General features: G+C 45.6%; 72 protein-coding genes (1 of these 72 only partly in view). 32 read left to right on the plus strand and 40 right to left on the minus strand.

Annotated elements, in window-relative coordinates; all coding sequences use genetic code 11:
- Positions 1-818, minus strand: partial view of a type I glyceraldehyde-3-phosphate dehydrogenase gene (locus tag NDI35_RS08935; RefSeq protein WP_190656404.1) — the 5' portion only. 202 nt of this gene lie to the left of the window's left edge; the window shows 818 of its 1,020 coding nt (coding positions 1-818); the start codon lies at positions 816-818; its stop codon lies beyond the left edge, outside the window.
- Between the two features lie 191 nt (positions 819-1,009).
- Complete coding sequence (gene nadD / locus NDI35_RS08940) at positions 1,010-1,726, minus strand: nicotinate (nicotinamide) nucleotide adenylyltransferase (protein WP_445312420.1); 717 nt, start codon at positions 1,724-1,726, stop codon at positions 1,010-1,012.
- A 249-nt stretch (positions 1,727-1,975) separates the two neighbouring features.
- On the opposite strand from nadD, the gene NDI35_RS08945 reads away from it, so the two are divergent.
- The 5 genes from NDI35_RS08945 (at position 1,976) to NDI35_RS08965 (ending at position 6,479) form a co-directional block, all read left to right on the plus strand.
- Positions 1,976-2,137 (plus strand): hypothetical protein, encoded by a 162-nt coding sequence (locus NDI35_RS08945; protein WP_445312421.1) that lies wholly within the window; start codon positions 1,976-1,978, stop codon positions 2,135-2,137.
- Between the two features lie 551 nt (positions 2,138-2,688).
- Entirely contained in the window at positions 2,689-4,245 is a 1,557-nt protein-coding gene (gene murC / locus NDI35_RS08950; RefSeq protein ID WP_445312422.1) for a UDP-N-acetylmuramate--L-alanine ligase, read from the plus strand.
- A 156-nt stretch (positions 4,246-4,401) separates the two neighbouring features.
- Positions 4,402-5,358 (plus strand): UDP-N-acetylmuramate dehydrogenase, encoded by a 957-nt coding sequence (murB, locus tag NDI35_RS08955; protein WP_445312423.1) that lies wholly within the window; start codon positions 4,402-4,404, stop codon positions 5,356-5,358.
- Positions 5,359-5,420: 62 nt separating this feature from the next.
- Complete coding sequence (locus tag NDI35_RS08960; protein WP_006634273.1) at positions 5,421-5,771, plus strand: YbaB/EbfC family nucleoid-associated protein; 351 nt, start codon at positions 5,421-5,423, stop codon at positions 5,769-5,771.
- Positions 5,772-5,978: 207 nt separating this feature from the next.
- Entirely contained in the window at positions 5,979-6,479 is a 501-nt protein-coding gene (locus NDI35_RS08965) for a low molecular weight protein-tyrosine-phosphatase (protein WP_445312424.1), read from the plus strand.
- 1 nt (position 6,480) lies between these two features.
- On the opposite strand, the gene NDI35_RS08970 is transcribed toward NDI35_RS08965, so the two are convergent.
- The 3 genes from NDI35_RS08970 to NDI35_RS08980 all read right to left on the minus strand — a co-directional run bounded on the left by NDI35_RS08970 (position 6,481) and on the right by NDI35_RS08980 (position 10,343).
- Complete coding sequence (locus NDI35_RS08970; protein ID WP_445312425.1) at positions 6,481-7,881, minus strand: MptA/MptB family glycosyltransferase; 1,401 nt, start codon at positions 7,879-7,881, stop codon at positions 6,481-6,483.
- Between the two features lie 62 nt (positions 7,882-7,943).
- Positions 7,944-8,678 (minus strand): response regulator transcription factor, encoded by a 735-nt coding sequence (locus NDI35_RS08975; protein WP_445312426.1) that lies wholly within the window; start codon positions 8,676-8,678, stop codon positions 7,944-7,946.
- Positions 8,679-8,750: 72 nt separating this feature from the next.
- Positions 8,751-10,343 carry a glucose-6-phosphate isomerase gene (locus tag NDI35_RS08980; RefSeq protein ID WP_445312427.1) on the minus strand — a complete coding sequence of 531 codons (1,593 nt, stop codon included), beginning with the start codon at positions 10,341-10,343 and terminating at the stop codon, positions 8,751-8,753.
- 463 nt (positions 10,344-10,806) lie between these two features.
- On the opposite strand from NDI35_RS08980, the gene dusB reads away from it, so the two are divergent.
- The 3 genes from dusB (at position 10,807) to NDI35_RS08995 (ending at position 13,648) form a co-directional block, all read left to right on the plus strand.
- Positions 10,807-11,817 (plus strand): tRNA dihydrouridine synthase DusB, encoded by a 1,011-nt coding sequence (gene dusB, locus NDI35_RS08985; protein WP_190739042.1) that lies wholly within the window; start codon positions 10,807-10,809, stop codon positions 11,815-11,817.
- A gap of 99 nt (positions 11,818-11,916) precedes the next feature.
- Positions 11,917-12,837: an ornithine carbamoyltransferase gene (gene argF / locus NDI35_RS08990; protein ID WP_445312428.1), complete on the plus strand. Its 921-nt coding sequence runs from the start codon at positions 11,917-11,919 to the stop codon at positions 12,835-12,837.
- Between the two features lie 160 nt (positions 12,838-12,997).
- Complete coding sequence (locus NDI35_RS08995; protein ID WP_445312429.1) at positions 12,998-13,648, plus strand: NAD(P)H-dependent oxidoreductase; 651 nt, start codon at positions 12,998-13,000, stop codon at positions 13,646-13,648.
- A 228-nt stretch (positions 13,649-13,876) separates the two neighbouring features.
- Here NDI35_RS08995 and NDI35_RS09000 read toward each other — a convergent pair whose 3' ends face one another.
- The 4 genes from NDI35_RS09000 to NDI35_RS09015 all read right to left on the minus strand — a co-directional run bounded on the left by NDI35_RS09000 (position 13,877) and on the right by NDI35_RS09015 (position 17,870).
- Positions 13,877-15,490 carry a family 10 glycosylhydrolase gene (locus NDI35_RS09000; RefSeq protein WP_445312430.1) on the minus strand — a complete coding sequence of 538 codons (1,614 nt, stop codon included), beginning with the start codon at positions 15,488-15,490 and terminating at the stop codon, positions 13,877-13,879.
- Positions 15,491-15,573: 83 nt separating this feature from the next.
- Complete coding sequence (locus NDI35_RS09005; RefSeq protein ID WP_445312483.1) at positions 15,574-15,699, minus strand: alpha-E domain-containing protein; 126 nt, start codon at positions 15,697-15,699, stop codon at positions 15,574-15,576.
- Between the two features lie 28 nt (positions 15,700-15,727).
- The gene (locus NDI35_RS09010) at positions 15,728-16,510 is read right to left on the minus strand and encodes a ParB N-terminal domain-containing protein (RefSeq protein ID WP_445312431.1); all 783 of its coding nucleotides are present in this window, start codon (positions 16,508-16,510) and stop codon (positions 15,728-15,730) included.
- On the minus strand, positions 16,503-17,870 hold the full coding sequence (locus NDI35_RS09015; RefSeq protein WP_445312432.1) for an AAA family ATPase: 1,368 nt from the start codon (positions 17,868-17,870) through the stop codon (positions 16,503-16,505). The genes NDI35_RS09010 and NDI35_RS09015 overlap by 8 nt, the downstream gene beginning before the upstream one ends.
- Before the next feature lie 222 nt (positions 17,871-18,092).
- On the opposite strand from NDI35_RS09015, the gene NDI35_RS09020 reads away from it, so the two are divergent.
- A complete protein-coding gene (locus NDI35_RS09020; protein WP_445312433.1) occupies positions 18,093-20,105 on the plus strand; it encodes an Eco57I restriction-modification methylase domain-containing protein in 2,013 nt (670 codons plus the stop codon).
- 185 nt (positions 20,106-20,290) lie between these two features.
- Positions 20,291-21,655 (plus strand): MFS transporter, encoded by a 1,365-nt coding sequence (locus NDI35_RS09025; RefSeq protein WP_445312434.1) that lies wholly within the window; start codon positions 20,291-20,293, stop codon positions 21,653-21,655.
- A 324-nt stretch (positions 21,656-21,979) separates the two neighbouring features.
- On the opposite strand, the gene NDI35_RS09030 is transcribed toward NDI35_RS09025, so the two are convergent.
- A complete protein-coding gene (locus NDI35_RS09030) occupies positions 21,980-23,338 on the minus strand; it encodes a Tle-like phospholipase domain-containing protein (protein WP_445312435.1) in 1,359 nt (452 codons plus the stop codon).
- A gap of 214 nt (positions 23,339-23,552) precedes the next feature.
- Positions 23,553-24,914 carry an alpha/beta hydrolase family protein gene (locus NDI35_RS09035; protein WP_445312436.1) on the minus strand — a complete coding sequence of 454 codons (1,362 nt, stop codon included), beginning with the start codon at positions 24,912-24,914 and terminating at the stop codon, positions 23,553-23,555.
- A 136-nt stretch (positions 24,915-25,050) separates the two neighbouring features.
- Here NDI35_RS09035 and NDI35_RS09040 point away from each other — a divergent pair, with 136 nt between their 5' ends.
- The 4 genes from NDI35_RS09040 (at position 25,051) to NDI35_RS09055 (ending at position 27,820) form a co-directional block, all read left to right on the plus strand.
- The gene (locus tag NDI35_RS09040; RefSeq protein WP_333169542.1) at positions 25,051-25,254 is read left to right on the plus strand and encodes a DUF8624 family small hydrophobic protein; all 204 of its coding nucleotides are present in this window, start codon (positions 25,051-25,053) and stop codon (positions 25,252-25,254) included.
- Between the two features lie 4 nt (positions 25,255-25,258).
- Positions 25,259-25,795, plus strand: a complete 537-nt coding sequence (locus NDI35_RS09045; RefSeq protein WP_445312437.1) for a GNAT family N-acetyltransferase — start codon at positions 25,259-25,261, stop codon at positions 25,793-25,795.
- Between the two features lie 339 nt (positions 25,796-26,134).
- A complete protein-coding gene (locus NDI35_RS09050) occupies positions 26,135-26,881 on the plus strand; it encodes a HEAT repeat domain-containing protein (protein ID WP_445312438.1) in 747 nt (248 codons plus the stop codon).
- A gap of 36 nt (positions 26,882-26,917) precedes the next feature.
- Positions 26,918-27,820 (plus strand): Rpn family recombination-promoting nuclease/putative transposase, encoded by a 903-nt coding sequence (locus tag NDI35_RS09055; protein WP_445312439.1) that lies wholly within the window; start codon positions 26,918-26,920, stop codon positions 27,818-27,820.
- A gap of 111 nt (positions 27,821-27,931) precedes the next feature.
- Here NDI35_RS09055 and NDI35_RS09060 read toward each other — a convergent pair whose 3' ends face one another.
- From NDI35_RS09060 to NDI35_RS09090, 7 genes are all read right to left on the minus strand, one after another.
- Positions 27,932-28,705: a class II aldolase/adducin family protein gene (locus NDI35_RS09060; protein WP_333262849.1), complete on the minus strand. Its 774-nt coding sequence runs from the start codon at positions 28,703-28,705 to the stop codon at positions 27,932-27,934.
- A gap of 129 nt (positions 28,706-28,834) precedes the next feature.
- Positions 28,835-29,506, minus strand: a complete 672-nt coding sequence (locus NDI35_RS09065) for a hypothetical protein (RefSeq protein ID WP_445312440.1) — start codon at positions 29,504-29,506, stop codon at positions 28,835-28,837.
- 173 nt (positions 29,507-29,679) lie between these two features.
- Positions 29,680-30,951 (minus strand): BaiN/RdsA family NAD(P)/FAD-dependent oxidoreductase, encoded by a 1,272-nt coding sequence (locus NDI35_RS09070; protein ID WP_445312441.1) that lies wholly within the window; start codon positions 30,949-30,951, stop codon positions 29,680-29,682.
- A gap of 24 nt (positions 30,952-30,975) precedes the next feature.
- Positions 30,976-31,134, minus strand: coding sequence for a rubredoxin (gene rd / locus NDI35_RS09075; RefSeq protein WP_333106888.1), 159 nt, complete (start codon positions 31,132-31,134; stop codon positions 30,976-30,978).
- Positions 31,135-31,473: 339 nt separating this feature from the next.
- On the minus strand, positions 31,474-32,241 hold the full coding sequence (locus NDI35_RS09080) for a ChaB family protein (RefSeq protein WP_445312442.1): 768 nt from the start codon (positions 32,239-32,241) through the stop codon (positions 31,474-31,476).
- A gap of 173 nt (positions 32,242-32,414) precedes the next feature.
- Positions 32,415-32,786 carry a DUF5615 family PIN-like protein gene (locus tag NDI35_RS09085; RefSeq protein WP_445312443.1) on the minus strand — a complete coding sequence of 124 codons (372 nt, stop codon included), beginning with the start codon at positions 32,784-32,786 and terminating at the stop codon, positions 32,415-32,417.
- Positions 32,783-33,076: a DUF433 domain-containing protein gene (locus NDI35_RS09090; protein ID WP_445312444.1), complete on the minus strand. Its 294-nt coding sequence runs from the start codon at positions 33,074-33,076 to the stop codon at positions 32,783-32,785. Before NDI35_RS09090 ends, NDI35_RS09085 begins: the two co-directional genes overlap by 4 nt.
- Before the next feature lie 79 nt (positions 33,077-33,155).
- Between NDI35_RS09090 and NDI35_RS09095 the strand changes: the two genes are divergently transcribed.
- The 3 genes from NDI35_RS09095 (at position 33,156) to NDI35_RS09105 (ending at position 36,477) form a co-directional block, all read left to right on the plus strand.
- Complete coding sequence (locus tag NDI35_RS09095) at positions 33,156-33,845, plus strand: polysaccharide deacetylase family protein (RefSeq protein ID WP_445312445.1); 690 nt, start codon at positions 33,156-33,158, stop codon at positions 33,843-33,845.
- Between the two features lie 4 nt (positions 33,846-33,849).
- Positions 33,850-34,833, plus strand: coding sequence for a DUF6263 family protein (locus tag NDI35_RS09100; protein ID WP_445312446.1), 984 nt, complete (start codon positions 33,850-33,852; stop codon positions 34,831-34,833).
- 162 nt (positions 34,834-34,995) lie between these two features.
- Entirely contained in the window at positions 34,996-36,477 is a 1,482-nt protein-coding gene (locus tag NDI35_RS09105; protein ID WP_445312447.1) for an S-layer homology domain-containing protein, read from the plus strand.
- A gap of 298 nt (positions 36,478-36,775) precedes the next feature.
- Here NDI35_RS09105 and NDI35_RS09110 read toward each other — a convergent pair whose 3' ends face one another.
- Positions 36,776-37,066, minus strand: a complete 291-nt coding sequence (locus NDI35_RS09110) for a hypothetical protein (RefSeq protein WP_445312448.1) — start codon at positions 37,064-37,066, stop codon at positions 36,776-36,778.
- 749 nt (positions 37,067-37,815) lie between these two features.
- Here NDI35_RS09110 and NDI35_RS09115 point away from each other — a divergent pair.
- A complete protein-coding gene (locus NDI35_RS09115) occupies positions 37,816-38,490 on the plus strand; it encodes an acetoacetate decarboxylase family protein (RefSeq protein ID WP_445312449.1) in 675 nt (224 codons plus the stop codon).
- A gap of 225 nt (positions 38,491-38,715) precedes the next feature.
- Here NDI35_RS09115 and NDI35_RS09120 read toward each other — a convergent pair whose 3' ends face one another.
- On the minus strand, positions 38,716-39,195 hold the full coding sequence (locus NDI35_RS09120; protein WP_445312450.1) for an orange carotenoid protein N-terminal domain-containing protein: 480 nt from the start codon (positions 39,193-39,195) through the stop codon (positions 38,716-38,718).
- Positions 39,196-39,480: 285 nt separating this feature from the next.
- Between NDI35_RS09120 and NDI35_RS09125 the strand changes: the two genes are divergently transcribed.
- On the plus strand, positions 39,481-40,068 hold the full coding sequence (locus NDI35_RS09125) for a Uma2 family endonuclease (protein ID WP_445312451.1): 588 nt from the start codon (positions 39,481-39,483) through the stop codon (positions 40,066-40,068).
- 86 nt (positions 40,069-40,154) lie between these two features.
- Here the strand turns inward: NDI35_RS09125 and NDI35_RS09130 are convergent, their stop codons facing one another.
- The 4 genes from NDI35_RS09130 to NDI35_RS09145 form a co-directional block, all read right to left on the minus strand.
- Positions 40,155-43,310, minus strand: coding sequence for an MFS transporter (locus NDI35_RS09130; protein ID WP_445312452.1), 3,156 nt, complete (start codon positions 43,308-43,310; stop codon positions 40,155-40,157).
- A 369-nt stretch (positions 43,311-43,679) separates the two neighbouring features.
- The gene (locus NDI35_RS09135) at positions 43,680-44,009 is read right to left on the minus strand and encodes a hypothetical protein (protein WP_445312453.1); all 330 of its coding nucleotides are present in this window, start codon (positions 44,007-44,009) and stop codon (positions 43,680-43,682) included.
- Positions 44,010-44,089: 80 nt separating this feature from the next.
- The gene (locus NDI35_RS09140; protein ID WP_445312454.1) at positions 44,090-45,103 is read right to left on the minus strand and encodes a hypothetical protein; all 1,014 of its coding nucleotides are present in this window, start codon (positions 45,101-45,103) and stop codon (positions 44,090-44,092) included.
- A gap of 151 nt (positions 45,104-45,254) precedes the next feature.
- Positions 45,255-45,647 (minus strand): hypothetical protein, encoded by a 393-nt coding sequence (locus NDI35_RS09145; RefSeq protein WP_445312455.1) that lies wholly within the window; start codon positions 45,645-45,647, stop codon positions 45,255-45,257.
- On the opposite strand from NDI35_RS09145, the gene proS reads away from it, so the two are divergent.
- The 3 genes from proS to NDI35_RS09160 all read left to right on the plus strand — a co-directional run bounded on the left by proS (position 45,646) and on the right by NDI35_RS09160 (position 52,922).
- Entirely contained in the window at positions 45,646-47,451 is a 1,806-nt protein-coding gene (proS, locus tag NDI35_RS09150; protein ID WP_445312456.1) for a proline--tRNA ligase, read from the plus strand. The two genes, NDI35_RS09145 and proS, sit on opposite strands and share 2 nt — an antisense overlap.
- A 324-nt stretch (positions 47,452-47,775) precedes the next feature.
- Positions 47,776-50,748, plus strand: a complete 2,973-nt coding sequence (locus NDI35_RS09155) for an adenylate/guanylate cyclase domain-containing protein (protein WP_445312457.1) — start codon at positions 47,776-47,778, stop codon at positions 50,746-50,748.
- A 113-nt stretch (positions 50,749-50,861) separates the two neighbouring features.
- Positions 50,862-52,922, plus strand: a complete 2,061-nt coding sequence (locus NDI35_RS09160) for an adenylate/guanylate cyclase domain-containing protein (protein WP_445312458.1) — start codon at positions 50,862-50,864, stop codon at positions 52,920-52,922.
- Between the two features lie 84 nt (positions 52,923-53,006).
- On the opposite strand, the gene rpmB is transcribed toward NDI35_RS09160, so the two are convergent.
- The 5 genes from rpmB to rppA form a co-directional block, all read right to left on the minus strand.
- Positions 53,007-53,243 carry a 50S ribosomal protein L28 gene (rpmB, locus tag NDI35_RS09165; protein ID WP_015177569.1) on the minus strand — a complete coding sequence of 79 codons (237 nt, stop codon included), beginning with the start codon at positions 53,241-53,243 and terminating at the stop codon, positions 53,007-53,009.
- Between the two features lie 172 nt (positions 53,244-53,415).
- Positions 53,416-55,404, minus strand: a complete 1,989-nt coding sequence (htpG, locus tag NDI35_RS09170; RefSeq protein WP_445312459.1) for a molecular chaperone HtpG — start codon at positions 55,402-55,404, stop codon at positions 53,416-53,418.
- A gap of 253 nt (positions 55,405-55,657) precedes the next feature.
- Positions 55,658-56,989 carry a two-component system sensor histidine kinase RppB gene (rppB, locus tag NDI35_RS09175; protein ID WP_445312460.1) on the minus strand — a complete coding sequence of 444 codons (1,332 nt, stop codon included), beginning with the start codon at positions 56,987-56,989 and terminating at the stop codon, positions 55,658-55,660.
- 197 nt (positions 56,990-57,186) lie between these two features.
- On the minus strand, positions 57,187-57,426 hold the full coding sequence (locus NDI35_RS09180) for a hypothetical protein (protein ID WP_445312461.1): 240 nt from the start codon (positions 57,424-57,426) through the stop codon (positions 57,187-57,189).
- Between the two features lie 77 nt (positions 57,427-57,503).
- Positions 57,504-58,193, minus strand: a complete 690-nt coding sequence (gene rppA, locus NDI35_RS09185; protein WP_445312462.1) for a two-component system response regulator RppA — start codon at positions 58,191-58,193, stop codon at positions 57,504-57,506.
- Positions 58,194-58,399: 206 nt separating this feature from the next.
- On the opposite strand from rppA, the gene NDI35_RS09190 reads away from it, so the two are divergent.
- The 3 genes from NDI35_RS09190 to NDI35_RS09200 all read left to right on the plus strand — a co-directional run bounded on the left by NDI35_RS09190 (position 58,400) and on the right by NDI35_RS09200 (position 61,629).
- Positions 58,400-59,404 (plus strand): multicopper oxidase domain-containing protein, encoded by a 1,005-nt coding sequence (locus NDI35_RS09190; protein WP_445312463.1) that lies wholly within the window; start codon positions 58,400-58,402, stop codon positions 59,402-59,404.
- Positions 59,405-59,568: 164 nt separating this feature from the next.
- On the plus strand, positions 59,569-60,597 hold the full coding sequence (locus NDI35_RS09195; RefSeq protein ID WP_445312464.1) for a ComEA family DNA-binding protein: 1,029 nt from the start codon (positions 59,569-59,571) through the stop codon (positions 60,595-60,597).
- A gap of 78 nt (positions 60,598-60,675) precedes the next feature.
- A complete protein-coding gene (locus NDI35_RS09200; protein ID WP_445312465.1) occupies positions 60,676-61,629 on the plus strand; it encodes an FTR1 family iron permease in 954 nt (317 codons plus the stop codon).
- Between the two features lie 106 nt (positions 61,630-61,735).
- Here NDI35_RS09200 and NDI35_RS09205 read toward each other — a convergent pair whose 3' ends face one another.
- The 5 genes from NDI35_RS09205 to NDI35_RS09225 form a co-directional block, all read right to left on the minus strand.
- Complete coding sequence (locus NDI35_RS09205; RefSeq protein ID WP_445312466.1) at positions 61,736-62,215, minus strand: hypothetical protein; 480 nt, start codon at positions 62,213-62,215, stop codon at positions 61,736-61,738.
- Between the two features lie 39 nt (positions 62,216-62,254).
- The gene (locus NDI35_RS09210; protein ID WP_445312467.1) at positions 62,255-65,368 is read right to left on the minus strand and encodes an efflux RND transporter permease subunit; all 3,114 of its coding nucleotides are present in this window, start codon (positions 65,366-65,368) and stop codon (positions 62,255-62,257) included.
- An 83-nt stretch (positions 65,369-65,451) separates the two neighbouring features.
- A complete protein-coding gene (locus NDI35_RS09215) occupies positions 65,452-67,398 on the minus strand; it encodes an efflux RND transporter periplasmic adaptor subunit (protein ID WP_445312468.1) in 1,947 nt (648 codons plus the stop codon).
- A 202-nt stretch (positions 67,399-67,600) separates the two neighbouring features.
- On the minus strand, positions 67,601-67,798 hold the full coding sequence (locus tag NDI35_RS09220; protein ID WP_445312469.1) for a hypothetical protein: 198 nt from the start codon (positions 67,796-67,798) through the stop codon (positions 67,601-67,603).
- A 347-nt stretch (positions 67,799-68,145) separates the two neighbouring features.
- Positions 68,146-68,868: a DUF305 domain-containing protein gene (locus NDI35_RS09225; RefSeq protein WP_445312470.1), complete on the minus strand. Its 723-nt coding sequence runs from the start codon at positions 68,866-68,868 to the stop codon at positions 68,146-68,148.
- A gap of 319 nt (positions 68,869-69,187) precedes the next feature.
- On the opposite strand from NDI35_RS09225, the gene NDI35_RS09230 reads away from it, so the two are divergent.
- From NDI35_RS09230 to gloA, 4 genes are all read left to right on the plus strand, one after another.
- Positions 69,188-69,382, plus strand: a complete 195-nt coding sequence (locus tag NDI35_RS09230; protein ID WP_333072949.1) for a heavy-metal-associated domain-containing protein — start codon at positions 69,188-69,190, stop codon at positions 69,380-69,382.
- 35 nt (positions 69,383-69,417) lie between these two features.
- Positions 69,418-71,673, plus strand: coding sequence for a heavy metal translocating P-type ATPase (locus tag NDI35_RS09235; RefSeq protein ID WP_445312471.1), 2,256 nt, complete (start codon positions 69,418-69,420; stop codon positions 71,671-71,673).
- 19 nt (positions 71,674-71,692) lie between these two features.
- Positions 71,693-72,205: a cupredoxin domain-containing protein gene (locus NDI35_RS09240; protein WP_445312472.1), complete on the plus strand. Its 513-nt coding sequence runs from the start codon at positions 71,693-71,695 to the stop codon at positions 72,203-72,205.
- A 110-nt stretch (positions 72,206-72,315) separates the two neighbouring features.
- The gene (gloA, locus tag NDI35_RS09245; RefSeq protein WP_445312473.1) at positions 72,316-72,744 is read left to right on the plus strand and encodes a lactoylglutathione lyase; all 429 of its coding nucleotides are present in this window, start codon (positions 72,316-72,318) and stop codon (positions 72,742-72,744) included.
- Between the two features lie 115 nt (positions 72,745-72,859).
- Here gloA and NDI35_RS09250 read toward each other — a convergent pair whose 3' ends face one another.
- The 4 genes from NDI35_RS09250 to NDI35_RS09265 all read right to left on the minus strand — a co-directional run bounded on the left by NDI35_RS09250 (position 72,860) and on the right by NDI35_RS09265 (position 77,322).
- Positions 72,860-74,635 (minus strand): hypothetical protein, encoded by a 1,776-nt coding sequence (locus tag NDI35_RS09250; RefSeq protein WP_445312474.1) that lies wholly within the window; start codon positions 74,633-74,635, stop codon positions 72,860-72,862.
- Positions 74,601-74,777 carry a hypothetical protein gene (locus NDI35_RS09255; protein ID WP_445312475.1) on the minus strand — a complete coding sequence of 59 codons (177 nt, stop codon included), beginning with the start codon at positions 74,775-74,777 and terminating at the stop codon, positions 74,601-74,603. Before NDI35_RS09255 ends, NDI35_RS09250 begins: the two co-directional genes overlap by 35 nt.
- Positions 74,778-74,911: 134 nt before the next feature.
- Positions 74,912-75,901 carry an SGNH/GDSL hydrolase family protein gene (locus NDI35_RS09260; RefSeq protein ID WP_445312476.1) on the minus strand — a complete coding sequence of 330 codons (990 nt, stop codon included), beginning with the start codon at positions 75,899-75,901 and terminating at the stop codon, positions 74,912-74,914.
- Between the two features lie 5 nt (positions 75,902-75,906).
- Positions 75,907-77,322 (minus strand): MBOAT family O-acyltransferase, encoded by a 1,416-nt coding sequence (locus tag NDI35_RS09265; protein WP_445312477.1) that lies wholly within the window; start codon positions 77,320-77,322, stop codon positions 75,907-75,909.
- Between the two features lie 275 nt (positions 77,323-77,597).
- On the opposite strand from NDI35_RS09265, the gene NDI35_RS09270 reads away from it, so the two are divergent.
- A complete protein-coding gene (locus tag NDI35_RS09270) occupies positions 77,598-80,549 on the plus strand; it encodes an ATP-dependent Clp protease ATP-binding subunit (RefSeq protein WP_445312478.1) in 2,952 nt (983 codons plus the stop codon).
- Positions 80,550-80,648: 99 nt separating this feature from the next.
- Here the strand turns inward: NDI35_RS09270 and NDI35_RS09275 are convergent, their stop codons facing one another.
- Complete coding sequence (locus tag NDI35_RS09275) at positions 80,649-80,879, minus strand: photosystem II protein, Psb35-related (RefSeq protein WP_242724850.1); 231 nt, start codon at positions 80,877-80,879, stop codon at positions 80,649-80,651.
- Between the two features lie 567 nt (positions 80,880-81,446).
- On the opposite strand from NDI35_RS09275, the gene treS reads away from it, so the two are divergent.
- Positions 81,447-84,827 (plus strand): maltose alpha-D-glucosyltransferase, encoded by a 3,381-nt coding sequence (treS, locus tag NDI35_RS09280; protein ID WP_445312479.1) that lies wholly within the window; start codon positions 81,447-81,449, stop codon positions 84,825-84,827.
- 201 nt (positions 84,828-85,028) lie between these two features.
- Here treS and NDI35_RS09285 read toward each other — a convergent pair whose 3' ends face one another.
- Positions 85,029-85,349 (minus strand): 2Fe-2S iron-sulfur cluster-binding protein, encoded by a 321-nt coding sequence (locus tag NDI35_RS09285; protein ID WP_242724852.1) that lies wholly within the window; start codon positions 85,347-85,349, stop codon positions 85,029-85,031.
- A 35-nt stretch (positions 85,350-85,384) separates the two neighbouring features.
- Between NDI35_RS09285 and NDI35_RS09290 the strand changes: the two genes are divergently transcribed.
- Complete coding sequence (locus tag NDI35_RS09290; protein WP_445312480.1) at positions 85,385-85,621, plus strand: hypothetical protein; 237 nt, start codon at positions 85,385-85,387, stop codon at positions 85,619-85,621.
- Positions 85,622-85,633 lie beyond the last annotated feature (12 nt).

The raw sequence follows: 85,633 nt of genomic DNA on the forward strand, positions 1-85,633 counted from the left end.
TTCATGGAGCCAGAGGCAGCTTCTTTGAAAACTTGATTTACTTGCTCGGTAAAAGTCTTTTTCTCTACCTGAGCCACAAAATCAACTACCGACACATTAGGAGTCGGGACGCGCATGGCGATACCATTTAACTTGCCCTTCAATTCCGGAATCACCAAAGCCACAGCTTGGGCTGCTCCGGTAGAAGTCGGCACAATATTCATTGCTGCCGCCCGGGCCCGCCGCAAATCGCGGTGGCTGGCATCCAGCAAGCGCTGGTCGCCAGTATAGCTGTGGGTAGTGGTCATCATGCCTTTGACGATGCCAAAATTTTCGTGCAGCACTTTCAGTACAGGAGCCAGACAGTTGGTAGTACAGCTAGCATTGCTGATGACTGTGTAGTCACTGTGCTTGTAGTTGTGGTGGTTGACTCCCATCACATAAGTGCCAACTTCAGAACCCTTGCCGGGAGCGGTAATTAGCACTTTTTTAGCGCCGGCAGTGATATGCTTCGATGCACCAGCTTGGTCAACGAAGACACCGGTCGATTCAATAATCAGATCAATACCCCAATCTTTCCAAGGCAAGTTTAGCGGGTTGCGATCGCTCACGCATTTAACTGTCTTGCCGTTGAGAGTAATGGAATTTTCATCCGCACTGATGTCCACATTCTTCAACGTTCCCATCATGGAATCGTATCTGAGCAAGTGAGCATTACTTCTGGGATCGGAAGTGTCATTAATAGCTACCAACTCTAGCTGGCTGTTTTCTCTGCCCAGCCAGCAGCGCGCAAAACTGCGCCCGATACGTCCAAAACCATTGATCGCGACTCGAATCACTTTAGTACCTCCTAATGATGGCAGCCCCTAGCTCAGGCTTAAATTTTGGAAAAATTTAAGAATTGACTTATGAGACAAGATCATATCGCAAAGGTTGATCCTTTATAACTTTTTGTGTCGATCAAAAAAGCTTGAACTTTTCTAGAAGGCTGAAATTGCAAGGCAGAAGGCATTAGGCTTTCTGCCGCTGGTTACTGGTAAAGCTGATGGGCTGCAATATAAGTCCCGACAACTTCCGGGACTAAGTAGCGGAGGTCGATCCTTTCGGCGCAGCAGCGGCGGATGTGGCTCGACGAAATCTCGATCGCAGGCATGGAAAGCACCTCCCACCGAATTTCCACGTCCAAAAGAGCCATTTGTTCGGCAACTCGCCGGCCAACAGCATCTGTCTGAACCTGCATCCTGTCCCCCCCGGAATCGAGGGGTTTTCCACCCGGACAATCTCCCCACTCGGACAGTCCCCCAATCTCCCCGCTTTCTGCTGCCACTCGATCTTCCTGACTCGGACGTGGGGCCACCAACCAGTCGCACAACCCGGCAATTTCGCCGCACCGGTGCCATTTGGGGAGAGTAAGGAGTGCGTCACTACCAATAATCCAGTACCAGCGATGATCGCCTGGATACAATTTTTGCAAATACAGCAGGGTGTCGATCGCAAAAGAACTGTCTCTGGGATTTGCCGACCGCGGCGAAATTACGAAGTCTGGGCGATCGGCGATCGCCAGAGCGAGCATTTCCCGTCGCTGCTCAAAACTTGCCAAATCCGGGCGCTCTTTGTGAGGAGGAGAGCGATCCGGTACCCAAATGACTCGATCGAGAGCAAATTGACTCGCAGCCGTCTCGGCTACCAACACGTGACCCCAGTGAACCGGATCAAAAGTCCCCCCCAAAATCGCTATTTTCGCCATATTTCCCCCAAATCAGGATTAATACAGGCATCGCGCCAATTTTATGTTGATACGCTTTTAACCATAAGCTCGTTTATTAGAAAACCCTCGGTTTTCATTGGCGACCAACCCCTGGACGACCCTAGTTTCGACGATCGTCCTGAACGCTGAAACCGGTTTTTTCAACCCCTTAATTCGTTCAAACCTTCAATAAAACTTAAAAAACCCGGTTCTGAGCGTCAGAGTGGGTGCGGGACTGGATGATTAACCTTGCCAATATTAATCCCAACTTGTTTTGAGTGCGCGATCGACCGCCTGAGCATTCGTTTGTGGGCGACAGAAAAAGTTTTGACGGTAGATATACTTATCGCAGTGGTAAAAATTTTAAGGGCTGTCAAGAGAGTCGATCGGCTTCTCGATCAAAACCAATGATTTGGTTTGATCTATGGCTTTGCGACTATTTCGACTAACTGGATAACTTGTATATATACAATAAAGTAAGAATATATACTATAGCTGCGATCGTGTCAATCTCTCACTTTCAAGAAAAAATGACCGTACGGGTAGATAAATGACTATAAAAGGAGCGAAAATTTGTTGTTCGTGGTAGTGTTTGTAAATCCTTATGGGTTTTACCCTCAATCTTGGTAGAAAGGTTGTGGGGCTTTTGCTGCCGTATCCCAGCACAGCAGGCGGATCGAAATAGAAAGAATGCAGGAGTATGCAACCACCCAAAATTAGTCTATTGACCCCGACCCCAGACCCTGTTTTCTGTTACCTGCAATTTTCGAGCTGTGACTGTTCCGGAAAACTACTCGGTACTAAGTCATATAGGATACAAGACAAACATCTCTACAAGTCCCGCAAATCTAGGGACGCGCAGAGAATTTTGTACAAAATCTCTAGCGAACTGTATCCTGAAAAAACAATTCTTGATATGATATCGCGTGTTATTGGCGTGGTGTGGTGTGTGAGGAGCAAAGATGCCGAGTTCTGTTGATTTTAGCGGTAGACCATTTCATTTCATCGGCATTGGTGGGATTGGGATGTCAGCCCTAGCCTACATTCTAGCTAAACGCAAGTTGCCTGTGTACGGCTCCGACATTAAATCGAGTCACATAACCGAGCGCTTGCAAGGAATGGGAGCTCATATTTTTTGGAGTCAAGACGCCAGCAATTTTGAACTATTTCAAACGGCCCTTAACGGTAGCAGTCCCGACTGCGGGCAACAGGAAAGGGCAGTATCCTCGATAGTCGCGGGTACGGTAGGGACTTCTGTCGCGACAGCCAAAGCTCTCCAATTGAACGGCAACGGTTCAAGCGCCCAAGCAAATCCGGGATTGCCTCAAGTAGTATGTTCGACGGCTATTCACCCAGCAAATGCCGAATATCGAGCTGCTTTAGATTTGGGCTGTCCGATTTTTCATCGATCGGATGTGTTGGCAGCATTAATTCAAGATTACCAAAGCATAGCCGTAGCCGGGACTCACGGCAAAACTACTACTAGCAGCTTAATCGGCTTCATGCTGATGGCTGCGGGTCTAGACCCGACCATCGTAGTAGGAGGCGAGGTAAATGCTTGGGAAGGCAATGCCCGTTTGGGGGAAGGCCCCTACTTAGTGGCCGAGGCTGATGAATCCGACGGTTCTCTCGTTAAGCTGGTAGCCAAAATTGGCATAGTGACGAATGTCGAACTGGATCATCCAGACCATTACGATACCCTTGACCAGGTAATAGACACATTTAAGGTGTTTGCCCAAAACTGTCAAACCTTGGTGGGCTGTATTGACGACCAAATCGTCAAAGACTGCCTTCAGCCTCATGTCAGTTATAGCTTGCAGCCAGACAGCGGTGCTGACTACACGGTTTCGGGCGTGGAGTACGGGGCCGAAAGCACCAAGGCTCGGATTTGGGAGCGAGGAACTTTCCTAGGGGAAATGGAGTTGAAGTTGCTGGGCACACACAATCTCAGCAATGCACTAGCTGCGGTAGCAGTGGGCCGATTGTTGGGGTTAGAGTTTTCGGCGATTGCCAAAGCGATTGCTGGCTTTGAAGGAGCTCGCCGCCGTTTTGAGGTGCGGGGTTTTCACAATGACATCCTGTTTGTGGACGACTACGCCCACCATCCTAGCGAAATTCGTGTCACCTTGGCGGCGGCTCGCTTGCGTATCGAAGGTAGCGAAAAAAATCCCAAATCCCGAAGAGTGGTTGCAATTTTTCAACCCCACCGTTACAGCCGAACTCTGACATTTTTGCCAGAATTTGCTCAATCTTTTGGGGATGCTGATTTGGTTGTGGCTTGCGATATTTATAGTGCTGGGGAACCGAATTTAGGAGAGATTAGCGGGCAGCAGGTTGCTGATTTGATTGCTAAAGAAGGCCGAGAGGTTGAGTTTGCGCCTTCCCTGGAGTCAGTCACTAAGTTTTTAACCCAAAATCTGCAACCGGGGGATTTGGCTCTGTTTTTGGGTGCTGGTAATCTGAATCAGATTATTCCAGAGGTTATGGCTTTTTATCAACAAGCCGATCGCCCGGATTAGCTCGATCGCCCGCCCCGAAGAGTCGAACGACAGCCAGGCCGGTGCAGGTTGTACCGACACTGCTGAAAGAGCAGCTCGCTCAAAGGGGCGACATAAGTTAGCTAAATGGATTTTCAACTACGTCTTCGAGCGAAGGTATTTTTAAGGATTTTCAAGATGGTGACTATCTCGAATGACTCCTCTGTTAAGGACAATCGGCGAGTGTATTCTCCTATTTCTTTGCGGGGAACTGATTGCAAGATTAACTCCCAAGTTCCGCTGGCGGGCCTGACTTCCTTCCGAGTCGGTGGCCCCGCCGAGTGGTACGTTGCTCCCCGCAGTATGGAGGCTTTGCAAGCGAGTTTTGCCTGGGCTGACTCTGAAGGGATGCCGGTGACTCTGCTGGGTGCAGGTTCTAATTTGTTGGTGAGCGATCGAGGTTTGTCCGGTTTGGTCGTCGGCACTCGCTACCTGAAACAGGTGAATTTTAATCCAGAAACAGGTCAAGTTACAGCGGGGGCGGGGGAGTCAATTCCCCGCCTCGCTTGGTTGGCCGCTAAACGGGGCTGGAAAGGTCTAGAATGGGCAGTCGGCATACCGGGTACGGTGGGAGGGGCTGTGGTGATGAATGCAGGCGCTCACAGAGGCTGTACTGCTGATATTCTAGTCAATGCCCGCGTCCTATCCCCTGGCGGCAAGGTGGAAATTCTGACTCCCCAAGAGTTGGAGTACCGCTACCGGACTTCGGTGCTGCAAGGGGGCGATCGGCTAGTAACAGAAGCGACTTTCCAGTTACAGCCGGGATTCGACCGATCGCAAGTAATGGCAGAAACTAATGACCATTTCAGCCAGCGGCGGACAACTCAACCTTACCACTTACCGAGCTGTGGCTCAGTCTTCCGCAACCCCGGCCCCAAGACGGCAGGTTGGTTCATCGAACAAGCGGGACTGAAGGGATATCAGATCGGTGGCGCACAAGTAGCTCAGCGCCATGCTAATTTTATTCTTAACTGCGGGTCGGCAACGGCCAATGATATTTTTCAAGTGATCCGCCACGTTCAACAGCAAGTCGAGCAGCGGTGGTCGCTGTTGTTGGAGCCAGAAGTTAGAATACTGGGAGAGTTTCCCTTCTAAGGCATCATTGAAGTAATACGGAAACGGCAGACTGCCAGCCCACACACCATCACAAAGTAGTTATGACAAAATCAGGACAAGGATTTGGCTTCGGCCTGGGAAAAATGAAAGAACTGACTGAAGCTTTCAAAAAAGCTCAGCAGGTTCAAGAAGGAGCTAAAAAGCTCCAAGAAGAGTTGGATGTCATGGAAATTGAGGGAACTGCCGGCGGCGGCTTGGTCAAGGTTTTTCTCAGCGGCAACCAAGAACCCCGTCGCGTGGAAATCTCACCGGATGCCCTCGGTGAAGGTGCTGATGTGGTTTCTGAACTCGTCACGGTGGCGATGCAGGATGCTTACGCTAAGTCTACGATGACGATGCGGGAGAAAATGGAAGAACTCACCGGTGGACTAAATCTGCCCGGTTTCGGTTAGTCATTAGTTATCAGTCAATTGTTGACGGTTGACGGTTGACGGTTGACGGTTGACGGTTGACTGATTAAACTTTCTGGAAAACCACTATAGTAAGGTGCGTCGCTGCTCCATGTTCGATGGAACTTGCAGATTGACTCTGAAAGCGACGCACCCTACAAATTAGCACTATTGGCGGTTGACTGACTAATAACTAATAACTAATAACTAATGATTAAATTATTGTTTGTCTGCCTCGGAAATATCTGCCGATCGCCCTCAGCAGAAAATATTATGAATCACTTAATTGAACAAGCTGGTTTGAGCGATCGCATTACCTGCGATTCTGCTGGAACTGCTAGCTATCACATTGGTAGTCCTCCTGACAGGCGGATGGCATTGGCGGCGAGGAAGCGAGACATTGAATTGTTAGGCGAAGCCCGCCAATTTACCAAGAAAGATTTTGAAAATTTTGATTTGATTCTGGCTATGGATCGGGAAAATTATCGCAATATTCTTGCCCTAGACCCGGCTGGAAAGTATAAAGATAAAGTGCGGCTGATGTGCGATTTTTGCCAGAAATACGACCTTAAAGAAGTGCCAGATCCTTACTACGGCGGCCCGGAGGGATTCGATCGAGTAATTGATTTGCTGCTGGACGCTTCCGAGGGTTTGTTGGAGTACGTTGTCAGTCAAGAAAAATTAACAGTTGGCGGCCAGCAATCAATTTAAATTAAAAAAGTGCCTTTTTCCGCCCGAATATTAGCAGTGCTGTAGGGGGGACAACGCTAACAAAACTCGTAACTAGGGAGATCACAGTTGTTCCCGAACCCGCTCCCAAAATGATACTGGGTGACAAAGAAAAAGTTAAACTTGTCAATACAAAATGTGGAGAATTGATACTCAAAGCAGCAATTGGCAGCAAAATAGATGGATACCAAGGCATGAGCCAAGGTGTAGCAAACAAAAACAAAGTCAGAGTCGTCCATCCAATATCTGATACCAAATTAATTTCCGAATCTTTTTTGCGGAATAATGATTTAATTAACGTCCCTGCATAGTAAACAATCCAGCTTAAATACGCAAAATATTTGAGGAATGATAAAATACTTTCCCTAGTTTCAACACTTACATTTGGCAAAAAATTCAGAAATAAATTGATCGCATGATGAAAAGATCGAGCGGTCGCCGCGCCGGTTCCTGGATTTAAAAGACTTCTCCAAGCTGAAACTGTTGGCATAAATGTATAAGTTATCACCGCGATAATTAATAAAGAAAGCAAGACTGATGCGGCTAAATCTCTCCACCGACGCTGCTTGCAGAGGAAAGCAAAAACTAAGGGGAACCAAATTATAGGTAATGTTTTTACTAGAAAACCCACCCAAATTGCTAAAATTGCCAAAACATAACGTTGGTAATAAATACATCCTATTAAAACAATCAATGTATTGGCAAGAAGAACGTCAAGGTGAGCATTAGCTATTTGCTCGTTCAATAGCATGGGATTGACTAAATATGCCATTGTTATGAGGTTACGGTTTTCAGAATTTGTTAGCAACCGCCAAATTAAGTAGCCATTGAGCGCGTGTACCAACACGCAGATTATTTTAAAAATATAAACGGCTAGTAAAGGACTAATTGGTACAGCAAGTGCTGATAGGACAAAAAAGAATAAAGAAACGGGGCCGTAGGTAGAAGTTTGCCCCCAGTGGAGGAAGGGAGATATGTTAGAAATTAAGGTATCCGGATTATTCAGATAAGGATTAATTTTATGTAAGCTCATCGCTCCGTAATGCAAGTACATATAAATGTCACTGCTTTGGGGATAAGCTATGAGCGCAAGTCCCAGAAAGGGGATTGCATACTTGCAAATGTCTAGAAAGCTGGAACTTGTCTGTTTTTTTTTAATTATCCATATAATATATGTAACTGTTGCTATCAAGTAGGAACCGTTAATTAGAACTCGGATGAGGCTGAAACCGCTGGTAGGGAAATCGTTATAGTTGTCTCCACCCTGTAAAACGCTGTAATACTTGGTGATTCCCATGAAGGTCATGGCCATACAGAAAATTATGGAAGCTGCTAATGCTGCTGCATATAGAATTTTCTGATTTTTTAAATAATTGTTGACCATGATGTTATTTATTCAGTGGGGTAACTAAGTGCAGGTAATTTTCTTGCCCAGAGCGTTGGCGGTTATCTGACTAAATGGTGTTCCATGGCAAAGCGAACGAGTTCTGCACGGTTGTTGCTTTCAGTTTTTCTGAACAAGCTGCTGACGTGCTTTTCGATCGTTCGAGGACTGAGGTGGAGTGTGGAGCCTATTTGAATATTAGAAAGACCTTCTGTCAGCAAATCTAGCACTTGTCGCTCTCGCTGAGTCAAAGTCGGAGCATTTTGGCTGGGAGATGCCCGTGAAGCGGAGCTATCCCGTAGGGAATCGCCTGTGTTTGACTTTTGAGTTAAAAAATCTGCTTCTGGCTTGTCATTGGCTCTGCTGCGTGCTTCTGTTGGCATTGGTTCGGGTTCCGGGGAACGAGAGGGGGCCTGAGCGATGAGAGCGTAGCGATCGAGTAAAGAGCGAATAACCGCCCCCAATTCCTGGAGTTCAAAAGGTTTAGCCAGATAATTGTCGCACCCCATCTGATAGCCGCGAATCCGTTCCTGTGTGCTCGTGCGTTCCGTCAAAAAAATCACCGGCAGCAAGCGGAAAGCGGGACGAGTCCGAACTCGCCGCACAAATTCGTAGCCATCCATTTCGGGCATTGTAATGTCGGTAACAATCAAGTGGGGCTGAAATTCCTCTACCAAGCCTAAAGCTTCTTTGCCATTCTCAGCAGGGATTACAGAGTATCCGGTAATTTCCAGATAATCGATAATCGACAAGCGAGTCGCGAAATCGTCGTCAGCAACCAGAATCGTCAAGGGCATGAGGGGAATTTAAAAATTAAACCTTAAAAATTAAAAGTGACTAATTTCACTTTTAATTTTTAATTCTACTGTTTAATTCTGTTTATAACTTGCTGTTAAAGTAGCTGGCTGGCCTAATTTTCCCTCCAAAGCTACGCCGCGCCCGTTGGCCGCCAAATGCCGCAGAGTTTTGTAAATTGTCTCGATTTGCTCTGGCTTTCCTGCTTGTTTGGCTATTTCTGAGACAGACAGAGGTTTTTCAGCGTCTTTGAGCACTTGCAGTACCCGTTGCTGCAAGTCCAATACAGCAGCGGCTGCTTTTTTGCCTGCTTCAACCCCTGGCTGGTGATAGGCATTGACATTCACCAAGGAACCGTAAAAACCTACGGCTCTCTCGTAGAGGGCGATTAATGCTCCTACTGTCCGAGGGTTGACTTGGGGAATTGTGACAGTAATGGAATCTCGGTGATTTTCGTACAAAGCTTGTCGAGTTCCCTGCAACAAACCAGACAAATAATCTCCCGAAGTGACACCGGTTTCTACTTCTGGGGAAATACCTTGCCTGTCTTGCAACACTTCGATAAATGTTAGGAAGAAATTGGGCACCCCGTCTCGCAGTTGCTGGACGTAGGCGTGTTGGTCGGTGCTGCCTTTGTTGCCGTAAACTGCGATTCCTTGATGAACCGTGTTGCCGTCTAAATCTTCCTGTTTGCCTATAGATTCCATGACTAATTGCTGCAAGTAGCGGCTGAACAATAGCAGTGAATCTTTATACGGCAAAACTACCATGTCTTTTTCGCCGCGTCCGTTGCAGGCAAAATACCAACTCATGGCTAAAAGGGCGGCGGGATTGTTTTTAATGTCGGGAATTCTGGTAGCTTCGTCCATGACTTTAGCGCCGTCGAGCATCGCCCGAATGTCGATGCCTTGCAAAGCTGCTGGCAAAAGTCCTACTGCTGAGAGTTCCGAAGTGCGTCCTCCCACCCAGTCGGCCATCGGGAAGCTGCCAATCCAGCCTTCGGATTTGGCTAATTTGTCTAGTTTGCTGTCTGTTCCAGTGATGGCAACTGCCTGTTTGGCGAAGTCTAGTTTTTGAGCGGCGAAGGCTTTTTGAACTTCGATCATGCCGTTGCGGGGTTCGGGGGTGCCGCCGGATTTGGAGATAGTAATTACTAGGGTGCTGGCGAGTTTGTCTTTGATTTTGTTAAGGATGCGATCGATCCCAGCCGGATCTGTGTTGTCGATAAAATGTATTGCTAGGGGCGGAATGTCTGGGGATAAAGCTTCGGCGACAAATTGGGGGCCTAGGGCGGAACCGCCGATGCCGATCGAAATTATGTCGGTAAATTGCGGAGCAAAGGGCGGTTTAATATCGCGGTTTTGAACTTTTTTGACAAATGCTTCGATTTGTGCTATCCCTTCGACTATTTCTTGTTTTAATTCTGGAGTGGGAGCTAAATCGGGGTTTCGCAGCCAGTAGTGGCCTACCATGCGGTTTTCATCGGGATTGGCGATCGCACCTGCTTCTAAAGCTGCCATGTCTTTGAAAGCTTTGTCAAATTTGGGCTTCAGTGCTGCTGCGAAAGCGTCGTCGAATCCCATGCGGCTGATATCGAGGTAAAGTCCCAATCCCTCGTGATAGTAAAGCCAGTCTTGATAGCGTTGCCAGAGTGCTGCGGCGTCCATAGGAATTCTCTACAATTTTTTTAATGTTCGATCGGCGTCGTCAGGAATCCACCAATTGTAGTTTAAAACGATCTGATGTACGGCATTTGCAGAATCCCAATAAATTTAAGCATTAATCGTCTGAAGGCAGCCGGAGCTGAAGGCAGGCAGAGCATTCGGCAGAATTAAACAATAAAAATATGACTTGGGCAACACTCTTAGTAGGTAGATCCCTCATTAATGGTCACACCCCATAGATAGATCGAAGCGACACAGAGATTTAACTGTGGTCGGGGTTGGCGTTTGGGCCATGATTTGACAATATTCAAATTCGCGCGATCGGGATGTGTAAAATAGGCATTGCGGTCAGGTTAAATATACTTTTAGCTTCCACTCAATAATCGGCTAAAAATATAATTAACAACTGTCAAGTATCGGAAGTGTAGTATAATATACAGATATTAGAATAAAAGTGCGATCGACTATGCTTGCTCTATCTCCCGAATTAAAAGAAAGGTTAGCAACTCCGCTCAAAATCGGCGATTTTGAAGTTAAAAGCCGCGTCCTGCAATCGCCCTTATCCGGCGTTACCGATTTGGTATTTCGCCGCCTGGTGCGCCGCTACGCACCGGATTCGATGATGTACACGGAAATGGTGAACGCTACGGGTTTGCACTACGTGAAGCAACTGCCGAGAATTATGGAAGTTGACCCGAACGAGCGTCCCATTAGCATTCAATTGTTTGACTGCCGGCCGGATTTCTTGGCAGAAGCGGCGCAGAAAGCAGTGGCAGAAGGAGCGGATACAGTTGATATTAATATGGGCTGTCCGGTTAACAAAATTACTAAAAACGGCGGCGGTTCTTCCCTGCTGCGAGATCCGGAAACGGCCGAGGCAATTGTGCGGGCTGTTGTGGAAGCAGTAGATGTTCCTGTCACGGTTAAAACTAGGATCGGTTGGACGGACAAAGAAATTAATATTTTGGAATTTGCGAAACGGATGGAAGATGCGGGAGCAAAAATGATTACCGTGCACGGCCGCACTCGATCGCAAGGTTACACCGGCCCGGCAAAATGGGAGTGGATTCGCCGAGTGAAAGAAGTTTTATCGATTCCAGTTATTGCTAACGGGGATATTTTTTCAGTGGAAGCAGCGATGCGATGTCTGGAAGAAACCGGCGCAGATGGAGTGATGTGTTCGCGGGGAACTTTGGGCTATCCTTTTTTGGTGGGAGAAGTTGATTATTTCTTGAAAACTGGTGAAGAAAAGATAGCTCCGACACCAATTGAACGGCTCGAATGTGCTAAGGAACATTTGCGGGCTTTGTGGGAATATAAAGGTGAAAGCGGTGTCTCCCAAGCGCGCAAGCACTTAACCTGGTATGCTAAGGGTTTCCCCGGTGCTGGGGAATTGCGGGGCGTGTTGGCTGTGGTAGAAACGGTTGAACAAGGTTGCGATTCGATCGATCGCGCGATCGAGCAATTGCCCGCATAAACCTTACCCGCAGAGGCCAACTAGGGATTACAGAAACAAAATTCACCTCTGCGGGCTAAGATTTAAGACACAGTTAAAAATTTGTGTGTGGGGGAAAGCATGGATTCCTTAAAAGGGCGAGATTTATTAAGTCTGGCAGATTTAAGCATTGACGAATTAAATTATTTACTGGATCTAGCAGCCAGTTTAAAATCGGGAATGGTCAAGCTGAAACGCAATAAAGTTCTCGGCTTGTTATTTTCTAAAGCTTCAACGCGAACGCGGGTAAGTTTTACGGTGGCAATGTATAAATTGGGAGGGCAAGTCATTGACCTCAATCCCAACGTTACACAAGTCAGCCGCGGCGAACCTTTGGTAGATACAGCAAGGGTTTTAGACAGATATTTAGACATTTTGGCGATTCGGACGTTCGAGCAAAAGGATTTAGCAACTTTTGCTAATTATGCGAAAATTCCTGTGATTAATGCGCTGACAGATGACGAACACCCATGTCAAGTGCTGGCGGATTTAATGACAGTAAAAGAGTGTTTTGGCAAGTTGGAAGGGGTGACTTTGACTTATTGTGGCGATGGCAATAATATGGCTAATTCGCTGATGTTGGGCTGTGCAATGACGGGAATGAATGTAAGAATTGCTTGCCCTCAAGATTTCCAGCCGAATGCGGAGATAGTGGAAAAAGCTAAGAATATCGCTAATGGAAAAACAGAAGTTACTGTGACGGCGGACGCAGAAGCTGCTGTGAAGAATGCTCAAGTGATTTATACTGATGTTTGGGCGAGTATGGGACAGGAAGAGGAAGCAAAAATTAGGATTCCTTTGTTTGAGCCATATCAGGTAAATGAACAATTGCTGAAGTTAGCAGATAAGAATGCAATTGTATTGCACTGTTTGCCCGCACACCGGGATGAAGAGATTACCGATGCAGTGATTGAAGGCAGTCAATCGCGCGTTTGGGATCAGGCAGAAAATCGGATGCACGCTCAGCAAGCTTTGCTCGCAAGCATTCTGGAAAGCGATTAGGAATTAGCTAAAAATTAGTCGGTCGGGGGATCGAATCGACCTGATCGCTACTTTTTGCAGACCGCTTCCGTTATCATTTCATTTGAACCAGGATTATTTGCAACCAGCCTGTAATTATCCGTTTCAACCATTATTAATTGCAATCTCTTAAGTAAAAGAAATGAATCACATCACTCCGACAGACTTACTCGAAAATCTCAAATGGCGATATGCCACCAAACAGTTCGATCCAGCCAAAACAATTGCTCCAGAAATCTGGACAGCTTTAGAAGATGCGTTAGTGTTAACACCATCTTCTTATGGGCTTCAACCTTGGAAATTTCTGATTATCACCAGCTCGGAACTTAAAGAACAGCTCAAGCCCCTCTCCTGGAATCAGTCACAGGTTACTGATTGCTCTCATTATGTCGTGTTCGCGATTAAAAAGAATCTCACTGCCGAGGATGTCGATCGCTTTATGGCTCGCACTGTCGAGCTGCGGGGCGGGACTGTAGAGGCAATGGCAGGATATCGGAGTCTAATCATCAGTGACTTGGTTGATGGTGGCCGCAGTTTTAATATCAATGACTGGTCAACGCGCCAAACTTATATTGCACTGGGCAACTTTATGACCAGTGCTGCATTGCTTGGTGTTGACACCTGTCCAATGGAAGGAATTGAACCTGTCAATTACGATCGCGTGTTGGGTCTTTCTGCAAAAGGCTTTACTACCGTCGTAGCTTGTGCGGCTGGCTATCGCTCTGAAGCAGATAAGTATGCTTCACTCGCAAAAGTAAGATTCCCTAAGTCAGAAATCTTAGAAACTTTATAGAACCCATTTGGTATCTTCTTGAGCCAAGTATATGGTTTTGAGGGGATCGTTTTACCAGAGGATTTAATACCAGCGTCAGGACTTTAAGCTAACAGGCATCAAGCCAGATAAAACCTATATACCTCAAAGGCTTGTGAGACAACAAAAAGATCCTAAATGGGTTCTATAAAGCCGGGATACGCTGTAAGTCGATCGCAATAGCGCACCTCGGCGCACCCTAAAAAGATATTAAGAGGCTCCGAAATTCACTTTTGTGACTTCACCTGCGACAACATTAACAGTTTGTTGAATTTGACTACCGTCAACTTTCAACTGATAAGTTCCCGGAGAAAGCTCGATCGCCCCAAACCATCCTTTACCATCGGCGCGCAGTTGACGCACCACGCCAGAAGCATCGATCGACTGCAATGTCAACCTCGCACCGTCGCAAGTTCGATCGCATTGCTGCAAATTTCCGGCGATCGCACCTGTAGTCGGCCGCGACTTCCAAGGCATATCGGGAACGGCTGCTGCTGTCGCCCACACAGGCTGAGTTTCATAGGTTTTGCCCGTCGCAGCATCAACGTATTGACTCGGCACAGAAAGCGCGGTGTAAAACAAATCGTTGCTTTGGGGAACGTATTTCCAAGGCTGGCGGGGCAAATCTCCACTGCCGCCCGATCGCAGTTCCACATTCGTGTACACGTTGCTGCTAGCGTAGGAATAAAGCACCGTACCTGCGACGTGATTCCCTTTCGCAGACGGCTGTTCGGCGCGACGAATCTGACCTAGAGTGTCTTCGATGTAGTTGAGGTAATTGCCGGGGCCGATCGCAATTTGGCGGTTGTACTGGTGGTCTTTGGCGTACTCGATCCAGTTGTCGTAAGCGAGTTTTTGCGATCGTTTGTACTCGCGCTGGTAAGTCATCGGCATCGCCATGTCTACGATCCCTTCTTCCAGCCAAGCGCGCCAATCTTGCAATACTTCTTTGTAAGGCTGCGTTTGATACCATCCTGCCTCGTTTTGCGGGCCATCTCCCCAGGCGATCGTGGCGGCAGTAATTTTAACACGCGGTTTAATCGCAAGGCTTTCTACATAAAGCTTCCGCACTAAATTTGTCACCTGTTCGCGCCGCCACTGCATCCACGCGGGATCTGTGGGTGCGGGTTTGCCCGATCGACCTGTTTGCTGATTGAAACGGGCGATCGCAGTCGGATTGTAGCCCCAAGTCGGCCCGCCGTAGCGCACATAATCCAACTGTACGCCGTCCACATCGTAGCGCTTCAGCAAGTCCAAATAGACGGAAACAGTATAATCTACGGCGTCTGGATGGCCGGGATCGAGATAGCCTTGGGCTTCCCCACCGTAAGTCAGCATTGCCCAATTGTCGCTGCCGGGGGCAGAAGGCCCGTGTTGTTGCCAAACGTGACCGGCGGGAAGTTTGGTTCCCGAAACCACCGGCAGCGTCACCATCCAAGCGTGTACTTCAATGCCTGCGGCGTGGGCTTTGTCAATCAAATCTTGCAGGGGATCGAAACCGGGGGGAACGTTGGGATCGAGGGTGCGGGGTTCGATCGCACTGGTGTAAAAAGCATCGCCACGGCGGCGGACTTGGGCGACGATCGCGTTGGCATTTGCCCGCTGCGCGTCTGCGATCAATTTTGTGACTTCTTGAGGGGTTTTGAAGCCGGGGTTGAAAGCGTCCACCCAGAAGGCGCGAAATTCGGCGGTTTGGGTTTGCGGGGGCATAGTTGCGCTAGCGCGGGATGGGAAGTTGGAGAACCAACCAGGAGTCAGCAGAAAACTAATTGTTAAGCCAATCAGGAACAAGCTTGACAAAAAGAATGTTTTGGTATTTCGCATCAGAAATGTGTGAGAGAGCGTTTAACAGTCCTTTACGGACTTTTGGTTTGAGCGTCCGCTTGACATTTTCGCACAATGGTACATTAAGTGGGCAGATCGGTAAATAGTTGAGTAATACCGCTGGGAGAGTGGAGAATGAGATTAAAATTGACCTCGGCAAAATCGGCGATATTTTCCGATCTTTCAATATAGCGGTTGAGCCAGTAAATTTAATCCGCTACACCACTTAACATAGTTTTACAGGCTAAATACGGTTTTAATGATTTTCATTTTGGCTGTATCAATGCCGCATTCAAGTTTGGAAATTGGACTGAGGGTTTTCCACTTGCCTTTATTCGCGGTGAAGATAGCATCGGCTGTTTTTTCAGGATCGATAGTTTCAAAGCCTCCTATTTTATTGGTTGATAAATAGTTGAGACGGTCAAAAATTTCATCTTTTGATGCACGTTTCACGCTGACTGCTTGAGGAGGAGGAGGCGGCGGCGGTGGCGGTGATATAGAAAATACTTTAGCAATAAAATCTAATCTCGCCTTAGTCAAACCACATTGTAACTTAGTCAGGGGGGTGAAATCTGACCATTGCTCACGGTTAGAATCTACAATTTTATTTGCCGTTTCAACGGGTTTTACATTCTTCCAATTATGCTCTTTAACTAAGTATTTAAGTACAGCTATAATAGTATCTTTTGAGGCTGTACTCAGATTGACTTTGGGATTTGCTTCTCGCGCTAGAATCTTCGCTTGTTCAATATTTGATGGTTTTGGGTCAATGACAATACACCATACTAAATCTAATTTGGCTTGTTGAGCAACAGCATAGACAAAGTGATTGCTCACAACTTGATACTGATAGTCGCCTGTTTCTTTAACGATAATCGGAATCCAATTGCGATTACCTGCTTGCAAGACGGCTTCGGCGGCTCCGGCAATGATAAACTCTGACTCAGAGCAGGGTTCTGCTGACTCAATTTTAGATAACTTCAAGTGCATTAACTTACCGATGTTCTCAGAATTACTCATACAAAAAATACTCCTTCGCTAATTTTAAGTAATATTCAGCAGCCTTCTTGTGTTGAAAAACCGCGGGTGTTCGAGAAAAAGCTGCACTTGAAACAACTTCATATTCGGGAACAGTGAATATAGTTGGATCAATCACCGTTTTTGTAGATTTAGGCCAATAATAGGGTAACAAATTAGGATCTAGAAAAGAATTGTTACCTTTTTTAACTGTAAGAATTGCTTTGATTTCTACACTTAATTTTTTCTTGGAAGCCTCTGTTTCTTTGTATTTATTGAAAAAGATAGGCAGCGCAATAGGGCCACCGTCCTCCCTCAGCTTCTTAACTTCAGGTAAGAATTCTTTAATCACTTTAGCAGCATTTTTTAAAGATGAAAAGTTATTGTGTTCTGTTGGCATGAGGATTACATCGGAAGCTCTTACAGAGCTTTTACTAAAAAAAGTCCAATTTGTAGGCGCATCAATTAATATGTAATCATAATTACCAACAAAAATATTAAGTAAATCTCGCAGTTGTTCTGAACCTTTCTCAATTTGTGCTTCATACTCATAACTCATGAACTTCGATAACCCTGAATCAGATGGGATTACATCAAACATCTTAACTAATTGACCTGCTTTATTCTTCAGATTAAATGGTTGAATAGTTTCTTTAACATTCAATGATCCAGGAAGCAGGCAATCAGATAATTTGACTTTTCCCTCCTGTAAGCCTAATGAATCTGTTAAATCTCCTTGTTGGGGATCGAAGTCAACAACAAGCACTTTTTTATGCTGTTGTCGAAGAATCGCAGCCAAGTTGATTGTCGTTGTAGTTTTTCCCACGCCTCCCTTATCATTATAGATGCAAATTGTTAAAGCTTTGGGTGGGTTTTCCAGCAAGTTCTTAATTTTAGTAATAATTTTAATAATATTATCTTTGGTTATCCTCATGCAGTTAGTAGCAGGCAATACGATTTTACCATGTTTACGGAATAGCTGGATATCTGTTGAGTTAGTGATAATACCCCATTGAGATGTTTGGCACTTAGGAGCAAGAAGATAACCTGTTATCTGTTCTTTAGCTTTTTTGTACGTGGGAGTACCTTCTGCTAAGTTAAGGATTACCTTTCCTGATACTCTCCCTTTAACTTCAATGATTAAGTATGGGTTAATCTTAGCAACTGAAAATTTATCCTCATCGTGATTCTTGCGAGCAGCAAAATCCGCAGGACCCTTCCCTGTTTTAAACTGTTGTACCCACTCATCAGATGTGAAGCCAAGTGCATTTAGAAGGCGTTTGACAAATCGATCTTCGACTTCTGGCTCTTCTGCATTCTCTGAAATACTATCTAAAACTTCATTCCAGTTGATAGTTGTCATGATTTAGACCTAGATACTTAAGTAAAATCATAACGCTTGGTTTGAGTTTGTGTCATCGTTAGCTAGCTCCCGATCTAGCTATATGAACAGTCAACATACTTTTGGAAAAGTTATATATTTTATAGTGCGCTTGACATTTTTGCACATCGGTGCAATTTTGGGCGAAAATACACTGAACTGGCGATCCTCTTCGAGGGCTTCGCTAACGCACTTTTTGAACAAATGATAGTACCGCAATTTCAAACGCTAGCCCTTCCGGGTAACAGCTACTCAACTGCAAGCAATTTGCTCGATCGAGTAGATGGCTGGCGCCAAGAAGCAACCCGAAAGTTGCAGCAAAGCCAGAGAGGAGAAAAAGGACAATTTTTAACACCTTCCTCAGTCGCAAGTTTGATGGCGGGAATGTTTGAATTTAACTGTCCCGATATATCGCTTTTAGATGCCGGGGCTGGTATCGGTTCCCTGTTAGCAGCCGTTGTTTGCGAACTTTGCCAGCGCCAAAACAAACCGCACAGCCTGCACGTTACAGCTTATGAAATTGACCTTATTTTGATTGAATACCTCAAGCAAACCTTAGAATTGTGCAGTATTGAATGTCAGCATTTTGGGATATCTTTTACCTGTGAGGTTCGCGAAATTGATTTTATTCAAGACAGCGCCGATATGTTGCAGCCCAATCTATTTACACAGCCAGTAAAACGGGAATTTACCCATGCAATTATCAATCCTCCCTATGCCAAAATAGACGCTAAATCCCAAGCCAGAACCTTGCTGCGTTCTATAGGACTAGAAACCAGCAATCTCTACGCTGGCTTCACAGTGGCTGCCGCTCACCTGCTCAAACCAAACGGTGAATTAGTGTCGATTACTCCCCGCAGCTTTTGCAACGGTTTATACTTTCGAGATTTCCGCAAAGTATTCCTTCAAATGATGGCTTTACGCCAAGTACACATCTTTGAATCCCGACAGTTGCCATTTCGCGATGATGCGGTGCTGCAAGAAACTATTATTGTGCGCGCCACCAAACAAATAGAACAGCCAAATACTGTACTAATAACCTCAAGCAGCAGCGTGGACGACGACATGGTTTTGTCTCACCAACTGCCCTACACCGCCCTAATTAATCCCAAAGATTCCGAGCAATTTATTCGGATTCTACCGGATTCTGTCAGCCAGAAAGTAGTCGAGCAAATAGCTCAATTTACTTGCACCCTAGAGGAATTAGGCTTAACAGTTTCTACCGGAAAGGTTGTAGATTTTCGTGTTCGCTCTGACTTGCGGCTAAAACCGGAGAACGGTACAGTTCCGCTGATTTATCCGGCCCACTTCTCGGCTGGCGGTGTTGAATATCCCACAGCCACGAGAAAGCATCAAGCTTTAGATGTCACGGAAAAAACTGCTGCACTCCTCGTACCTAACGAACATTATGTTTTGAGCAAGCGCTTCTCGTCAAAGGAAGAGAAAAAGCGAATTGTTGCAGTTGTCTGGGATGCCAATAAAATTAATAGTTCTAGCGTAGGTTTTGAGAACCATTTGAATTACTTTCACCAACAGGGACGCGGATTAGACCTCACCCTGGCGCGGGGATTGACCGTTTATCTAAATTCGAGTTTGGTAGATGCGTTTTTTCGACTGTTCAACGGACACACTCAAGTTAATGCTACGGATTTACGCACTTTGAAGTATCCTAATGTAGAGCAATTACTTTTACTTGGCGCTCAAATAGGAGAAATATTTCCTACACAGCGGGAGCTCGATCGACTTGTCGAGAGACAACTACTGAAGGCGACAAATCCGTTAGAGAATAGTCCGATGACAATCAAGAACCGTATTGATGAATCTCTAGAAATACTTGCAGCGCTGGGTTTTCCAAAAGGTCAGCTTAACGAACGTTCCGCCTTAACCCTTCTGGCTTTGCTTGACCTCAAGCCAAAGGATGCTTGGGAATGGGCAAAATCTCCACTTCGGGGAATCACACCAATTATGGAATTTATGGAGCAGGAGTACGGTAAAAAGTATGCGCCAAATACGCGGGAAACTGTGCGCCGCCAGACGGTACATCAGTTTCTAGATGCAGGTTTAATTGTTGTTAATCCTGACAGTGCCGAACCTCCGGTGAATAGTCCAAAAACTGCATATCAGATAGGAGAAAGTGCTTTGGAACTGCTGCGAACTTATGAGACTTCTGACTGGGACAAGAATGTTCGCGCTTACCTCGTTTCTTTTAACGGATAAAATTTTTTGCAGGCTTATTCCAAAAATGAAAATAATTGTGAGTCAGAATGATGCTAAAATACACTGTTTATATGGCTGCCGCTGGCATCGGAATGACATATACTGTGATGCAAGCGGTTTAATTGACCGGAATTGTCGATCGCACTCAGTAAATTAGATAAGTAACTCGCCAAAATATCTTTGCAATGGAAAAAAAGCAAAACGCTGGATTGTGGGTATCAGTATTGTATTTCGCTCAAGGTCTCCCTTACACCGTCGTTAATTTAATGTCGGTGATTTTTTTGAAAGGTATGGGAACCGACAACGAGACCATCGGATTGACAAGTCTTTTGTCTTTTCCTTGGGTTTTAAAAGGTTTGTGGGGACCAGTTGTTGATTTGTATTCCACCAAACGCAAATGGATTTTAGCAACCGAAATCATTTGTGCTTTTCTGTTTGCTTTCCTAGCTTTTGGCGTATTAACGCCGGCACCGATTATTATATCGCTTGTGATCTTTACGGCGATCGCCTTTGTGTCAGCTACTCACGACATCGCCATTGACGGATTTTATCTAAACACTCTCAATAAAGACCAACAAGCCTTGTTTGTCGGGGTTCGCAACACGGCGTATAGAGGTGCTGTCATTGCCGGTAGCGGTGTATTGGTGTTCTTAGCGGGGAAACTGGCAGAACAGCATTTAGTCACCGGAAATACAGGCGACACCAAAACATATCAAAACATTCCGCTGTCACTTTTCGGTTCGGATTTTAGCGTGTCTGCGCTTAACTACGGATGGGCGACAGCCTTTGGTATTTGTGCGATTATGTTTGTGCTGATATATCTCTTTCAGCGGTGGTATCTTCCCTATCCTCGAAATTACGCTCTGGAAGCCGACGCACCCCAACAAACAACAAGCTTTATCGAAGCATTTAAAACTTATTTTCAGCAAGATAAAATTGGTTGGATTGTGACTTATGTCTTGATTTTTAGGTTAGGCGATGCCTTGACGTTTAAAATGGCTCCGCCATTTTTAATGGATAAAGTGGAGAAAGGAGGATTAGCAGTTTCTACATCGGACATGGGTCTGTTATCGGGTACGATCGGGGTAATGTTTCTGTTAATTGGAGGTTTACTGGGCGGCTATTTAATTGCAAAACAAGGATTGAAAAAATGGATGTGGCCGACGGCAATTCTGCAAAATTCAACTAACGTGCTGTATTGGCTGTTGGCAATCAATCAACCGGGTATTGAATGGGCTTATGCTGTAAACTCGATCGAGCAATTTACTTACGGACTTGGCGTAGCTGCCTATACAGTGTTCTTGATGCGGACTGTCCGCCCTGAATACGAAGCATCTCACTATGCAATTACAACTGCTTTTATGGCTGCAGGAGTGCTGATTCCGGGCGTTTTTAGCGGCTACTTGCAGGCGAATCTCGGCTATCAAAATTATTTTTTGATGAGCGCGCTGGCTGTGATTCCCGGTATGCTGACGATTTTCTTTCTGCCCCTAGAAGATGAGAAAAAATTAGCATCCATGCCCAGACCTGGACTGGACGATTTCGATTAATATCAAGTGCGATCGCTATAACTATAATATTCGGGCGGGTCGGGTTTACCAATGTCTGCACTACTTTTGGAGATTTCGGTCAACCCCTCCCTAGAGGAATATTGATGTTTGTAATCATGGAATGAGTATAAATCAATACGCTTGGGTTAGCGCTTTCAGACAAATTTCATTTCACGTATTTATGAGAGTTCCCGACTTGTGAAAGGAAATCAGATTATTCTTATCCCAAGCGTATTGGAGTATAAATTATGTGCGCTTGCGTTCATAAAATAAGGACACAACAATGTTGTGTCCCTACCGAATATCTGTATTGCCAGCCGCCAACTAAATCGCAATAAAATCGCTAGCTGTTAGCGGACTACTTGGAATGCCAGGAATACTGGCAAGAACTTCGCCATTACGGGCCAGTTCAATCGTCGTTATAAAATCGCCTGGAGTAACTCTCACTTGGTTGAAGGTCAAACCTCCGCTCAAACCGATTAAATCTTGACCCTTTTGAAAGTCTACAAGCGTATCTGTACCGGCACCTGCTCCTAACACGAATACGTCGCGTCCAGCGCCACCAATTAAGAGATCCGCACCCATTGCGCCAATGAGTGTATCGTCTCCTTCTCCACCGCTCAAATTGTCATCCCCTTTGCCGCCTAATAGCAGGTCGTTGCCGTTGCCACCGCTGATAATATCGTTGCCTTTGTTGCCGCTGAGAGTGTCGTTTCCCCCATTGCCAGTGATAATATCGTTCCCTCCAAAACCTGATGCTGTATTGTTGGTATCGTCGCCGACTAAATTATTAATTTGGGATGGATCTAGAGCAGTTTGCATTGCTGCAACGTTTGCTAAAAATGAGGCTCCCGGAGTGGTTCTTAATTGCTCTAAACTGCTGCGCGATTCCAGCGAGGTTGCCAAGTCGGGCAGTGCAAAGTCTAAGCCAGCTAACAGCTCTAAATAATCGGAATCTGTGAAAGTGAAATCAGGGCGGCTCAACTCGTCTACAGAGATTTCTTTCTGAGTCAAGCCGGGAGGTGGAGAAGTTAACAAACCGCTTTGCGTGTGCTTGTCCAAGACAAGTAGCGGGTTGATAACCGGGTTAGTAAATGTTTGAAGAACTACTTTTCCGGGGAGAAAAGCTTCTCCTCCCAAACTAACAAAATCGCCCTCAACTACGTAGTGAGTTACATTTTTTCCGGCACCGACTTTCTGCTTAAATGAATTGACTGTACTTTGAGCAACTCCGGGAGAATTGAAGGTGACAACATCTCCGATCGCAGATGTGAATTCAGTGGCGGCTAGTTGCGTTATGGCGCCGCCCAAGCTGTGTCCCAGAAGGTCTGGTGGCAAGCGGCTGGGGTTTTTGGTTGTATCTTGACTGATTTGGGTCAGCCAATTTCCTAATGCTTGTTTGTTGGCTTCAAATTGGTTGAAACCGGTGCCGCGCGGGTCTCCGTTAGCAAGATCATCTACGGGCGAGTCGGTGCCGCGAAATACTAAAACGGGCGGTTTGTCTGAGGTGGTGGAAATTAAGCCGATCGCGTGAAATCCAGTTCCGGGATCGTCAAAGGTGCGATCGATTTGATAGCCAGCAGCACTCAAGCCTGTTTGAACTAAAGTTTGAAACTCGGGATTGTCATCTATGTAAGCAATTTGCTTGGCTATAGTTTCGTAAGCGGCGGGGGAGGAGGGCATATTTTTTTATTTCCTGTCGTTTGAGGGGGAATTAGTTTTTAAGCTACTTAACTAAGTTTACTATAAACTTCGTTTATTGACCATATTAATTGGTCATTTTTATGGGCTTTTTAGGGGCAAATTGATAGAAATTTTTTAATACAAAAAACACTCTCGCTACAAAACCCATGCAGGTTTTGCGCCACCAAAAATACAAATTTTGAGCACCCTAAAGCTATACAAAATCTACCCGCGTAATATCGCTGGCAACTACGCCTCTGAGAGTAGCAAGAATTTCCCCAGTAATCGGGATAGTAATTAAAGCTCCGTCAACACCTTGGGTTACTATAACTTGAGGAAAAGTTAGACCCCTCGACAGTGTAATTAAATCTTCACTATCTTGAAAATCTAAAATCACATCTGCTCCGCCGCCGGATTCCAATACAAAGCGATCGCGCCCCGCACCACCAATTAAAAAATCGTTGCCAAACTCGCCGGAAACCAAATCATTTCCGTCGCCACCCTCCAAATAATCGTTATCTCTGCCGCCGTACAAGAAATCGTCGCCATCACCACCGATGATGCTGTCATTACCTCGATTGCCTCTGAGAGTATCGTTACCGCCGTTGCCGATAACTGTATCCTCTCCAGGACCGCCGGTAGCAGTATTGTTCCGAGCGTCGCCTGATAAATAATTCGGTTGCAAGGGAGCTAAACCGTACTGCATTTGTCTGATTAACTGCACAAAAGAAAATTCTGGTGTTGTTCTCAAACTCTCTGCACCGCCTCTGGTTCTGATCGCGACTGACACATTGGGCAGGGCGAAATTCATCGCAGCGATAAACTCGTTAAAATCTGAGTCGTTGTTATAAGTAAATTCGGGACTGTTTAATTGTTCTACGGAAATTTGCCTCTGCAAAAAATCCACGGGCGGAGTAGTTAACAAATTTTCAGTTCGATGTTTTGCCAAAACAGTTAACGGATTAATACTCGGATCTGTAAAACTTTGGATAAATACTTTACCTGGGATAAATGCTTCCCCAAACAAGCTGACTACATCTCCGCTGACAATGTAGTGAGTGACATTTTTGTTGCCTGCCCTGCTGAGATTTCTCCGAAAACTGGTGAATGTACTCGCTGACACTCCCGGAGAGTTGAAAGTAAAGATATCGCCGGTCAGAGATGTGTATTCGGTTGCTACAATTTGAGCGACTGCTCCGCCCCAACTGTGTCCGATGACATCGGGCAATAATTGGTTGGGGTTTTTACCAGTATTTTGACCGATTTCTGTGAGCCAATTTTTGATATTATCTTTGTTCTTTTCAAATTCCGGTAAACCAATGTCCCGCGAGTCGGAAAAAATAGCGTCGCCGTCGATGAAGTCTGTACCTTTAAATACGAGGGCGGGCGGATTTTCGGGATTGGATGAACCGAACCCGATCGCATAAAAGTTTGTTTCGGGGTCGTCGAATATGCGATCAATATAGTAGCCATTAGTATCTAGGAAACTCGAAACTTCATTTTGCGCGCTCGGCTTTTGATTCAAAAAAACAATTGATTTAGCCAGAGCTTCATAAACAGCAGGCGAGGCACTCATAATATTATATTTTCTGTTTGTTGGTATTTGCGATCGCTCTCTTGTTGAGCTAATTGTCCAATGGTAGCAATTATAGCTGACAAGATTTGTATGGTACACTTGATAATATCAACTCAAGAATTAAGTTTTTGCGGTTATGGGTATCATTCGTCAATACATTGCTCCATTGATAGCGGTATTAGTATTTTTCGCGGCTCTGGTAGCAGTCAGTGCTCGCATCTTTTTGCCTGGTGACATGGCTGCTCCGGCACCGATTGAGGAAGCGATCCCCCAAAAGCAAGCGGCAGTAGTCAATCCAATTTTCTTGGGGCTAAATGATGCGGCTCTCCGTGTCCGCTGAGCTGATGTCTGCTCAACTAATACCGGGTTACTGGCTGCGATCGGGATCGGGACTCGATCGGGCAAAACTGGTAAAGTTTATGCACCGGACATATCGAGAGCTTTACCCCGATCGGGAATTGGGACATTTGGCTCAAACTGTCGAGCAGTATTTTTCTAACCAGACGCCGGTTTGGTGGGTAGAGTGCCAGAAAAACAGCCAAGAAGAGGCAGAAATTTTGCCAATGCTTCCCTCGCAGCATCTCAATCCCCAATCTCAAGCCCAAAATCTGACATCGGTTGTCGGATGTTTGTGGTTGGGAAATGCGATCGACCAAAGCACAGGAACCCGCCACGCTCACATTTTTTTGGTGTACGTAGCACCGGAACACCGCCGTCTGGGGATCGGTGCAGCTTTAGTTATTCATGCTGAAAACTGGGCGCGGGAAAGGGGCGACGGGCAAATTGGTTTGCAAGTTTTTCTGAGCAATCAGCCTGCTATGAATCTGTATCAAAAATTAGGCTATCAGAGCCATTCCGTCTGGATGCTCAAATCCCTTTGAAATATAAATTCTACTGGTTTGGAATCAGGGCTAAAGTCCTGATTCATCCAAATAATGAGGACTGAATTCCTCAACTACAAACTTAAGTAACAGCAGAGATATTCCTTTGTAGTAACTCATATGTTGCACCATTCTCAATTAGCCTTTTATGAACAGGCTTTCCGGCCTGTCCCACAAAAGATAAATTTTATTGTGGAACAGGCCGGAAAGCCTGTTGCTGACAATGGTGCAATATCTCAGTAGTAAGGTACTGCGCGCGCACCCTACAATTATTGACTGCTGGCTGCTGACTGCTGAGTGAGTTGCTTAGGAGCATCCTCTGTACGGTAAAGTTTTTTTATGAACAATAACGACTACTCCAACGCCCTTGATAGTGATACGGAACTGGAAAGCCCTTTGGATCAATTTGACGAATCCGAACCCCCGCTGCCAGATCCCGAGGAAATGCTGCCTTTGCTGGAATCCCCGGAACCTCAGCACCGGATGATTGCGGCGCGGGCTTTTTGCGAACTGCAGGACGATCGAGCAATTTCGCATTTAATTAATTTGTTGAGAGACGGTTGCCCCTTGGTGCGGGTAAGCGCGGCTTATGGTTTGGGGCGAAATCCGAGTCCCGATGCTGTGGAACCCCTGATTCTTCAGCTCAACCGCGATTGGAACGGTTACGTTCGCAAAGGGGTAGTTTGGGCCTTGGGAAATTGCAGGGATCAGCGCGCTTTGCCATCTTTAATTGATGCTCTGAAAACTGATATTTCGGCGGTGCGTTTGTGGGCGGCGAGTTCTCTGGGTCAAATGGCAAAAGTTGGTTACTATGTGGTGATTGCGGCGATTCCGCCGTTGATTGAAGCGCTGCGGGGAGATGCTGTGTCTGCTGTGCGAAGTAATTCCGCTTGGGCGATCGGGCAACTGGCTCGCGAATTGCCAAATAATATAGTGTACGCTGGGGCGATCGACGGTTTGATTGAAGCTTTAGAAGAAGATGAAGATATGGGCGTGCGGGAAGATGCTAAATCTTCACTTTTGCGAGTCGGCGACCCGCGCGGATTGCAGATAATTGAAGATTTAGAAATGGAAGGACTTATGTGATTTAAGCGCCCTCATTACCCATTACCATTACTAATTATGCCTTTCATCAGTGCTAAAACAGATTTTGGTTTCAAAAAAATCTTTGGTTCGCCCCAGAGCAAAGACATTTTGATTAGCTTCCTCAATGCTATGCTCTATGACGCACAGCCAACCATTGAAGACTTAGAAATTATTGACCCTTACGCCGCGCCGAGCGTTACTGGATTAAAAGACACTTACCTAGATGTTAAAGCCAAAATTACAGGCAACAAAACTGTGATTATCGAAATGCAGGTAATAAATGTAGAAGCTTTTACTAAACGGGTAGTGTACAATGCCGCCAAAACCTACGCAACTCAACTCAGACCCAGGGAAGGCTACTCGAAATTAAATCCTCTCATTGCTTTAACAATTACTGATTTTACTCTATTTGAAAATACAGAAAAATTTCTCACTCATTTTGTCTTTAAAGAACTCGAAGAAAACTTCGAGTATTATAACAGAGAAATCGAATTAGTCTTTGTCGAGCTCCCCAAGTTCAACAAAGAACTGGAACAAGTCGAAAACATAATTCAAAGCTGGATTTATTTTATAAAAAATGCTCCCCTCTTCGATGAAATTCCTGAAAAATTTGCATCAATTCCCGAAATTCAAACAGCTTTTTCCATCGCCAGCAGAACTAATTTAACCCTTAAGGAATTAGAGGAGTTGGAAAAGCGGGAAATGTTTTTTGAAGACCAGCGCGGTGCTATTATTAAAAGCCGCCAAGAAGGCATAATTGAGGGGGAAACAGCATTAATATTGCGTCAAATCGCGCGGCGCACTGGTGAAATTTCGCCGGAAATCCAAACTCGCATCCAGCAGTTATCTCTCGAACAATTAGATGATTTAGGAGAAATCTTGTTAGATTTTACCAGTCAAGAGGATTTGATAGCTTGGCTGGAATCCGTGTCAGCATGAATTTATAAATTTTTCACTTCTGATACTAAATCCGGCTTTAATACCCTCTTCATTCTTTATTCGCCGCAGGCGGACGGTGTTTGTGTAATAGTGGTTTCAACCGCCTAGTTCCTAATCTAATAGGTCGGGTTCCCGGCGCACAATCATGTCATAAAGCGGTTGAAAGCTAAACCATCCCATGCGGTGAGACCCTACTTGCTGCTGTGTCAAACGCGCACATTCCGGCTTGATGAGAATGGGTTTTCCTGCTGCTTCGGCCATTAACTGCGCTTGACAAGAACGTTCCATTGCAATAAACCACCAAGCTGCTTCATCTACTGTTTGACCTACTGTTAACAGTCCGTGATTTTGTAAGATAATGGCTTTTTTCTCACCTAAAGTTTTGGCGATGCGTTTAGCTTCTTCGATTTCCAAAACCACTCCGGTGTAATCGTCAAATAAAGCTTGGTCTTCATAAAAAGAACAAGCATCTTGCGTCAGCGGGTCAAGCAGGCGGCCCAAACTCGACCAACTTTTGCCGTAGGGAGAATGAGCGTGGGCTGCTGCGATTACGTCGGGGCGGGCGCTGTGCACTTGGGAATGAATTGCAAATGCTGCTTCGTTGACGGGTTTATTTCCTTCAACAACTTCGCCTTTGTGGTTGACTAAAATTAGGTCGCTGACTCGAATTAAACTAAAGTGCATTCCAAAAGAATTGACCCAGAAATGGTCGAGGTGTTCGGGGTCGCGGACGGTAATGTGTCCGGCAATTCCTTCGCTGAATCCGAAGCGGGCAAATAATCGAAATGCGGCGGCTAAACGTTGTTTGCGGTGGCGGCGTTCTTCTTCAATTGAGTTGAATGTTGGGGGTTGAAAAGTGACTTTGGGGATTTTTATTGCAACCATATATTTTATTAGTGAAAAGACAGGAGGCAGAGCCTCCGAATCGGCATTCCCAGTCAGAGACTGGGAACGAGATAAATTTTGAATTGGGAAATTTGAATTGGGAACTGTGGGACCTGCATCTTGCCTGCCCTACTCAACTGCGATTTCGCTAAGGCGCAAACCTGCGATGTTTTTGCAGTCAAAGGTGGCGTTGTTGCCGGGGCGACGTTCTATTAATTCGAGAATTTGTCCGGCGGGGTTTTGCAGAAACCACTGGGTTAATGAGCCGGAGTTTAGAGGATGCTCTGATAGCGGTTTAAAGTTTTTATTTTGCCATATCTTAGCAGCATTCTGCACGTTTTCAACTCGAATCGCGACGTGGTGAACTGCTTCTAATCCTCTTTCTTGCTGGAAGCGATTTGTTTGGTCGCCCGGTGCGTGGGGCGCATCTAATACTACTAAGCCGCCCGCTGGCATTAATAAGGTCATTAAATGCAGCCACAAGTCGGAGGGAACATTAATGTTTTCCCCACAAAAGTTAATCGGGAACAAGTCGGGGCCTTCAACTGTTTTGGCGCCGAAGGGGTAAAAAGATTTGGCGTAGTTTTCGAGTTGGGTGCGGCTAGGGAATGTGAGGACAAAGTGGTCGATCGCAACTGGTTCGTCGTACAGGTCTGTTTCAAACGTCCAGGCTGTTAAAAATTCGGGAGTGATAAATTTGGGGTTGAATTCCAGCAAGCCATTTTTTTCGATGAAAGGTGAGTCAAGATGGCCCTCAAGGTTGCGATCGAACTTTAGGGTTTTTAGATTCAAGTTTTTCATGTATCTCACCCGATGTTAAGTCCGCCAAACGGCGAATTTTGTCTACAAGCTGAAGTGGACACACATTTGGTGCGCCTTAATTCAAAAATAACACAAAATTTAATATAGGCGAGCCGATCGCGCGATCGCAACTCCTAAACCTTTACACAGCAAATATTCCCCAATCTCAAATCTCAAATCTCAAATCTCAAATCGGATGGTTTGCCGATCGCGTTTCCGGCCAACCACGCTGTAGTCCAGGCACTTTGGAAGTTGAAACCGCCCGTCACGCCGTCGATATCCAAGATTTCGCCAGCAAAGAAAAGTCCGGGACAGCGGCGGCTTTCCATTGTCTTAAAATCGACTTCTTTGAGGTTGACACCGCCGCAGGTGACGAACTCTTCTTTAAATGCGCCTTTTCCTGCAATCTGATATTCGCCTTGAACGAGTTCTAGCAGGAGGCGATCGAGGATTTTGTTAGATAAGTCAGCCCAGCGTTTTTGCTCATCAATGCCGATCGAACTTGTCAAGCGTTCCCAGAGGCGGCGCGGCACCGGAAACGGACAACTAGAAACAATCAATCGGTGCGACAACTGCGACTTAACCGCTAGCAGTTGCTGCCGCAAAACTTCCGCATTGTACTGGGGAAGCCAATTAATCAGCACAGAAGTCTTATAATGGCGATCGTGCAAAAATCTCGCACCCCAAGCCGAAAGTTTGAGTACAGCAGGTCCGCTTAAACCCCAGTGAGTAATTAGCAAAGGCCCGCTTTGTTCTAATTTAGCTCCCGGCAATTTCACCTTAGCATTAGGAACAGAAATTCCGGCTAAATCTTTGATTCTGCTGTCGGAAATATTAAAAGTAAATAGAGAAGGAACGGGCTGTTCTACAGTATTACCTAACTCTTTTGCCCACTTATAACCCGATGGATTGCTACCTGTAGCGAGAAGCAGGCGATCGCACTTCAAACTCTCCCCCGACTTCAAATCAATTTCAAACCTAGGGGCGGTGTCCCCCTGTTCGCCCTCTGCGGTGTTGCCCGTTAATTTCTTTACTGAAACGACTGCATCGCCGGTGCGAATTTTTACGCCTGCATCCTCAGCAGCCCGGATCAAACAGTTAACAATTGTCGCCGAATCGTCTGTAATCGGAAACATTCGCCCGTCTTCTTCTGTTTTCAACTTCACACCGTGACCGGCAAACCATTCTACAGTATCGCGGGGTTGAAATCGAGTAAAAGCACCGCGCAGAGCTTTCCCTCCTCTGGGGTAATTCTGCACTAAAACACCGGGGTCAAAACAAGCGTGAGTAACGTTGCAGCGCCCGCCGCCAGAGATGCGAACTTTTGCCAGGAGTTGCCGGCCAGCTTCTAGTAAAGTGACGCGGGCCTGCGGGTAGGTTTTGGCACAGGTAATTGCACTAAAAAAACCAGCAGCACCGCCGCCGATAACTGTAATTTTGAGCATTCGATCGGACAAATTTTTTCTCGCTTATTCTGGTTCAAAATCGGATTTTGCCGCCCCGCAAGTGGGACAAACCCAATCGTCAGGGATATCTTCAAAGGCAGTACCGGGATCTATGCCTCCGTCGGGGTCGCCTACTTCTGGATCGTAGACGTAATTGCAAACTGTACAAACGTATTTTTGCATTTGCTTAACTCAATTTTTTATTGTAAGCCTTATAGATTGTACTTGACAACGCAACCTAGTGCAATATAGCAATCCTAAATTAGTCGTAATTTTTTTACCCCACCCCAACCCTCCCCTTACCAAGGGGAGGGAGTAAGAAATTCACAAATGATTTAGGATTGGTATATCACTTTCAAAAAGTAATGAGACTTTCGCTAATTTCCAAGTCTTTACGAATTAAGTTTTGCACCATTTTTAAATCTAAAATCTAAAATCTAAAATCTAAAATCGTCAAAGCCTCTAGAAGCAAAGTTCAAGAGGCTGGAGTGTATTTTTTATTAGTTTACTGCGATTGGAAGACTAGACTTTCGCTAAAGGCTTAGTCCAAACGCCGTTTTCATCTTCTTCGTATTGCTGGTGAATGGCGTCCCAAGCAGTGTGTTCCGCTTGTATCGAGTCGTTGCTTTCATCAAATGCGGCGTTGTAGGATTCCATAAAGGTTTTTTGAGCTGCTTCCGACAGGTGCGATCGCACTTCTGGAGATAAGTCTGCCGGACTATTGCAGCGACCTTTGACGGCGCGCGGCAGCGTCATTTCGCTAACTGAAACTTCTTCGCCACCTGCACTTTCTAGCAACAGTTGAAATTCGCCCGATTTATCTGCGGGAACTTCTGCCATTACGAGAAATTCGCCTGCTTCAACGCGGGTTTGATAGATAGTTGCTTTGTCTTCGGGCATTCCCAAAGTGACTAAAGCGGAAACTAGACCCGCACCGGCCGAACCTGCGATCGCGCCGCTAGCAGCACCCAACAGTGCAGCACCCAGCGGGCCCGCCGAGACTACTGTACCGACAAAGGGAATAACCAGCAGGCCGACGCCAGTTAGCAAAGCCAAAAAAGAACCGAATAAGGAACCAAAAATTGCCCCGCTTCGCAGACCGCCTAAAATTACATCTTTTTTAGTAATAAAGCCGGCAATTTTAGTTTTAGACTGAAAGTTTTTTCCCATTACTGAGATGTGGTCGCGGGACACTCCGCGATCGAGCAAACGCCGAATTACGCCGTCTAATTGTTCTTCTTCCTTAAATACGGCTGAAACTGTGCGTTCGGCTAAATATTCCTCGGTCATTGTTCCTCCTTGATGGTTTGTCGATGAGTTATGCTGGTTTTCAGTATATGAAGACACTGTAGGGCGATCGCATCGACCGCGAGATAGAGGTCAATTTATCGGAGATAGTTTGAGAATCTATCAAAAGAGTTAATGATTTTTTTTATTGGGGATAGCTCATCTATTACAGATAGTTATTCAGCTCTGATATAAGCCCCCAAATATTCCCGTTGATTTATCATTTCCTCTGCTGACTTAGCCGCAATTAAATTCAATATTCCCCGCCAGTGAGCGCCTACCGAGTAACTTTGTCTAGGTACAACAATAATTCCTGAATGAGTTCTTTTTTGTTCAGCAAAACTTCTGTGCAAACGGCAGAAATCTCCCATGTTAGAACTGTAAATGACGCGCCCTTGCTCAGTTGCCCAGATTAGCTGCTCCTCATCTGAAGAGCTAAGCTTGTTCGCGTCTGAGGTAGTCATCACCTCTACAGCAGAATTACGCAAAGATTCTACCAACGAAAGGTTGCCAGAATCTTCATCAATATAGAGACGAATTTGACTCACGATAACTTACCTGCCATGTATTCAGCTTCCCAATATTTGCACTCTTCGTAGTACGCTGCTATCTCCGCCTCAACTTCATCTTTATTAGCGTGATAATAAGCCAATCCGGCATAAATTTGTGCTAACGTCAAATGCGGGAATTCTTCAGCAATTTTTTCATGGCTCATTCCTGATTTGTAGTCAATTGCTATGCTCCGAACGGATATTCTAGTTCCTGCGATGCGGGGGATGCCGCCGCAAGTTCCGGGCGTGCGGACAATTAGCGTTCCTATATCAACGGCAGTTGTCATATTTACCTAGATTGAGTTAACTTTATTCTATTGTAACGCAGCTTCATTTCTACCCGATCGCATTTATCAAGGTTAATCAATGCCATTAGCACCCCTGTTTCCTGTCGTTCATCCCATTCTCAAATCGGCTTTTCCCGGATGTCTGTGGACGGGAGATATCAACAGCCGAGAAATTGCCCTCACATTTGACGACGGGCCGCACCGTCAGCACACACCTCAACTGTTAAAAATTTTAGATAAATACGACATCAAAGCTAGTTTTTTCTGGCTAGGTTTTTGCGTGGACAGGCATCCAGAAACGGCTAAAGAAGTGTGCGAGCGCGGACACTGGATCGGCCTCCACGGCTATCAGCATATATCGTTTGCCAAACTCAAAACCCACGAACTCAAACAAAGTTTAGAAGACACGCAAAAAGCAATTGCCAAAGCTTGCGATTTAGACCCAAAATTAATCCTGGACGTGCGCCCACCCAATGGCATTTTTACGCCGCGAACATTAGAGTTATTGCAACAGTGGGAATATCGCCCTGTAATGTGGAGTGTCGTCCCGGAAGATTGGGTGCGGCCGGGGGTGAGGAAAGTTATTAGTCGTATCGTGCAGCAAACTGAAAACGGATCAATTATTGTACTGCACGACGGCTATTGCGGCGGTGAAGATGTTGCAGCTTCGGCAGATAAAATAATTCCCTTGCTTTTGTATAAAGGTTACAAATTCGTGACAGTCGATCGACTGTGGGAACAGGCTAACATTCAAATAACAGGAAATTAAATCCATGAAAAAAAGACAGTTTATTGCATCTCTTTGTTTGGTAAGTGCCGGATGGGCGATCGAGCTTTCTCCTGCTTCGCTAAGTGCTGAAACTCCCCTTCTAGTGCAGCAGCCAGCCCCTGGCTTATCCGCGCCTGCCACCTACTCGAAAACCCCGCAAGTGGAACTGCTAAATCCGGGAGTGGAACCCCGCCAGGAACTGCGTTTAAAACCAGCTATCGATGTCAAAGAAACGACAGTTATGACCGTAAAAATGGATATGGAAATATCCGCATTGGGTCGGTCTTCGCCTGTGGCTAAAAGTCCAGTATCGGTGATGACTTTCGAGACAAAAGTCACTAAAATTGATCCCAACGGCGATATTCACTACGAGTTTGCTTATACTAACGCAGATATCACAGGCGATACTGGAAATACCCCGCCAGCCGCCAGAGATGCCATGCGTTCCGCACTCAAAAGCATGGTCGGAATGAAAGGATCTTTCATCATGGACAATCGCGGTTTTAATAAAGGAGGTAACTTTATTTTGCCCGAAAAAGCTGACAACAACCTCAAACAAATGGTTGGACAAATGTCTAAATCTCTAGAGCAACTTGCCTCGCCGCTGCCTGCAGAAGCAGTAGGAAAAGGAGCCAAATGGCGCGTTTATTCTTCCTCTGATTTCGGCATGAATGTGAATAACATTGCTACCTATGAATTGGCTAGTTGGCAAGATGGAGTTGCCTCTCTGAATGTAAGTATAGAGCAGCAAGCAAAACCTCAAAATATTACCTCTCCCCAACTGCCTCCGGGAACTACCTTAACCCTAAAATCTTTTGCTTCCCAGGGTCGGGGAGCAGCCACAAGGCGCTTGGATAGATTAATGCCTTTTCGGTCTACTGAGTCTGTTAGTTCAAATAGCGAAATGAGTGCTAAAAATGCTGGCATTTCTCAAGAATTAACAATCACAACAAAAATGGCAATGGAGATGACTTTAGAGTCGAAGTAAGCTTTATTATACCAAGTCGAAAAATTAGGGACACGGCAGTGCCGTGTCCTTGGTCATCGGTAAATTTTTAATAAATGGTATTAAATAGGGTTAATATAGCTGATATTATATAAAGTTTCCGAAAGTTTCGATCGCCAATTTGTAAGTAGAGGAGTCTGTTCTATGATTCGATCGCACAGATGGCAAGCTATCATCGGTTTAGTGGTAGCCCTGGGGATAATCATCGGGAATTTAATGTTTCCGGGCCTGAATGTAGCGCCGGCATTTGCTCAACCCAAATTTAAGGATGTTAACGACCATTGGGCGCAAGCTTGCATAGAGGAGTTAGCACAGAAAAAAATTATTAGTGGCTACTACGAAGACGGCACTTTTCGCCCGAATCGCCCCGTCAGCCGCGCTGAGTTTGCGGCGATGGTTCGCATGGCTTTTCCCGATGCCAAAACCGTCCGCGCTCCGATCGACTTTGCAGATATTCCTACAAATTACTGGGGTTTTAAAGCAATTCGAGAAGCTTATCAGACGGGTTTTATGTCCGGTTACAGCGGCAGTATTTTTAACCCGACTTTGAATGTTACCCGCTGGCAGGTTTTGGTAGCTTTAAGCAGCGGCTTGAAATATACACCTACGGGGCCGGCGGCTGAGATTTTGGATGCGACTTTTGAAGATGCGCGGGATATTCCCGAACTGGCCAGAAGTGCGATCGCCGCCGCCACAGAAAAACAACTTGTGGTCAATTATCCGGCGGTTAAACAGCTAGAACCTACTCGGAATGCTACTCGCGCCGAAGTCGCAACTTTTTTCTGTCAGGCGATCGCCAAACCCGGCCAAACTGCCTTAGTTCCTGCCCAATATATTGCCCAAGTTCCGGCGAATATCGGCCCGCCGAGAACAACAGAAATCTCAGAAGCGGGGAAAGTTCGGGCGGAAGTTTCTTTCGTAAAAGAAGCAGAAAATGCTAAAAATCTCCGCATCAGAATTATCCGCGACGGTAAAACTTTATTAGAAGAACCAGTGCTGATTCCGACTCGTTCTCTAGTAGATAACCCCGACCAAAGGGCCAGCGAAGAAATATCAGAAGGACGTTTTTTATCGCTACGAATCCGTGATTTAGACGGCGACAAGGAACCGGAAGTGCTGGCAGATTTAGTGTCAACCAAAAGCGGCGTCCGCTGCTGCAATTATTCGTTTATTTACCGCTACGACTCGGCGGCTAACAAATACACTCATATCCAGCATTTCTGGGGCAATGTGAGTTACGAAATTGTCGATTTGGGCAAAAATGATATCCCAGAGTTTAAGAGTCAGGACGGGCGATTTTCCGAGGCTTTTACAAATTACGCTGATTCTCGCTTTCCGCTGCAAATTTGGCAGTACCGCCAAGGTAAAATGCAAAATGTTAGCAAAGAGTATCCGGTGGAAGTCTACACGAATTCTGCTGAGCTTTGGCTGGAATCTAACAAGCGTCTGAGTGAAGATGGGGAGGTGAAAGGGGTGTTGGCGGCCTTCATGGCGAACAAGTATGTCATGGGCCAGGAGGCGGAAGGTTGGCAGTTGTTGGAGAGGGTTTATCAAGGGCGCGATCGCACTCAATTCTTCGGGAAGTTGCGGGAGTTTTTGGTAAGTACGGGTTATGCTACTAAGTAGACTTGGAGGTTTTTAACCGCAGATGAACCCGGATAAACGCTGATAATATCTGAAGGGCGGGTTTAGCCAAAAAGTTTGTATTCCCACAGATAAGATTAGGGTTTTGTCGGAGGTACAAACTCCAACCTAAGTCTCAAAAGCGAAAGCGCAGCCACAGGGGAAGTAAACTGCTGCCCGTTGTGAGTCAGTCCAAGGGGAAGAAATCTGCGATCGGACAGATGACACTACCTTGGGCTTTTTGGGAGCCACCCCCAGAAGCAATTTCTCTCGTTGCCGAAAAGCTTGTTCCCGCTAACGCCTACCTATATAAATAAGCTGCTCCCCCCTCCCCCCTCGCGCGTGTTGTTCGTCCTAAAATATTTATTACCCCTTCGCTTACCCTACCCTTCTTTTTTACCTCTCCCGTAAAAGTGAGATTGGCCCCATCGACATATACACTACCCCCCTGTCCTCTTCCCCCCACGACCGTGGCTTGTTGCACATCGTCCAGTTCCACAAATTCACCACAAGCCCAAGCCATGTCGATGTCGCCCTTCACTTTTTCTTCTTGGGACGCTTGGGGTTGGCTGGTTCCTTGTTTTAAAAACATTGGTTTTTTCCTCCTAAAATTTTTTCCAAAAATAACACATAAAATTTTTAAAATAAAAATAACTACCTTTTTTGTAATTTTTTTTAATAAAAACTATTTTTTCTTTCGAGGGATTGGGCTTTTTGGGAGCCAACCCCCCAACAAATTTACTGAGATTGCCCAGAAGTTTGTGCTGGCTAATCGACCGAAAGCTGATAGTTGTTTACCAAAGCTGGAAATGTGTGACAGCAGGCACTCTCACCCTCACCCCCAGCCCCTCTCCCATCAAGGGAGAGCAGGGTGCTTTCATACAAAAATAGAAAAATTATGATATGGATGAGCGCTCGCCCGTCCTGTCACGCGCGTGTGTAGCAAGCAAAAAATCTGGGGAATCTACCTGGTTGGGCGCTGGCTAGCCCGATCTTGGCGGAGATCGACTTGTTTACGCCATCGCCCCGATCGCTCACGAGGCAAATGTACGGATTGAGGGTAGAAAAAGTGACTAATATCAATCTCATTGAACACTTGCAACTTCTCAATGACTATCGACACATTCGGAGCACAAGACATCAATTGTGGTTTGTCTTGTTACTCATCTTATGAGGAGAAATGACTGGCTATTGGGGCTACCGAGCACTGGCAGATTTCACCAAAGTACATCGAGAGAGCTTGATTGAGCTGTTATATCTGGATGATAAAATCGAGTTTCCATCTTACTCAACTTTCCAAGGTAAAATAAATATAAAATATCACCGATTAAATCACTTAAAATGGTATATCCACCTGCACCTTGGGATCTGCAAGGTTATGCTGTTCAGACTTTACAATTGGTAGATGTCGCACGAGTGCGCCCCTTGGTTCCCTCTGAGTTAGAAATTGTCTCTTTATTGCCAGGAAAAACCCTAGGTGGCATTTATATATCCTCCTACGGGTTGGGTTCTGTGATGGAGTACAATGAGTTAATTGTAGTTAGCGCGATCGCCAATTATGCAGGAAAATGGGGTGCTTGGATTTCCCATATTTATGTAGACAATCCTAACTCGGTAGCCGGCGGGCGCGAAATTTGGGGACTTCCTAAAGAATTAGCTCAATTTACCTGGGAAGGCAGCGAGTCGGTAAAGGCAGCACCGCTAGGCTACCGAGTCACAGTTAGCCAAGGAAACCGTCAACTGTGCAGCCTCAATTACAGCCAGCAAACTTTAGCCTTACCGCTGCCTTTTAGCGGAAATGTTTTTAGCACTGACAGCAGCAATTTGCTGTTGTTTAAAGGAGGATTACAGTCTCGCATCGGTTTGATTAAAGGCGAATTAGAAGTGGCAGAAGAAAGTCCTTTTGCCAGTTTAAACTTAGGCCAGCCTTTGCTAACTTTTGGCTCCGAAGATATGCGTTTAACAGTCGCTGCGCCGGAAGTTGTGGGAAACAAATCCCTTGAATTCAATTATTAGCTGTAAAGTGCGGGTATTCGCCGTAAACCTAAAAAAACCGAACAGCCAGAAACCCGGTTTCTTGAAGAAGCCGGGTTTCTGGCGCGGGGTATTAGTTTGAGCTACTTACTAATCTTTTTGAGGACTTACGCATCAAACGGCTAAAAACCGGGTTTCTTCCTAAATGCGTCGTTGCCACACCGAATATTCTCCGAGAAACCGGGTTTTTTTTCGTAAGTCCTATTTTTAAATGCCAGCGCCCGGAGCGGCTTCAGCACCCATTACTAAAACTGTACCGCGAAGGAAATCAATTTGTTGCTGAAAGTCCATGCCCTGAACCTTTCCTAATAAAGCTTTTCCTGCTTCGGGAAGTTCATAGTCTGGAGGCATGGGTATAATAGTTCCTTCGTCCATTCCTACTGCTAAGAAATACCAAAAAGCTAGCTTGGTTTCAGGGCTCATCGAGCCGTACATCCGGCTGATTTCAGTATTGGCTTTTGAGGCAATGTCGCGCATTACTTGTAGTTGTTCTTCGTGGGGCAGCGGTTTGACTTGCTCGAACAAACCTTGAGCGATTTCGGAACCGGAAGCACCGGGAGCCGCTGGCGTTATTGACTTGCCCATTTCGGTGTAAACAAACCACAGCAAACCTAATTGGTCGTCTACACTCAAGCTCTGAATATCTGCTTTTCCTTGGTCGTAAGCACCGGCAGTACTAAATGTCATTCAAGCCTCCAAAATAATATGTATTGCTCAGCTTTCTTATTGAGAAAACTTCTTTTTGCTACTTAAGTTAAAGTACCTAATAAATAGTGATGCTAGAATCTTGCTTAAGACAGATATGATCCCGGACATAAGTTCGGGGAGTAAATTCACAAAAGTTGAGAAAATTTGCAACCAAAGGATGAGGCAAATTTGACAAGATTGTTGTTAGCGGAGCTCATGATTAGCATTGTTTAGCCGATCGACGATCGCCTATAATCGCAACAGACCTGTATTGAGGTGGCTGTTATGTCGATCGCAACTGCAAAACGCTTCACCATAGCGGAATATCACCGCCTGACAGAACTGGGGTTCTTTAGTGAGGACGATCGAGTTGAGTTAATTAATGGAGAACTTGTGAAAATGGCAGCTAAAGGTACCGCTCACGAAACCTGTCTGAGAAGATTATTGCGGGAATTAAGCGCCATAGTAGCAGAGCGGGCAACTTTACAGTGTCAATCTCCCATCGTTTTACCGACAAACAGCGAACCTGAACCTGATTTTTCGATCGTACAAAATCGCCCTGACGACTATCTATCCTCTCACCCCTGTCCAGGGGATATACTGTTGCTTATTGAGATTGCAGATTCTTCTTTGAGTTACGACAAACAGGTTAAGCTCCCCCTTTATGCTGAAGCCGCCATCTCTAACTATTGGATATTTAATTTATCACAAACTTGCTTGGAATGTTACAGCGATCCGTATCAGAATGCCCCTGGCCAATTTGGTTATCGCAGGACGCTGATTTTTCTGCCCAACGAGTCTGTTAATCTGCCTTATTTTCACGACTTGGCGCTCGATTTATCGAGAGTATTTCCGCCAACTATAGAATCCTGAAGGACTCTGATATTATTCCAAAGAAAATAGGCTGGCAAACAGCCAGCCTAGAATCAGGAGAACTTTATTTCAAACTCGTTGAAAATCTAGCTAAACAAACCCGAAATACCACCGACTGCTATTGCTCCAGCCAAAGCCGAAACAACCACAGAAGTCAGAGCCGTACCGAACAGCCACCAAGCAGCAGTTGCTGCGGCTTCGCGCGCATCTTCTGCTTGCTGCTTGGTCTTTTTCTTGAGTTCTTTGATGCGTTTTTTGGCTTCAGATTGCAGGCGCTCCGCTCGCAATAAAACGCTGTCCCGTGCTCCTTCCATTTGGTCAACAATTCGGTGCGCGTCAGTCTCGGAAATATCGGAACGAGAACTCAGCAGGGCAACTAAAGTACCGCGATCGAACTCACCTAAACGCTCTTTAATGGCGTCAAATCCGGCCTGCGGGTCGTCAAACACTTTGCGTAAGTCCCGCTTGATGCCTTCGTAGTTGAGTTCGGGTCGCTCCAGCGAATTGAGGTAATCCCGGATTTTCCCGAAAATACCATCCATTGCTGACTGGAACTTGTCCTGAACCATTTGAACTTGTTCGACAATTTGGTTGCGGACAGATTCAATTTGGTCGGCAATTCTGTTAGCTTCCTCTTCCGAGATGTCTTCCCGCTGCGACAACAATGCTACCAGAGTCGATCGATCGAAGTGCTTCAGGCGATCGCCCAAACTTTGCATCCCCATTCCCGGCTCGCTAAACAGCAACTGCAAATCGCGTTTGATGCCTTCAGGATTGAGTGCTTCCTTGTCGGTATTCCGCAAGTAATTTTCCAAACTTCCTTGGAAATCCCGTACACTTTTTTGAGCGCGAGAGGCCAAGCGGCGGGGCGATTTCACGATGCTGCGAATCGAATCTTGCACGCGATCGATCGTCCGATTGATCTGTTCTTCACTCAAATCTTCCCGCTGCGACAGCAACTTGACTAAAGTTTCGCGATCGACCTGAGAAAGTCTTTCCCGAAGTGCCAAAGCACCCTCTTTCGGATTTTCAAACAATTTAGTCAAATCCCGATTGATGGCTTCTGGATCGAGTTCTTCCAGGTTTGTATTCCGCAGGTACTCGCCAATTTTTGCAGTAACTTCCTCGTACTGTTGCTTAGCTCTATCTGCCACCATTTGCGGCGCGTGGATAATGTTGTCGCGCACAGATTCGATCCGGTCGATCGCCTGATTGATCTGTTCTTCGCTGAGGTCTTGGCGCTGTGACAGCAACTGCACCAGCGTATCGCGGTCGAATTGAGACAAGCGTTCTCTCAGCGCTTTAAATCCGGCTTCCGGGTCGTTTAACAGCGTTTGAAACTCGCGCTCGATCGCTTCAGGATTGAGTTCTTCCTTATTAGTATTGCGGAGATAGTCTTCTACCTTTTGTCGCAATTCTTGGGCTTTCGATTGCGCTTGCTCTTGCAATTCTTGAGCTCTAGAAATAACGCGATCGCGCGAACTTTCGAGCCGCCCGATTAACTGATCGGCTTCCTCTGGACTGAAATCTTCTCGCTGACCCAGCAACTGCACCAAAGTATCGCGGTTAAATTGGGAAAGGCGATCGCGCAAAGCCTCAAAACCAGCATCCCGATCTTCCAAAAGCGCTTGGAAATCCCGCTCGATACCTTCAGGGTTCAGCTCATCTTTGCCAGTCGATCGCAAATAATTCTCAATCCGGCTGCGTAAATCTTGAGACTGTTCTTCACCAGCAGCATCTCGCACGATTTCCAACACTTCTTGGCGGACACCTTCAAGCTGTTCGGCAATTTCCGTCACCTGTTCCGGAGCAAACCCCTCGCGGCGGCTCAGAATCCCTACAAAATAATCGGGATTAAACAATTCTAACTGGCGCAAAACCGCCCCAGGAGAAGCTTCCGGGTCATAAATAACATCCCTAAATTCCTGCTTGATTGTCTCCCGGTTGAGATGCCAAGGTTGGGAATTCATCAAGTAATTTTCCACATCAGCCTTAGCTGTATTGAAAGGCAGTGCAGGCACTTTGTCGCCCACCTGAGAAGCAAAAGATTTAGCTTTTTGAGTCCCTTGTGCTGTCAGTTGTTGCAACTGACCCGATATTTTTTCAACATCCAAATCAGACAAATCCGTCCGCGACAAAACAGTGCCCACAAGAGCTTCCACACCCAACTGCATCGCTCGCTTCATGCCGCTGCTGGATTCCGATTTGTTTTCCCGACTTTCCAGAATTTGAGACAGCTTGGCGTTGAGTTCGTCAGACTTCAGCAAATCGGGAGCCGCAAACTTGAGAAAATCAACTAACTCTAAATTCGGGTCTTTCTGCTCTTGCTGCTTGCCAAAAGTTTGCTTCCAAACGCCTTCGAGTTGGTCAGCAACTTGAGTTATTTCCTCTTGAGAAAAGTCGGTGCGACTCTTAACTAAATCCACAAAAGTCTGGCGGTTAACATTCTTCAGAACGTCGCTTCCCGCTAGAGATTTGATATCTGCATCGCCCAGCAACTTTTCAAATTGACCGCGAATTTCCTTAACATCTAGTTTCGGTAACTGCAAAGAACCCACATAATCTTGCAGTGTTTCGCGAATGCTATCCGGGTCTACCGCCGAACTCAACTCGCGGCGGACAGCGGCAACAGATGCCTCTACAGTGTTGACCATTTGGTCGCTGGCCATCTTGCCGCCGATCGCAGCACCAGCAGTACCCATGACGCCTTGAACGCCTGAAAAAGCAGTTTTTATCAAGGAACCGATCATGGAACCGACGGCGCTAGAACCGAGCCACACCAGCGTTAAAAAGTACGCCGACCAAATGACTACACCAATAATTGCCGCTCCGTCTACCGAGGCAATTGAAGTTAGTTTGACGGCCAGAAAACAAGCCAAAAATAAAGCCAGGTTAACGGTGACTAAAATCCAACCCCCGACTAGACCTTCAGTCTTACGAACTTTACTGCCTAAAGTTTCGGACTCATCATCATCGTCATCGTCGGGTAAAGCCTCGTCCCAATTTGAGATTTTGGCAGCGATCGAGAAATTTGTTAACAAAAACTGAAAGCCAAAAGCCATGATGACTCCGGCGATTAATGCCACGAAAAACTGCGGGCTTAAAAACATCAGGCCTCCGATATCGGGGTGGTCAAATGGCACATCCATTTCTACTGGCATTTCTACGGGCATTTCTACTGGCATTTGGCCCCTATTGACTTGGGGAGTGTAGAGCGACATTAATAACTCGCTTTGAAACATAATTTCCCTCCTAAGTTTTTATGCCTAACTCGGCATAGCGAAAAGAGTCCCCAACTTTTTTATAGGGGATTTTGTAATCTTTAGATGATGGTTTGTTTTGGTTCGGCTTTATCTTACGGAAAGCCTTATTAGTGAAATTGAGATGAGTAGTAAATCAGTTCTCTAGTTATCTCATCCTTACTGCTTATTATGGCTGTGGAAGCTAAAAAATAAATCCGTCTAAAGTCAGAAATCAGTCTTTCTGGGACTAATAGCAGCAGAGTTCGCATAAAAGTGGCAAGTTTGAGGCGGGGGGCGATCGCCACCAATTATCAATAGTAGTAAAGTGATCTTCGGCGCACCCTACATATCGTAGAGTGCGCTACCGAGTTAGGATTCAGTTTGATTGTTAGGGTCAAAACGAGCTAGTAATTGCGGGCGATCGAGCTGCATAATCAGTCGCGCGATTTCGATGGGTTCTAGTTGAATCAAAGGCTCGATTAGTTGGAATAATTCTTCATCAATCTCGCCAAAATACACTTGTAACATACTCTCAACTATCTGGCGTTTACCTTGCTGAATACCTTGCTCGATACCTTGCTGAATACCTTGCTCGATACCTTGCTGAATACTTTGCTCGATACCTCGCTGAATACCTTGCTCGATACCTCGCTGAGTTGCTTCTTCAAGCCGTTGTAAATAGAGGGGTGATAGTTCCATAATTAACTCCAGATTTTGTCTGTTATAAATAATAAAGTAATATTTAGCGCACCCTACCGATTGTAGAGTGCGCTGCTGAGTCAGGATTCCGGTTGATTTTTTTGTTCAAAATGAGCTAGCAATTCAGAGCGATCGAGCTGCCTAATTAGTCGCGTGCGATCGAGGGGTTCTAGCTGAATCAAAGGCTCGATTATTTGGGCTAATTCTTCATCAATCTCGCCAAATTTTAGTTGTAGCAGACTCTCAACCATCAGGCGTTGAGCGCGCTGCATAGCTTGCTGCATACCTTGCTGAATACCTTGCTGAATACCTTGCTGGATACCTTGTTGAATACCTTGCTGAATACCTTGCTGGATACCTTGCTGAATACCTTGCTGGATACCGCGCTGAGTTGCATCTTCCAGCCGTTGCAAGTAGAGGGGTGACAGTTCCATAATTAACTCCCGATCTTCTCGATCTATGTCTTGGCGGACTTCTAAAATAGTTCGCAAGTTGTACAACAATTCTAACGCACTCACCCGAAACACATTATCTGAGGGTAATTCTCTCAATTCGGCAATAGCTTGCTTCTGCACGTTTCCCTTCCCCAAAACTCTCAGCCACAGCGTTTCTGGAGTGCGGGGAAGTTGGTGAATGGCAATAATCGCTGCTTTCAGAGACGCACCCAGAAAATAAACTCCACTTACCCAATTTTCCGGTTCGGGAAGGGCTCGAAATCCAGCTAATATCGTGTCGGAAACAGTCGGCGACAGTATCCAGAGTTGGGGCAAGTCTGCCTCTGCAATCCGGGTATTGTCTCTAGCTGCGGCGCGTTCAAATTCGCCGTGGATATCGAAGAGTTTGCCCAGACAACTGCGAATTTCTCCGATTTGGACCGGGCTGCGGAAGGGTTCAAATACAGCGGGTTTTGCTGCGATTTGACCCAGAATGCCGAGGGCTGTTGCTTCTACTTCCGGTTCTGCTTTGGGGGCAAATAAAACGTCAACCTGCCTTACTTCTCCAGCGACATCCCGGCTGGTTTCTACATTACCGAGAGGGGTTAATAGTTCTTTCAAATACTGTTTAGCAAATTGGTCGTGGATGAATCTAGTCATGCGATTTTAGATTTTAGATTTTAGATTGGGCATTAGTTACTGGATATGGGTTTGGCGCTTACCTAAAGTTGCAGGTTTTTTTGAATCAGGTCATTAGAATGTAACTGCAGGTCATTCAACAAACATGATATCAGGTGCGCCGCAGCGTACCCTACGAATTTTTGCCACAGCATTTACCCTCACAGTTACGAATGCTGCGAATACAGCCGTACTCCTCGAAACGTTGACTGTGTTTGCGAACAGTAGGATAGGCTAGTAAATTGAAAGGAATTCCGGTTAGTTTGTAAAACAATCGACCAGCAGCATGAAAAATATCCCAAATTTCGCTTAAATTAGGTTCTCGAACAAATTCTCCTATTTCATCTTTTAAGGCAAGCCACTGAGATTGCACAGTAGGACAGTGACAATTATCAAATACTGCCATACCTTTTTCGTAGTTTTGCCAAATTTTATTCATATATTTAATCAAATCCGCCTCACGTCTGATAATATCAGAAGTTAATCTGAGATTACAATCATCCGGTATTTTAAGGAAATCAGCCATGCGACTCTCTCAAATGCTTTTTGTCACCCTGCGCGAAGACCCGGCAGAAGCAGAAATTCCCAGTCACAAATTATTACTGCGTGCCGGATACATTCGGCGCATCGGTAGCGGAATTTACGCTTATCTACCTTTAATGTGGCGAGTTCTCAAAAAAGTATCTCAAATTGTGCGCGAAGAAATGGACGCTACCGGCGCTCAAGAATGTCTCCTCCCGCAATTGCAACCGGCCGATTTGTGGCGGGAATCCGGCCGCTGGGATACCTATACTCAAGCTGAAGGTATTATGTTTGCAATGACAGACAGGCAGCAGCGAGAATTGGGACTGGGCCCAACACACGAAGAAGTGATTACTACAATTGCTAAAGATATGATTCGTTCCTATCGGCAATTGCCTTTACATCTTTATCAGATCCAAACTAAGTTTCGCGATGAAATTCGCCCGCGTTTTGGGTTAATGCGCGGTCGCGAATTCATTATGAAAGATGGCTATTCTTTCCACACTAACGAAGAAAGTTTGAAAAAAACTTATCAGGATATGGCTCAAGCTTACAGCAATATGCTGCGCCGATCGGGCTTGCAATTCCGAGCAGTAGATGCTGATTCGGGAGCAATTGGCGGCTCTGGTTCTCAAGAGTTTATGGTGTTGGCTGAAGCGGGAGAAGATGAAGTCCTCTATACTGAAGATGGTCAGTATGCAGCTAATGTGGAAAAGGCTGTATCGATGCCTGCTGATGTGGAACCGTCGCCCTTTGCAACTTTTGAAAAGCGGGAAACGCCGGGAACTGAAACAATTGATAAACTTTGCAAGTTTTTGAAATGTTCTCCGACGCAAGTTGTCAAAAATGTGCTTTACCAAGCTGTTTACGATAATGGCATCACAGTCTTGGTATTGGTAAGCATTCGCGGTGACCAAGATGTGAATCAGGTAAAGTTGCTGAATGAATTGACGAAGTTAGCGGCCAATTATCAAGCTAAAACTGTTTTATTTTTGACTGTTCCCGATGCGGAAGCTCAGCGGAAATGGGCTGCTAAATCTTTACCTCTCGGTTATATGGCTCCCGATGTTGGTGATGATTATATCGCTGGAAGCAAGGAGGTAAACTCTAAGTTTTTGCGTTTGGTCGATCGCACTGCAGTTGACCTGACAAACTTTGTCACTGGTTCAAACGAATCAGGATACCACGTTGTCGGGGCGAATTGGAACAAAGAATTTCCGCTACCAGCAACGGTTGTGGGTGTCAGAACAGCCAAAAAAGGCGATCGGGCAGTGCACAACCCCGAACAAACCTTGCAAAGCGCCAGAGGCATCGAAGTCGGCCACATCTTCCAATTAGGAACCAAATACTCCCAAGCAATGGGCGCCACCTACACCAGCGAACAAGGCGAAGAAATGCCCTTTATGATGGGCTGCTACGGCGTCGGCGTGTCGCGGCTAGCTCAGTCGGCCGTAGAACAATCCTACGACAAAGACGGGATAATTTGGCCAGTGGCGATCGCCCCGTATCACGCCGTCATTAGCATCCCCAATATTTCCGACGCCCAACAAGTAGAAGTCGCCGAAAAACTCTACGCAGAGCTAAACCAATCTGGCATTGAAACCCTACTAGATGACCGCGACGAACGAGCGGGAGTTAAATTCAAAGATGCTGATTTAATCGGCATTCCCTATCGCATTGTTCCGGGTCGTTCGCTGAAAGCAGGCAAAGTTGAAGTTGTGGAAAGAGCATCTCACAAATCACATGAAATTCTCATTGACGAAGTAAATTCTACTTTAAAACAGTGGATTGAAGCCGCCCTCAACTAAGCCTTTATAATTGGTAAGGTGCGCGCACCGCGCACCTACATTTAGGATCGCAAGGTGCGCGGTGTACACCCTACATTAGCTCCCCTCTTGGGAGCATCTCAATGAAAGCACCCCCGCTAGAAATTGGAGTTTGGAGGCAGGATGCAGGAGGAAAGAGGAAGAAAGAAGGAGCCAGAAGAAGTATTGTTACAAATATGAAATGCTCTTCCCTCTTCCCACTTCCTGACATCCGTTACATCCGTCGAGCGAATCCGTTGCCGAACTTCCCTCTTCCTTCTTCCCTTTTCCTTGAGATGTGAAATTATCTAAAACTTAAAACTCGGTATGAATCTGAACCTAAATCAGTTTCTGCGATTCCCTCAATCCCGAATTGGGCGGTACTTAGCTCAAGTAGCTGTCGTTGCTGTCGCTTACGCCGTGGGGGCGAGGCTAGCAATTTCAATTGAAGGTGTTAGTCCCTTTGCTTCCTCGGTGTGGCCGCCTGCTGGAATTGCCCAAGCTGGACTTTTATTGTGTGGGAAAAAAGTCTGGCCTGCCATAGTTTTGGGTACATTTCTGCTAAATTTTGTTAACCCCCATGAGCAGATATTCACGGTTTGGCTGGGAGGAAACGCCGGGGCTATTCTACAAGCTGTTGTTGCAGTAACTGCCCTGGGCTGGATGGGGTTTCGTCCCTCTCTCGATCGCTTGAAAGATGTAGTTAATTTAATCTTGTTTGGCGGTCTAATTTGTACTCAAATCAGTTGCACTATTGGCGCGTTTTCCCTATATTTAGCGGGCAAAGTAGATTGGGCAGAATATTGGTCGGTTCGATGGGATTGGTGGTTGGGAGACACAATGGGAGTCTTAATTTTAACTCCCTTAATCCTAATATTTTTTCGCCCGAAAGTAACCGCCGAGCGTTTAAAAAGACAAACAGACCGCAAGCAAAGATATTTAATTTGGCGAGGAGTATGGTTAATATTATTAATTAGCGTGAGCTGGCTTGTCTTTGTATCGAAAAATGACGCTTCTATTTCTCGTTATCCCCTGGAATATTTGCCGTTTCCTTTTATAATTTGGTCTGCGCTCCAATTCGGTCAACGAGCCGCTGCCCTAGCATCGTTCATTGTCTCAAGCATCGCAATTATGGGCAGTTCTCAGGGAGGGGGGCCGTTCATAGCCAAAGCCGAAAATATCACTCTGGCTATCTTATTTTTGCAAGCTTTTATGGCTGTAGTTACAATTACCTCGCTGTTATTGGCAGCGACGGTAGCTGAACGCGCTGAGGCAGAAAATTCCCTGCGAGAAAGCGAAATTAAATATCGAGAATTGGTGGAAAATGCTAGCAGCATTATTCTGAAATTGGATGCTAATGGCAATATTACTTTCTTTAACGAATTTGCGGAAATATTCTTTGGCTACACTCAGGAAGAAATCATTGGTAAAAATGCAATGGGAACAATTATTCCCCAGACAGACCTCGAAGGGAAGAACTTAGAGTTGGTTTATAGTCAAATTTTACAAAATCCCGATCGCTTTACCAGCTATGAAAATGAAAACCTCCGGCGCAATGGCGATCGCGTTTGGGTATCTTGGGCAAATAAACCCCTGCTTGGTTCAGCGGGAGAAATCCTGGGAATCCTCTGCATCGGCACAGATATCACCGATCGCCGAAAAGCTCAAATAGCGCTGCAAAAGCTGAATGAAAAGCTGGAAATCCGAGTTGAAGAGCGGACAAATGCCCTGAAACAAAGCGAACTTCAGCTACAGAAACAGAAATCGGCATTAATTGATTTAGCCAAAAATAAAGCGCTGAATCAAGGCGACTTAACAAAAGCGCTTCAACAAATAACTCAAACTGCTAGCCGTACTCTGGAAGTTGCCCGATCGAGCGTATGGCTGTACGATCGCACTAAATCCCAGATGGAGTGCCTGGATTTGTTCGATCGCACTCTCAACCAGCACTCACACGGTTTGAAATTAACAGCAGCAGACTATCCTGTCTATTTTCAAGCACTGCGAGAAGAACGCGCAATTGCTGCCTTTGACGCGCAAAAAGATTTTAGAACTAGAGAATTTGCGGAATCTTACCTAATTCCCTTGGGCATCACTTCTATGCTCGATACGCCGATTCAAATAGGCGGAGAAACAGCAGGAGTTCTCTGTTTAGAACACATAGGAAGGCTCCGCCCTTGGACGATTGAAGAACAAAGTTTCGCTGTTTCTCTAGCAGACTCTGTAACTTTCGCAATGGAAGCGCGAGAACGCCAGCGGGCTGAAGAAGCGCTGCGACAAGCTGAAGAAAAATACCGCAGCATTTTTGAAAATGCGATCGTCGGCATTTTTCAAACTACCCCAGATGGGCAATATCTCAGCGCCAATCCTGCTTTGCTTCGCATTTACGGTTACAGTTCACGCGAGGAATTGGTGGGCACACTAACTGATATTAGCCAACAACTTTATGTTGACCCCGATCGCCGCGCCGAGGTTGTCCGCTTAATAGAACAACAAGGCAAAGTATCGGATTTTGAATCTCAAATTTACCGCCGAGATGCCAGCATAATTTGGATTTCCGAAAATACTTATACCGTGCGCGATTCCTACGGAAATTTGCTTTATTACGAAGGTACTGTTCAAGATATCACAACTCGCAAACAAGCTGAGGCAGCTTTGCGCTTAGAACAAGAAAAATCCGACCGTCTCCTGTTAAACATTTTACCACAACCCATTGCCGACAGATTAAAACAAGACCAAAGCATCATCGCCGATACTTTTGCCGAAGTAACAGTATTATTTGCAGATATAGTCGGTTTTACCCAAATTAGTTCCCAAATCTCTCCACCAGAATTAGTTTCCTTGCTTAACGACATTTTTTCCACATTCGATCGCCTAGCAGAAAAGCACGGATTAGAAAAAATTAAAACCATTGGCGACGCTTACATGGTAGTTGGAGGGCTGCCGATGCCCCGCAGCGATCATGCAGAGGCGATCGCCCAAATGGCCCTGGATATGCAGCAGGCAATTATTGACTTCAGCAATACCCACAATCAAGATTTCAGCATCAGAATTGGCATTAACACCGGCCCTGTCGTCGCCGGAGTAATCGGTATTAAAAAATTTATTTACGATTTGTGGGGAGACACCGTTAACACCGCTTCCCGCATGGAATCCCACGGCTTGCCGGGGTGCATTCAAGTCACGTCTGCAATTTATGATATATTGCAGGACAAGTATGTATTTGAAAGTCGCGGCGCGATCGAAGTCAAAGGCAAAAGCCAGATGAACACTTATTTTCTTACCGGTATCAAGTTATAGCATCAGGAAGAATGAAGAAGGAAGAAGTAATATAAGAAGTCAGGTTTCAGAATTAAGAATTTCCTAATCTTCGGGCGCGGTTGCTATAGTTAGTTAAAAATATAACCCTCAGTATGATTCCCCAAAAAATTCATTTTGTGCGATTTCCTCAATCTAGAAATTGGCAATACTTAGCACGAGTAGCTGCCATTGCTTTTGCTTACGCTGTGGGAGCAAAAATAGCTGTTTCAATCCCAGGCATAAATACATTAGGTACGTGCGTCTGGCCACCCGCAGGAATTGCCCAAGCTGCACTTTTATTGTTCGGGCGGCAGGTGTGGCCGGGAATAGCTTTAGGCGTCTTCTTTTTTGATATTTTTAACCAAAAAGTCTCCTTAATAAGCGGATTAGTATCTGCCTTAAGTGCTTGTATGCAAGCTTTTATCGCATTCAGTTTGTTACAGAAACTCAAGTTTCGCCCGTCACTAGAGCGGCTGATAGATGTAGTCAATTTAGTTTTCTTCGGTGCTGTACTTGCCACTCAAATCAACTGCACTCTCGGCACGCTGCGCCTCTGTGTAACTGGTTTACTTGAGTGGAGCGAATATTGGCACATTCTATGGAATTGGTATCTCGGAGATACCTTAGGAGTTTTAATTTTTACTCCCCTGCTGTTAATTATATACAACCAGAAGCCCGCGCCCCGCCCTTCACAAAATACAGGTTCCCAAACAATTGTAAATCGAATCGGTGCCACAATATGCCTGGTGTTATTAGTAACAGTTAGTTGGCTAGTCTACAACTCAAAAAGTGAAGGTAGTATCTCAGGTTATCCCCTCGAATACTTGCCATTTCCCTTGGTAATTTGGGCAACCATTCAATTCGGCCAGGGTGGGGCGGTTTTAGCATCTTTCCTTGTATCCACTATCGCCATTTGGGGCGGTTCTCAGGGAGGCGGCCCTTTTATTGCCAAAGCGGAAAATATCAATCAGGCAATCTTATTTTTGCAGGCTTTTATGAGCGTAATTGTAGTTACATCGCTGCTGTTGGCGGCGACAGTAGCCGAACGCGCATCAGCAGAAAATTCGCTGCGCCAAAGCGAAATTAAGTATCGGGAATTAGTGGAAAATGCTAACAGCATTATTTTAAAAATAGATAGGGCAGGAAATATTACTTTTTTTAACGAATTTGCACAGAATTTTTTTGGTTACGATGAAAAAGAGATAATTGGCAAAAACGCCGTGGGAACAATCATTCCCCAGAGAGATACAAGAGGAAATGACTTGGCAGCCAAGTTGAGAGATATTTTGGAAAACCCAGAACAATATACGCGAAATGAAAATGAAAGTATCCGGCGCAGCGGCGAGCGGGTTTGGGTATCGTGGGCAAATAAACCGCTGTTTGACGCGGCAGGAAAGTTCGCGGGGATGCTGGCAATCGGTACGGATATCACAGACCGCAGGCGGGCTGAAATGGCGCTTTACAAGCTGAATGAAGAGTTAGAATTTAGAGTAAAAGAACGAACTAATGCTCTGAATGAGACTTTAAGTGCACTGCGAGTTCAACAGGAACAATCAGAACGCTTGTTGTTGAATATTTTGCCTGAAGAAATAGCAAATCGGTTGAAGCGGGGAGACAGTACGATCGCAGACACCTTTGCTGACGTTACTGTCTTATTTGCGGACATAGTAGGCTTCACTCAACTCAGTGCGCGAGTTTCTCCAACGCAATTAGTTGCCTTGCTGAATGACATCTTTTCGACATTTGACAACCTAGCAGAAAGGCACGGTTTGGAAAAAATTAAGACGATTGGCGACGCTTACATGGTAGTAGGAGGGCTGCCAATTCCTCGCCAGGATCACGCAGAAGCGATCGCAGAAATGGCTTTGGATATGCAGCAGGCCATTACTGACTTCAGCAATACCCACAATCAAGATTTCAGCATCAGAATCGGCATCAACACTGGCCCGGTTGTAGCCGGAGTTATTGGAATTAAAAAATTTATTTACGATTTATGGGGAGATACCGTTAACACCGCTTCCCGCATGGAATCTCACGGCAAGCCTGGGTGTATTCAGGTAACAGAGACAACTTATCAGCAGTTGCGAGAAAAGTATTCCTTTGAAAACCGTGGCGCGATCGAAGTTAAAGGCAAAGGCCAGATGACTACTTATTTACTAAAATGCCGAAAATAGCTCTAGTAAAGGTTTTTTTCTAAAAGTAAGGGCGATCGCACTCTCAAATGTGCGATCGCCCTCATTTTAATTTAGCCAAGTTTTTTAAAGCTTGTACAGGTTAATTCCAGCTTCCTTCGCCATGATTTCCAAACCCTTGTTTTGCAAGGTTTTAATCGCTTTTGTAGAAAGGTGCAATCGTACCCAGCGCTTCTCCTGCGGCCACCAAACCCGCTTCCACTGCAAATTGGCGTCTTGCAATTTGTGAGTGCGGTGGTGCGAGTGAGAAACTGCAAAACCGTTATTAGCCTTCTTTCCCGTTAGCTGACATTTCCGTGACATATTGCGCTCCAGATTACCGTTTTTTGCGTGCAGCCTTTTATTATATAGCAACAGCGCAGAACCCCCCTAGCCCCCCTTGTTAAAGGGGGGACAAAAAACACCCGATCGCCCGCTCAGCAATAGAAATAAACTCTTACTCCCCCCCTTAGCAAGGGGGGGTTGGGGGGGGTAATTACATGGCACGTTCAGTCAATTTTGTCAAGACTTGATTCGAGCGCTCGACAAAATCCTTCATCCCTTCAGCATCGAAACCCTTCTGGGCCATCAAAGCCAAGTCGTAAACGTGGTGACAAATCATACTCGCCAACTGACTTGACGGAGACTCCCCGCCGCCTTGAATAATCGCACCCTGACTCAAACTCGCCAGATTTTGAATCAGCGGGTGAGAGGTATTCACCAGCAAAACGTGTTCTTCGGGGAATTCGGCCGCTTGCTGCTGCAAAAGCGCCGTCATATCCCGCATCCGGCGTAAAGCTTCCGGCAAAAGTACGATCGCAGGTGGCGTCGCTTCCGCAGAGTCAGACTTCAAAGCTTCTGTGCGAATGTTCACTTTCGGCTTATTGAGAGCTTTTTGGAACATTTCTTTAACTTGTTCGCTGCGAGTCTTATTCGTCGCCGGATCGACAATTTCCGCTTCTTTTTCTTTGTCAATTAGCGTTTCGTCGATGTCGGAATCAACCCGCGAGAATTTGACATCTGAGTATTCTCTTTCCAAGAAGCTGATAAAGTGCGTGTCGATGAAAGAATCCATAAACAGCACTTCTAAACCTTGGCTTTTGTGCATTGCCACGTAAGTTGCTTGAGACGCCGGATCGGTGCAGTAAAAAACGCGATTTTCGTGACGTTTTTGATTGCGTTCCAAATACTCTTTCAGCGTCGTGTAAGGTTGCGTCGAAGTAGAAGTTTCCGACTTCGGAGTGACATCTTGCCACAAATCTCCTTCCTCAGTTTGCACCTGAACTTCCGGCGTTACAGTTTCTGGCTTGTCCGCTGTTGGCTCGTAGGTGCTGCGGTAGATTAAAATATCTTCGACTTGCTTTTTGAACTTGTCATCGTTGAGAGTTCCAAATTTGACAAAAGTGCCGATATCTTGCCAGCAGCGGATGTATTCGTTGCGGTCGTCGCGGTAGAGTTCTTTCAGGCGATCGCCCACTTTTTTCGCAATATAATCAGCGATTCTCCTGACTGTGCGATTGCTTTGCAAAGAACTGCGAGAAACGTTCAGGGGAATGTCGGTACTGTCAATAACTCCCCGCAGCGGCATCAAGAATTTCGGGATAATTTCTTCGCAGTGGTCGCTGACAAAAACCTGGTTGCAGAATAGCTTAATATTGCCTTGGGTAACATCGACATCCGGGCGCAGTTTGGGAAAGTAAAGAATCCCGTTGACAATGAAAGGATAATCTGTATTCAGGTGTACCCACAGCAGCGGCTCGTCTTGGAACGGGTAAAGGTAGCGGTAGAGTTCCAAGTAATCTTCTTTTTGCAAATTGCTGGCTGATTCCCGCCAAATTGCTTTGTGCTTGTTGAGTTCCTCTCCCTCAAATTTGATGGGAACTGGCATGAAATCGCAGTAAGTTTTGATTAACTGCTTAATGCGAGTGGGTTCTAAATATTCTTCTTCTTCGTCTTGGAGGGTAAGAGTAATAGTAGTGCCGCGTTCCGTGCGGGAAGATTCTGATAGTTCAAAAGCGGGAGAACCGTCGCAAGACCAGTGTACTGCTTGGGAGCCTTCTTGGTAAGAAAGAGTATCAATCTGTACTTTCTTAGCCACCATGAAAGAAGAGTAGAAACCTAGACCGAAGTGACCAATGATTGCGTCGTCACCACTGCCTTGGTATTTTTGAATAAATTCTTCTGCGCTGGAGAAAGCGACTTGGTTGATGTATTTTTTTACCTCATCGGCGGTCATGCCGATGCCGTTATCGGAAATTGAGAGGGTTTTGTTTTCTTTGTCGATCGCTATGTTGATTTGCGGTTCGCCCATGTCGCCGCCGTATTCGCCGGAACGGGAAACCATTTTGAGTTTGGCAATGGCATCGACGCCGTTAGAAATTAGTTCCCGCAAGAAGACTTCGTGGTCAGTGTATAGCGACTTCTTGATAATCGGGAAAATATTTTCGGTATGGATTGAGATTGTTCCCTGTTCTAAAACTGTCATAATTTTTCTCTCTGATGACTGCTAATTGCTTAGAAATAGCTATTTAATGATTTTCGGCGATCGTGCTCTCTTCTGCAAAAGGGATTACCACAAAAAGATGATTCGGTTTTCCCCACATCTTGCACAATTCTCAATCAGCCTTTTAAGGGCGGGCAGGATGCCCACCCCACAACAAGAATTACTCTTTGTGGAACAGGCCGGAAAGCCTGTTCTTGAGCATGGTGCAAGATGTCAGTTGCCCTCACATAGTAGCTCACAAAGGCAACTGCAGGAGAAAGGTGCTGCCGGAACCCAATTCGCTGCGGGCGCTGAGGCTGCCGCGGTGGGCGCGGGCTATGGTTTGGGCGATCGCCAATCCCAGTCCCGAACCGCCGGTATGGCGCGATCGATCGCTGTTGACTCGGTAAAATCGATCGAATATTCGTTCTAAATCTGCCGCCGCCATCCCAATACCGGTATCTTGAACCTGAACGATCGCCTCTTGGTGGCTGCAATCTAAAATAACTGTTACTTTGCCGCCCGCCGGAGTGTATTGAATCGCATTAACAATTAAATTAGCAACTAAGCGATAAAGTTGGTCGGAATTGCCGACAACATTTAATTGCTGCTGCACTCGCACTTCGGATGTTAACGCTACCTTAGAAGCGATCGCCATTGCGGCCAATTCCTCGACTAAATCGCTCACCAAGTCATTCAAACAACACAATTGAGGGCGATCGCGTATCGCCTGATTATCCATGCGAGCCAGCAGCAGCAAATCAGCAACTAACTGAGTCAATCGTCGGTTTTGGCGATCGATCGTCCGCAAAATTTCCCGCGCTTCTTTTTCATCTAATTGATGCGTCAACAGCGCCGATTCTACAGTAGCCTGCGAAGCCGCTAAAGGCGTCCGCAATTCGTGGGCTGCATCCGCTGTAAACTGTTGGATTTGTCGGTAGGAAGAATAAATTGGTTTCATGGCCAATCCTGCCAACAACCAACTAGCAAAGCCTATCAAAATCAATGCTGTAGGCAATCCTAATTTCAAAACCCATTTCACTGTACTGAGATAATCATTGAAGTCTTGCAGGCTCCGCCCAACTTGAAAATACCCCCAATCTTGCTGTGTTTGGGTGTGTAGCGCTACAGAAATTTGATGGTAAACATTGCCTTTAGTGTCAGTTATTGTTTGCCAGTATTGGGAGTTAAATTCTCGTGGTAATTCTTCGGGATAAGCGCCTGCTGTAGCAATTAATTTCCCGGAATAATCAAATAAACGAATATAGTAATAGCCTTGGTTGATAGCGCTTAAAATATGGCGGCTTGGCAACTGTTCTTTAATGCCTTTAACTCCCATTAGGCGGAGGTTGGGCAAAAGTTCGTTTACTATTGGCTCCAAGCGTCCGGGCTGCTGCAATTTGAGTTCTAGGCTGTCGTGTAGCGTCCCCGCTACGGATTCTAATTCCCGGTCTATGGCTACCCAGTGAGCGTGGGCGATCGCCTTGTATCCGCCCAATCCCAACAAGCTTAAAATCAAACCCATTACAGCCGCATAGGAAATGGCTAATTGCCAGCGAGTTCGGTTAAATAGTTTATTTTGATTCACCTTTCATATCTTGCTAGTAATTGGTAATGGGTAATTAGTTGAAGATGATATTTTTTTATCTACCGCAGAGGGCGCAGAGAACGCAGAGGAGGAGAAAAGAGAGAATAAGCTTAAACAATAAGGTTTATGACCCCCGTGCGTAATTCCTATTAAAATAAAAATTATCCGGTAAATAATACATTTTTTATATTTGACTGTCATGCCAAATTTTCATGTTTTAAGAGTTCTGCATATTCGCTTATTCCGAGTTCCGCAAGTTGTCGGTCTTCTTCGGCAAATTCGCCGTAGAGTGCAGCTAAGTTAGTTTCATCGATTGCTGCAATAGTAGCTAATCTGGCACGGAATTTTAGGAAGGCAATAAACTCAAATACTTGTTTTAGTTGTTCTAGATCGAGATTTTCTAACTCTTGTTGGATTAAATCTTTCATAGCAGTCATTTTTACGATCGAGTTTTCTATATTATAGCCAGATACTGGAAACGAGATATAATCCGCCCGCTGTTGCCCCTACAGCTTTAATTTCTCATGCGGTATCCGACGCCGTGAACGGTTTCTATTAAATTAGCGCCGCCAACAGACTCAAGTTTGCGCCGCAGCAAGCGCACTTGAGCTGCTACCACATTGCTAAAGCTATCTGCACTCGCCTCCCATAGCTGATTCCGAATTTGGTCAGTGGTAATAATTTGGTTGGGATGTTTCATAAAGTATTCTAGCAGTTGAAACTCTTTGTTTGTTAGAGAAATTATCTGGCTGTTACCACTTCGATCGAGATGGCACACAGTTCGATTTCCGCAGTCCAAAACCAGATTTCCCACCTGTAGCTGTTGCGGTTGAATTTGGGGCGAGCGCCTTTGCAAAGCCCGCAATCTTGCTAACAGTTCCGCCATCCCAAACGGTTTAACTAAATAATCGTCAGCCCCGGCATCTAGTCCCGCAACTTTATCTTCCATTCGGTCTTTTGCTGTTAGCATCAAGACGGGCAATGCGCTATTTTTAGCACGCAATCTCCGCAGCAGTTCCAATCCTGACAATCCTGGTAGCAACCAGTCAAAAATAGCTAGGTTATATTGCGTCCACTGACTGTCTAAATATTCCCAAGCTTCACTGCCATCCAAAGCCCAATCAACTATATATTTTTCCTGCTTTAAAGTGCGATCGATCGCTTTCCCTAAATCTGGCTCATCTTCAACTAGCAAAACTCTCATAACTCTAATTTATAGGGGTAAATCCTTATACATTGTTAGGGATCGGCAGCATCTACCCCAACCTCTAACCTCACATACTGAGATGAAATCAGCATGAAATTTTATGAATTCGCAGAAAAAGAGAACAGTTGACAATAATTGACAACAAGCTGGTAATGTCTTATAATCAACCACGAGTGAATTTTTGAGAAAATTTTTCAATAAGTATGACAGATTTATCCGATCGCCCCCCCATGAAAAAGCCGGGGCGCTGGAGTCGCCGCCAACTGCTACAGCTAGGAATAGCTGGGGCTGGGGTAGCGGGCGGCGCGATCGCACTTCAAAACTTGACTCGCAAACCGACATCAGTCGCGAGAATACCGCCTATGCCCGCAGATGCACTCACCGTCAGCAATATCAACCCGATGCAAATTGCGCGGGATTTTGATTACGGCACGGTGACGCACGAAAACGGGCGCACGGTTCGGGAATTTCGTCTGGAAGCTAATACTTCGATCGTCCAACTTAACAGCGCCGTCACTTTCAACACCTGGAACGTCAACAATCGCGTGCCGGGGCCGACATTAAGGGCAACAGAGGGCGATCGAATCCGCGTCATTTTTTATAACAAAGCCGGAGATTCTCATTCGCTGCACTTTCACGGCGTTCATACCAGCGAAATGGATGGCGTTAAACCAGTGAAACACGGTTCGGTATTTATTTATGAATTCGATGCCAATCCCTACGGAGTGCATCTATATCACTGCCATATTGAGCCCGTAACTCGCCATATAGGTAAAGGACTCTATGGAATGTTCATCATCGATCCGCCAAAACCCCGCGCTCCCGCCGATGAAATCTTGTTAATCATGGGAGGATACGACGTAAACGACGACAAAAAAAACGAGCTTTACGCTTTTAACGGGTTGCCCAATTATTACATGAACAACCCGATACCTATTTACCGAAATCAGCTAATCCGGCTGTACGTTCTCAACCTAATTGAGTACGAAGCGGCAGTAACCTTCCACCTGCACGCAAACTTTTTTGACGTATATCGCACGGGAATGACTTTAACTCCCAGTGAAAGAACGGATGTAATCACAATGGGAGTAGCTGAACGGCATATTTTAGAATTTACCTACGGCTACCCTGGAAAATTTATGTTTCATCCCCATCAAGATGCGATCGCCGAAGCAGGCTGCATGGGGGTATTTGAAGTCATCACTTAAACCAAATCCTGCTACCACGGTGCGCCGATTCAAATAAAGAAAGTATGAAATTATTTGACAAGCTCGATCGCAAATAGGTAGAATGAATAGCTCACAAATAATTGAGAATTATTCTTAATAAGTTGTGAGTCCAAATGCACATAACGTAAAAATTAGCAACTGCCATGTTATCATCCTTTCGCTTATTACCGACCGCTACGGCTACAGCCATCCTCGTTGCTCTGGCCGGTTGCGCTTCCCCCACAGCCAGCAACACCGACAGCACCACCTCACCCGCTGCTACAGCCAGTCCCGCATCCACAAGCGGTCACAGCGGGCATCACGGCGGCAAAGGCGGCATCAACATCAATACTGCGATTCTTTCAGAGTTAGATAAACTCGAAGCCAAGTTAGGAGTACCGGCACTTTCTAACAAAATTCAAGCCAGCCGCCCTTACGGAAAAGTCGAAGAATTGGTTTCAAAAAAGGTCATTACTCAAGCCCAATTCGACCAAATCAAAGACTTGGTAACTATTGAAAATGTGGTGCTGACAGGCGAACCCAGAGATGTAGACTACATGACTAAACTTGGCTTGATGAAAGGGCATCTTTTCGTAGCCCAAGAACTCTTGGATCAAGGCAAACCAGACCAGGCAGAACCGCACATCGGGCATCCGGTCGAAGAAATTTATGCCGATGTGGAAGATCAGCTAAACGAGCGTAAAATTCCTGAATTTAAGGCTACTTTAATTAAATTGCAGGATTTAGTTAAAGCGGGTGCAAAAGATCCGGCTCAAGTCAAGGCGGAATTTACCACATCAATGCAAGCAGTTGATGGAGCAATTGCCGCCCTTCCCGAAACGCAGCGAAAAGATCCGAAATTCGTGCTGCAAGTGATTAACGGCTTGCTGGATACAGCTAATTCCGAATACGGAGCGGCAGTTGCTAACGGCAAAATTTCCGCAATTATTGAATACCAAGATTCGCGGGGTTTTGTCATGTACGCGGAAAGTCTGTACAAAGATATTGCCGAGCAAGTGGCTAAAACTAGCCCCGAAATTGACAAAGCAATTGTTGCCAACATGAATGAACTTAAGACAAATTGGCCAACTGCGATCGCACCCCCCGCCCCCGTAAAAACCACCGAACAAGTCAACCAGCTAGTTAAAGCGATCGAGAACGACAGCCAAAAAGTTCTCAAACCCGCATCTTAAAAAAGTTAACTGAAACCGCCAACGGTAATTGGTAAAAAAACTTACCAATTACCGCCCGATATTACCTCAACTAAAAAGATGAATTTTAGCGAAGCATTGCCCACATTTGTAATTACTCTCCGCGAAGGAGTCGAAGCCGCCTTAGTTGTCGGAATCGTTCTCGCTTGCCTCAAAAAGTCGGGACAAAGTTATTTAAGTCCTTGGGTTTTTGGGGGGGTAGGAGTTGGACTTATTGCCAGCGCTTTTATAGGTGTACTGTTAGTCTGGACGATGCAAATTTTGTCCGCATCCAATCAGCCTTTTGCACCGATTATGGAATTGCTGCTAGAAGCAATCTTTGGGATTATAGCAATAGCAATGCTGAGCTGGATGCTGATTTGGATGACCAAGCAAGCGCGATTTATGAAAGCCGAAGTTGAAGGCGCTGTAAGTGCTGCTTTAACGCAAAACTCTCATGCCGGTTGGGGCGTATTTAGTTTAGTTTTTATTGCTGTTTTGCGCGAAGGGTTTGAAACGGTTTTGTTTGTCGTCGCCAAGTTTCAACAAGGCATTATTCCCGCAATCGGCGCTTTGGGCGGCATTCTCTCAGCCACTGGACTTGGTGTCCTGCTGTTTAAATGGGGAGTCAAAATTAATATCCGCCTGTTTTTCAAATATATGGGCATTTTATTGCTCTTCATTGTAGCAGGCTTAGTGGTATCTACTTTGGGACTTTTTGACAGCGCGATGAATATTTTATCGCAAACAAATCGCGAATCAGCAGCACTGTGTTTCTATTACGAAAGATTTACTAAAATCCACTCTTGCATTCTCGGGCCGATGGTCTGGAATACCTCGCAACTGCTTCCCGAAGACAAGTTTCCAGGTTTGTTGTTGAGTGCGCTGTTTGGCTACACGGATAAGCTCTATGTCGTGCAGGCGATCGCTTATTTCGTCTTTTTAATTACCGTCGGTGGCATTTACCTTCAAAGTTTGGCAGGTCGAGTGTTTTTCCCGTTCAAAAAAAACTCAGGTAACGAAATAGGAAATTAAGTGCGATCGAAATACGATCGGCTTTTTAGTGGAATTGCAGGAGGCAGTTGTTTGTTGCTAATAACTAATGCGCCCATAAGTGAGAGCGCATTAGAAAATCAGCTATCTATTGATTGAAGGTAAAACGACCGTCAACTTTTTCTCCGTTAATATTCGCAGTAACTTTCACGGGATAACTTCCTGGATCTTTGCCCGGAAACACCACAGCGTAATGTTTGCCCTCAGCATCATACTTGAGAGCTAGGGTTTGCTGCTTTCCATTCGGCAACTGCACTTGAGCCGTCACTTTGGCGTTAGGAACTGGTTCCTTTTTCTCCCCTTTTTGCAAAAAAACATCTAAATGAGTTCCGGTAGCTTCTTTTTCAGGTACAAACTCTAAATAGTAAGCTCCAGACTTTACAACTTGCCCCCCTTTTGTTGCTGTTGCAGGAGCAGTGGCGGGACTAGAAGACGCAGGTTGAGAAGCGACAGGAGGGGATGCTGCAGTGTTATTTGGATCGCTTGCTTGGTCGCCTTTACTGCAAGCTCCCAAAAACAGCAATCCGACACTACCTAGAATAACTAAGCTAGACTTGAGCGATTTCATTGGTTTGGCTCCTTGCTGACTGACAATAATTAGAAAATATCACACATTAACTCTCTTTCCATCTTCAATAACTGGCTGAGGTTCTTGAGGTAGTAAAAACTTACCAAATTGAGCATACAAAGCTGGCAAAACTAACAGAGTTAGGGCTGTAGAAGTAAATAACCCTCCTAAAACTACTACTGACAGCGGTTGCAAAATTTCCTTGCCCGCCCCGCCTTCAAATACTAAAGGTGCTAAACCCAAAGCTGAAGTTAAAGCCGTCATCAGGATGGCGTTGAGCCGTTCCATCGAGCCTTTTATAATTGCTTCCTTAAAAGGCATTCCTTCGGCTAACTTAGAGTTGTAGTTGTCTACTAAAAGCAAGCCGTTACGGGTAGCAACGCCGAATAATGTGACAAAGCCAACCAGGGAAGCTACAGAGATGATGCCGCCCGTCAAAGCTACCGCAATTACTCCTCCCACTAAGCCGATCGGCAAATTAATCATAATCATAGCAGTTGAAGCGATAGACTTGACGGACAAGTACATCAAGACTGTAATTACCAAAAAGGCGATCGCACTAAATATCATAATATTTTGCGAAGCTCTTTGTTCTGCTTCAAATTGACCACCGTACTCGATAAAATAGCCAAAAGGCAACTGCACTTCTCGTTTTACTTTAGCTTGAATTTCATTCACAACCGATCGCAAATCCCTACCTTTAGCATTAGCCGCTGCCACAATCAACCGGGAAACATTCTCACGGTTAATCGTATTGGGCCCCGTACCGTATTTGACAGTCGCAACTTGGGCGAGGGGAATTTTATTGCCGCTTGGAGTATCAACCAACAAATTCTGAATAGTTTCTAGGTTTTTTCTGGCTTCAGGCTGCAACCAAACAACTAAGTCAAAAGTTTGTTGCACTTCCAAAACTTGAGAAACAACTTTGCCGTTTAAAGCTGTCTCAATTATTTCAGAAAGCTCTCCGATTTTCAAACCGTATCTACCTGCAGCTTGACGGTTAAACTTAATTTGAATTTGTTGCACAGGCACCTGCGGTTCTAGTTGCAAATCTACAATTCCTTCAACTGTTTTCATTTGCTCTTCAACTTGGGCACCGATGCTGCGAAGCTGATCCAAATCCGGGCCAAATATTTTGACAGCAATCTGACTTCTGACACCAGATAAAACCTCATCCATCCGGTGAGAAATAAAACCACCGATATTTGGTGCAACTCCCGGCAATTTAGCAAATTCCTGCCGCAGCGACTCCAAAGTTTTCGGCCTGTTTTTCATCCCTGCCTCGCTTAAACCGATATCAATGTGAGCTAAATTGACTCCCGCAGCATCAGCATCTCCCGGAGCTCGGCCCGATCGCACTTGCACGTATTCAAACCTGCTATCATCCTTAAGTGCATCTTCAATAGCAAAAGCCGCGCTATCTGTTGTCTCCAAAGACACCCCCGGATAAAGCTGAATAGTATTCACCAAAGTTTGCTCCTGAAACTCCGGCAAAAACACCCGTCCAAAGGATGGCAAAATAATTAATGCAGCCACCATGCTAGCAGCAGCAAAAGCTAAAATAATCCCGGAATAGCGCATTGACAAATTTATCGAAAAATGATATACTCTCTTGCAAAATCTCGGCAGCCAAGGTTCCGCCGCACTCATACGTTTGGTAGGCAACAAAATAGCGCAAAGAGCCGGAGATATTAACAGCGATTCTAGACTAGAAATTACCACAACTACCAAATAAGTAATCCCCATAGGCGTAAAAATTCGACCTTCTACACCGGGCAAAGTAAAAATTGGCGAAAACACCACAATGCCAATAACAGTCGCTCCAATTAACGAATCGCGCACCTCCTGACTGCCATCAAAAATCACATCCATCACGGAGCGAGGATGAAGCGAAGACCTATTTTCTCTCAAGTTGCGGTAGGTATTTTCGGCATAGACGATCGCATCGTCGATCGCAGTGCCGATCGCCACCGACAAACCCCCCAAAGTCATCGTATTTAATCCCAGCCCCAGCCAATACATCGCCAGCAGCGCCAACAGCCAAGTCAGAAAGAAATCCAGCAAAACAACCGCCAGAGTGCGCCAATTCATCAAAAATGGGATGAGAATCAGGGTGACGATAATACTGCCTTCAACTAAAGCCGATCGCACATTCTCCACCGAGGAATTGATATATTCTTCCTGTCGGAAAGTCACAGTAACTTTAATATCTTTTGGCAGAGCTTGCTGCACCTCAGCCATTGCTGCCTCAACCGCTTTAGTTACCGTCGGAGTATCCGCAACTGGCTGTCTGTTTACCATCACAATCACAGCTTTTTTGCCGTTAAAACTGCCATCGCCCCGCTTGATTGCAGCACCAATCTTGACATTAGCTACATCAGCAATTCTGACGGGTGTTCCGTGGCGAGAGTCGATCGCCGATTGCTGCAAATCTTCCACAGACTCAATCCGCCCCACCCCCCGGATTAAAGTTTCTCGATCCGGCGTAATTAAATACCCCCCCGGCGCGTTAACATTCGCAGCCGCCGCCGCTTCAGCTACTTGCTGCAACGACACATTAAAAGCTTTTAACTTTGCAGGTTCTACTAATACTTGATACTGCCTTTCTTCGCCGCCGTAAGCCACCACTTGAGCAACGCCTGTCACTGCCAAAAGGCGATTGGTGACTTGCCAGTCAACAAGACGGCGCACTTCCATCAAAGGAGTAGTTTCTGAGGTAAAAGCATAGGTAATAACAGTGCCCACAGGAGAAGTTGTGGGAGAAATTTGCGGTGTTTCTACCCCAGCCGGGAGTTTACTTTGGGCTTGCTGCAATCGTTCTGTGATCAACTGGCGCGCTTGATAAATTTCAGTTCCCCAATCAAAGATTACCTTAACCGAAGAAAGGCCCACAGCCGAAGACGATCGCACTGTTGTTACTCCAGGAGTTCCGTTAATCGCACTTTCAATTGGCAGTGTTACTAAAGACTCGATTTCTTCCGGCGCGAGCCCCGGTGCTTCCGTCTGAATTTCGACTTGCGGGGGTGCAAAAGGAGGGAAGACATCAAGCGACATTTGGGGGATGATATACAATGTCCACAGACTAACAATAATGGTGGCGACAACAACTAGCCAGCGGCGGTTAATTACCCATCTGAGAATTGTGCTGAACATTTAATAATTTGGGAATTGGGAATTGGGCATTGGGCATTGATAAAAACAGCTATCCGTTTATCCGTGACTTCCGTGTCGTGCTGTTACTTCAAACTCTTGACTTCTGTCTCTTGAGTTTTAACGTGATGGTTGTTATTGTGTAACAGCAATTCCTCGTCCCAGGTCGATTTAGAGGCGGAAAAACCATTATTTGCAGCATGGTTTCCAGAATCCGCTGCTATTGCTGGCAATTTGCGTCGATTTCCCCACAACACGCCGGCTGTGAAAGTCAGGGATGCGATCGCAACTCCTCCCCCTATTCCCGCCCACCATAAAGACACGGGTAAATTATTAAAATTAACCTCTGTTGCCTTTGGAGTTGCCTCTTTCTTTTCCTCGTCTTTTGAGGCCTTGCTGCCGCCCCGCAAAGATTGTGCGTAAAGTTGAGGTGCTCGCTGCGTTACTATCAAATCTCCCTCGAATAAACCCCTCTTAACTTCAACTAAATCTCCGGCCGTTTGACCGAGTTCAATTTCAACAGCTTGATAAGCATTGCCATTTTGGATGTAAACGGTTTTTTTACCGCTAACATCCACTACCGCCGCACTCGGAATTGCTAAAATATTTGTGGCAGTTTTGTCTGTTAAAATCTCCAACTCCGCAAACAGTCCGGGCTTTAATTCACCGTTAATATTATCTAGTTCTGCTTTCACCGGCACCACCCGCGTTTCTCCTGACACGGATGACCCAATTAAGGCGATTTTTCCATTGAAAGTGCGATCGGGTAAATTAGCGACTTTTACCCTGACTTCCTGACCCCGTTTTACTTTATTCAGGTCTTTTTCGTAAATATTGGCTGTGGCAAAAACGCGGCTGTCATTTAACAGACTCATCAACGGTTTTTCAGCGTTTACTGACTCTCCAGGGGTGATTTCGCGATCGGCTACCGTCCCGGAAATCGGAGCAACTACGGTAACGAGTCCTCGATCGTTGGCAACAGTTCCTAATTGTTGGAGCCGCGCTTGATAGGCTGCATCAGCCAAGCGAATGCGCGACTGAGCGACTTCGACGGCAGTTTTGCCGCGTTTGAGTTGGTTCTCGGCTTCTAGGACTTCCCGGCGGCTCTGAGCTCTGGTAAGTTGAGCTTTTGCTTCTGCTACTCTGCCTTGAGATTCCCGCAATTCCCGCATCGGCAGGTCTACTTCGGCTTGTTTAATTTCGGTTTGGGCTTTGATAACTTCAGGACGGCTTTTTGCCTTAGCAACAGCGGCTTGTGCTTCGGCGAAGTGGGCTTGCGATTCCAGCATTGTGCGCCGCGCGATCGCTCCTGATGCCGCTAATTCTTTGTCGCGATCGAACTGTTCTTTAGCAATAGTTAATTCTGTTTCTGCCCGCCCTATTTCGGCTTGCGCTATTTCAACTTGACGCTGATAGTTTTCTTTAGCCGCTTGCACAACCGAACGCTTGTTTACTAATTCTTGTTCTTGCTGGTACTGCTTAGTTACCGCTGTCAATTGGGTTTGGGCTTGGGCGATTTCTGCTGCGGATATTTGAAGTTGGCGATCGTAATTTTCTCGTGCTAATTTGATATCGCCTTCCGCTTGCTGCAAATCTGCCTCAGCTTCGGCACGTTTCGAGAGAGATTCAACCCGCAATTGTCCTAATTCTGAACTCGATAAAACCGCAAGCGGTTGACCTTTTGATACTTTGTCTCCTGGCTTAACCAGCAACTCTACTACTTTGCCAGCAACAGGAGCCGTCACTTCTACTTTTTGGTTGGGCAAAGTTTCAATTTGTCCAGTAGTTTTAAGGCCGATATCTAGCCGCTGGGTGGTAGCAGGGGAAACTTTAATTCCTAATCGTTTTGCTGTTTCGGCATCCACAGAAATAGCGGTAGGAGTTTGAGTTGTTTCGCCGCTATGGTGAAATTCATTTCCGTGGCCAGCGTGGGCAAAAACAGCGACAGGAGAACTTAGCCAAATTAGGCTGAACAAAATTCCCGAAAATGTGCTAATAATTGCCGGAGATTGAGCATATTTATGAAATATCATCGTTGGCATTGTCCTTGAAATCAGGTTGAGTGCCACAGGTTTAACGGTTGGTATTTTGCACAGGTAAGTAAGTGATACCCATTAAGTAAAGTTACTTATTAGCATTTTCCAAGAAGCGACCGCTAAGCAATGACCAAGAGCTAGAAATGCTCTACTCAACCTAGTATTTCACGGTCAAATGAAATTAGGATGAAATTTCGCATCAGCAGCCCAGATGCCCACCAGCTTCTAAAATACGAAGATAAGTTTCGCCTAATGACAAGCGATTGTGCTGTAGATTTTTTTCCGGTTTTTTTATCTGTGCTCGCGCTTCAATTTCGTTTGTCAATCCGCTCACTAACTCATCTACGGCTGCATTTGATTTATAAGTGGTGTTTAATTCCAAGCTATTCAATATCATAAACTACCCCCTCTATCTATATAGCTTTTTGCTGACTTACCTACTACTTTAGAGGTAGAACTGAGCAATTGTCTACAGTAGTTTTACGTAAGTTATACTACTTTAGAGGTAGGGCGGCTCAATTATCTACAGTATGTGTAGGTACTCTCAGGAAACTGAGATGGAGTCAGACAAATGCTGACAGCCACAGTCGAGCTAAATTACTGTTTGTACCAAAGTTGTCGCCACTTTTTCATGTCTTCAATTTATGGCTTTTGTGAAGCAAGTATTTCCTGAACATTTGACCTAACGTGATTCATGTCACTCATGTTTTGAATTTGTGTCACGTTTTGTTGATGTGAGCTAAATTACTGTTTGTACCAAGCTTGCCGCCACTGTTTCATTTGCTGAATTTCTTGCTTTTGCGAAGTCAGAATTTCTTGAGACAATTTCTTCATTTCCGGGCGTTTTGACTTCTTCAAAGCATCTTCAGCCATCACTAAAGCTCCTTCGTGGTGAGGAATCATGGCATTGATAAATCGCAAGTCAAATTGGTCGTCAGCGGCCCCTAAATCCATGCTCATCATCATGCTTTGCATTTGTTCGGGAGTCATTGGCATCATGTGACCCATTGGAGCGTGATAAGCCATTGGCGTACTGCTGGCTTTGGGATACCAAGTTTTTCGCCACTCTTTCATTTGATTAATTTCGCGGTTTTGAGCAGCAATTATATCAGTGGCAAGCTTTTTCATTTCCGGGCGTTTGGATTGTTTAAGCACATCTTGAGCCATGTTTACAGCACCTTGATGGTGTACTGTCATACCATCAATAAATCGCAAATCGTAGTCGGCATCAGCCGGGCCTAAATCCATTGACATATCGTGATTCATGCCATGATTCATGCCATGATTCATGCCGCCGCCTTGTACCGCGTCTTGCTTGTTGTTTGCTTCGGTTGCAGCCGTAACGTTTGGGGCTTGACTTTCACTGGAAGGGGCTTTTGAACAAGCTGCAAGCACTCCACTGGTAAAAGCGGCTGTGGCGGTCAACATCAGCGCTGCAAAGCCTGTTTTCAATGAAATTGGTTTCATAGAGCTTATATCCTTAAAACGGCCATTTATCTTCAGCTTTTCACATATAAATGAAATTAGGATGAAATTTTTGCGGCGAACTTGTAAAGAATTATTGCTGTGCTGTCGATCGCACTCAAATTTAAGATTTACAGAACTAACAACCTAATTATGTAGGGTACACAGTGCGGGCCTTACCCCTATGGGTAGGGTGTCAAACCAATTTTTTCATAATTCCTGATTTATTTTGCCATTCCCCTTGACTCTCCTGCGTACTGGAGACTTTACACTGGAGTTAATTCATTGATTGAGCAGAGTAGTTTCTGCTGAGGTTCAAATTATGACTTTACAGCTAAAAGTTCCTAAAATGGCTTGTTCTGCTTGTGCGACTACAATCACAAAAGCAGTCCAAGCCATTGACTCCGCCTCAACCGTTGAGGCGGATCTCAAGACAAAATTGGTCACGATTCAAACCGCTAAGTCGGAAAGTGAAGTTAGGAAAGCGATCGCATCGGCGGGCTATCCAACTATTTAAAGACAAAGGGTAAAGTCTCATTGAGGATGGCATATATGGACAATCTCACACTTAAATTGCGGGGCATGAGTTGTGCTTCTTGTGCTTCTTCTATCGAACAAGCCATTCAATCTGTTCCCGGCGTAATTGAGTGTCATGTCAATTTTGGGATGGAACAAGCAACCATCCAATACGACTCCCAGCAAACCAACTTAGAAACAATTCAATCGGCGGTTGATGATGCGGGATACCAAGCTTTGCCGCTTCAAGAAATGGCGACGCCAGAGGATGATTCCGAACAAGCCGATCGCAAATCTGAATCTCAAACCTTGCAGCGGCAACTCTGGACAGCAGGCATCATCAGCATCCTGCTAGTTGTGGGCGCTATTCCAGCGATGACCGGCTTGCACCTGCCATTTATTCCCGCATGGCTGCACAATTTTTGGTTGCAATTAGTCCTGACATCCCCCGTACAATTTTGGTGCGGCAAATCGTTTTATGTAGGATCTTGGAAATCCTTCAAACGGCGGGTGGCGACAATGGATACCTTGATTGCCTTGGGAACGAGTGCTGCTTACTTTTATTCTGTATTTGTGACATTTTTTCCCGGTTTCTTGACAGCCCAAGGTTTGACTCCTAGCGTTTACTATGAAGTAGCAGCCAGCGTTATCGCCTTAATTTTGTTGGGGAAAACCCTAGAAAATCGGGCGAAGGGAGAGACTTCGGAGGCAATTCGCAAACTCATGGGTTTGCAAGCAAAAACTGCTCGGATAATTCGCAATGGGGAAGAGTTGGAAGTGCCGATCGCCCAAGTGGAAATTGGCGACATCGTGCAGGTGCGGCCGGGAGAGCAAATCCCCGTAGACGGAGAGGTAATTGAGGGTGCTTCGACGGTAGACGAAGCAATGGTTACGGGAGAAAGTTTGGCTGTCAAAAAGCAGCTTGGCGACGAAGTTATCGGAGCCACAATTAACAAAACTGGCAGCTTCCAGTTTCGGGCGACAAGAGTTGGTAAAGATACATTTCTAGCTCAAATTGTCAAGATGGTGCAGGATGCACAGGGGTCAAAAGCACCGATTCAAAAGTTAGCAGACCAAGTGACTGGTTGGTTTGTTCCTGTAGTAATTTCCGTCGCTTTAGCTACTTTTATTATCTGGTTTAACACGACGGGAAACTTCACTCTAGCGACCGTGACAATGGTGGGAGTCTTGATTATTGCTTGTCCCTGCGCTTTGGGTTTAGCGACTCCGACTGCTGTGATGGTTGGCACGGGTAAAGGTGCAGAAAACGGAATTTTAATTAAAGGAGCGGAGAGTTTAGAATTGGCTCACAAAATCCAAATAATTGTGTTAGATAAAACAGGAACTCTTACTGAAGGTAAGCCGACTGTAACTGATTTTGTGACAATTAAAGGAACCGAGAATAGCAATGAGTTAAAATTGCTGCAATTAGCTGCGTCTGTCGAGCGAAATTCGGAGCATCCTTTGGGGGAAGCTGTTGTTAGATACGCTCAATCTCAAGAGGTTAATTTGACGGATGTTAAGGATTTTGAGGCGATCGCGGGGAGTGGCGTGCGCGGGGTTGTAGGCGGAAAGTCGATCGCCCTGGGAACGCTGAGGTGGATGCAGGAACTAGGCTGCGATACTGAATATCTGGAACTGCGCGGGAGAGCTTTGGAAGCTGCGAGCAAAACGGTTGTTTGGATGGCTGTAGAAGGCAAAATAGAGGCAATTCTGGGGATTGCGGATGCTCTCAAACCATCGTCCGCGCAGGCGGTGAAAGCACTTCAAAAGCTCGGTTTGGAGGTGGCGATGCTGACGGGGGATAATCGCGCGACTGCGGAGTCCATCGCCCAATCCGTGGGCATTACGCGCGTTTTTGCCGAAGTTAGACCCGACCAAAAAGCAGCTCAAATCCAAGCCCTGCAACGGGGAGGAAAAATTGTCGCGATGGTGGGAGACGGGATTAACGATGCACCGGCTTTGGCCTTAGCAGACGTGGGAATTGCGATCGGTACCGGCACAGATGTGGCGATCGCCGCCAGCGACATTACCTTAATTTCAGGAGATTTGCAAGGCATAGTTACAGCAATTAAACTTTCCCGCGCCACCATGCGAAACATCCGCGAAAATCTGTTTTTTGCCTTTATTTACAACATCGCTGGAATACCGATCGCGGCTGGCATTTTATTCCCCATTTTCGGCTGGCTGCTAAATCCAATTATCGCCGGTGCAGCAATGGCTTTCAGTTCAGTCTCTGTAGTTACTAATGCTTTGCGATTGCGGACTTTTCAAGCCAAATCTAGTGCATAAATTTGGAGGAATTAGAAAAATGTTACAGCCTAGTCAAATTTGGGGAAGTCTCGCGAGTTTAGGACTTGTGATGGGAATGGCATCGGGAGTTCAAGCTTCCGAAATGTCCGTCCCGCATTCTACTTCAACGACTCAATTCCGCAGCATTGAACAGCCACTAGGTTTAAAAGTTGGCATCACAATAGGTGGTTTGACATTAATCGGTTTGGAATTATGGTGGTTTTTGTTCAGTAAAGCTAAAGGGCAGCAAGCTGAATATATTCAGGGGATACAAGAGTTGACTATTACTGTAGACGGGGGTTATGAGCCTGCCACTGTAGTTGTGAAAACAGGTCAATTAGTCAGGCTCAATTTCTTGAGGCGCGACCCCAACAGTTGTCTGGAAAAAGTGTTGTTACCAGATTTTCACATTGTGCGAGAATTACCTCTAAATCAGGTAACGGCTGTTGAATTTACCCCTCAACAACCTGGACGATACCTATTTACTTGCGGCATGAATATGTTTAGGGGTGTGGTGGAAGTAAAAAGCTAAATCAAATAGACAGTTGTTAACCTGCGGCAATTGCGACGGTTGAGGCGCGAGTTTTTTCAGCAAGAAATCGCTAAAATAGATGAAAGCTTAAAAAATTTGGAGTGAGCTAAATGCAACTACTACACACGATGCTCCGAGTCGGCAACCTGGAAGAGTCCCTCAAATTTTACACTGAGGTTCTGGGCATGAAATTGCTGCGAAAAAAGGACTATCCAGACGGTAAATTTACTCTGGCTTTTGTGGGCTACGGCGACGAATCAGACACTACAGTTTTGGAATTAACATACAACTGGGGCGTCACAGAGTACAATTTGGGAGATGCTTACGGTCATATTGCGATCGGGGTTGACGACATTTACGGTACTTGCGAAGAAATTAAAGCCCGCGGCGGTAAAGTTAGTCGGGAACCCGGCCCGATGAAGCACGGTTCAACAGTCATCGCTTTTGTGCAAGACCCAGATGGATATAAAGTTGAATTAATTCAACTGGCAAATCAAGGTAGCAACACCCAGAAAGTAGCAGCAACAACCGCATCCTAACTTTCTTAAGAGGGGGAAGGGGAAGGAAAAACTATCTTCCCTCTTCCGTTTTCCTTTTGACAACAGTCGTACCCACAACTGTCAACTGTCAACTGTCAACTGTCAACTGAAACTTTTAATTCGATCGCACCGACGGGACAAACTGTTGCAAATAAATTTTTTGCCACAATATAGAAAAACTGCTCCCTATTTGGCTTAAGCTATCAAATTTAGGAATTAATTTAGATTCTCGGCGCTGGTCTAAAGCAGCTATACCCGAAAAAAATATAGCTAATACTAACAAAAATACTACGATCACACTAAATAAAATAGTCCAATAAACTAGAAATTCGCTTGTGTAGCTGACGCCGAATATCCACTTAATCAGTAAATCCGATAAATACAAAAACAGCCCTCCTGAAAACCCCACCCTGAATAATAGCCACGTCCACTTAAACATATCTGTTGCAGTCTTGCTATTTTTGGACGCAGAAAGTTCTAAGTCTCTAATTTGGCTGTTAATATTTGAGGTGATTTCATACAAAGTATACTGCAAACCATCTCTGATATAATTGAGTTCATTGTCGAGGTTTATGCACTGCTCGGATGTACTTTTATCCAAGCTCAGGTTTTGGATTTGTTTGCGGTGCGCCGCCAGTTTATTGTCTAGAGTGTAATCCCATTTTTCCAGCCGATCTACAGTCAAATATAAAAGTTCCTTATTAGCATCTAACAAGCTCTGGCAATTTATGATTGACTTAACTAACTTGCTGAGATTGTTGATATGCTCCTCTAGAGTATTTTGGGATTCCCTTTGTTTAGCTGACAATAAACTTGCGAGTTCGACATCCCGATCGCCACACAGTGATAAAGCCTCACCATACAAGTCGTCAATTTCCATTTTACCGAAATACAGTGACGCTTTGTACTCTTCTATTTCGGGAAGAGTCAGACATTCTAAGGGCTGATATTTTACATTAAATTTATATACAAGCGCTGTCATAATCTGCGCCGCTTTTCGCTCCAGCTTGTCTTTGTAAGGTTCTAAAATAATTGTAGCTAGATTTTTAACTCTCGCTTCCGGGTGGTGCAGGAACTCAAAAATTTTGGCAAGTATTTTAGAGAATTCCCAGTCATTAAAATTATTTTCTACAACTTCCAAAAAGTTTGTTACCGCTGCATCGTTTTCGGCATTCAATTTGTACGGGCCCGTAAGTGCGATCGCAGCAAATAGTCGAGCGATCCAAAACAGATATTCCTCGCAATCCATTGGCAGGCTCGGCAGCAGCCAGCTAGGGCCGTACACCCAAAAATCGAGACAATTCTCATATTCCTTACCGCTGTCATTTCTGCTGCTGTCGCCCAAAGCAAATTTGTTGCTTGCTAATAGTTGAATTTGCTCTTCTACAACCAGCCGCTCAATTTCCCCTGCATTGATTGTGACATTGACAACGCCTTCCTTGCCTTGTCGTGGCCCTGCTTCATCCAACCAAATTGACTTAATACTAACAGCCGCAGACCACCGAATTAAAGGAGTCGATCCCCCTCGCGCTTCCTGTTCTAACGCCGCCAGCAGATTTTTGCTAAAATTACTTGATCTAGGCGTTCTCTCACTTGATCTGTGCCCCTCTCGCACCTTCCCCAATGCCTGAATTGCCAAAGCCCGAAACAGTAAATTCGGATGGGGTTTTCTGACGGATTCCGGTATATTTTCTCGGAATATTCCGCTTTTCGGTACGCCCACAACTTCAGCAAAAGGATCGATCCCGCACTGTTGCAGGATTTTTTCAATTAGGTTTATTCTTTGCCAAGGTTGAGTATATTTAGTGAGAGTGAAGATTAGCGCTGTGCCGCTGCACCCCATTGACTCAGGGATGCTAGGGCGATCGAGTTTCCACACATTGCTCGTCATAATTTGTCGCCAGGACAATTACTAGATAGGGACGCCGTTGTTTGATGCTGAATTCAGCATTACATTTACTGCTGCTTTTTGTCAATATTAGTCCGGGAGGCATAGGGAGGTATAAACCCGGTTTCACGAGTAAATTTCTCATAACTACAGCCTAGATTTTTCTGATAAACCGGGTTGAGCAATGCTAATGTGCGTCCCGAACTCAATATATAATTTTGCACTAATCGATCAAAGGTCACAATTTTAGGTTTGGTCAGGAAACACAACCTATTATAGTCATTTATTTGTCGGATGTTTTAAGATTTTGTCGCTGACCATTTTGTCAACGATTAAGTCGCTGATAATTTGAGCTCCGTGGGAGGTAAAGTGCAAGCCGTCATTACTTTTTACATAGCCTCGCTTACCCGATTTATTAGCAACTACTGGAACAAATCTTCCTGCTTGTGCAAAAGTGTCCCAAGTAGAAATAAATTCGATTTTGGCTGAAGATTTGCTGGCATTTTTATAAATATCGTTCATGATGGGAAAAGCTTTGAGATACGAAGATTTGTTAGGAATCGATTGACCCACCCAATACACTTTTCTCACGGATGACGAATCCAGTAATTTGGCATATCTGTCAGCTCTTTCTTGATAAGCTTTTTGCCATTCTTTGGTCAGAACAACCCTGCCTTTTCCTTGAGAATCAGTGATATTTTGACGGTCATTTGCTCCAAACAAAACTATCACTACATCCGGCTGGTAATTATTAAGAATTTGGCTAGTTCTGGCATACCAGTCATAATAATCTATCCGATTTAATCCGGTCGAGGGCTTGTAGTCAATTTTCGTATCGGCGATATTGTATTTTTTCTTAAGAGTGTACTGGAGTTGAATTCCTAAGTCGAACATTACGGAATCTCCAATAAATAAAAATTTGCGATAAGGTCGGGTTAGTTTTGGTTTAGCTGGGGTTGGTTTTTTGGCTGGGGTTGGTTTTTTAGCATTAGCAGGCTTTGGAGGTTCAACGACCGCTTTTGTTTCGGTTTTGACAGGAGGAAGTTCTGGTTCTTTGGGGAGGCTATCGAAGTTAATATCTTTAATTTTGCTCCAAAAATCTTGTTCGGATTTTCGGAAACCGTCTATTTCGATCAGGCGCGCTGCTTGTTTGATTTCTGGACTGGCGAAAGGAGTTGAAGCAAAGCTTTTTAGAAATAATGATAAGTTTGAAAATATTAAAGTGAGAATTACAGAAGTAACAATCAGCAAAATTTCCCGGTCTTTCATATTTCTTAGAAATTAAAGTAAATAAAAGGCGGAACGGTACTAGGCCCCAACATCAAGATAGTATACACGAGCAGCGAAACTAAGACAACCCGAAAGAAAATGTTTTTTAATGACAATACAGTTTGCAATAGTTGGGCGATGCGATCGCCCCACAAGTTGATCGCGCCAATGACTGCAATTACTAAATACAATTGCCAAAAGTTAAATTGAAAAGTTGCGACGGTAGGATGGAAAATTCCTTCAAAAAAGCTCATCGCAGTTTCCCAGTTGGGAGTGCCGAAAAATACCCAGCTACAAGTAACAAAAGTAAATGTTAGTAGCCAACTGCAAAATTTAGCAAATCGGGGAAAGGCATAGTCTAATTTAAAGTGGATAGCTTGGGGGATATCTTTACATAAATGGTTGACAATTAATCCTAAACCGTGAATTGCTCCCCAGAAAATAAAGTTTAAACCTGCGCCGTGCCACAATCCACCGATCGCCATTGTTAAAAAGAGATTTAGGTACTTCCTCAACTTGCCGTATTTGTTGCCGCCCAAGGGAAAGTAAAGGTAGTCCCTCAGCCACTCTGAAAGACTGATGTGCCACCTTTTCCAAAATTCTTGCAGGCTGAGCGATCGGTATGGCATATTAAAGTTAGCAATGGGTTTAAAACCCAGCAAACAGGAGATGCCGTTGGCTAAATCCGAGTAGCCGCTGAAATCTACGTAAATTAAACAGGAATAGGAAATTGCCGCGAGGATTAAATCGATGCTGCTATACTGCTGGGGGACTGTGAATGGCAGTTGAGTGAAGTTAAACAAAAAGCTCGATAAAGTATATTTTTTGAAGAGTCCCGACAAAATCAAGACTATAACTTCTTCGATTTGATAGTCGTATTTTTTCGGTGAATTTAACTGCGAGTAAAATTCGCGGGCTCGCGAGATTGGCCCGGAGGCAATTTGGGGAAAGTAGGTAATGTAGGCGGCATAGTCTACAAATTTCGGACAAGGGATTTTTTGCTGGTAGCAATCGATCAAATGAGAAATCATTCTAAAAGTGTAGAAAGACACGCCTACGGGGGCGATTATTTGCAAAACTGGAAAGTTGGCTGGAATTTGTAGCTGGTTCAGTACCTCAAATAAAGAAGTTACAAAGAAGTTGCAATATTTAAATATGCCGAGATAGCCAATGTTGAAAATTAGACCGGAGATTAAAGCAATTTTTTTATACTTACTGTTGCAGAGAACCCGGAGAATGATATAATTGTAGACTGTAGATAAAATAAGGAGCAAGAGAAAGTCCAAACTCCAAAAGGAATAAAATAATAAACTCGAAACTAACAAGACAATTTTATACAAATCGACTTGGGGTTTCACAGAGACGATCAGGCTAAAAATAACTAGGAAAAATACTAAAAATTGGTAAGTGGGAAATAGCATAAATCTCAGCCGATAAAAAATCTTGTTTCTGACAATATTTTTATAAGTACAGCCAGCGAACCTATCCCGAAGGGAATCGCCCTAGTCGGTCTGAACGCACCAAATTTCGGGGTGGATTGCAGACTGTAAGCTTTTGCAAGAGGTCAATTAGGTTATAACTTCCGCCTTAGTTAACCGCACTCATAAATTCATAATCCTGTTTAAAGATTATGATGGTTATGAGACGATGTATTAACGGATAACAACAGGAATCCCCTTGATTGCGAGGAACCAACGTGCAGCCAACAGACCCTAGCAAATTTACAGATCAAGCCTGGGAAGCCATTGTCAAATCCCAGGATGTAGCCCGCCGCTTTGCCAATCAGCAGCTAGAGGTTGAACATTTAGCCATTGCCCTTCTCGAACAGCAAGGCCAGGCAAACAGCATTCTCAGCAAAGCTGGAGTGGATGCCCCCCGCTTTGCCCAGCAGTTAGATGCTTTTGCCAAACGACAGCCCCGAGTTGCCAACGCTGACCAACTATACCTCGGTCGCGGCTTAGAAGTGATGTTAGATGTTGCCGAGGCCACCAGGGCGGCTTGGCAAGATAATTTTATCGCCGTTGAACATTTATTAATTGGTTTAGTAGAAGACGAACGAGTCGGTCGCAGGTTGCTGACAAAAGGCGACGGGCCGCCGGGCCGCCCCGGTTACGATCGCAAACCCCCAGCCGGTACGATCGATCGACCAAAACTCGAAGAAGCAATCAAATCTGTCCGCGCCACTGCTAAAGCTCAAGAAAAAAATTCCGAAACTGGGAAAGGCAGCCGCAGCAGCGCTAAAGCCCAAGATCAAGATGGCGAAGCTAACTCCGACGCCCTCAGCAAGTACGGCCGCGATTTGACAGAAGCCGCCAAAGCCGGCAAACTCGACCCAGTAATCGGCCGCGACGAGGAAATCCGCCGCGTGGTACAAGTTCTTTCTCGCCGTCAAAAAAACAATCCGGTGTTAATTGGCGATCCCGGAGTCGGAAAAACTGCGATCGCCGAAGGTTTAGCCCAGCGAATTGTCAACGGCGACGTACCCGAATCTTTGAAAAATCGCCAGCTATTTAGCCTCGACATGGGCAGTTTAATTGCTGGGGCAAAATTCCGGGGCGAATTTGAAGAACGATTGCGGTCTGTCCTGCGGGAAGTCATCGATTCCGACGGGCAAATTGTCCTATTTATTGACGAATTGCACACGGTTGTCGGCACTGGCGGCGGTGGCAGTTCCGGTTCGGGAATGGATGCGGGAAATTTGTTAAAACCAATGTTGGCGAGAGGCGAATTGCGCTGCATCGGCGCTACAACTCTCGATGAATTTCGCAAGAATATTGAAAAAGATCCTGCACTGGAACGTCGATTTCAACAAGTATTTGTTGGCGAACCCAGCGTTGAAGATACTGTTTCGATTTTGCGCGGATTGAAAGACCGTTACGAACGCCACCACGGGGTAAAAATTACTGATTCGGCCCTGGTAGCTGCTGCAACTCTGTCTTTTCGCTATATTTCCGATCGCTTTTTACCGGACAAGGCGATCGACCTGGTAGATGAAGCGGCCGCCCACTTGAAAATGGAGATTACCTCTAAACCTGTGGAATTGGAAGGAATCGACCGCCGGGTGATGCAGTTGGAAATGGAAAAATTGTCGATCGAAGGCGAAGGAAAAGGTACTCTAGCCCCTGGGCTCGGCTTCCGCGTCGAACGCATCACATCGGAGATTGACATTTTAAAAGTCAAGCAGGAAAAATTGTCCTCTCAGTGGTTGGGCGAAAAGCAGTTGTTGGATGCAATCAATAAATTGAAAGCAGAAGAAGACCAACTGCGAGTCCAAATCGAACAAGCAGAAAGGGCTTACGATTTGAATAAAGCCGCACAGTTAAAGTACGGCAAGCTGGAAACTGCGGTGCGCGATCGCGAAGCCAAAGAAGCGGAACTTTTGAAACAGCAAGCTCAAGGTTCTTCCCTGCTGCGCGAAAAAGTTACTGAGGGCGATATTGCAGAAATTGTCGCTAAATGGACGGGCATTCCGGTTAACCGATTGTTAGAGTCCGAACGCCAAAAATTGCTGCAATTGGAAAAACACTTGCACCAAAAAGTTATCGGTCAAGAGGAAGCTGTAACAGCCGTGGCAGCGGCAATTCGGCGCGCTAGGGCGGGCATGAAAGACCCCGGAAGGCCGATCGGCTCTTTCTTGTTTATGGGCCCCACAGGCGTCGGCAAAACTGAGTTAGCGCGGGCGTTGGCGGAGTTTTTGTTTGACAGCGATGATGCGATCGTCCGCATCGATATGTCGGAATACATGGAGAAGCACAGCGTTTCCCGGTTGGTAGGAGCTCCTCCCGGATATGTCGGTTACGATGAAGGGGGACAACTTTCCGAAGCAGTGCGGAGACATCCTTATTCGGTAGTGCTGTTTGACGAAGTGGAAAAAGCGCACCCCGACGTATTTAACATTTTGCTGCAAGTGTTGGATGACGGCAGAATTACCGATTCTCAAGGTCGAGTGGTTGACTTTAGAAATACCGTAATTGTGATGACTAGCAATATCGGCAGCGACCACATTTTAGACGTGTTTACTAAGAAGGAAAAAACCGTCAAAAAACCTGCTAGTCGGAAGCAGGAAACGAAAGATTTGTCAAGTCAAAAGACAGATTATAAAGTGGCTGCCGATGGTACTGTTGAGGTGTCGGCGGAGCGAGTCGATGTTGATACTGTAACTAAGAGTGAAAACAAGACTGAAAACAAGAGCGAAAATGAAAATTTATTGACTCAAGAACGGGAGACAGACCAAGAGTACGAGCAGATGTTAAAACGGGTGATGACAGCGCTGCGATCGCACTTCCGACCCGAATTTCTCAATCGGGTGGACGAGATAATTTTGTTCCACACTTTGAGCAAGGTCGAACTGCGGCAAATAGTCAGTATCCAAGTGAAGCGGATCGAGCGTTTGTTGGCCGAGCAAAAAATTACTTTGGAACTGTCGGATGCGGCGAAAAACCATATCACAGATGTCGGTTATGACCCGGTTTACGGCGCTCGTCCCTTGAAACGCGCTATCCAGCGGGAGCTGGAAAACCCGCTGGCAAACAAGATTCTGGAAAATGCGTTTGTGGAGGGCGATACAATTGCGATCGACTGTGAAAATAACTCTTTGCAATTTCGCAAAAAAGATTCTCGCCCAGCGCTGACAGGTAACAGTTTGTAGTTGCCGAATAGTTTGGAACAGGCAAGATGCCTGTTCCACAAACAATCAATTTTCTTGTGGAACAGGCATCCTGCCTGTTATTAAAAATGGTGAAATATGTCAAGAATTAGACATGGTGCGGCTGCCATAGGCATCCATGCTGTAGGCAGGAACGCGAACGCGGTAATCAATTTCTGTTCCCGTCACTGATTTTGCCAGTTGTTCAAAAGATTCATCGTTCCAATTCCGCTCGTGGATGGGCTTTGACTGTTCTCCGAGGAAATATGCTTGAGTGCCAATTACTGAGGCAGCGACCCAACCGACGATTAAAAGAGCGATTACAATAGCCATATTTGCTTTTTCCTTAACTTTTGTTGCTTTATGTAAACTAATGTAACGAAAGCTTGTAATAAACGTCAAGGTACTGTACTGTCGTGGCAACCGTCCGGCAGGTAGTAAATACCGCACCTCATCCTGAGTCTGTAGGGTGCGCTTAGTGTGAACAAGGGCTCGATCCCCCCTAGCCTCCCTTAATAAGGGGAGGACAAGAGTGTTCTCAAAGTCCCCCTTATCAAGGGGGATTTAGACTGGGCTACCAGCGAGAGATACAGAGGAGTTTCAGGCTTAAGTTGACACGCCTTGGTAGGGTGTGCACCGCGCACCGGTCTTTCGGGTGTGCACCGCGCATCTGTATCGGAATTGTGAACTGTATCCGAAATAGCAAAACAGCTTGTTGAGATTTTATAGTTAAGAAATTATAAGTTTTGCGTTAATAAATTACGATTAAAAGTCTGCCGCTAGCATGAGGAATAGCGGCCAAATTATAAGTTATGATTTATCAGTTTGGGTGGGAACTAACAAATCCCAATTACCAAATTTTAAGTACAAATTACCAATGACCAATCCTCGCTACAAATCATGCCAAACTCAATCTTAAATAACGACCCGTTGTGGTTCAAAGATGCGATTATTTACGAAGTACCTGTTCGGGCTTTTGCCGACAGCAATGCAGACGGCATCGGCGACTTTAGAGGACTGACTGAAAAACTGGATTACCTGCAAAACTTGGGAGTAACAGCAATTTGGGTACTGCCATTTTTTCCGTCGCCGCTCCGAGACGACGGCTACGATACATCTCACTATACTACCGTCAACCCGATTTACGGCACATTAGAGGATTTTAAAGACCTTTTAGAAGCAGCGCACCAGCGGGGAATTCGAGTCATTATTGAGTTAATTGTCAACCACACTTCCGATCAGCACGCTTGGTTTCAGCGAGCGCGCCGCGCCCCGAAAGGAAGTAACGAAAGAGATTTTTATGTGTGGAGCGACACGCCGGAAAAATATCAAGATGCTCGGATTATTTTCCAAGATTTTGAAACGTCTAATTGGGCTTGGGATGCGGTAGCAAAAGCTTATTACTGGCACCGTTTTTATTCCCACCAACCCGATTTGAATTACGACAATCCGGCCGTCCGCCAAGCTATCTTAGATGTGGTAGATTTCTGGTTGGCACTGGGAGTAGACGGACTGCGAATGGATGCGGTGCCTTACCTGTATGAGCGCGAAGGTACTAACTGCGAAAACCTGCCAGAAACTCACGTATTCCTCAAGCACTTGCGGAAGCACGTAGATGAGAAATTCCCGAACCGGATGCTGCTTGCTGAGGCGAATCAGTGGCCGGAGGATGCGGTGGAATATTACGCTGCTGGCGATGAATGTCACATGAACTTTCATTTTCCGCTGATGCCGCGTTTATTTATGGCTTTGTATATGGAAGATAGCTTCCCAATTAGCGACATTCTCCAGCAAACTCCGCAGATTCCCAATAACTGTCAGTGGGCCTTGTTTTTGCGGAATCACGATGAATTGACGCTGGAAATGGTGAGTGATGAAGACCGAGATTATATGTATCGGGTTTACGCTCAAGACACTCAGGCGAGAATTAATTTGGGCATCCGCCGCCGCTTGGCTCCTTTGATGGGAAATAACCGCCGCCGCATTGAGTTGATGAATGCTTTGCTGCTGTCTCTTCCGGGTACGCCTGTGCTTTACTACGGCGATGAAATTGGCATGGGAGACAATATCTATTTGGGCGATCGCAACGGGGTGAGAACTCCGATGCAGTGGAGCGGCGATCGCAATGCCGGTTTCAGCCGTGCTAACCCGCAGCGACTGTACGCACCGCCCATTGTTGACCCTGAATATCACTACGAATCTGTTAACGTGGACGCGCAGCGGGCGAATCCGAGTTCTCTTTGGTGGTGGATGAAACGCCTAATTGCAATTAGGCAGCGCTTCCAAGCATTCGGCCGCGGAACTTGCGAGTTTCTGTACCCGGAAAACCGCAAAGTTTTAGCTTTTGTTCGCACTTATCAAGACGAACACATCCTCGTAGTGGCTAATTTGTCGCGCTTCGTCCAGACTGCAGAATTAGACCTTGCGCCCTTTAAAGGTGCTGTTCCGGTGGAGATTTTCGGCCGCACTGAGTTTCCGGCCGTTGGCGACTCGCCTTACTTTTTGTGCTTGAGCCCTCACACGTTTTACTGGTTTACTCTTACTGTTAAACACGAAGATTTTTCGCTGCACGGTGTTCCCACAGACTTGCCTACTTTGGCGGTGATAGGCAATTGGAAAACTGCTTTTGCTACAAGTCAGTTAAGCGATATGCTGCTTAATATTTTGCCGGGATACCTGCGGCGCCATCGCTGGTTTAGCGGTACAGATCGGACAATTCAATCATTAGAAATAAGTGAGCTTGTACCGATTGAATGTAAAGATAGTGCGGGGGAGCAATCTCAAGTTTACATTCTGTTTTTGCAGTTGAATTATACTGAAGGTATGCCGGAAACTTACGTTTTGCCTTTAGGGTGGGAAGAGATGAAAGGCGATGTGGACGATCGGGCGATCGCGCGCCTGCACTTCCCAGAAACCACCAAGGAAGTCGGGGTACTATTTGATGCTGCTGGTGACAAAGGTTTTCTGAGCGCGCTGCTGGAGGCGATCGGCAATTCTCGCAGTTACAGAGGTGTTGCAGGTCAACTGGTAGGAATTGCCGACAGTGCATTTAGCTCAGAAGAAGATTTATCGCAGCTCGACCCTCACCTGTTCAAAAAAGAACAAAGCAATACATCCGCAGGTTACGGCGACCGCTTCGTCCTGAAAATATTGCGAAAAGTCGAGGAAGGAATCAACCCCGAATTAGAAATCGGACGCTTTTTAACAGAGCGCAACTCGATCCAACACTACGCTCCAATTGCTGGAGCATTGGAATATCACACACCAGCAAAACAAGTCCTTACAGTCGGAATCCTACAAAAATTAATCCCCGACAGCGTAGATGCTTGGTCTTATACATTAGACACACTGCGGGACTATTTCGAGCAAGTAATGACAGTAGAAGCAAAGCATTCCGGTGAGAATTTATCTACGGCCCCCGAAAATTATTTACCGAACGCTTTGACCGGACAGCAGCGGCAGCAAAACTCGCTAGTAGCCGATTTATCGCTAGAAATTCCGGCCTTAGCTCGCGAACTCATCGGCTCTTACTTAGCATCAGCCGAACTTTTAGGTCAACGGACAGCCGAACTTCACCTCGCTTTAGCTGCTGACACAGAAAATCCCGCTTTTGCCCCAGAAAACTTCACTTCCTTTTACCAGCGTTCCATTTATCAATACATGAGAAATGTGGCAGGAAGAACTTTGCTGGAGCTGAAAAAACGGATGTCCAAACTGCCGCCAGAAATACAAAAATCGGCGCAAAAGCTGCTCAACCGCGAAGATTTGCTCATGGAACGTTTCAAGTCTATTCTGAACTTGAGAATCACCGCCGATAGAATTCGCTGTCACGGGGACTTTCATTTCGGGCAAGTTCTTTATACAGGCAAAGACTTCGTAATTATTGATTTCGGAGGAGAACGCGATCGACCCTTAAACGAGCGACGGATGAAGAGGTCGCCCCTGCGAGATGTTGCGGGAATGCTGCAATCTTTGAGTTACGCTGTTACTTTGGCACTCCGCAATGAAGTAGAAAGTGGCATGATTCGCCCTGAAAATCTCCCGGAGATGCAGCAGTGGGCAAACGTTTGGCACCGCTGGGTCAGCCTAACTTTTGTCAAGAGTTATTTGGCGACTGCCGCCGATGCAAATTTCTTGCCCAAATCTATACCGGAACTACAAGTTTTGTTGGATGCTTACATTTTGGAAAAAGCGGTTGGCGAGCTAGCCTACGAACTTAATTACCGCTTGGATTGGGCGGAAATTCCGCTTCAGCGGATTCTACAATTGCTGAATTTATAAGGGTGGGTTTATCTATACTCATTAGGGTGCGTGACTTTTTAGTTACTCAATTAACACCGAGATGCTGGAGAGTCATGCACCTTACACCATAGCCAATCTACTTTGATAACGGTTTGAGCGGCGAATATAATTCGCTCTTCTACAAACAAAATCCGCGCCCAGCTAGGCTAGAAAAAAAGATGGTAAAAGACTGATTTCCTATTACTTAAAATAAAGAGCAGCTTGATATAAAACTTGTTCTTGATGAGTTAACAAAGTGCAGTCAGAAAGCGGGTAAGCCACACAAGTAACAGCGTAGCCAGCTTGCAATTCTGACGGCTTCAAAAACTTTTGTTCGCTTTGGTCGATTTCACCGCTCAGCAGTTTGACAACGCAAGCTGAACACTCTCCTTGCTTGCATCCATTCGGCAAGCGGATACCGGCATCTTCTGCCATATCTAGGATATACTGGTCGTCTGGTACTGCGATCGTGCGATCGAGCGCAAGTTCCTGATTCACCAACCGAACTTGATAAACTGCCATTTTTTTCTTATTCCTCGCGAAAGGGCGGGTTTACGATGCTGTTAGTCCTAGCAAATATTTCGGGTAAAACCCGCCCCTTGTATCTTAAAAGAGTGAGGACGGTCGATCGCCACGTCATTGATTCGATCATACCGACAATCAGGCGATTGAGCCGACAATCAGTCGCTCGTACCGACAATCAGTCGCTCGTACCGACAATCAGTCGCTCGTACCGACAATCAGTCGCTCGTACCGATCATCGGTCGCTCGTACCGATCATCGGTCGCTCGTAGCGACAAATGGGT

Source organism: Microcoleus vaginatus FACHB-2002 (assembly GCF_040004035.1).
GTDB lineage: Bacteria > Cyanobacteriota > Cyanobacteriia > Cyanobacteriales > Microcoleaceae > Microcoleus > Microcoleus vaginatus_C.

What these genes read in the sequence shown, in the direction of transcription:
- NDI35_RS09290 (WP_445312480.1), top strand. Translation starts at nt 85,385, where the DNA reads ATGCTGTTAGTCCTAGCAAATATTTCGGGTAAAACCCGCCCCTTGTAT.
- NDI35_RS09020 (WP_445312433.1), top strand. Translation starts at nt 18,093, where the DNA reads ATGATAGTACCGCAATTTCAAACGCTAGCCCTTCCGGGTAACAGCTAC.
- NDI35_RS09025 (WP_445312434.1), top strand. Translation starts at nt 20,291, where the DNA reads ATGGAAAAAAAGCAAAACGCTGGATTGTGGGTATCAGTATTGTATTTC.
- NDI35_RS09035 (WP_445312436.1), bottom strand. Translation starts at nt 24,914, where the DNA reads ATGAGTGCCTCGCCTGCTGTTTATGAAGCTCTGGCTAAATCAATTGTT.
- NDI35_RS09260 (WP_445312476.1), bottom strand. Translation starts at nt 75,901, where the DNA reads ATGAAAGACCGGGAAATTTTGCTGATTGTTACTTCTGTAATTCTCACT.
- NDI35_RS09120 (WP_445312450.1), bottom strand. Translation starts at nt 39,195, where the DNA reads ATGACATTTAGTACTGCCGGTGCTTACGACCAAGGAAAAGCAGATATT.
- NDI35_RS08960 (WP_006634273.1), top strand. Translation starts at nt 5,421, where the DNA reads ATGACAAAATCAGGACAAGGATTTGGCTTCGGCCTGGGAAAAATGAAA.
- htpG (WP_445312459.1), bottom strand. Translation starts at nt 55,404, where the DNA reads ATGACAGTTTTAGAACAGGGAACAATCTCAATCCATACCGAAAATATT.
- rppA (WP_445312462.1), bottom strand. Translation starts at nt 58,193, where the DNA reads ATGAGAGTTTTGCTAGTTGAAGATGAGCCAGATTTAGGGAAAGCGATC.
- NDI35_RS09250 (WP_445312474.1), bottom strand. Translation starts at nt 74,635, where the DNA reads ATGACGAGCAATGTGTGGAAACTCGATCGCCCTAGCATCCCTGAGTCA.
- NDI35_RS09100 (WP_445312446.1), top strand. Translation starts at nt 33,850, where the DNA reads ATGAAAAAAAGACAGTTTATTGCATCTCTTTGTTTGGTAAGTGCCGGA.
- treS (WP_445312479.1), top strand. Translation starts at nt 81,447, where the DNA reads ATGCCAAACTCAATCTTAAATAACGACCCGTTGTGGTTCAAAGATGCG.
- gloA (WP_445312473.1), top strand. Translation starts at nt 72,316, where the DNA reads ATGCAACTACTACACACGATGCTCCGAGTCGGCAACCTGGAAGAGTCC.
- NDI35_RS09215 (WP_445312468.1), bottom strand. Translation starts at nt 67,398, where the DNA reads ATGATATTTCATAAATATGCTCAATCTCCGGCAATTATTAGCACATTT.
- NDI35_RS08995 (WP_445312429.1), top strand. Translation starts at nt 12,998, where the DNA reads ATGAATCACATCACTCCGACAGACTTACTCGAAAATCTCAAATGGCGA.
- NDI35_RS09265 (WP_445312477.1), bottom strand. Translation starts at nt 77,322, where the DNA reads ATGCTATTTCCCACTTACCAATTTTTAGTATTTTTCCTAGTTATTTTT.
- NDI35_RS08980 (WP_445312427.1), bottom strand. Translation starts at nt 10,343, where the DNA reads ATGGACGCCGCAGCACTCTGGCAACGCTATCAAGACTGGCTTTACTAT.
- NDI35_RS09110 (WP_445312448.1), bottom strand. Translation starts at nt 37,066, where the DNA reads ATGTTTTTAAAACAAGGAACCAGCCAACCCCAAGCGTCCCAAGAAGAA.
- NDI35_RS08965 (WP_445312424.1), top strand. Translation starts at nt 5,979, where the DNA reads ATGATTAAATTATTGTTTGTCTGCCTCGGAAATATCTGCCGATCGCCC.
- NDI35_RS08975 (WP_445312426.1), bottom strand. Translation starts at nt 8,678, where the DNA reads ATGCCCTTGACGATTCTGGTTGCTGACGACGATTTCGCGACTCGCTTG.
- NDI35_RS09045 (WP_445312437.1), top strand. Translation starts at nt 25,259, where the DNA reads ATGTCTGCTCAACTAATACCGGGTTACTGGCTGCGATCGGGATCGGGA.
- NDI35_RS09095 (WP_445312445.1), top strand. Translation starts at nt 33,156, where the DNA reads ATGCCATTAGCACCCCTGTTTCCTGTCGTTCATCCCATTCTCAAATCG.
- NDI35_RS09155 (WP_445312457.1), top strand. Translation starts at nt 47,776, where the DNA reads ATGAATCTGAACCTAAATCAGTTTCTGCGATTCCCTCAATCCCGAATT.
- NDI35_RS09205 (WP_445312466.1), bottom strand. Translation starts at nt 62,215, where the DNA reads ATGAAATCGCTCAAGTCTAGCTTAGTTATTCTAGGTAGTGTCGGATTG.
- NDI35_RS09070 (WP_445312441.1), bottom strand. Translation starts at nt 30,951, where the DNA reads ATGCTCAAAATTACAGTTATCGGCGGCGGTGCTGCTGGTTTTTTTAGT.
- NDI35_RS09255 (WP_445312475.1), bottom strand. Translation starts at nt 74,777, where the DNA reads ATGAGAAATTTACTCGTGAAACCGGGTTTATACCTCCCTATGCCTCCC.
- NDI35_RS09000 (WP_445312430.1), bottom strand. Translation starts at nt 15,490, where the DNA reads ATGCGAAATACCAAAACATTCTTTTTGTCAAGCTTGTTCCTGATTGGC.
- NDI35_RS09015 (WP_445312432.1), bottom strand. Translation starts at nt 17,870, where the DNA reads ATGACAACTATCAACTGGAATGAAGTTTTAGATAGTATTTCAGAGAAT.
- NDI35_RS09230 (WP_333072949.1), top strand. Translation starts at nt 69,188, where the DNA reads ATGACTTTACAGCTAAAAGTTCCTAAAATGGCTTGTTCTGCTTGTGCG.
- NDI35_RS09140 (WP_445312454.1), bottom strand. Translation starts at nt 45,103, where the DNA reads ATGACTAGATTCATCCACGACCAATTTGCTAAACAGTATTTGAAAGAA.
- NDI35_RS09050 (WP_445312438.1), top strand. Translation starts at nt 26,135, where the DNA reads ATGAACAATAACGACTACTCCAACGCCCTTGATAGTGATACGGAACTG.
- NDI35_RS09210 (WP_445312467.1), bottom strand. Translation starts at nt 65,368, where the DNA reads ATGTTCAGCACAATTCTCAGATGGGTAATTAACCGCCGCTGGCTAGTT.
- NDI35_RS09135 (WP_445312453.1), bottom strand. Translation starts at nt 44,009, where the DNA reads ATGGAACTATCACCCCTCTATTTACAACGGCTTGAAGAAGCAACTCAG.
- NDI35_RS09130 (WP_445312452.1), bottom strand. Translation starts at nt 43,310, where the DNA reads ATGTTTCAAAGCGAGTTATTAATGTCGCTCTACACTCCCCAAGTCAAT.
- dusB (WP_190739042.1), top strand. Translation starts at nt 10,807, where the DNA reads ATGCTTGCTCTATCTCCCGAATTAAAAGAAAGGTTAGCAACTCCGCTC.
- NDI35_RS08970 (WP_445312425.1), bottom strand. Translation starts at nt 7,881, where the DNA reads ATGGTCAACAATTATTTAAAAAATCAGAAAATTCTATATGCAGCAGCA.
- NDI35_RS09240 (WP_445312472.1), top strand. Translation starts at nt 71,693, where the DNA reads ATGTTACAGCCTAGTCAAATTTGGGGAAGTCTCGCGAGTTTAGGACTT.
- NDI35_RS09200 (WP_445312465.1), top strand. Translation starts at nt 60,676, where the DNA reads ATGAATTTTAGCGAAGCATTGCCCACATTTGTAATTACTCTCCGCGAA.
- argF (WP_445312428.1), top strand. Translation starts at nt 11,917, where the DNA reads ATGGATTCCTTAAAAGGGCGAGATTTATTAAGTCTGGCAGATTTAAGC.
- NDI35_RS09060 (WP_333262849.1), bottom strand. Translation starts at nt 28,705, where the DNA reads ATGGTTGCAATAAAAATCCCCAAAGTCACTTTTCAACCCCCAACATTC.
- NDI35_RS09090 (WP_445312444.1), bottom strand. Translation starts at nt 33,076, where the DNA reads ATGACAACTGCCGTTGATATAGGAACGCTAATTGTCCGCACGCCCGGA.
- NDI35_RS09190 (WP_445312463.1), top strand. Translation starts at nt 58,400, where the DNA reads ATGACAGATTTATCCGATCGCCCCCCCATGAAAAAGCCGGGGCGCTGG.
- rd (WP_333106888.1), bottom strand. Translation starts at nt 31,134, where the DNA reads ATGCAAAAATACGTTTGTACAGTTTGCAATTACGTCTACGATCCAGAA.
- NDI35_RS09055 (WP_445312439.1), top strand. Translation starts at nt 26,918, where the DNA reads ATGCCTTTCATCAGTGCTAAAACAGATTTTGGTTTCAAAAAAATCTTT.
- NDI35_RS09225 (WP_445312470.1), bottom strand. Translation starts at nt 68,868, where the DNA reads ATGAAACCAATTTCATTGAAAACAGGCTTTGCAGCGCTGATGTTGACC.
- nadD (WP_445312420.1), bottom strand. Translation starts at nt 1,726, where the DNA reads ATGGCGAAAATAGCGATTTTGGGGGGGACTTTTGATCCGGTTCACTGG.
- rpmB (WP_015177569.1), bottom strand. Translation starts at nt 53,243, where the DNA reads ATGTCACGGAAATGTCAGCTAACGGGAAAGAAGGCTAATAACGGTTTT.
- proS (WP_445312456.1), top strand. Translation starts at nt 45,646, where the DNA reads ATGCGACTCTCTCAAATGCTTTTTGTCACCCTGCGCGAAGACCCGGCA.
- NDI35_RS09220 (WP_445312469.1), bottom strand. Translation starts at nt 67,798, where the DNA reads ATGATATTGAATAGCTTGGAATTAAACACCACTTATAAATCAAATGCA.
- NDI35_RS09160 (WP_445312458.1), top strand. Translation starts at nt 50,862, where the DNA reads ATGATTCCCCAAAAAATTCATTTTGTGCGATTTCCTCAATCTAGAAAT.
- NDI35_RS09285 (WP_242724852.1), bottom strand. Translation starts at nt 85,349, where the DNA reads ATGGCAGTTTATCAAGTTCGGTTGGTGAATCAGGAACTTGCGCTCGAT.
- NDI35_RS09145 (WP_445312455.1), bottom strand. Translation starts at nt 45,647, where the DNA reads ATGGCTGATTTCCTTAAAATACCGGATGATTGTAATCTCAGATTAACT.
- NDI35_RS09105 (WP_445312447.1), top strand. Translation starts at nt 34,996, where the DNA reads ATGATTCGATCGCACAGATGGCAAGCTATCATCGGTTTAGTGGTAGCC.
- NDI35_RS09235 (WP_445312471.1), top strand. Translation starts at nt 69,418, where the DNA reads ATGGACAATCTCACACTTAAATTGCGGGGCATGAGTTGTGCTTCTTGT.
- NDI35_RS09010 (WP_445312431.1), bottom strand. Translation starts at nt 16,510, where the DNA reads ATGAGTAATTCTGAGAACATCGGTAAGTTAATGCACTTGAAGTTATCT.
- NDI35_RS09275 (WP_242724850.1), bottom strand. Translation starts at nt 80,879, where the DNA reads ATGGCTATTGTAATCGCTCTTTTAATCGTCGGTTGGGTCGCTGCCTCA.
- NDI35_RS09125 (WP_445312451.1), top strand. Translation starts at nt 39,481, where the DNA reads ATGTCGATCGCAACTGCAAAACGCTTCACCATAGCGGAATATCACCGC.
- NDI35_RS09040 (WP_333169542.1), top strand. Translation starts at nt 25,051, where the DNA reads ATGGGTATCATTCGTCAATACATTGCTCCATTGATAGCGGTATTAGTA.
- NDI35_RS09195 (WP_445312464.1), top strand. Translation starts at nt 59,569, where the DNA reads ATGTTATCATCCTTTCGCTTATTACCGACCGCTACGGCTACAGCCATC.
- murB (WP_445312423.1), top strand. Translation starts at nt 4,402, where the DNA reads ATGGTGACTATCTCGAATGACTCCTCTGTTAAGGACAATCGGCGAGTG.
- NDI35_RS09180 (WP_445312461.1), bottom strand. Translation starts at nt 57,426, where the DNA reads ATGACTGCTATGAAAGATTTAATCCAACAAGAGTTAGAAAATCTCGAT.
- NDI35_RS09080 (WP_445312442.1), bottom strand. Translation starts at nt 32,241, where the DNA reads ATGACCGAGGAATATTTAGCCGAACGCACAGTTTCAGCCGTATTTAAG.
- NDI35_RS09115 (WP_445312449.1), top strand. Translation starts at nt 37,816, where the DNA reads ATGGTATATCCACCTGCACCTTGGGATCTGCAAGGTTATGCTGTTCAG.
- NDI35_RS09065 (WP_445312440.1), bottom strand. Translation starts at nt 29,506, where the DNA reads ATGAAAAACTTGAATCTAAAAACCCTAAAGTTCGATCGCAACCTTGAG.
- NDI35_RS09030 (WP_445312435.1), bottom strand. Translation starts at nt 23,338, where the DNA reads ATGCCCTCCTCCCCCGCCGCTTACGAAACTATAGCCAAGCAAATTGCT.
- murC (WP_445312422.1), top strand. Translation starts at nt 2,689, where the DNA reads ATGCCGAGTTCTGTTGATTTTAGCGGTAGACCATTTCATTTCATCGGC.